We start from the raw sequence: 115,343 nt of genomic DNA, 5'->3' as shown, positions 1-115,343 counted from the left end.
GACATGGAGGGAGACTTATGGATAGGAGGTCTGGACGGATGCCTGATCATGTTTGAAAAAGAAAAAGGCAGCAGACGGTCTTTCGACGTGAATTGGGTACAGTCCATCGAACCTATCGACCGAAACCGGGTAGCGGTGGCTACGGTCAACGGTTTTTTCCTAGTGGACAAACATACAGGGAATATACAGCACTATGCCAATTCCCAAGAATTTCACAATCAGAATGTCAGTGCCTATATCATCTCTATGCTGTTCAATGACGACGGAACCGTGTGGCTGGGAACCGAAGGGGGAGGATTGAATCTATATGACATGAAAAACCGGACGGTAAAGACTTTCACTGTTCAAGAGGGATTGCCGTCCAACGATATATATAGTTTGCAGCGGGACGACAAGAAACGCTTGTGGGTCAGCACCGGAAAAGGAATTGCCTTGATAGACAGCCTGCGCGTGTCAAACCTCAACTATGCAGGCAATATAGACAAGGAATATAACAAATCCTCATTTGCCCGGTTGATGAACGGCGAGTTCGTGTATGGCAGCACGGATGGCGCTGTCTTTATCATGCCACTCGACATCTCAACCGTAGACTACTGGACGCTCCTGCGTTTCACTGGGCTGACAGTTGATTATCAAAACGCCCAGGAAGAAGAATCGTTGAGACCCGCCATCCATGATATGCTTGCCGACCGTGCGGTACGGCTCGGCTATAAATACAACTCGTTTACCGTTTCTTTTGAATCTATCAACTATCGTTTCCAGCGCGATATTGTCTATCAGCATATTTTAGAGGGGTATGACAATGACTGGAGCAAACCGTCTGCCGAGGGCAAGGCATCCTACACCAAGGTATCGCCGGGCACTTATCTTTTTAAGGTGCGCAGCCTGCGGCGCAGCGACGGAAAGACTATCTCCGAAAGCACCTTAGAAGTGAAAGTGAGCCAGCCATGGTGGAACTCGTGGTGGGCTTGGACTATTTACCTATTTATAATAGGCTTCGTTTTCTATTTCATCCTGCGCTATAAGAGCAACCAGCTCCAAAAGAAATACGACGAAGACAAAATACGTTTCTTCATCGACACGGCGCACGACATTCGCACGCCGGTAACGCTTATCATGGCGCCACTGGAGGATTTGAACCGGGAACAGGATCTCTCGGACAAAGCCCGTTATTACCTGAATCTGGCCCATGAAAGTACCCGGAAACTCCATTCGCTCATCACACAGTTGCTCGAATTTGAAAAGGTAGACGCCCACAAGCCATCCTCTTCATCGGTTCCGCTTTGTCTGAATGAAGTTTTGCTGAAAGAAGTCTCCGTCTTCCGGTCTTTTTGCGAGAAGAAGCAGTTGACACTGAATCTGACCCAACCCGACGAATCCGTTTTCGTTTCGGCCGACAAACACCTGATAGAGATGTTACTCGACAATCTTCTTTCCAATGCCTGCAAATACACCACGCCCCAGGGAGAAATCAGTCTGGATTTGAAAGCCACGAAACGCAAAGCCATCCTTTCGTTGAAAGATAACGGAATAGGCATACCGAAGAAAGCGAAAAAGCATATCTTCTCCGATATTTACAGAGCCGAAAATGCCCGGCAGTCACAGGAAGAAGGAACCGGATTCGGACTGTTGCAGGTGCAACGCATTGTAAAGATGCTGCATGGAAAAATCACTTTCTGTTCCGAGGAGGGCAAGGGAACTACTTTCATCGTAACATTGCCGCGAACCACCACCGTAGCCGAACCCGTGTCGCACGAATCATCCCTCGAACACCTTGCCGGCACATCGGATAATAACAGCCCCGAAACGGATAAAATGAAAGATCCGGACGACCGGAATACATTGCTCATTGTAGAAGACCACGAAACTCTCCGTCACTACCTCCGCCAGACCTTTGAACACCTCTATCGGGTGATTGATGTTGCCGACGGACACGAAGCTATCGCCTGTCTCGCCAATGAATATCCGGACATCATTCTCTCCGACGTCATGATGCCCGGCATACGGGGTGACGAGCTTTGCAGAATGGTCAAGGAAAATCCTGACACATCGGGTATTCCAGTCGTTCTGCTGACGGCAAAGGCTAACCACGAAGCAATAGTGGAAGGATTGAAGAAAGGCGCGGATGATTATATCCCCAAACCATTCAGTACAGAGATACTGAAATTGAAAGTACAAGGATTGATTGACAATCGAAACAGGCAACGGCAGTTTTTCATGCGGCAAGCCATCGCTCAAGTAGAAGCGGGCGGCAAACGTGACGACAATGAAAGCAATGAAAACAATGAAAGTATCGACAACAAAAACGTAACGACAGCAAGCGAAACAATGGCCGAGGGCGACCGCCGGTTTATCATGCAAGCTACCCGGTTTGTTCTTGAACATTTGGATGAACCCGATTTCAACATCAATCTCTTATGCCATGAAATGGCAATGAGCCGAACACTATTCTACAGTCGCCTTAAATCACTGACGGGAAAAGGGCCGCAAGAGTTTATTCGTATCATCCGGCTACAAAAAGCTGCCGAACTGCTGAAAGAAGGTAAAAGCGTAACCGATGTCGCCACCGAAACCGGATTTGTCAACACGAAGTATTTCAGTTCATTGTTCAAGAAACAATTCGGGATGCAACCGAGTAAATATAGTGGTAAATAGACAAGTATTAAAGGTATAGAAATGAGCTAAACGATCATTTGTTTTTAGACATAAGAACAAAAGAACATAAATGCTGCGCTTTGAAAATTATTTCTGTTGCTTATTGAACGGCTATTTTATTTTTTGTTCTTATGTTCTTATGTCTGAATTAAATTCCTAACTAAAAACCGCATGGTTTGGAATCAATTGCCACTAATGATTTTATTAGTTATTTTTAAGCAATCGTTTACCTATTGATAGTTATTTCATTGCCTAAGGAGTTTTCGTTTGACTATAGTCAAGCGATAGTTCAACATATGTCAAGCGTTCGTTCAACAACTGTCAAACGAAAACTCCTTAGGCAATTGAAAAAATAATATAAGCAAGAGAAAGAAATAAAAACTGCATATTGACGAGTTATTGTCAGCAATAGTATCTTGGGATCATTCCGTACAGCAACAATCTTCGAAAAAGAATGGGTAAGATAACGTCCGTTCGATAAAAATCAGCAGATTTGTCAGCAATCAAACCTAATATGTCAGCAATCTGACCATCGTTTCAGCCGGATATTAGCATCTTTGCACCAAGCTTTACAAGTATAAAGCACATATTACGTTTAACCTTTAAAATGCTAAAACGATGAAAAAAGTAGCACTATTCCTATTTTTATCCGTTTGCTTCGCGCAACAATCCTGTTCGTCGGATTCTGTTGGAACGGAACCGGAAGAAAATCCACAAGACATTCTTTTTAAAGACGATTTCAACTTTTTCGACGAAAAAGTATGGACGAAAGAAACTCATGAACCCGGTTGGACCAACCAAGAGCTACAGGCATACGATGCCGCTCATGTATCGGTAGGAAAAGACGGGGATAAATCGGTTCTGATTCTTACCGCCGAACGCAAAGGGAATAAAATCTATTCAGGCAGGATCAATTCAAAAGGAAAAAAGAGTTTCAAGTATCGCAAGATAGAAGCAAGCATCAAGCTTCCCAAGACTAACGGCGGACTATGGCCTGCTTTCTGGATGATGGGAGACAACGACAAACAGTGGCCGGCATGCGGGGAGATTGATATTATGGAAATGGGAGAACAGAGCGGAATGGCTGCGGGCGATTCGGAAAAACAAGTGAACACCGCCATTCACTATGGCCCCAGCGCAGCGGCTCACGAACAGCAATACTACAAAGCCAATGTTGCCAACAGCCTACAAGACGGCAATTATCACACCTACTCCCTGGATTGGGATGAAAACAACCTGACAATATCCATTGACAACGTCAAGTTTCATACGTTCGACATTAGCTCGAACACATACTTTCATGACAACTTCTACATCCTGTTCAACCTCGCCGTGGGAGGTGCGTTTACAGGAATTACCGATATTAATAAACTGACGGGCCTGAAAGACGGTCAGAAAGTGAATATGTACATCGACTGGGTGAAAATATTATAGGAATCTTAAATATACATGCTATGAATATGGAAAAATGTAAGTATCTACTGTTTTGCGGAACACTCGCCCTTTGGATGGCGGGAAGTTTCCAGCAAGTGTATGCAGCAACGGAACCAAGTTCCCAAGCTATTCAACAACAAAGCAACAAGGTAACCGGAAAAGTGAGCGATGCCACAGGTCCCATCATTGGGGCTTCCGTAGTGGAGAAAGGAACTGCCAACGGAACGATTACCGATCTGGATGGAAATTTCAGTTTGAATGTAAAAGCGGGAGCTACGCTCGTTGTCAGCTACGTGGGTTATAAATCCGAAGAAGTAAAAGCGGGAAGAGGTCCTTTGAACATCACCTTGAAAGAGGATGCCAAAGCATTGGATGAAGTGGTAGTTACCGCCCTTGGCATCAAGAGAGAGCGCAAAGCGTTGGGCTACGGCATTGATGAAGTGAAAGGTGAAGCCTTGACCAAAGCGAAAGAGACGAATCTCATCAACTCCATGGCAGGACGTGTGCCAGGCTTGGTAGTCAGCCAGACCGCCGGTGGTCCTTCCGGTTCTACGCGCGTTATTCTGCGAGGCAGTACCGAAATGACCGGCAATAACCAGCCTCTTTATGTAGTGGACGGTGTACCTTTGGACAACACTAATTTCGGCAGTGCCGGCACAAACGGAGGCTTCGACTTGGGCGACGGTATTTCGAGCATCAATGCCGATGACGTAGAAAACATGTCGGTATTGAAAGGCCCTGCGGCATCTGCACTTTATGGTAGCCGTGCCAGCCACGGTGTTATCTTGATTACAACCAAGCGAGCCAACAAGGATAAAATCAGCGTGGAATATAACGGAACGCTGACTTTCGACACCCAACTTGCCAAATGGGATGAAGTGCAACAGATATATGGTATGGGAAGCAACGGTACTTATAGCTATGATGCCATATCCAACACAAACAAAAGTTGGGGCCCCAAAGCGGACGGTTCAAACATGTTGAAGTATTTCGACGGCGTAGAACGCCCTTTCCTCATTGTCCCCGACAATACGTCCAACTTCTTCCGCACAGGTATCACCGCCACCAACTCCGCCATCATAGGTGTGAACAGCGGAAAAACCGGAATTCGCTTTACCTATACGGATATGCGCAATAAAGACATTGTTCCCCAGACGCACATGAGCCGTGACATTTTCAACCTGCGCGCCAATACGTCTGCAGGAAAGGTAGACTTGGATTTCAGTGTCAACTATACACGGGAAGACGTGAAGAACCGTCCGGCTCTGGGCGACAGCAAGTCCAATATCGGTAAAAACCTGATGACCCTTGCCACCACCTACGACCAGGAATGGTTGCAAACCTATCAGACTGCCGACGGCGAATATTCCAACTGGAACGGCATGGATCCCTACAACGTGAATCCGTACTGGGATATCTATAAGAACTTCAACAAATCCAAGAAAGACTTGTTCCGCATGAACGGCAAGGCCGTATGGAACATCGACCCACATCTGAAACTTCAGGCAACGCTGGGTGCCGAACTCAACTGGTTCACGTTCGATGATTACAAAGCACCTACCACTCCCGGATTCGAAGCCGGAAGACTTCAAAACAGTGCTTTCCGCAACCGCATGTACAACTTTGAAGCGTTGGCTCTCTACAACAACCATTGGGGTGATTTCGATTTCAATGCTACATTAGGCGGCAATGTATATAAGGTGAACAACCAGACCACCGTTACCACCGCTCAAGACATGAAGATACGCGATGTCCCTTCATTGACGAGCTTCAACGAGATCAGTGTAGTGCCCGGCAGTTACCGCAAGCAGATTAATTCGGTTTACGGAGCAGTGAACGTGGGATGGAAACACATGCTTTACCTCGATGCTACGTTGCGTGGCGACCAATCGTCTACCCTTCCCACTGGCAACAACATGTATGTGTATCCTTCTTTCTCCGGTAGCTTTGTATTCTCCGAGCTGACAAAACTGGGCGACCTCCTGCCTTACGGAAAGGTGCGTATGTCATGGGCCCAAGTAGGTAGCGATACCGATCCTTATCAATTGGGACTCGTCTATACGAAATCCAAATATGCTTATCCCGGATATACCATCGGATATATCGATAACGGAACCATCCCCAACAAAGACTTGAAACCAACCAAAACAAACTCCGTGGAAATGGGATTGGAATTGAAATTCCTGAAGAACCGTATCGGACTGGATTTCACCTACTATTCTCAAATCAGTAAAAACCAGATTATGGGAATGGCAAGTTCCTGGACAACCGGTTACAACTATCGCTTGATTAATGCCGGCAAGATAGAAAACAAAGGTATTGAGATTGCCCTTAGCACACGACCGATTCAAACACGCGATTTTTCCTGGGACATTAATCTGAACTTCTCCAAAAACAGCAACAAAGTAAAAGAACTGGATGGCGAATCAGATATGTTTGAACTGGAAAAGGCGTCTTGGCTCGACGTTCAGGTGGCCGCTAAGGTAGGCGAGAACTTTGGTTCTATTGTAGGCCCGGACTTCCAACGGAACGAAAAGGGAGATATTCTGATTGACCCGCAAACCGGTCTGCCGCAATATGACAAGAGCAACCATGTATTAGGTAATGCCTCTTGGGACTGGACAGGTGGATTACTCACCAACTTTACCTACAAGAATCTCTCGCTGGTAGCAGTATTCGATGTGAAAGTAGGCGCCGACCTCTATTCTATGTCTGCCCGTGCTGCTTACGAATCGGGTAAAAGTCCGGAAACATTGGCAGGACGCGACGCCTGGTATCGCTCGGAAGAAGAAAGATTGGCAGCCGGCATTGCAAAAGGAGCCGATAACTGGAAGCCGACAGGCGGATTCGTTGCTCCGGGTGTCATCGACAACGGTGATGGAACATATCGTCCCAACGACATCTACATCAATCCGGAAGACTACTGGATGAGCGTTTGCCGTAATGCACCTTCTATGTTTATTTACGACAACTCATACGTGAAATGCCGTGAGCTGACGTTGAGTTACAATGTACCCAAATCCTGGCTGAAGAATGTAGTAAGCGGACTGACCGTTTCGTTCGTTGCCCGCAATCCGTTCATCGTATGGAAGAATATCCCGAATATCGACCCGGATTCCAACTACAACAATACCACCGGTATGGGACTTGAATACGGTTCGTTGCCTTCACGCAGAAGCTATGGTTTTAATGTAAATGTGAAATTCTAAAAAGATATATCATGAGACAATCTAAATACATCACAATCATCACGATGGCATGTGCCCTGTTTTTCGCTTCTTGCAGCGATGAATACATGGAAAACATGAATACCGACCCTTCCAAGGCCGCTACCATCGACCCGAATGCGCAGCTCACCACTGCCCAACTGCAAACGTACGGAGACCTTAGTATGATGGAAATCTACCGTAACTACCATTATGCATTCACCCAACAACTGATGGGATGTTGGAACACCACCAACTACGGCGGACGCCATACGCTAGACAATAATGAAATGAGCCGTATCTGGACATCGTTCTACACTCAATCCCTGAAGAATATCATTGATGCTCAATATCGCACAGCCGAAGATGCAGAGAAAGTGAATATCAACTCTGTACTCCGCATTTATCGGGTTTATCTTATGTCTATCATCACCGACACTTACGGAGACGCTCCTTTCAGTGAAGCCGGCCTGGGATTCCTCGAAGGAAAGTTCAATCCGAAGTATGACAAACAGGAAGATATTTACAACGCTTTCTTTCTGGAGCTGGAAGATGCCGTCAATAAAATCGATCCGACCAAAGATAAAGTGACAGGTGACCTCATCTATGCCGGTGATGTAACTAAATGGCAACAACTGGCAAACTCGCTTCGCCTACGTTTTGCCATGCGAATATCCAGTGTCAATCCTACAAAGGCACAAACGGAATTTGAAAACGCTTTGGCTGCCAATGGGGGTGTGATAACGGACGCCTCAAGCGATGCGCTCATCAAATACATGACAATCGCATTTAGTTTCGGACAAGAAGCTTACTCTGATTATCGCGGAAATTCATTGTCACAGTTGTTGTTCGGCAACGACCCCGCTAATAATCCAAGTTACCTCTGTTCCACTTTCTTTAATCAGTTATACAATTCCGGTGACCCCCGTACATTCAAAATTTCCCGTTGTTATTATGACGGGCTGATGAGTGCCACCAGTCCCGACAATCGTGTCGACATCACCCAAGAGATGATTGAAAAAGGGATTGCTTTCAGTCCGCGCGACCCAGGTGCCTACTCGTGGGAACCATGGCCTACAGGGTACGACAGCGATATTTGTGCGGAATTAGCCGTTAACAACCCTTCCGTTACAGCAACCATGGCTCGTGAAGTGGAACCCAAACTTGCCAATAATTTCCTAAAAAGCGACAATCCGGGCGTAGTGATGACCTCTGCAGAAGTGAAGTTCCTGATGGCGGAAGCTACCGTGAAAAAATGGAATGTCGGCAGTGTGTCAGCAGAAGATCTTTACAAGCAAGGAGTACGTGCTGCTATTGATTTCCTGACAGACAACTACGGTTGCACGGCTACTACTGATGCAGAGTTTGATGCATTCATTCAAGATAAAGGGGCGTTCGGACATACGGACAATCAGAAACTTGAAGCTATCAATACACAGGCCTGGATTCTTCACTTCACCAATCCTGCCGAATGTTGGGCAAACGTACGTCGTTCCGGTTATCCGAAGTTGAAATCACCGGCAGAATATGGGTTCGGACAATACCTCACCGGTGGAACGGAAATTCCGGTACGTCTCTGCTATCCTGTATTGGAATCTTCCTATAATAAAAAGAGCTACAATGAAGCCATCGAGCGCATGGGAGGAACAGACAATTGGCACAGCCTTCTGTGGTGGGATACTGAAAACTAACTATTAAACAATCATCCATTATGAAAAAGATATATATTGCACTATTTGCCCTACTCGCTGTAGGCTCCACATTTACTGCATGCACCGAGGAAGAACCGTTCGCTACGGTGACAGAAAATGATGATCCGCATATCCTTGCCCCGGTATTTCCTGACAGAACGAACGGTCAATTGGCTACATTCGCCAACATCAGCCGGGATGCGAACTTATCCATCGCGCTGACCGTGACTCCGAAAGATTACACCACAGTAACCTGGTTCATTGATGGGCAAGAAGTAAAATCGGGTACCGACTCCGACAAAGAAATCAACCGTAGTCTGAAAGCCGGTACGTATAATTTGAAAATAGAAGTGGAAACTGTGAAAGGGAAGAAGACTTCCCGTGAAGGATTGGTGGTGGTCAATCCGTTGGCTGATGACCCTCAATCTAAAGAAGTAGCCTTTGAGAGAATTGTATCTCCCGGTAAGACTGCCCGTTTATATGGCAGTAATTTACAGAACGTAACAGCCATCCTCTTGGGAGGAAACACGATCACCGATCCTACTTATGTTGAATCGGCAGACGAGAATTATCTGGAATACATCGTTCCGACAGGCGTAAGCGAAGGCGATTACCGTATCGTTCTGCAAGATGCCGACGGCAATCAATATGGAGCCGACATGGTGAAAGTGACTAATGCTTCCCTTGTCATTTCGGGTGCTAACCGGGCTACTGCCAACGTGGACTGGACCATTTCCGGTATCAATCTTGAAAACATCGCTTCTCTAACTATCGGCGGACAGACGGTGTCTCAATTCAGCAATCAATCTTCTACGGAAGTTACGCTGACTTGTCCGGATTTGTCTGATGGAAGCTATACGCTGACAGGCAAAACCCGTAGCGGAGAGGCTGTGCAGTTCTTGAACGATAATATTACGACTACCGAACAGACTGTGACCGTATCTACCGAAATAACACTTTGGTCAGGACACCATTACGTTTCGTGGGATAAGCCGGACGGTGATCCCAACAAAACTTTTGGTTTGATTCCAATGGATGTATTTGCCGGTATCACAGCCGGGTCGACATTGAAAGTAGTCTACTCCATAGAACCTACTGCCGAATATCATAAGATGCAGCTTGCCACAGGCTATTGGACAGGCTTGGCAGGTGAGATGGAATTTACGGAAAACGGTGAATATACACTGATACTGACACAAGACATGTTGAATAAGATTCAAGCTGAAGCCGGATTCTTATGTGTAGGACATGGCTATTATGTAGACCTGGTAACCGTGAAATAATGTTCCTAAGTAAGTTTAAAAATCATTCATACCATAAGTATCTGTCATTCTTCGGGTTAAAGTCCTCTGAATGACAGATTACATAAACGATGCTACTTAAAAACAAATCATAATGAAACTAAGAAATATTATATTAATGACCGCATCTGTCGCAATGACTGCCTGTTCCAAACAGGCAGTTCCCACTGCCATTCCTGAAGACGCAAAAATAGAACAACAAGTGGAAGAGCTTCTATCAAAGATGGACCTCGATGCCAAGATTGGGCAGATGACCGAGCTTGCCATTGATGTATTAGGAGAGACGATAAATGGTGAATTTCAATTGGACGAGGCAAAACTCCACAAAGCGATTGCTGAATACAAGGTAGGTTCGTTTCTAAATGCTCCCGGCCCGGTAGCACAAAGCCCTGAAAAGTGGAACGAGATTATCGGTCGAATACAAGAACTGTCGATGGCGGAGATTGGTATTCCATGTATCTACGGTCTGGATCAGAATCATGGTACTACCTATACATTGGGCGGCACGCTCTTTCCTCAAAATATCAATATGGGTGCTGCCTTCAATCCGGATTTGACCTACGAAGCGGCACGTGTAACGGCTTATGAAACAAGGGCTAGCAATTGTCCCTGGACATACTCCCCCACTGTCGATATGGCACGTGATCCCCGTTGGCCGCGTGTATGGGAAAATTATGGAGAAGACTGTTTAGTCAATGCCATTATGGGCAGCACTGCTGTCCGAGGCTTCCAAGGAGATGATCCTAACCATATTCCCGCCGACCGAATCGCCACCTCCGTGAAACATTACATGGGATACAGCATGCCACGTACCGGCAAGGACCGCACACCGGCTTATATATCTGTTTCCGAACTGCGTGAAAAATGTTTTGCACCGTTCAAGGCTTGTGTGGAAGCAGGTGCACTGACTATAATGGTCAACAGTGGTTCCATCAACGGAAAGCCTGTGCACGCCGACCGCGAACTCCTTACACAATGGCTGAAAGAAGACTTAGGATGGGACGGAATGTTAATCACCGACTGGGCGGACATCAACAATCTTTATACCCGCGAACATGTGGCAGCAAACAAGAAAGAAGCCATCGAAATGGCAATCAATGCAGGTATAGACATGGCTATGGAACCGTATGATCTCAATTATTGTACACTACTAAAAGAGTTAGTGCAAGAGAAGAAAATACCCATGAGCCGTATTGACGATGCCGTCCGCCGGGTGCTTAGACTTAAATTCCGTTTGGGTCTGTTCGATCATCCGAACACTTTATTGAAAGATTATCCTCTCTTCGGCAGCAAGGAGCATGCACTTATCGCACTTCATGCAGCCGAAGAATCGGAAGTATTGCTAAAAAATAAAGATAATATTCTTCCGCTTCCTCAAGGGAAAAAGCTACTGGTAACCGGTCCGAACGCCAACTCTATGCGTTGCTTGAACGGTGGTTGGAGCTATTCATGGCAAGGACATCTGACCGATAGATTTGCTGACAAATATAACACCATTTACGAAGCAATCTGCAACAAATTCGGAGCCGATCATGTCCGTCTGGAACAGGGCGTAACCTACAAACCCGAAGGTGCTTACATGGAAGAAAATGAACCGGAAATTGAGAAAGCTGTGGCCGCTGCCCGCAACGTGGATATTATTATCGCCTGCATCGGTGAGAATTCATATTGCGAAACACCCGGTAATCTTTCCGAACTTGCCATCTCTGCCAACCAAAGCAAACTGGTAAAGGCACTTGCCGCTACGAGAAAACCGATCATCCTGATACTCAATGAGGGTCGTCCCCGCATTATCAACGAGTTGGAGCCATTGGCTGATGCTGTTATTGACATTCTATTACCCGGAAACTATGGTGGCGATGCATTAGCGAACATTCTGGCAGGAGACGTGAACCCCAGTGCCAAGATGCCTTACACATATCCGCGACACGAAGCAGCACTGACTACCTACGACTATCGGGTGAGTGAAGAGATGGACAAAATGGAAGGAGCTTACGACTACAATGCGGTAGTCTCCGTTCAATGGCCTTTCGGATACGGATTGAGCTACACCACTTTCGAATACAGCAACTTCCAAACGGACAAATCTTCGTTTACCACAGGAGATGATTTGCACTTTTCCATAGACGTAACCAATACCGGTAAATATGCCGGAAAAGAAGTTGTCATGCTATTCAGCAGTGATCTTGTGGCTTCGCTTACTCCCGAGAACCGCCGGTTACGAGCCTTCAAAAAGGTGGAACTGCAACCGGGCGAAACCCAAACTGTCACTCTATCCATCAAAGGCAGCGACTTGGCTTTTGTCAATTCCGACGGGCAATGGGTACTGGAACAAGGAGATTTCCGTATGCAATGCGGAAATCAAACACTGAATATTATATGCAAGTAAACAGAATACACGAATTAATATCCTCCACTTAAAAAGCAGAAACGATATGGACAAGCGGACAAGTATATTCGTTTGAATGGGCAATAAAGAGACTGTTCCGTCATAGAACTAATTTCTGCATTTTAGAAGGTTTCCTCACAGTGCTACTTGGTGAAAATCATCGAGATACTCAAAAGTAAAAGTAATCAGCAAGTAGCCGATGATAAATTCAACCATGTAGATATCAAAGCTAAAAACGATAAGGATGAAATAATCATCATCGAGGTTCAGAACACTCGTGAACTTTACTATCTGGAACGTATTCTCTATGGAGTAGCAAAAGCCATCAGAGAACTGAAATAAAATGAAGGGGATATTTTTTATGTATGGTGGAAAGTTACAGAGATATGAAGTGGTAGAATTAGCCATGCACCGTGAAGATTTCACCCTCACCCCCAAGACTTGGGATTATGAGACAAGAATAATCAGTTTACCGTAGAAACGGGAGTTTCTTAGGCGTGATGGGTGAGAGTTTCTTCGCAGAATATTCGGCTGAAGGGAAGTTTTGAGGTTCAGTGACCTCCTTACATGTTATATCCCTACCGAATACAAAAGATATTCTACCAATCGTCCGTTCTGAATGAAGAAGCAGGCAAGCCACACTCACTAAAAAGAGAAGCCTCTACATAATTTCTATAAGCGTACCTTACTGCAACAGGTACGCTGACTTTCTCGCTATGAACTATAACGGACGAAGATTTTGAATCCACTACAGCTTTGCCCGGATAAAACTTCCGGTCACTGCCCGCAACTTCAAAACCATTCAATTCTTGTCCGACAGGTCCTACTCCATACGCCAAGGGTGTACTAAATTTCAAGATGGCTCTATTCTCCCGGACTGTCATCGAACGATATTCAGGTCCCGTATAGCAAGTATACTTATAACCGTAAGTTTTGGCCAATGCATAATAAGCCAAACGTTCTCCCACTTCTTTCTTTTTAGCCGGATGAATGCAGCCTTGTTCCCCAATATCAAGAGTCACCACCATGCCTGAATGAGGTATTTGGGAGGCACACTTTAGCTGTACCTCTCTTAAAGAAGCCCCTTCAATACCTTCCGGCGAACTATATGCAAAAGGGGCTATTTGTACATAATAGAAAGGCAATTCAGGTTTCCGAAATGTATCACGGATATCCTGTACAAAAGCAGGAAACAATCTGGCATATTCTTCAGGCTTATTACGATTTGCCTCTCCCTGATACCAAATCATACCTTTCACCGCCAGATTGCGAATAGGATAAATCATTGCATTATATAAAAGAGAAGGCGTTTGATGAACAGGACGTTTGGCAACAGAAAGTATATCCAATGCCCGGAAACTTTCCCGACTCATCCATGTTTCAATATTCGAACCATTCCAGGCAGAAATCACAATACCCACCGGGATTCCCAACACTTCTTGCAAATATTTACCAAAAAAATAGGCTGTAGCACTGCAATTGGCCACAGCACCTGAGTCATGACATTTCCACTGGCCTCCGCTATGTTCCAAAGGCACTGCACTGGAATGATTGCTTACTGTATATATTCGAAGCGGCACTTCTTTCTTGGCCCGGGTTATGTAATCATTCGCATAGGCAACAGGCTGTCCCGGAAATCCTTTCATCGGCATTCCCATATTAGACTGCCCCGAGCATAACCACACCTCCCCTATTAAAACATCTTCTAGAATTATTTTGTCACCATCATCGAACACTATATTATATGGTCCACCGGCAGAAGGAGTATAGACCGCCACTTGCCACTCCCCTTTTTCATTTACAACTGTTTTATATGTTTTCTGTCCCCATGAAGGAGTAATTTTAATGACTGTCCCTGAAGAGCCATGTCCCCACAATTTTATCGAGTCGCATTGCTGCAATACCATATGACTGGCTATAATATCCGGCAATACAACTTTAGCCGATAGGGAAGTTATAGAAACTGCCATTAAAAACAATACTAAGAGTTTTCTCATCTATTTAATTGATTTATTCCGAAAAATAAAAAGAAGGAGGGCTACCAGAGTTAAAAAATGCGCCCTCCCCGTTATTATCATCTACCTATCTTATAACTGTAATTCCAAAATCGCAGCATGAAAGTCATCTATCACTTCCTCGCCAGGCTTATACCAAGTACAATATGTCACTTCCCGGGAAAGGTCAATACCTACAATTTTTGTCGCACTTCCCAATTCTTCCGTAGGCATACGAACTGATGCTTGCTTTCCGGACAAATCCGTATAAAACACTTCAACGCCGATCTCTTGGTCACTATTACTTCCTCCCCACTCGATAGTCAATTCATTATCTCCTTTCGTAAGTTTCTTTACAATACGATTGTTAAGCGTCAGCTCATATTGAGCTCCATATACTTTCAACAACTGTTCATATCTGATAGAGCGGTGTTCTTTATCGTCATGAGTATAAAACGTAAATGTATAATCTCCTTCCGCTATAGAAGACCCATTTTCGCCAATCATTATATCCAATCCCTCTAAAGGGTCATGTGCCGGAATATCGAATACGGCCGACTCTTTACCGTGATTCCACAATACCTCCAGATGCTTGGCTCTGGGATCGGTCACCCAATAACGAATCTTTACCCTTTCTCTACCACTGAAGACATGAATAGAATCTACTCTTCCGATATAGACAGTCTCCCCATTTTTCAGATATATATCATGTACATCGTTCATATCCGAACAGGCTGCCAGCCAGATCATGCACACACAAGCAACAATAAAATATAATTGTTTCATACTGTTTTTTTTCTTTATTTAGTACTACCCCATAATGATATCTCGTTGATAAATGCACCATCCGTATCTCCCCAAGTGGTGTGTACCTGGAATTTCAGATAGCGCACTTTCGGCACATCCACAGGAAATTCCCATTCTTCTCCCGCAAGCATATGTTCCTTTTCCTCAGCATTCGGTTCTCCTCCTATTATCTGCCCGGATGGACGGAACGATTCACAATCCATCAATTTTATCCATCCTTCCCAGTTATCGGGATCTTTTGTTACTGCCGCATCATTCGTACCATACACGGTAAAGGTACGCAAATGATGCAATCTATACATATACTGCAAACGAGTCCACAATCTAAACCGCGACAGCTTACTTTCCACACCCATATCAAAAGAGAAGTAAGGCTTCATTCCTGTACCGGCAGAAATATAGAACAAATCCTTTTCTACATTATACACATTGTTCCACATCCCCGTCATTGACTTGCTACCGAAGTTGTTATGAGTAAAATACTTACCCAACGGGAATTCCATAAACTTCGACTTATCCATTTCTTCCTCAAAAAGAGGAGTCATTTCTTTATAGAGGGTATCGGTATGATTATCATAAATATCGCGAAAATAAAAAGCAAAATCCGCTGGTTTCGCATCCAATCCGCGAATAGCCTTATCTGCCACCGCTTCCGATGAATAGATAGTCTCGACGTGTTTCCAAGTTCCATCACTTTCCTTCATCATTGCCCCCAAAACGACATTCTCTTTTAATGGATTTTCCCAATGTAATTTTACGCCTCCGAATGCATCAAAAAGTTGCAATGTGTGAAAAACATCATAAATCGGAGAGTCTTCAGGCTCCACCTCTACTACATAAGGAGCCGACTCATTATAGCTCTTATCTATTGAATAAAGTTCAACCTGATACTTGCGTCCCTTTCCGAAACCTTTTAATTCGATTTTGTTCGAATAAGCCGAACTGGACATCTCTCGCTTCACCCCATTTTGCAACACATACCGTGCCGTAACACACAACAAATCATCTTCTTCCGGCAAAGTGTAAGTCAAAACAACCCGCCCTTTCATATTTTGCACCTGCACATTTGATACTTGTTTCGGGGCCACGCTATCCACCGGATATTGGCCGATATATTCCTCCTTACAACCACTAAACACAGTGAGAAGAAGCAATACAAATAATGCATTATATACTGTTTTCATATTTTGCCATATTAATTAGTCCCAATACGGATTTTGTATTAGATTTGAATTTTTCATCAATTCTGCTTCACGGATAGGCCACAAATACTGCTTGGTAGTGAACTGTAAAGGCTGAACCGTAATCACATTATAATATTCCTGTTCTGTGCTCTGATGTACATTCCATCCTCTCTCTACTTGATTATAGTAGATATGAGCCAGTTTCCATCTCCTTACATCCCAGAAGCGCTTGCTTTCGAAAGATAATTCAATCATTCTCTCCTGACGGATAATGTCTCGCATACCTATCTTTGTAAGAGGCTTATCCGGATTCCTGGAGTAGTTGCTCCAACTCTCTTTCACTCCCTTCAAGCCGGCACGCTTACGTACCTCATCAATATAATAGTATACTTCATCATTCGGTTCATTCAACGACTCATTCAATGCCTCCGCATAAAGCAGATATAAATCGGCAAGCCGCATAAGCGGATAAGTAGTACGTGCATAAGTAGCTTTTCCGTTCGCATCAGTAGCCGCCTCGAAATGCACCATCTTCTTACAAAAGTATCCCGAACGGGAATAGGTAGTTTCTTTGGTCTTTCCGGACATTTGTCCTTTTTTTGCCGCTACAATCCACGGAGTCTCGGAAGCCGTCCCTTTTCCCACATCTTTTGTCCTACCATTGCCAAACCAGTAACCACGATCAAATCCCAAGTCTGCATAGAAACGAGGTTCACGATAAAGGTTCAAATAAGCAGTTCTCTCACCTTTTTTGATATAGTAAGTATGGTCGTCTCCAACAGTCACTACCTGATAACGATGCGGATGATCATAATTCACATCTTCCTCGATAGGTACTCCGTTCTGCGAATAAAACAACTCTGCCATGCGGAATGTCGGATACACCTCCGGTATGGGACCTGAAGTATGGCTCCAGTCCTTATCCTTAAAACAGGGAAGTATGCGTTGCTGCAACTGCGCGGATGTGTTTACCGGATTACCCCAAATCAATTCTTCATTCCATTTCTCGGTGGATGCACCGCGAATACTCATGCCTCGCCGCGTTTCCTCCGACAAATCATAGCGCGAATCATTAAACTCATATAATTGACTGATTCCTGCCTCTTTGCATATCTCTACAGCCTCCTTGCAGGCTACAGCAGCTACATTCCATTTATTAGGGTCTTCTTCCGAAAACAGCTTCATACCCCTGTTATCTGTCAGATCCTGAAAATCAGGATTTCCATTAAACAACGGACTGGCACCGGTCACTCTCGCTTCCGCCAATAAGGTAGCGGCAATTGGACGTGTAATACGTCCCATTTCATTTATCACATCGGTGATGCTCAAAGGAAGATCCGGAATCGCTTCCTCACAAAGCTGACAGATATAATCAACACAATCATCAAATGTATCCCTATATACCCTTACTTCTTCCGAAGAACTACCTATCGGCAAATTCTCTTTTACCAGAGGAATAGGACCATACATCCTGAGCAGATAAAAATGATAGAATGCTTTCAAGAACTTTACTTCCGCTATCCAACGTGCCCTGTCCTCATCGTTCAAGTCGGGCCCCACCTTACCGATATTCTCAAGAAAGATATTACAATCTCTCAAAGCGATATAAAGATTACGTGCGTCATTTCGTCCCTCCCAATAATTCATAATAGGATCGTTCGTGTTTTGCTCACCGAGTTTCATCCTGTCTCCCCAATAATGAAAGAGATTGAGATGATAATCATTCTGGTTCGTTCCATATTCGTCACTTCCCAATAGTGCCGGGTCATACATCGGATGCCCTATTTGTGGCATATATTGATAGATTGTGGCAAGAAAACGTTCCGCACTTACCCGGTCTTTAAACGCATGTTCCATAGTCGGTACATTATCCGGCACAATATCCAGATAATCAGCACATGCTGATAAGACCGCCATCGTCATTGATAATAATATAACTTGAATTTTTCTCATAATTGCATGTTTTTAGAAGGATAGTTGAATACCGAGGTTATATACTCTTTGCACCGGATATCTCATTCCATCACCGGCCATTTCCGGGTCCCAAAGTTTGAACTTGCTAAACGTCAGCAGATTAGTTCCGCTAGCATAGATTCTCAAATTGGTTATGTGAGCCCGTCTCGTATATTTATCAGGAACCTTATATCCCAGTTCCACCGACTTAAGGCGCAAAAAAGAACCATCTCTCATGAACCAAGTGCTGCGTTGAATATTGTTCTCCACTAATGTGCCGGACAATCTAGGCCATAATGCTTTTACATTACGGTTATCTTCCGACCAATGGTCATCTGCATACACTTTAAGCAGGGCATTCTTCGAAACAATGGAAGAATTGTCGTCCGTATCGACAAAAGGAGAAGTTTTCTTAGCGTCAATCCAGAAAGATTCGCGTCCTAATCCCTGAAAGAAGAACGAAAAGTCAAAACCTTTATAACCTGTACTCAAACCAAAACCATAGACAATCTCCGGGGTGGTAGGATAACCAATAGGCACCATATCCGCTTCTGTAATTTTATCATCACCATTAATGTCTTTATACTTAATATCACCACCCATATAAGTTCCGAAAGATTGCACCGGCGAACTTGCCACATCTTGCTCATCTACAAACAAACGCTCTGCCACATATCCCCATTGTTGAGAAATGGGTCTCCCCACTTTTGAACGCCAAGGAGTAGACGAATAATCAGGTTCCTCATATACTTTATACTTTGATTTAGAATAGGTAAAATTGGCACGCCCTGTAATCCAGAAGTCTTTAGTAAACGAATGATTCAAGTCTATAGACATATCAAAACCATGTCCTTCAGCCTTCCCGATATTTGCCTGCGGAGTTTGTTGCAGCCCCATCGTTGCAGGAATATCCGCCCTGCTCATCAATATGTTCGAACGTCTTTCTGTATAATAATCAGCCTGTATTTCCACTTTATCGAATAAACCCAGCTCGATACCTACATTCATCTTCTTCGATATTTCCCAACCGATAGATTCATTAGCATAACGCTTGATGCTGACTCCATTCACTGTATATCCGAAATCTTGTCCCCATATATATTTCCTACCGGAATCGTTCACATTCACATCCGACTGGTAGAAAAAACGGTCTTCATCTTTACCTATCTGGTCGTTACCAACAAGTCCATACGTAGCTTTCAGTTTCAATTTTGAAATCGCATGTTTCCACCCATCTGTTCTATTCAACCAAAATGGTTCATTGGTCAGAATCCAACCGAAACCGATAGAAGGGAAAAAGCCCCAACGATTATTTTTAGCAAAACGCTCCGAACCATTATATCCAAAGTTACCTTCCAAGAAATAACGACTATCATAATTATAAGTAAAACGACCGGATACCCCCATATTCCTGTGAGGCAACGAAAGAAGCAAACTTCCCGCATTTCCCGACAAATAATTGCGCATATTATAAACCAACAAACCACTCACGCCATGATTCCCAAACACACGATCATAATTAATAGCTGCTTCAAAATAAGTGGTAGCATTTACTTGTTTGCTTCCTTCCGTATAGCTCAGCCACTCAGACCCCTTATCGGGATTCAAGCAATTCAGCACATAAGTATCATTGATTTTATCATACATACTCACCGCATAATAGTAAGGTGTATATTCGCGGGTCTGTACAAAATAAGCATATCTGTTTGTACTGAATAAGGCACGCGCATTCAAGCCCTTGGTTATAAAATCCAATTTTTGCTTTACTTCAAACTGCGCCATCATTGTAGAGCGGGAATAATTTTTAAACCCTTTCACCATGTCTGCATACGGATTGATATACTGCCCTTGGTCTGTATTACCAAAAAGAATATGCTCTTTATAGGCATTTGCAGCATCCGGTGCATAATAAGCGGGAAATGCTACCGGATCACTACGCATTACTCTGGAATATAAATCATTACCACTCACAATCGGACCATTATAATCTTCAAAAGCACCATGCAAACGAACTACAGCCTCTGTAGTTTTTGTCAAGTTAATATTTATATTGGAACGAAGCAGATACTTTTTCAAATCAATGGCATTGTCACTGTTTTTTGTAGATCGGATAACTCCCTGGTCTTGCGTAAAAGAACCCGCAATGTAATATCTCGCCACTTTTCCCCCGCCACTCACATTAAAATTCGCCCGATGATTGACGGCAAAGTTCTTAAACATAATCTCGTTCCAATCGTTAGCCGGATAAATCAGAGGATTAGCCCCTCTTTGTGTCATCTCAATCTTCTCCATAGAATAAGGCACCGCCTGCATCGGATTACGCGTAAGAATAGCCTCATTATTTAGTTTCATATAGGTGATAGGATCTGCCAATTCTATCTTGGAAGTCGGTGCAGAAAGAGAAGACTCATAACGGAAAGAAATGCTGGCCTTTCCCTCTTTACCTTCTTTCGTCGTAACAAGTATAACGCCATTTGCTCCGCGCGCACCATATAAAGCAGTTGCTGCCGCATCCTTCATAATAGAAAAACTGGCAATATCGTCTACCTGCAGCCGTGCTAAATCCGAAGATGACATTTCTACCCCGTCAATCAGAATCAGCGGTCCTCTGGCATATGTGAACGAAGTAACTCCACGTACAAAGAAACTGGCATCGTCCGAACCGGGTTCACCACTACGTTGGTAAGCAATGAGTCCTGCCACCCTTCCGGCCAAAGCAGTAGTAAGATTGGAACTAGGGACTTTAAGCTCTGCGGGTTTTACAGTAGAAACCGATGCAATAACGCTTTCTTTTTTCTGCTTGGCAAATGCAACCACCGTTACCTCATCAAGCTCATCCGGTTTTGTACGCATAGTAATTATCAACTCAGTCCTTCCTTTAATCGCCACAGTCATGTCTTCCATTCCCAAATAAGAGACTTGTAGTGCGTCTGTGGGCAATACAGCTATGGTGAACGAACCGTCAAGGTCGGTCGCAACTCCACGGGTTCCCCCCGCTACAACAATATTTACCCCCGGCAAAGGTTCACCTTGTTCATCAACCACTTTTCCTTTCACCATAATAGACTTTTTCGTTTGAGCCTGTTTCTGTTGGCTCGATTCGTAATTATGCATTCCGTAATCTTCTGCAAATACGGGAATGCTAAAACTCATTCCAAAGAAACATGCCACAAACAGTTTCTTTAAAAATACGTAGGTTATACGACAACTGTGTATTTCAATCATAATATCGATAAATGTTAATTAATTATTGTAACTTCACAATGCAGAAAAAATCTGCTTTTCATAGATAATCATTCAACTGTTTCTCATAGGCTACACATTATAATTTAGGGTTTTACAAATTTTACTTTTACTGATTGTACATCTTTCGAATTAGGTCCTGTCATAAGAATAAATTCTCCGGATTCAATAACAGGCTCCATATCCTGACTAAGAAAAGACAAATCCTCCGCACGCAATTCGAATCCAACAGTACGGGTCTCTCCCTTTCTTAAGAATATTTTCTTAAATCCTTTCAACTCTTTCACCGGGCGAGTCACACTTGCAATGACATCACGAATATAAAGTTGAATCGTTTCCTCTCCGTCATATTGACCGGTATTAGTTACATCGACACTCACTTTGAGTATCTCATTGGTCGAGAACTCTTTTTGGCTAACCCGAGGAGCAGAATAGGAGAAAGTAGTATAACTTAACCCATATCCGAAAGGATACAATGGAGATACAGGAGAATCAATAAAACGATTCGTCCACTTTGTCAGTTTATCGGTTCCCGGACGACCGGACTGCCTGTAATTATAGAAAACGGGAATTTGCCCCACATTACGAGGGAAACTCATCGTGAGTTTGCCGGAGGGATTATATTTACCCAAGAGCACATCGGCAATTGCATTTCCGGTTTCCGTACCTAAGAACCAGCCTTCTACTATAGCGGGAACCTGCTCTGTCAACTTTGAAATTGTCAATGGACGTCCATTCATCAGAACTACCACTACAGGCTTTCCCGTATCCAACAGAGCTTGTACCAATTCTTCTTGCACCCCTGGAATAGATATATCCGCCCGACTTGCGTCTTCTCCGCTCATAGAGGCCCTCTCCCCGATAGCTGCAATGACCAGTTCCGATTGCTTAGCTGCTTCTACTGCTTCGGAAAAGAAAGAACAGTCTGTTCCGGTAACGTCACATCCTTTTGCATAATTGATTTTTATATGCGAAGGCAAGTTGTTTTTCAATCCTTCCAACAAGGTTACATAATCATTTACTTCTCCTTTCCCAGCCCAGTAATCTCTCAGATACTGCTTATTATCAGCCAATGGTCCGACCACAGCGATACTTTTTATATCTTTAGCCAGAGGCAGAAGATGATTCTCATTCTTCAACAGTACAATAGATTTTTGCGCCGCCTTACGTGCCTCAGCTATAAAGTCACAATTTCTAATAACCCTTTTTTCCCGCTTCACATCACAAAAACGGAAAGGGTCATCAAATAAACCCAACTTGAATTTCATGCGAAGAATCCTGCGTACCATTTCATCAATTTGCCCAACAGTCACTTTCCCTTCATTGATTAGAGCTAAAGCGTGCCTGTTATATTCCCCGTCTGCCATATCCATATCTACTCCTGCATTGACTGATAGTTCTACGGCTTGCTTGGAACCGTGAGCCATTCCATGTGGCACCAACTGCCATATAGCTCCCCAATCGCTCACTACAACCCCTTTAAACTTCCAACGATTCCGCAAGACCTCTGTCAATAACCATTTATTCGCAGTGCATGGTACACCTGCAATATCATTAAATGCCGGCATAAAAGTTGCTACCCCTGCCTCTACCGCCGCTTTGAACGGAGGCAGATAAATCTCTTCCAACGTGCGTTCACTAATATCTACCGTCCCATAATCTTTTCCCGCCTGCGGCAATCCATAAGCCGCAAAATGTTTGGCACATGCCAGCACCGACTCATTGCTACCCAAATTCCACTGATATCCACGAACCTTAGCTTCCGCCACCCGGGAAGTCAGCCAAGTATCCTCTCCTGCTCCTTCCAATACACGTCCCCAACGAGGATCTCTGGAAACATCAATCATTGGTGCAAAAGTCCAGTGTAGTCCTGCTGCAGCAGCCTCTTTAGCTGCAATTCTTGCAGACTTTTCCATTAATTCCAAATCCCAGCTACATGATTCGGCCAGAGGTATCGGAAATATCGTTTTATATCCATGAATCACGTCATACCCGAACAGCAAGGGAATCTTCAAACGAGATCTTGTTACCGCTATTTCCTGGTACTTTCTGATTTCTTCTACACCCGCTATATTCAATATCGACCCTATACGCCCGGCTTCCAATTGCTTGTAAAAGTCATCCTGTGCTTTCTGCGGCCCCGTTGCCACTCCATTCGCATTACTCTGATTGAGCTGACCGATCTTCTCAGCTAGTGTCATTTGCTGTAGCAACTTTTCTACCTTTTCTTCTATTTCAGGAGAAGCCTCCATAAACAAGCTCTGAGAATTACCTCTTTCAAAAGATAAAAAAGCAATCCATAAGATTAATAGTGTTTTCGTTTTCATAGTTGATAATATTTCTTATTCAAATTGGGGAACTAACAATACCGCATCGGCCGGCACAGTTCCTATGGCATTCTCACTGGAGATCTCTACATACCCTTGCTCAGAAGGTTCAAAATGACATTCATCCAGCAAATACCATTCTCCGGTGGTTTGGCCTTCTATCTTCAAAGCGTTAGGAGTCACTATAATGTGCCGTGTACCCCTACCATTTCCAATCCTGACAGTATACGTATCCGCCTGCTTCATCTTGGGAGAATAAATATAGACTTTATACAATCCTTCCTTCTTTATCGGAAGCTGATATCTCACTTTGGCTATATTCCTGCCATCCGACTCATGCGTACGGAATGTAAGTCCATATCCGGGTTTCTGTTTCGTTTTCCAGTCTCCGGTCATCTGAACATACGCTGCCTGGTCATCATCCACCAGTATATCTCCCGGTCGGCCGTCGGAATAAGGATTTTCGTCCAGCAACCGTTTAATGTCAGACACACAAACTTCTTGCACATCACATTTGTTATCTATGGCGAGACTGGCCGCTACTGCCGATGACTGTGCCAGTACCATAAAAACCGGTTCCATACGAATAGAGCCATAAGCTATATGAGAAGCGGAAAGACAAACCGGTACCAGAAGATTCCTGACTTCTTCCCGACGGGGAACTATGCAGCGATAGGAAATCGGATAAGGTTTGAAACCACCGACTTCGACATTTCCCTCATTCTTTACAAAGCCATTGATAACGTGTCTGTCACAATTATGCGAATCCATAGTATAAGCAGCCCAACCAATGCCATCGTCACATGTCTTCTTTCCGACACAATGCTGCTGAGTCATCACCACTTCTCCAAGCATTCTGCGCGCCTCACGAACATACAACTGATGTGACCAATGCCCATTGCCTACAAATTCATCTTTCGGATAACCCCATTTCCTCATTTCGCGCCTGATCTCCTTTGGAATCCTTCTATCATGCCCGACAAAATAAAGCAATCCCTTCGTATAATCCACATGTTCTTGCCAAATACTGTCTCTTTTTTCATAAGAGGCTTCCGGATATTCCCAATTAGCACCAATCATATCCGTAGAAAAAGCACCTTTATTATTGATATCAGTCTTATCGCCGGGCATCAAACTCCAGATAAAAACATCTTGTAACCCTTTCCAAGGCTCCACTTCTTTCAAGCGAACCAATAATTCATATTTCTTCGAATCATAGTTTTCCGGCCGGGTAATGGGTATTCTATTTCTCGGATTGTTGGTCAAAGTAATCCTGAAATTATAAGCTTGTATCTTCTTATCACCGCTGCCCGTAGGTTGAGGAACAGTATGATGTATTCCCCACAACAAACCGCTTGTCGGATCACCCTTAATCTTATAAGGATCAACTTTTCGGTTAAATTGATGACCTTTATGTATTTGAACTCCGTTTAGAGTCTCACCATAAGTAGCATTAGACTCACGTCCGGTCATATATGACACACCCGCCCGTGCCATCAAATCTCCCTCATATGAACAGTCTATAAACACTTTAGCCCGAACACTCCTGTTTGTTGCCGGCTGCGGATTATATGTATTCTCCAGCATTATTTCATTTATCTTCCTTTCAGCCACTGTAGAAGATACGATACGATATTCATACCAAGTTTCTATCTCTGCCTTATTTATATAATCGACAAAAATAGATTCTGCTACTTTAGGTTCAAAAATCCACTGCTCAAGCTTACCATAGTGCGTTCCCAGTTTACGATAAAAATCCAGGGCCAATCCTTTTACCACATATTTATTGCCGATATCCGTATATCCCAATCCTCCGGAAGTCATCCCACCCAGATTACGGCGAGGTTCGATAAGAATGACACTCTTCCCCATATTCTTAGCCGTATATGCCGCAATGACACCCGCGGATGTACCACCATATATACATATATCTACTTCACGAACCGACTGGGCCTTTATGCCATCGAACACCCAAAAGAGTAAGGATATTAAAACCGTATACTTCATATATTTTTCTATTATATTAATTCATGCACCTCTTCATTATTCATCATTTCTTCTGATTGACCATGCAAACATAGTATTTCATGAGGTTATGCACTCATTCTAAAGTCTCAAACACTTTCTATTTTATCTCAACCTGGCTTTGCGATTGAACTATCACGTATTTATACACCACATAATCATTCATTGAAGGTAAAAAAACCTCAATTGTTCCTTTTTCATCCACTATTGTCTTTATCGCTTTACCGTGTCCCAACAGAGGTACACATTCTATTTCCGTTCCCGGAGCCAACCAAGTTTTTACATGATAAGATTGCAAAGGATGATACTCTCGAAAAAAAATAAAGTATCCTTGGTGCTCCCGTATAGATTGGAAACCTGTCCATGACCTGCCGTCGGGCATATCACCTACCGGCAAAATGATTCCCTGATGAAAATCATGTTGAAAACCACGATATTTTTCTACCTGTTCACGCAACAGCAAAGCCTCTTGCGGCAGATTAGTTCCCTCCATCCAAGCCAATGGCTGCCCTGCCATAGTAATGGCAAAAAGATATTCAAATGAATAATTAGCCGGCCCGAAAGGATCATTGGCATACTTCTTCTCATTACGCCATTTATTTAAAAATTCAATTTGTAGCTTTTCAGCAGGTACATATTTGGAAAGCTGCCACAAGTTACGTAAAGTCCAATAAGGATAATAATTCTGCCAATCTGTATACCGATTTTCCAAGAATATATTTCCATACCGATTAAATGTATGGTATCCCCCACGGCGACCGGCCGTCGCATCCAAATTAAAAACCACTTGATTGTCGGTTTCAGCCAAAACGTAGTCAAACAACCTATGCAAATTCATTTCCGCTTCTTTAGTCGGGATAGACAGTCCATCAATCTTAAATATACAGATGCCATATTCTTTATATAATCTGATAATAGCTTCCGCATCCTTTTTCCAATCTGCAAAATTATCTTGTATGCTGGGATTAAACCACAATGCTATGTCAATGCCCAGTTCTTTGCCTCTTTTTATGATAGGAGACAATCCGCGAGGATACTTGCTTTTATCCGGTGTCCAATAATCCGGATTACTCCATATATCCTTAAAAGAGCCTTTCGCTACTGCCGAATTAGGACTCTTCCCGGTTTGCCAGCCATCGTCAATCTGAAAATGAGTAATTCCCAGTTGAACCGCCCGCTCTAATTCCCGCAAGCAAAATGCCTCGTTTACTTTCGAATCTTGACTGCGGTCTCCCCATGTATTCATCATTATCATTTCATCCCGTTGAGGAAGCAGCCGGCGTATTTGTTTCTGATAAGTACGTAACGCCACCAACTTGTCAACCGCTTCCGGACCATAAACCCCGATAACGCATCCATAAGCAGGAGTCCATTTGTCCGGAGTAATATCTTTCTCTGAAACCCCTAGGCCCGTAACAGTAAAGCTCCCAAACTCAGCCATAAAATCATATCCTTGATAGGCTAGCTGTACATTTGAGCAAGGAGCCTCTTTTAGAAAAAAGAAACCGTTCTTACTGATATTTTCACGAACTTGTAATAGATTTCCCCGATAATGATTTTTACGATAAGACAGGAAGTTTCTCTCCACCACTAAATTATTATTCCAGTCTGTCGCATCAAAGAATTCAATACAATCGACATTCCAGTGTTGCCCTTTGAAATTCAATTTATCAAGCGTAGATGCAGTTTGGTTAATTTGCATATCTTCAAGGAACTCAATATTCTTTCGATCGGCATTATTCAACTCCTCACTTTTCCCCAGAATGGACACATTCCCTTTTAAATAGGTGTTGCAGGCGATAGCCGGACAATCATTATATACTTTATAAACACGTTTAACTTGCAACTGCCGTAAAGCAAACTTTACTTCTATCTGCAAATATGCCGGGTGAATAGTTGTTTGCGCCACCCGTACTATATCTACAGAAGCTTTCTCCGCCTCCACAAGTTCTTTATTTAATTGAAAATCAGGAGTACGTGAAGTATTCCTCCAGGAATACCGATTTGTTTTATCAGTCAGTGTATGAGTTATCAGATTTCCATTATTCCAAAGAAAAGTACGTTCAATCCGATTATTCCCCATAATCAATGTATCCTTCTTTAAATAACCATAAAAAGTGTCTTGAGCCACCACCGTCTTTCCTAAAAGAAATAACAACCCCAACAGAAAAAAAGACTTCTTCTTTCTTCCCCTATTCAAGTGTTTTTCAAACAATAGCTGTACTTTCATCACATTTGTATTTTTAAATTCTGCCGTAAAAGTAGAAATGCTTCTTCACAGATACAGAATTATATATCTCAAAAACATTCTTTTCTGTCTCATAGAAAAGAAACAAAAGAAAAAAATAATATATTTGCAGCATGTATCGTTTGTGGTTTACATTCATTATAACTTTGTTTTCCTGCTTTCATTCTATGACAGCAACAACACATGACAAGCCTTTCTTCTTTCAACATCTGACTATGGAAGACGGGCTTTCCAACAATCATGTATCAGCTATTTTCCAAAGTAAGGACGGAATTTTGTGGCTAGGAACACAAAAAGGACTGAACTGCTATGACGGTCATAATTTCAGGCTCTATAAAAAAAGAGATTCATCCACCGCCAACAGTATTAGAGGAAATGGCATTAAAAAGATTCTTCAAGACCGCGACAATAATATCTGGGTACAACACGAAAAAGGAACGGACGAAATCAATTACATTACCCGAAATGTCCGACATGGATGGGCGCACGACTCTATCGGAAAATCAGTTATCGATATCTGCACTGACTATAATCAACAACTGCTCATCCTCTGCGATCAGGAAGTATGGCAATACATAAAACCGTCACGGTCTTACAAACGGTTGTTCACTGCCCCTGAAAACTACTCCCTATTCTCTCTAATAAAAGATAAACAAGGAGGATATTACATTGGTACCCGACAATATGAGGTGCTAAGATGCGACAGCAACTGGAATATCACATCACGAATCCAGTCTGCACTAAAACAAAAAGGTCCGGCAAACAAAGGATTGGTTTTTCCTTTGTGTATAGACTCGGAAAACAGACTTTGGTATGGCATAAAAAACCAAAGTATCGAACGGTATACCCCTCAAACAAAGAGTATCACCAAATATAGCTTATCGAATACATCATTTATCAATCCTGACGTACGCGACATGATTGAAATGGATAAAGATTATATGCTTATCGCAACTTTTAACGGTCTTTTCAGATTGGATAAAGAAACCTTGAATCCTTCTCACGTTCTTTCTCCACAAACAGAGGAAGAGGGCACTTTAAACCATTTCTCGATTTATAGTCTCTACAAAGACAAGCAGAACATTTTGTGGGTAGGTACTAATGCAGGAGGCGTGAATTTTTGTCATCCTTACAATCAACGTTTCAAAACGATCCATCCCAATCTGTTTTTAGGACGCATGGGGATGATACGCAAGGACCAAGAAAACAATATATGGGTAGCTACAGAAGGCGGAGGATTGTTCTCTTACAACCAGCAAACCGGTTATCAGGAAAATTATCTAGTACACGGCAAAGAGAAATCAACCTATTATGCCAATATCCTCAAATCTCTGTTTATTGACGGAGATTCTATCTGGTGCGGCAATCAAAAGGGAGAGATTTTTATTTTCTCCATAAAAAAGAAAAAGTTCTCATTCTACACACGTCTAGGTGACAGTAATATCCTTGCTATTTTTAAAGACTCCAAACAACATATCTGGATTGGCACCAAACAAGAAATTATACAGTTAGCAAAAAATGCCGACGAAAAGTATGTCAAACAGTCAACCAGCAATCTTATGCCCATAGAAGACGTATGTGTCATAGAAGAACTTCCAAACGAAATCATACTGTTCGGTTCTAAAACGAAAGGTATCTATATATACCATACGTCAACCAACCAATGGCAGCATCTTGATAATCGTTTCTTTAAACTTCCGGAAGATACCAACATCAGCATAACTTCTTTCTGCAAAACTAAAGACAACCAGATATGGGTGACAACAGAAAATCAAGGGTTGTTCTTATTGGATACGGACTTTCAGATAAGGGAGCATTTATTCCATTCGGGAAACAATTATCTGGAAGACTTGTATCACGTAGCAGAAGGAAAAGAGAACCAGCTATGGCTGATGACCAACAAAAGCATTCTTTTGTATGATACCAATACGCGCCTCATTCATTCATTTGACAGCCATAACGGACTTAATCTGAAGGACTTCAGCGCCTATTCTTGCTGGATGGATGTCGATCGGCAACTGTGGTTTTCGGGCAACCGGGGAATTGCAATGCTGGATACAGAAAATTTCCCACTAAATACATCACGTTCTCCAATCATCTTCACTGATTTATTGGTAAACAACCGTGCGCAACACCCTCTGGCACTCGAATCCGTATTGGAACAGAATTTTAATGAGACTCGGACACTGATCCTTAATTACAATCAGACTAATATCGCTATCAGTTATACTTGTTCCAATTTCATCTATCCGGACAACAATACCTTCTTTTACAAAATGGATGGTGTAGATGAAGAGTGGATTGATGCCGACAACCGGAAAACGGTATATTACAGTAACTTGCGCCCGGGACATTACCGGTTTCATATCAAAGCCTTCAACAACGACAATATGTTCTGCGGAGAAAAAGAGATAGAAATCATCGTTCTCTCTCCTTTCTGGATGCGCTGGTGGGCATTCCTTATATACGCAGTCATTATATATTTATTGATACACAGATACATAATATACCGGCAGAGAAAACAAAGACTAGAGCATGAATTGCATCTAAAACAGATTGAACAACAAAAAGCGGAAGAGTTGAATCATGAGCTGCAGTTGTTTTTCACCCAAGTGGCACACGAATTTCGTACTCCTTTATCCTTAATATTAAATCCTCTGGACGAAATACAGGATAAAATTATGCACATAGCAGGCGTGCAAGAAGCATTGGAACTTATCCGCAGAAATGCGCAACGGTTACTGGCATTGGTCAACGACCTGATGGATTTACGGAAAATAGAATCCGGAACGGATAAGCTAAATCTTTCTAATTTTGATTTCAACGATTTCACCAAAGAAATTTATTATACTTTTCAAGGAATTGCCGGGCAACGTCATCTAAAATTTCTGTTAAACTTGCCAAACACCCCCATCATGGCTACTTTTGACAGAGAAGCCATGGAGAAGGTGTTCTTCAATTTGCTTTCCAATGCTTTCAAATTTACTCCTGAAGGCGGAGAGGTACACCTGTCCGTCACCACAGAAGAAACTGCCGAATCCAAAAGCATCTTGATTGAGATAAAAGATACGGGTATCGGCATCTCGCCCGAAGACATCGAGAAGATTTTCCTTCCCTTTGCCCTATCACGTAAAGACTTGCATGGGAATATCAGCGGCAGTGGAGTAGGATTGAGTATCACCCGAACAATTATAGAACATCACAAAGGAACCATACGAATTCAAAACAACCCTCCACACGGGACTTGCATCCATATAGAACTTCCTTGGGTATTCAATCCCCAATACACCATCTCGCCCACTATCATCGATGAAGAAGAAGACGTGAGAAGGGAAGACATCGGACAATTCCCGCTAAAGGTAAATCTACTCGAAGAAACCATCTTGCTGGTAGACGACAATTCTGAGATACTAAACTACCTGGAAAAAGAACTTGGAAAATCTTTCAATATACTCACTGCCACCAACGGAAAGGAAGCATTGGACATATTGCAACAACAGAATATCTCATTAGTGGTGAGCGATGTCATGATGCCCGAAATAGACGGTATCGAATTGTGCAAACGAATAAAAACAGACCATAACCTATCTCATCTCCCCATCATCTTACTCACGGCAAAAGCCATGAATCTGTATATAGAAGAAGGCTTCCAGGCCGGAGCAGACGATTACATCGTCAAGCCCTTCAAAGTGTCTACGCTGAAAATACGTGTCAAGAACATCCTGAATCGACAAGAGAAAATGAAAGAGATTTACGGCAAGCAATTATCATTGAAGAGTGCCGGCATAGAAGTAGAATCTATAGACAAAGCCTTTGTTGACAAATACATTGCCATTGTCAAAGAAAACATCTCTAATCCGGATTTCAACATCGACCAACTTTGTAAAGAACTGGCTATAAGCCGGGCCAATTTATATAGGAAAGTCAAAGCAATCACTACCTTATCACCAGCGGAAATGATAAGAAATATACGTTTGGAATGTGCTTCCGAATTATTACGCAACTCACAACTGACTGCCACCGAAATCGCAATACAAGTCGGATTCGGCAGTTACAGCCATTTCAGCGATTTCTTCAAAAGTATATACGGGATATCTCCTAAAAAATACAAAGAACAATACGGAAAATCCTGATTTAACGCAGTTAAGCTGTAAGCGTCTCCGCGTTGCCGTTACTTTCTCCATTTGTCCGGTAACAGTTCCCTTAGCACCTTTTTGTCAGTGTTTGGTTTAATCCCAATAAATCTGTTAAGTATGTCTTTGAAGTAGTCGAATGTGTTTATCCCGTTAAGTCTGCATGAGCACGCCAATGAATATATCAGCGCCGCTCTCTTTGCCCCTTGATGACTTCCGCAGAATAGCGAGTTCTTTCTACTTAAACTGATATACCTGTTTAACCTTTCTATCTCGTTATCCAGCTTGTAGTCCGGTTTGAGCACATAATTGCACAATGCCGGATATTCATTCAGGGTATAATTGACCGCCTTGCTCAAATTACTTTTGGGCAGGGTTGTCTTTTTCGTCTGTATTTGCAACAGTTCATCTTTTAATTCGCTTAATATAGGGAGCATATGCTTCTTTCTGTATTCCATGACTTGTCCGGGTGGGTATTCAGGTGGCATTTTCAAGGTATTTCTTATAGTCGAATACTATCTTCTCCCTTTTTCTGGTGGAAGACAAGCAAGTTCCGATTGTCCCACATATTGTGGGAAAGTATTCTCTAATATTATGGGAAAAGATTCTCTTATTTTGTGGGAACAAATTCCCATAATATCAGAGAATACTTTCCCATAATATATGGGACAAAGAGAATATGTACTTCTCTGATAATGGTTGACTAGTTGTTTCTTTATTCTTGTTATAGGTTGGCAGGAAAGACACTATGAGAAATGAATCCAACAAGTATGAGAAACAGGGTAAAATCGGGGGTATTTGACGGAAAAACTATGAGAAATGCTGTTTTAGAAATCATTTCTCATAGTCTATTCTATTAGCTTTCTGCTACTTATGATTGATGAATGAGAATATGAGAAATGAAAATGAAAAATCGTTTGCAGGGAGCGGTAAAACAAGACGGCAGCGCGGAGACGCTTACCGGTACAATGTGAAGGAGGTGAAGAGCGATTTATCTCATCTTTTACGTTTCCAATCACCATAAAACACCGATTCACAATCATCCGGGCTAATGTGAAACCTATGAACCTTCGAAATGCCTCTTTATAGTAGAAACTTCAAAAGACCTCAAAGAAAGAATCAATCAACAGTGTAAAGGTTGAGTCTTGCGGTATCTATTCCATATACGATGACAGGTGCCCCGGTCAATGATATGGTTGCCTTATGATCAGGAGCTCTCAACCGTATTTTCTGTCCAATGACGTTCACCAACTTCAGACTTTCTCCGGCAGCAGGGAGTTCCAACTCCGTGTGCACACGCCATGTATCCACCCAAGGTTCTGGAGACAGGGCATTGTGTTTCTGGATAAACCCTTCCGCTCTATTCCAAAGGACGGCCATCGCCCCGCTGGGAGTGTCGAACAGCAATCCTCTATGATGGCTGTTCTCATCTGGGAATTTAATCCATCCCTTGCATGTTGCCCCGTCCAGTGCTTCGGCAATCGTGCAATAAGCCATCAGTGAAGGCTTAAAGCTAAGATCTCTGTTGATAAGACCGAAGAAATACTCCCGGTTGCCGGCATTCACTCCCAGTTGGTCGAACCAAACTGAATTAAACAATTGGTAATAAAGAGCATTCTTCACTCCTTCCGCCGCTGCCAATACATACGACAAGACTACATTCTCGGCAGAACCACGAGGAGTGTCGTTCCATGAATGATTGGGATAATCCAACGCATAAACCTCCGTCAAATACAGTTCCTTATTTCCGCCATGCTTCTTTATAAAATCATTTGCCAATCGAATGGAAGCGTAATAATTCCAATAAGGATATCCTTTAACCGGTTTCTGATATTTTTTCCACGGAGTAACTACAGGATAATCAGGAGTATAATTTCCTCTACCCGGATGCAATGCAATGCCATCCAACAAGTCCCAACCACCAACCTCTACCAACTTATTCATAAATATTTCATCCCAACCTGCCATGCCAAATGAAATCAGTTTAATTGCCTGCCATTCCGGTTTTTCCTGCTGCACCCGGCGAATTGTTTTCAGCCACGCCACATAAGGTTCAAGCAACACAGCGCCTCCGATGCCATCTTTGCTTACGGCAATACCTGCATTATCCATGTTGATTTCATTGCCAAACTCCCATATCCTATTGCCATTGCAAACCATTTTTTCAAGACAAGCACGAACCGTTCTTTTACGCATCTGTTCGTCCCATTCCTTTTTCCAATTAACATTATTATGGAACATCGCCCATATAGAAGGAAAATTTGCCGTATCTCCATTCCGCAACCATTTTACTCCCATTCTCTGCAACAAGCGGCTCAAATTATCCAAATCAGGAATCTCCCAATAGGCAGAAAGCCCCATAATGCTTTTCTCAGGAGAAGAAAAAAACTTATGAGGAGGCAATACGCAAATATTAGTTCTGGAAAAAACTTGCTCACGCCCCTCATTGTCGACCAGAGAGGCTTCTACAAAAAACAAATCCCGTTCTTGCTCCGACCTGAACCGGACAGGCCGAACAACACACTCTCCGCTAGCTAATACCAAAGCTTCGCTCTGTCTGACAACTACATTGCCCTTAAAATCACGTACCCAATAATTTAACCTAAAGTTCTTTTTTTCTTGAGCTGTATTGGTTACGTTAACATTCACTTCCAAAGTCTCCAAGGCGTCTTCCCACCAGTTGTAGGTTTTATCTGTAGTCAGAGTCAGTGCAAACGGACGCCCGTGCCATCGTGAGCTGATGACCTCGTAAGATTCGTCTGCCGAAGCAATCACAACAGAAAAGCGAGTATCCAGAACCTTTTCTCCCTGTAGACTTTTCTCAGTAAATACTGTATGTCTGAATCCCTCGTCTTTCCAATTAAGATTAGCAGAATTACCTTTGTTATACGCCAAACATATCTTATAATTGCCGTTCCGAAAAGGAACAAATTTTGCATCAAACTCTTCAATGGGAAGCCCACCTTCAGAATGACGTTGCCAAAGACCAGTTTTCGCTACAGGCAGTTCCAAGCTCCGCTCCCCTAATAAAACGAAACGGAATTGGGAACCGCCCCATTTCTTTTCTACATATCCTTCGGGCATCCCACTAACAGTATAATGGACATCTACCGCAGAAGGACGTGCTATATAAGTACCCGTAAGAACCAGCGTCTCCGGAATTTTCCTTCCACTGTCATCTCTTTCAGGAAACGTAAAATGAGCACGAATAGCCTGACAACCATCCTCCTTCACCATTTCATAAGTACACGCTTCCGGAACAATCGCCGGTGACCATCCCAACCTCATACTTCCCAACCGGACAAGCTTTTCCGATTGTTTATTCATAACAAATATTTCGTCAAAACCGGATGCTTGAAGAATATAACTTGCAGTTTCAATCCTACAAGTCTCCTTAGCATATATGGAATGGTTGCCTAAGCAAAATAGCATACCGATATATATAAACGGCCACAAAAGGACCTTTAAAAGAATATTATTCCGTCTTTCCATTGATAACTACGGTTTTTTATAGATTTTCATTGCGCAACCTCCACCTGGCGCCATAGATATCTTCAGTTTCCTGTCTGCAGGAATATCAATCACTTCTTTTACATAGTCGGATGCTACTCTGTGAGCATTTGCTCCATCACGATAGACTTCCGCCGCAAACGCACCTTCACCGACAAACGACAAGTCAAGTGTCAACGTGCGTTCATCCCAATTAGTCATTGCTCCCACATACCAGTCTTTTCCTTTCTTACGGGCAATTGCCACATATTTCCCGATAGCCCCATCCAAAGATATTGTATGATCCCATACAGTGGGGATCGAAGTTATAAAACTCGTACATTCCGCTTCGCGCTCATACATAGAAGGACTGTCACACAGCATATTCAAAGGAGATTCAAAAACTACATACTCCGCCAACTGACGACAACGAGTGCCTTGACTCATCGGCTCCTCAGTAATATAGCGGAAATTCTTTTTATTTGCGTTACGCATGGCACCTTGCGTATAATCCATAGGTCCGGCAAGCATACGGATAAACGGAATAGTCACATCATAAGTCACCTGATCTATATTATTACTAGTAAACTTTAATTGTTCAAGCCCATGCACTCCCTCAAAATTAAGCACATTCGGATAAGTGCGGTTTAGTCCTGTCGGCTTATAAGCTCCATGAAAATCCAGCAATAACCGATGTTTTGCAGCAATCTCCGCCGCTTTATAGTAAAATTCAACCATCGGCTGGTCATCCCTGTCCATAAAATCAACCTTAAAACCTTTTATTCCTAACTCGGAATAATGCTTGCAGACTTTCTCCAAATCACGATTAAAGGCATAATATCCCGCCCATAAAATTAACCCGACATTACGGGAAGCGGCATAATTTATCAGTTTCTTCAAATCAACTTCCGGTACTACCTGAAAAAGGTCTGCCTTCAAATTCACAGCCCATCCTTCATCCAGAATTACATATTCAACGCCATGACGAGAAGCAAAATCAATATATGCCATATAAGTTTCATTATTCACTCCGGTCTTAAAATCAACTCCTTTCAAATTCCAGGCATTCCACCATTCCCAGGCAACTTTTCCCGGACGTATCCATGATATATCCTTCACGCGCGAAGGAGCAGCAAGCTTATAGACCATATCATTATCTGCCAACTCTTTATCATTCTCGGAAACGACAACAATACGCCAGGGAAATACAGCATTAGCCTGACAACTAGCGATATAAGGTTCGCGCACTTGTATCACTTCCTGCAAGGAATTATATCCTCCTTGCTTTTTCTCCTTGGGATAAGGAGCATATACTCCCTCCAATGCGTTCCGATCTTTCGTTTTAACCAGAAACATACCGGGATATTGTTCCAAATCAGCCTCAGCAATACATAATTTACGATTATCACCCGTCTCAACAACCATAGGAGAAAATAACAGTTTATGAGGATTCATCCGGCTAATGGCCTCATAAGTATATATATTTTCAAATGAATTAAAGAACTGCTTCTCACGGTCTTCGCTTTTAGTACGGACATACGGTATGTAAGCATTCCGGTCTGTCTGGAAATGAAAACGCGCTTCTTCCGACACTACCGTAAAAGGCTTATCCCCGCTCGATACAAAACGATAGGCCATACCTTCATTATACATCCTGAAAATAAGGTTAAAACCATTCTTAAAAACCAGTGTCATCTCATTGAAATGGTCAGTAACGGCAGCACGTTTATAAAAAGGAGAAGCTATCGTCTTATTCACCGTATTATTACGCACAGACCGTACTTTTGAGTTTGGTCCCCACACCTCTCCGTCTCCCAATATCATAGAAATAGAAGAAGGATAAATCAAAGTATCGCCTTTATGTAACAATGCATAAGAAAGAACATTCCCCGTTTTTACAGACACCTTCAGTTGTTTGTCAGGAGAGAATACTTCATAGCGTTTCTGGCTCCATCCCAAAGTAGCCGAAAACAGAAATAGAGAAATTAATGTAATGTTTTTCATATTTATTCTTATAACTTGGTTTTAAATGATTGAGAGCAAAACTATACATTTCATTCCTTGCTAACAAGCGTTGCAAGGCTAAATTTCGGGTATGAGACGATTCCGCAAGTTTTTGAGACGCACGCCTTTCTTACCTATGTTTATAAGCCCTACTTTTGTAAGCATCATTACGGAAAATCATAATCACCATTCAATCAAAAAATAAAATGAGAAAGTATATTGTTTATATCCTACTACTTATTAATTACAGCATATTGCTGAATGACTTATCGGCACAACCTATAAAAAAAGATTATAGCCGGAAAGTAGATTCTCTTCTTCAACAAATGACGTTGGAAGAGAAAGTCGGACAGATGATCCAATACTCCAATGACAAACTCCAGACAGGTCCTACCATCAAAAACCAAAATCATGTAGAAGAAATAAAAAAGGGAATGGTCGGTTCGATGTTCAACATCATTACGGTAGAACGTGCCAGACAGTATCAGGATTTGGCTATGCAATCACGCCTCAAGATTCCTTTGATATTTGGTTTGGATGTTGTGCATGGGATGAGGACTATCTTCCCTATTCCATTAGGAGAAGCTGCCAGTTTTGACCTGAAAATGATAAAGAAGACCGCCCGGATAGCCGCTTCCGAAACGTCAGCATACGGTATTCACTGGACCTTTGCGCCAATGGTAGATATAGCCAGAGATGCCCGTTGGGGAAGAGGTATGGAAGGTGCAGGCGAAGATACATGGTACGGAAGCCAGGTAGCCAAAGCGCGCATAGAAGGCTTTCAGGGAACAGACTATTCCCGACAGAATACTGTTCTTGCCTGTGCCAAACATTTAGCTGCATACGGTGCTGCCCTCGCCGGAAAAGACTACGCGGAAGCCGATATTTCGGATGCTACACTCCATCAAGTATATCTCCCTCCCTTTCATAGTGCTGTAAAAGCCGGTGTAGCTACGTTAATGACAGGATTCAATGAAATAAACGGTATTCCGGCTACTGCCCACAAATATCTTCAAAGTGAGCTATTAAAAGAAAAATGGGGATTTAAAGGTTTTACCGTAAGCGATTGGGGTTCCATTGGAGAAATTGCCCGACACGGAATGGGCAAAGACAACAAAGATGCTACCAGAATTGCCGTCATAGCAGGATGTGATATGGATATGCACTCCATGTCTTATAAAAGAAATCTGGTCGACCTTGTAAACGAAGGCCAAGTAGATGTAAACCTGATAGATAATGCCGTAAGACGAATACTGACATTGAAATACGAATTAGGGCTGTTTGACGACCCTTATTGTTACAACAACAGATATCAGGAACTAAGTGATAAAAAGATAATCAACGAACATCGAAAATCAGCACGCCTGATGGGAAGCAAGTCAATCGTCCTTCTCAAAAACAATCAAGTCCTTCCTATCCAGCCGCATATATCCAACATCGCACTAATCGGTCCTCTCAACAAAGCCTCCAAAGATATGTTAGGCAATTGGAAAGCAGTAGGAGACGAAAAAGAGGTTGTTACAGTCGATGAGGGTTTACGTAATGCTATCCCACACGCACAAATAAGTTATATCGAAGGATATGATTTGGAAAATAATGAACTCAAACCATTACCGGCATTAGACCGCTTCGACATGATTATTGTAGCGGTAGGAGAAAGAGCAATGGAATCAGGAGAAGCAAGGTCAAAAGTGGATATCAATATCCACAGAAATCAACAGTTGCTAGTAAAACAATTAAAAGAAAAAAGCAACAAACCGGTTGTAGCACTCATAATGGGAGGACGACCATTGATTTTCTCAGATATGGAACCTTATGCCGATGCCATACTAATGACTTGGTGGTTGGGATCCGAAGCAGGGAACTCTGTTGCAGATATACTCACCGGAAAATATAATCCTTCCGGAAAGCTACCGGTTACTTTTCCCAAACAAGTAGGTCAATGTCCTATTTATTATAACCAGAAGCGAACCGGAAGACCTTGGGTTCCCAATAATCTATATGTCAGCGGATACTGTGACGAAACAGCTTTGCCTGCCTACCCCTTTGGTTTCGGACTAAGCTACACACAATTTGAAATAGACACCCCAGTACTTGAGAAAGAGAAATATTTTTTTAACGAACCTATTAAGGTAAAAGTAAAAGTCAGAAATAACGGAAAATATAAAGGAATAGAAACCGTACAACTCTATTTACAAGACGTCGTAAGTTCCATTACACGTCCTCTCATAGAGCTTTGCGGCATCCGACAAGTAGAATTAGCACCTAAAGAAGAAAAGATTGTCGAATTCATTCTGTTTACGGAAGATCTTTCATTTTACAGCCATGAAAAAGTATTCATTACTGAACCCGGCGAGTTTAAACTATTTGCAGGTAATAGTTCCGACAACCTACGGGCTACCTCTTTTGAATTACTGGAGACACGAATATCTTCCAACAAATAGCCTGACTTCATTCAGATATACAACATAATAACTGAAATAAATAACATTTATGAGAACTAAAAAACACATCATCCTGACGTTATTGTCACTCATCCTGGTAAGTCAAAACTGTCGGTCTCAGGAGCTTATCGCAAATGTCTATGGACGCAACTACCAACTACTGAATGGCAAATGGAATGCAATCATAGACCCTTATGACCAAGGCATCCGAATGGGTATGTTTAAGAATAAAAAGCCTGTGGGTAAAACTGATTTTTATGAATACTCATTTGAGGAAGGTTTAATTTTGAACGTTCCTTCCGACTGGAACTCTCAGATTCCCGAACTTAAATTTTATGAAGGAACAGTTTGGTATGCTCGCCATTTGGACATCAAGAAAAAGGAAAACGAAAGATTGTTATTATACTTCAATGCAGTCAGTTATCGTTGTAAAGTGTACCTGAACGGGAATGAAATAGGTCAGCACGAAGGAGGGTTCACACCTTTTCAAATAGATATAACTGATAAAGTTAAAGAGAATGATAATTTTCTGGCTGTAGCAGTGAATAACACCCGAACCAAAGATGCAATACCTGCCATGTCTTTCGACTGGTGGAATTATGGAGGAATTACAAGAGATGTCATGCTTGTAACAGTTCCTCAAAAGTATATTAAAAATTATTTTATCCAGCTAGATAAATTCAAATCTGATAAAATCAATGCGCATATTTCTTTGTCAGACAGAAAAGAAGGGCAGAAAATTATGCTTGAAATACCGGAACTGAAAGTAAAAAAAGAATTAGTAACAGATCTTTCAGGTAGCGCACAACTCTCTTTCACAACCCGAAAGTTACAACGCTGGTCACCCGAATCTCCCAAACTATATAGAGTCGTTATTTCATCTGGCTCTGATAGAATAGAAGAAAAGATTGGATTTCGTAACATCTATGTGAAAGGAGAAGATATTTATCTAAACGACAAGCCCATCTTTATGCGAAGCATAAGCTTTCATGAAGAAATTCCACAACGCAAAGGGCGCGCTTTTTCAGAAAGCGATGCAATCATGCTATTATCGGAAGCAAAAGCGTTAGGTGCTAACATGGTTCGCCTGGCTCATTATCCCCAAAACGAGTATATCGTAAGAACCGCTGAGAAAATGGGTTTTCTCTTATGGGAGGAGATTCCTATCTGGCAAGGGATAGACTTTAACAATGAACAAACCAAAAATAAAGCAGGCAAAATGATTAAAGAGATGATTATGCGTGATATAAACCGATGTGCTCTTACATTTTGGGGAGTTGCCAATGAAACAGCCACTTCCGAACCACGCAACCAGTTCCTCAGATATTTAATTAATTGTTGCCATGAATTGGATACTACCAGACTCATTACTGCCGCATTTGATCTGGCAAGATACAATCAAGAAACAAAAGCCTTCGAGATGAAAGATTCATTCATAAAAGAACTGGATGTGGTTGCGATCAATAAATATATGGGATGGTACCACAATTGGCCTGCTGAACCCGGACAAGTAAAATGGAATATAGCATCCGGACAACCTCTCATTATATCAGAATTCGGAGGGGAGGCATTGTATGGGGAAAAAGGCAAGGTTGATATCAAAAGTTCATGGAGTGAAGACTATCAGAAACAATTATATCTTGATAACTTGAAAATGTTCAGCCATATCCCAAATCTGCGTGGAATATCTCCATGGATTTTATTCGATTTCCGTTCTCCTTTCCGCTTTCATCCCAATCAAGGAGGTGAATGGAATCGCAAAGGCTTAGTGTCCGATCAAGGATATCGTAAAAAAGCTTGGTATATTGTACGTGATTATTACAGTAGTTTTAATAAGAATTAGCGAACGTATTATAAAATAATGGAACGAAAATACATGAGGATGAATTATATATCAAATATAAGTTTTGACACATCCATCCTCATACCACAAAATTTGTTCATCTTTACAAAGGATATTCTTCAAAAGCATACAAAATGGTAGACAAATAACGTTCGCCCGTATCAGGTAACAACGCAACAATCATCTTTCCTGCGTTTTCCGGGCGCTTCGCCAGTTCCGTAGCAGCATATACCGCTGCTCCTGAAGATATGCCAACCAATAGACCTTCTTGTTTGGCTAATTCACGACTCGTACGAATGGCATCGTCATTCTGCACCTGAATAATTTCATCTACGATAGAAGCCTTGTACGTTTTAGGAACAAACCCTGCACCGATTCCCTGAATCTTATGCGGGCCTGGCTTTCCTCCCGAGAGTACCGGAGAATCAGAGGGTTCTACTGCCACAATCTTTATACTCGGATCACGCATCTTCAGCGCTTCACCTACACCGCTCACTGTGCCGCCAGTACCTACTCCGGCCACAAAGATATCAACCTTCCCCTCGGTATCTCTCCATATTTCCAGACCGGTAGTCCGTAAATGCATGGCGGGGTTAGCAGGATTCTCAAATTGTTGTAAGATGACCGCTCCAGGAGTGACAGCCTTCAGTTCTTCAGCTTTGGCGATGGCTCCTTTCATGCCATCCGCACCGGGGGTTAATACTAATTCCGCTCCCAAGGCTTTTAGAAGATTACGCCGTTCAATACTCATGGTATCGGGCATCGTCAGAATCAGTTTATAACCTTTAGCTGCTGAAACAAAAGCCAATCCCACGCCGGTATTCCCACTGGTCGGTTCAATGATAGTTGCTCCGGGTTGCAAAACGCCTTTCGCTTCAGCATCCTCAATCATAGCCAATGCGATACGGTCTTTCACACTTCCTGCCGGATTGAAAGATTCAATCTTTACAATCAGACGGGCTTTCAGATCGTTACTCTTATTATAGTTACTAAGTTCCAATAACGGAGTATTACCTACCAAATCCGTCAGTTTTCTTGCTATCTTTTCCATATATACCTGTTTTAAATTTCTCTTGTTTTAATATATGGCAAAGATAGTGCGGATTCTGTTCAGAGTAAATACCATATATATGGTAAATTCATACCATATATGTCTGACTTCCCGCCAGATATTATGATTCCGCCAAATATTATGATAAAAAATCAGCTCTCATAGGACTGAATGTATCAATCAATACACCCGCTTCCAGACAAACACATCCATGAGGCTGGTCAGGTTCCACATAATAACCGTCACCTGTAGAGAGAATTTCTTTCCGGTCGCCAATGGTCAATTCGAACTTACCGCTTGCAACATAAGTAGCCTGACTATGATAATGTTGATGCATAGAACCGACAGCGCCCTTCTCAAATTCCACCTTCACCATCATCAGCTGTCCGTCATACCCCATCATCTGACGGCGGATTCCCGGAGCCGGTTTTTCCCAATCCAGTTCTTTCTCAAACTGAAAAGCATCACTGCGTGTTTTCATCTTCCAATCTATTCTTATTTATAACTATACTATTTAAATCTCTTCACATAATCTGTAATCAGATAACATGCCGGACCAAGTACCTGACCATGATCAAATCCTTGCATCTCATACAAAGTCACTTTCTTGTTACCTATACTTTTCAAGACAGCTTCCAACAACGCATTTTCTTCATATCTTGCCGCCATCTCCAGATGCTTGTCCCCCGTAATCAACACGAGAGGAGCTGTTTCCTTACGAGCCTTATTTACCGGAGCATACTCATCAACCACCGGAATACCGTCAGGCAAACCGCGTTCCTTACGAATAGTGAAATGTGTCACCGTCTGACCACTCACCGGAAGATAAGCAGCTACACTATCGGCATCTGCTCCATATGCTGCCATGTACTTTTTATCCATTGCCAGAATCAACGAAAGATAGCCTCCCGCTGAATGACCGGAAACAAAAATGTGATCCTTACGACCACCATACTTCTCAATATTCTTGAAAACCCATGCCACAGCTTCAGCCGCATCTTCGATGTAAGCCGGATTCTTTGCTTTCGGACTCAAACGGTAATTCACCGCCACTACTGCAAACCCTTGTTCTCTCAATTCTTTGGGAATAAATTTATTTCCACCTTCCATACCACCACCGTGAAACCAGACGATAGTTGAGAAATCCTTCTTGTTTTCAGGATAATAAATATCCAGTTTACAACGTTCCAGACGATAGGTATCCGTTTCGGAGCCAGAGACATAAGATATATCTTTGTTTGTGCGATAAGCATTTTGTGCTTGAGCAATGCAAGCACAAAGCAAAAAGAGAAGAAGGCAAATCTTTTTCATGGTTTCATTTATTTTATATTCATCTATTAGTACTATTCTTAAAAATTACTTTAGAGTTAATAATGTCATGTTCATCAATATATAATTCAGGATTCTCACCTGAGCTTTCCACCAAAGCTTCGATTGTGATACACTCATCCGGCAGCCACTGTTTAAAATGTAGCATATTATCTCTCAGTTCTACCATGTTATTTTCCGTGGCTGATAATTGAATCATCTTTTTTATATTTCTCGTATATAATGGAAGGCCACCCCCTTTAACTACTAAAGAAGATTGGGCACCTTCCCCAATAATATTCTTATTTCCCGTATTCTCTAACGTATAACATATTCTCCAAAGATTTTCAACCAGTATCGTATCTTCATACTGTACAAAGACAGTAATCCCCGGTATTTTAGGTTTTTGCGTCAGCAATGTACTCTCTGTACAGCAAACCGTCACTCTGACTTTTTCTTTCGAGAAATATGAAAGCAAAGTAACCACTCCCGCTAGAATTGTGACTGTTGTAACTACAATTTCTATCATATGTCTGTGTCTTTTTTTCATAATTACTATTCTTTAGTCAGTTCCCTCAATCGCCATGCACAATCTTTGAATTGCTTATCAATATACGTTAGCCGCTCTTCCAATTCATCAATTTTTCGTAAAGCATCTTTTACATCAATCTCCTTTCTTTCAATCTTATCCTCCACATATTTAATTACTTTCAAGTCATATTTGTTATGCCGTATCTCATCCTGCGTAGCAACATAGACCGGACAACCGTTTTTTTCTCCCCCCACCTCTTCTCCGATAAGAAACTTCTTATATATATTCGGAAGTTGTTCCAATACTTTATCAGAAAGTTTATAAAGACCTTTATTCGAAATATACCCCTTCCGTGCGTCAACGAATAAAGTTTGCGTCCTCATTCTTTCTTTTCTGAATACGAGAATTGCCGTAGAAATAGCCGTTCCATGAAATAGATTCGACGGCAATTCAATAACCGCCTCAAGTAGATTGTATTCAATAATCTGCTCTCGTATCTTGCTTTCAGTATTTCGGAACAGAACACCTACCGGCACTACTACAACAGCTTGTCCATCATTCCGCAAACTTGCCAAAATATGACTTATATATGCCCATGTAACTTGACTTTTAGGAGGAATACCATATTTAAAGCGTCTGTAAAAATCATCATAAGCTTCCTCAGATGCCCACTTATCTGCAAATGGAGGTACAGAAACAACAATATCAAACTTTTTCAACCCTCCATGATCCAATAATTTAGGACTACGAAGACTATCTCCCCAAAGAAAAGTCGCACCCTTGAAGCCATTCAGCATCAGATTCATTTTTGTCAATGCATACAAATTCCAATTCACTTCCTGCCCATAGATATCAGTACCCCTGATCCCCATTTTTTTACCGACCTCAATCAACAGAGTACCACTACCAGAAGCCGGATCGCACAAACAAGCATTTTTTCTATTGCCATCTATTAGTTTCGTGATCAAACTAACTACCTCTGTAGGAGCAAGTACATTATTTATCTTTTTCCCCGCCTCTTCAGCAAAAATATATAATAACTGATTATATAAATCACCAACATCTATCAACTGCCCGATAGCATCAGTCAACCTGACTTCTTGAAAAAGTTGAAGGAGTCCACGCAATTTACTCGATCGCGTGTTTGCTTCTCCTAATATATTACTTTCAAAATCAATAGCTTTATTGATTTCATAACCTTCAGTTACGAACCCATTTGCCTGCTCCAATTCATAAAGAGCCATATTTATCAATCTACCAAGATCCGGTGAATCAAGCGCTTTACATAGATAATCAAAAGAACTACGCTCGGACACCAATAAGTGTAGAGTAAGTTTGTTATCGTCTTGTTGAAAAGAATCATTAGACTTATAATATTCACTTGCAGACTTCAGAAATAGCAAAGCCAATACATAATCCCTACACTGATTGGCAGAAAGCGTTCCACCCAAGATTTGGCGCGCTTTATTTGCAATATAATACGCTTTTTCTTTCATAGTACAATCATTTTAAAGAATCCATCAGCAACTGATCCTGCAAACTTTGTTTAAGTTCATTTATTTCACTACGAATACATTCACTTTCTCTTCTCAACTGATCCATTTCTACAACAAGCTTCTGTACTTCTATAGATGGTATATCAAGCTGTATTTCTCCTATTACCGATTGGGGAATCACTTGAATGCCCGTACCTACCGCTGCGCTCTTCAACATACCAAGAATAGACGGCGTATTTAAAAAACAACAAAGAAATTCCGGTAATACATCACTAGTAATGGGACGTATAATAATAAAGGATGAAGATGCTATAGTACTTCGTTCTGCCCCCTCATACAATATGCAATAATTAGAGCCTCCTTTAGCCGCAAATAGCAAATCACCTTTTTTCAACCAATGCTTATCATTAATTCCTGTATTTATTACCGTAGCTACTTGAGTATAATCAAGTCGACTCTCCGGATCAACATCCTTCACCTGCAAATATCTGACCTCACCCTGCGAATCAGTTTTCATATATATACCGGATTGCATCATGGTTATATCCTTTAAAGTTACTTTCTTATTCATTATTTCTTTTATAATACAGACTCTACTTAATATAATTAATTCAACTATTAAAATAACTATCTCCCGGTTATCAACATGCTCACAACGGATAGATACCACAAATATATAGCTTTTTTCATTATTTACAAGTAATATGAAGGAAAAAAACAGGTAAATAAGCAAAATATCTCTTTTTATTCACTCTCTTCGAATTTAGTCAAGTAGAGTTTCTACTATATTAAAGACATGAAGCGAGATATGTATAAATTGAAAAGAATTTCATCGTCGAGAAAAAGAAGAACATTGCAACCTATCCATGGACGTCAGCAGATGTTCCCATAACTATTCGGAGCAAAGCATACCGACTACCCGGCTGAACAGAAAACCGTAATTCTACCGGTTCTATTGCTTATCTTGTACAACATCATGATAGTCCGGAACCCAAAGAATACGACATCGAATTAATCCCTTATGGATGTAGTACCCTACGGATAACGCTGTTTCCCGTAAGATAAGTTCAATAAGTATTAGAGATTTTGTTTGCGTAACATATAATAAAAACTATAAATTGAAACCTAAACATGAAAGAAAGAAATCCATATAAGCACCTGTGTCCTACTCTAACGAAGTATAATATCATAACAATATACATAGCCGGTTCTTATGAAAGCTAGAACATAAAGCATCTCCTGAAGGCTTAAGGCTACAAACTCTTATGGGGTTTGCAGCCTTTTTTGTTGCAAAAAATCAAGTAGAAACTACTAAAACGGCAGATGAGAGTCTATAATAAACTCCAGACCCGTTTATAATAAACGATGACGGTTTTTATTATAAACTAAAAAAGAGTTTGTGCATAAATGGTAAACTATTTTCAATAGACTATAAAAACAAGAAAACGAATGAATGGTTTTAGCTAGGATTAATAGTAAATATTAACCACAAAACTATCGTTCATAAATCCGGAATGTCAATAGCCTGCCTTGCTATCTGCATCCACACGACACGTACTTTATATAATACGCGCCTGACAATTATCAACTATCCGGATGGGTTATAACTCCAACCGGGAAGCTTCACGTAAAGAACGATCCCGCATTATGGCAAATCACTATGACCCGCCTCATAAAGCATTATCTGATCCAGTATCACCCCCTCGTCCAATGCTTTAATGACAAGTTGATGTGATTTTTTGCCGGAAACGGGGAGTACGATTTTCCGGATTGCCTGATTACGAAGCACATTCTCTTTCCATTCTTCGCTACGTCCCTCCGTTTCATAAGCTATCACTTCAGGCTCGGCACCATCCAAAGAAACCGAGATACGCAGCTTATCACCCTGTACCGGATGATTGGGAAGCAACCGGATATCTACTTCTAATAAATCCGTTTTCAAATTACCGAAATAGAAAGTCAGCGCATCACCTTTTCTTATTTCTGCGGCTTTACCTTCATATCCCAAGCCTTCGCAGACAACAGCATTTCCTTTTTTAGCATCCGCCCCGTTCCATTGACAGGCTGCCTTACGGTCAGCTATCATTGGAGCTGCAGCTGCTTTTCGTTCCACACGATTGAATACAGGAAGCTTGCGGGGCTTGAAATCCATCATACGGTTCCATTTTCCATTCTCCAGAGAATTGTAGTGTTGAGTGAGCGCGGCAATGCTATCATAAGCGGCATCACTCTTTTCCCAGTCTACCTTATCATGGCGTGCCAACTGGGCATATAACAATTTGCGATTCATTTGTGCCGCAGCCTGTACCGGATATTTCACCAGTTCGAAGTAGGCGCTCTGTCTGTCGACAGGCACTTTAGAGGCCGCCTTCTCCACCGTTTCCGAAAGTTCGTCGTAAGCATTCAGACGTTCGTTTATCTCTCTTTCGCTCCACGGCAGGTCTTTGACCACCCGATAAATCGGATTATTTTCCTCCTCCCGTGTATTTCCCATAAATTCGGGTTTGCGGATATGCGCCAAGCGATAATGTTCCTGCATAACGGGAAGTACAGCCTTTGCACAGGAAGTTCCCAGTTCCCGTTCCAGCCAATGTTTCAGATGCACGGTCACTCCTTCGGAAGACACCTTATCCAGATTCCATGCCATATCCATGAACAGTTCGATCTGATATTCGGCCGGCTTGATGTCTCCGACGTTCAGTATCCACATTTTCTGTATTCCCTGGTCATAGGCCAGTTTCATCTGCTGATAGATCAGTGAAGGACTCATGGTGCCCAGCCATAAATAATCGTGCGGACGTCCCCAGTAAGAGACATGATAGTAAACTCCATTACCTCCTTTACGTGCCCGCTCAACGGCAGTGGGGAAATGGCGGATATAACCATAGTTATCATCACACCACATCAGTGTCACATCTTCGGGCACTTGCAATCCCGCATGATAAATATCGAGTACCTCTTTATAAGGAATAAAGACCTGTGGCACTTGAGTAACCTCTTTATTTACATACTTTTCAAGCAACCCGCGCTGATCTGCAGGTACACGGTCCAAGACCGCTTTCTGCTCTTCTACCGTTTTGGCACCCTGCATCTTTCCATCGTGCACGCCACGCATACCTAATGTGTAAAGTATCTCTTGTCCGGCAACTTCCTTCACACGATCTTCCCAAAATTTATAAACAGCCGGACTGTTATTCACGTAATCGTATACGCCTTTTCCCCTTCTCGACCATTCACCGGCAGCATTACATGCCATCGGTTCGCAATGGGAAGCCCCCACAAAAATGCCGTATTTCTTCGCCATTTCCCGATTCCCTTTCGTCAGAAAGAAAGGAAGGGTGCACTCGTGCATAGCAGGCCAGTAAGTATTAGCCCGCAAACGGAGCAGCAGCTCAAAAATACGTTCGTTGGTACGCGGACCGATTTCTCCTTTCACATCCGACGGTTCGTAAGTTTGGTTGCCCCAAGGCATCAGTCCCCAGTCTTCATCATTAATGAAGATGCCCCGATACTCTACAGAAGGCGATTGCAACTCTCTGAACTTTGAAGAAAGACGGAAGGTTTCTCTCTTTTCAGGAGTCACGTCCGCCCACCATTCCCAAGGGGAGACACCCAACAAACGGGATATTTCGAGTATGCCGTAAGCTGTACCATGACTGTCACTACCGGCTACAACCAGCTTTCCATCTTGTGAGACAGTCAGCAGGAAAGCCTGTTTTTTATTTTTTAATGCGGAAAGATCAATACCTGTTTCGTTGATTAGATTACTCTGCCCTACAGTTCCTACCACAATAGCCCCTACCTTATCATTCAGTTCGGTGGTTGCAGACAATACAGTCCGAATATCGCGACCGAGCATTTCCAGCGAAGTGCGTACCACTAGCTTTTCCGAGTTACAGCATGCTATCGTAACCGTCTGACCGGATTGCAGAATAAACTCTTTTTGCTTGCCCTGAACCGACAAGACTGTCATTAAGAAAAGAAATAAGGGAAGTAAGGTTTTACATCTCATAAGTTTCATGTTTTTAGATTGTACAAAAATACGACATCAAGTTCTAAAACAAGATAGAATCATGTACAATTTGATAGAATTTCGTTCAAGCATCCAGTTTACCAGATCATCCGACAAGTAGCAACTGAATCCCGGGAAAGCATTGCTCTCCTCCGATTTCCATTCTCTAAACAATATGCTTTCAATGTTCTATTTTTAATATTCTGCAGGGAAATAGCTAATTAGAAAGTAACGAACTAGAAAATAAACTGCATAAATAATTGCATGAGCATACAAAAAACAGCCTAATATTGCATAAAAGCAAACAGGATATGTATCTTTCTCTATTCGGAAACCGTTCATTGCTTTAAAACCAACGAAGTGTTCCTCGGTGTGCATCGACTTGTTCCTCACCGGGGAAGCTATCGTTTCCCGGTGAGGAAGATAAAAATGGACTATTAAGAAGCATTTTTTCTCCAGTTTATCAGAATATGTCGGAAAGAAAAAAATAACAAAATGATTAGTTATTCGGGCATCCACTATCCGAATAACAAAAATAATCAAAAATCTACCGCAGTTCGATTGGTATATTTTCGAAACAGCAGAAATATAAAAATCGCGTAATTACAAATGCAGGACATTTCCCTGCTTTTCTTTACCAAACTGCAATTCACGTCCTTCTTCCAATGATTAAATATTCCTTTTTTAAGAATCATCGTTTTTTAAGAAGGTTATTTCAACTTTTATCCTTCAATAGCTCTTTTGTCTTATCCGCCAAAAATAGGGGAATATTAATCAAATTACCATCTTGTTTCAAATTCAGTATTGAATACCGGATCCGGCAAGCAGGCTGGAAAAGCTTCTCATCATAAATCACATTTTTGATATCAGAAATGTAATAATTTACACATTTTCGATACGAGTTTCGTGCGAATACACACATTATCCATATAAAACGAAAGAAAAATTCAGGATAAATGCATTGTATTCAAATCGAAGAAAGTATCTTCGGTAAACTACCCAAATAATAAAAAGGAAGATTTATCAATCGGAAACTCTTTCCGGCAACCGTCTTCACATCATCAATAGAATATGGACCACTCCAAATACGGACAGCTAAATCACCGCCAGACAAATCCATGAAAGAATGTAACGAACGGAGATGCGCATTCTTTCCGCATTTCACTTCAACCGGAATAATTTGTGTTCCTTTTTGCCATACAAAATCTGTTTCGGCATTGGAGCCTTGTTTGTCACGTACCCAAAAATGCAAGTCGGAAATATACTGTTCATCAAGTAATACCTGCAATTGTTGTGCTACAATATGTTCGGCGATAGCTCCTTGCCACGTATCCATCAACGTACGGTCATGCAGAACTTCAGTTTGGATATTTGCAGCAAAATTAACTAGTCCTGTATCCAGCCACATCAATTTAGGAGCACGTTTTAGAGCAGGCAGCGCCGGTGCGTGCATAGCTGTAACAGGATAAACTAAATGTAGTATAAAAGCTTTTTCCAAAATATTGAAAGCTTCACGCACTTCCTTTGAGTTATAGGTTGACTCTCCAAAATTTCCCAGTTTAATAGTCTGTCCTGCCTTGTTCCAGCCCGTCCGCAATATATGCCGGATGACATACGTCTGCAACTGGGTCGGTGCATACTTTTCAACATCCTCGTTATAACCTTTCAATAAAGAATTATAAATAGACTTCAAACGCACCAAGTCTCCATTCTCCGCATAATCGGCTACTACTTCGGGCATACCACCAATCAATGTATATCTATGAAAACGAGACATTGCCTCTTCATGCAACGCAGATGGCAAACTTATTTCATCTATAGCAGTACGATAATGCCCCTCGCCCATAGCAGTCAGATATTCTCCGAAAGTACAAGGGGAAAGTTGCATATATTCTACTCTACCCACCGGAAAAGAGATACGTTCTTTCAACAATGACTGTAAACGTGAACCGGCAGCGATAACATACAAATCAGGCATATCTTCATAAAAATACCGCAACAATGCTACCGCCTTAGGCACATTCTGTATCTCATCTATAAATAGCAACGTCCGCCCCTCACGCAGAAGAATATTCTTTTGAAAACAAGCTATCTTCATTATTTCCTGTACTTTATCCGTACTCTGAAACAGGCGCGCATCTTCTTCACGCTCCAGATTCAAATGAAGATAATTCTCAAAGTTCCGGGCAAACTCATTAACTAACGTCGTTTTTCCTACCTGACGCGCACCACGCAACACCAAGGGTTTACGCCCTGTACGTTCGGCCCACTTTTGCAACTGATTATAAATATCTCTTTCAAACATAAAAATCATTGTTAATCAGCTACAAATATACCATTTTATTCTAAGAACATAGGCAATTTAACGAAATAACCGCCTAAAAACATAGGCAAAATGAAGAAAATATAAGCAAAAAACATAGGCAAAGTAACCCATGATTTCTGCAATTACTACTTAAAGATAATCATAATCTTTTCACCAACACCTTTATCAGGTATTCTCACACTACAGACACCTGTTCCTTTATCCCAACTCCACACCACAGTTTCAGTGTCATTCTCCAGATTTTCTTCCAAACGTTCCGGTTTAGTTTTCTTTATCTTCTTTCCTTTGACAGTTACCTCTTTCGGGGCTTTCGCAGAATAAATACGGAACAACAGATTTCTCGGACCGGGGACAGTGTATCCTTTTCCTTCACGGGCAGAGACAGTCAATTCATATCCATTTGCCAAAGTACTGCAAATAATCGGTGTTTTGACAAATTCATCACGCTGGTACCCTAAGTTTTCTCCTTCATCTTCGTAAAGAGTAAAGGCTGCCTGTGCATCTTCCTGTGCGGGGAAGATTTCAAAAGTAAGTGGATATACCGGTTTCTCGTGGGTGTAGTTCATCACCGGCATCGTAGGGATGATAGAACCTTGCTTCACAAACATAGGAACAGAAGACAAGGGAGCATCAACGGTAGTCCATTGCTCTCCGGTGTAGACCGTCTGCTTGTTGTTGTAGTCTATCCATGTACCTTCGGGAAGGTACACGTTCTTTGTGCGGGCACCTTTCTTCACCACGGGGGCTACCAACAATTCACGACCGAACAAGAATTGGGCATCCGTAGAAAACGTTTCCATATCCATTGGATATTCGAGAAATAGAGGCCGCATGATAGGCAATCCTGTATCATACGCTTCGCGGGCGTAAGTGTAGATATACGGCAACAAACGATATTTCAGTTCGATAGCCGCTTTCGCGTTCTTTTCCGCTTCCGGTCCGAAAAGCCACGGTTCCACCGGATTATCTCCCTCGTGGTGAATACGGCTCAAAGGATTAAATGCTCCGAATTGAATCCAACGGGTATAGAGTTCCGCCATAGCCGGATAATCCTCAACATCTCCACAGTAACCGGTAATATCACAGGAAGAAAATGGGATTAATCCCAATCCGGCGGAAAGCATTACAGGAATCTGATTGGCTAATTGTCCCCACCCTTGCAGTACATCGTCTCCGTTTCCGCTATCACCCGTCCAACCGAACGTATAACGTTGCAATCCGGCATAAGCAGCACGAGTCATTTGGAAAACACGACGGTCCGGATTCCTCTTTTCAAATTGCTCTTTTACCACTTTGTCCCAAGTCAGGCCATAGACGTTATGGATTTCATCGTGCATACCGAGATGGTGCTTCATCACCAGGCGTTCCGTCTGCTCCTCGTTACTCCAGGCAGGTTCGCCCATGTCTGTCCAGAAGCCGGAGACACCATCGTCAATAGGTTTCTGCTGATAAGTTCCCCACCAGTCGGCTACGGCAGGCAGGGTGAAGTCTACCACTCCGCAGTTTCCACCCCACGGCCAGGGCATATCGTAGCTTTTACCGTTCGTACTGTCCTTTACAAAATAGCCCAGGCGGTCTGCTTCTTCCCATTGTTTTTTGTTGGCTTGTGCAATTACCGGGTCTTGAGATACGACTACCTTAAAACCCATCTCTTTCAAATCCGAAAGCATCTTCCTAGGGTTTTCATAGTTTCCTTTGCGCCATTCGAAATCCTGCAAATATTCTGTCCAGCCGATATCCTGATAGATAATATCACAAGGTATTCTCCGTTTCCGGTAACCTTCGGCTATTTCACGACTTAGCTTTTCACTTGTCAACAGACCGCGGCATTGAGCAAAACCCAACGCCCATTTCGGCGGCATGATAGGTTTTCCGGTCAGTCCGACGTATTGGCTGATGATTTCTTTATAGTCTTTACCGAAAATAAAGTAATATATCATTTCCCCGTTCGGCGCTTCAAAGCTGTAATAATCACGGCTTTCCGTTCCGAATTTGAATTCCGTCTTATAGGTATTATCAAGGAAAATACCATACCGGTAATTGCTCATAAAGAAAGGAATACTCTTGTAAAGAGGATCTTCTACCACACTATAACAAGGTTTGTCACTATTCCACATCTTATAAGACTCGCCACGACGGTCCATCTTTCCCGCTTTCTCACCAAGTCCGAAGAAGTGCTCGTCACGACGAAGCACTTTATATTCCACCTTCTTCGTTCCTTCACTGACATGGCCTTTATCGGCATAATCACTAAACAGGAGTTTCTGATATTTATCGAATATCTGAAGACTCATCGGAGATTTATTCACCCGGATACGCAACTTCGGAGTAAATATCTCGTAACAGGCCGCCTGTTCATCCACATGAATAGTTCCTACCTCTTCCAGTTCTTCATTAATCACTGCAAACGAAGCATTTCTTCGTTGCAATTGCCCGTCGGGTGAGAACCAGATTTTCACGACGGAAGAGCTGCAAAGTTGCAATTGTAAGGCGGCACTGTCCGCCAGGTGAAAAGTCACCTGACGTCCCTGCTGTGTAAAAGAAGTGCATGTACGTGTCGTATTTTCCGCCCAAACCCATGTTGGAAATATCAGGCACAACACCCATACCCATAATCTATATCTAATCATCATACCTATCATTTTAGTTATTCTGTAGCAGCCGCTTTATTCAACCACAATCATCGTCCAATATTTCAGGGAAGGCAATGTGAATGAGACAACCCCGTTCTCCTGTGTAAAGGCCAACTCCTGCAAAGCCCCTCCGTGTGCATCCGGCGACGCTACCCACAACTTATTCACTTTTGCCGACAGATTCATTTGCAAAGCTGCTTTTGTAATCAGAGCCGGTTCCGGCATCGTACCGTCCACATCTCTCCAGCTAAGGCTGTTCGCTTGCGAAAAGTTAAGAAGATGTATCACTTGCTTGCCACCTACCTGCTTGGCATAAGTAGTAACTGATCCCTGTTGAGGAGGCCAGCTATTCAATCTCATTTCGCCATTGGTACAATTCATGGAAACACTATTCTCCGTACCACCGTCACGAAGCAGATTTTGATAAGAAGTCAGGAAGTCATAGTAACGAACCATCGCTGTTTTCAATTCCTCGCTCATTGTCAGGTTCTCATTCGGAAAGTACTCTTTGCACAACATGTGATCGCCTCCCAACTCCAGGTGCGAACCACCCAAAGCAAACATGACAGCATCTGTCAATAAGATACCCGGCGTATTAAATTCTCCCCGGTTATCCGCTTTATTATAATTCATATAAGCTGCAAAAACCGTATTCAACTGATAATTGCCATAGACTCCATTTTCATAAAGAATGGCTTTCAGATTGGTAAAATCAGCCTCATCCGCCCACACCTCATTATAGAAGAAATCAACTTTACCTGTCTCCCCTATCTGACGGGCACCGTAACGGCTGACCGCATTCATCACCAAACTCTTGTCCGGATGAGCCTGCTTCGTCGCTTCAATAAAAGAAGCATATCCCTCACGCAGATTGACCGGAATACCATTGTAATTGTAAAGCGTGCTACGTCGTCCCAACTGGTCTATCTGATAGCCGTCGAAGGCAAAGTTCGCGTATACATCATCATTCCTTTCGTTCAAATATTTCTGCCATTCCTTATTAGAAGGGTCGACCAGATAAATATTACTTTTCCATCCGCCCGGCAAATCATGACTGTCTTTAGTAGTGTGAGAAGCATCCTTAAACAAATACCATTCCTCCTTCACCCCGTCCGTAGCAGCATCCTTCAACGCCCCGAAACAAAGATTGTAAAACATAGACTTCATACCGAAACGATGCTGCGCTTCAATGTAATTTTTCACCGAACTTGTATAAACCTCCCGGTTAGCGATGTCCATATATACTTCGTCCAACTGTGTGCGTGTACCGCCCAACGGCCAGTGATGTTTATTATGCCAGTCCTGAAACTGTACCCAATTGATGTGATGACGATTCAGATACGCCATCTCTTCCTGTGTCTTTTCAGCCGTCTTCTCCTGACTGAAATCAGCGACAAAACCATAACGCGGAAAACGTGACGGATCACTGGATACATCTACCGCAATCGTACCGACAATCACATCCGTACCATTCTCCTGACGGTACAGTTCCGCCATATATCCTTTGAAATCAGTAGTAGGCGGTTGCCATATCCAGCTCGTACCATTTACCGACTCTTCTCCGACAACCTCCCCTAAAAGACGATAGCGAACTTTAGTTCCGGCAGGCAACGCATCTTCTGCTGTAAATACCACTTTCTCCCCCGGTTTATAGAAAGCCTTATCCGTAGACAGGTCCACACTTAAATCCGATGTTACCGGAGTCACTTCGGTAACACTGCCCGAAGCTCCTCCATTCTCCTGGTTCGCCCCATGATCGTCACTGCAAGCCATACACAGAAAAGCAGCCACCCAATATATTATTTTCTTCATCTTGAATTCTTGTTTTATTGTTTCACAATCGAAATCGTCTCTTTCAACTGGTCAATCGTAATCCGATAAGAACCGGCTTCCTGAATATTCCACTTATTATCCAAACTACCCAAATCTGCATCCGGATACATACTGCTCAACTCCGCATCCGACTTAACAACAAACAATGCCGTCTCTACTTCTCCCGTCGGAGCCTTGTTGCTCTTATCCGCCATAAACCAATCCCCGTTCCAGTCTGATTGCTTGTCGCAGGAAATCTTCATCTCACCTGTTTTCAGTGTGCCGCTCCAGGTAAAGATGTAAGGACTGTCGGCACTCTTCGTCATCGGAGTAGCATTGCCTAAATCCCATCCGTTTGGAGTTGCCTCACCCACCAGATACAGCCCTTCGTAAGGAGTGAACGGACGCATCAGCATCTTTTCTTTTCCTTTGCCTGTATAGAACCATACTTTATAAGGTTTGCCACATTCGGCTTCCTTCATCTGCCATTTATTATCGTCACCTCCAAGCACTACTGATGTCGAAGTGTACGGAGCATTAGCCACAGTAGGATGGAAGAAAGCATCCGCCTGACCGAAATCTGTCACAGAAGCGAATTTAAATTCTCCGTCCGCCTTCCAGGGAATCACGGCTCCATAATGGAACAGGTTCATCTGAACAGCATCTTTAGACAGTGCTTCAAATCCCCAACCATTGTTACCCGTAAACGAACCGACAATGAAAAATTCTTCATATCTCCAGCCAATATCTTCTGTTTCAGTAAGTGTCAACGTCAAGTCGAGCAGGTTTGCTTTTACGATATAAGTTGCTTCTTTACTGATTGTGAACTGTTCGTCCGGTTGGTCACCCGATGTACGATAGGTCAGTTTGAGTCCTTCTCCGGCAGTAGCATCACGGTTGTACGACGGCAGGAATTCTCCTAAGGTCGTTATAAACTTAAACGATCCGGTATTCAGCTTTCCTGTCCATGTAAACTGTCCGTTATCCGTGCGCTCCATTGCCGTTGCGTTATCGGCACTCCATCCGTTCGGAGTAGCATCACCAATCAGGTAAAGCGTCGTAGTAACCGGCTGGTAAGTAGTCAACGTAAAGGCAGTCGTCGCAATCTGCTTCTGATCTTCCATTCCGGCAACGACGGCTGTGATACGTGCTTCCAGCTCTGCCTTCACGTCATAACCGATACCGAACTGCGTATGCAGAAATTGGTTAAGTTCTTCCACTTTCTTAGTCCATTGATACGTTCCCGTACCCAAATCCACCGAATAAGCATTCGCAAAGTCCGTTCCGGCTTTCGCCAGTTCAAGCGTATAAGAGATACGGTTACCGCTTCCATAATTCGTTCCGGTAGTCCATGAAAGCGCCAGCGCCTCCTGACTATGGTTCTTTTCGTTCAACACCAACTCCTGCTGATTCACCGAAAGGGTGAGGGTATCATGTCCTTTATCTGTCTCCATATAATCCTCGGTACAAGCAACCATCGTTGCGCCGATGAAAAGAGAGCATAACAACTGATATATATATTTTTTCATCATATTATTTGTCTAAATGAATGATTATAAAACGGATTAATAACCGGGATTTTGAGTCATCAGGTGATTGGAGTCCATCTCCGTTTGCGGAATAGGCAACAAGAGACGTTCTTTGGTCACATTATTCTTACCGATAGATTTCAGGAATGTCAATGCATAATTTCCATTATCAACCCGGATCATATCGAACCAGCGATGTCCCTCAAAAGCAAGTTCCATCCGACGTTCGTGAATAATCTTTTCTCTCATTTCGGTCTGCGTCAGAGTGGTCGGCAACCCTGTCAGTCCGGCACGCTTACGAACGATATTCAATGGTTCGGCAGCCTGATCCGGATGTCCCTGCTCATTCAAGGCTTCCGCTTTCTTCAGTAAGACATCCGCATAACGATATACTACAAAGTTGTTGGGGTTGGTATTATACTCCGGAGAGACGGTTTTCGACACAAGGAACTTACGTACGTTATAACCCGTATTCGACCAGGAACGTCTGTATTCCATACCGTCAAAAGCAGGACAACCCTGATACAACACAGTGATGTCTTTCCGCAAATCACCGTCCTCGTATTGCTTGACAAACTCTTCCGTAGGCAAGTTCCATCCATAAGCACCGGCTACCATACCCGAATTACGAGGCCCCATGAAAGTAGACAGCCAGGATGCTTGATTATCGCCGCCCCAGAAGTCATATTCCGTACTACCGGAGTATTGCACTTCGAAGAGAGATTCTGCACCATTATTGATCGTCGCATTAAAGTTATCAGCATAATTGCATTGAGTCAGATCATATCCCATTGCAGCAATGTTATTGCACAAGGTCACTACTTCATTATAATAGTCGCGATGGTTGGGAGCCAGTGTCAGGTAAATATCCGCCAGCATCGCCATTGCAGCCTCTTTGCAGGCACGTCCCCTGTCAGCATCTCCATAACTGCTTTTCGGAGGAAGCATATTCACTGCATTTTTGCAGTCGGAAAGAATTTGAGCATATACCTCATCTACCGTATTACGGGCAATATCCGCAGATTCTCCCGGTTCAAACGGCTCCAAGCGCAAAGGCACCCCTCCGTACAAACGAACCAGAATATAATAATAATGTGCACGCAGAAAATAAGCCTCACCCATGCAACGGGTCTTTATCTCATTGGAGACAGATGCTGAAGGCAAATTGGAAAGCACGATGTTGCAACGTCCGATCCCTACCCACGGAGAACGCCATACATACAAGGCAAAGCCGTTATCGCTCTGGGCAATGAAATTGGAAGCCTGAACAGTCTCCAAACCGTCAGTACCTCCTCCGGCTCCTACTTCACTGTTACCTGCGATGATGTCGAGGCTCCAAATACGCTGGTTATACATATTAGATGACTGAAGAGTCTTGTAGCAGGCAGTAGTCAGTGCCACAGCAATCTCATTCGTCACTTCCGACTCGGGATCGACGCCATATTTGGGATATTTATCTAAGAAATCGTTGCACGATGTCAATGCCAGCACGGCAGACATAAATACCAAAGTTATTATCTTTTTCATATTCTTTCTCCTGATTTAAAAGTTAAAGTTCAAGCCCATACTGAAGGTACGTGAAATCGGGTAACGGCTGCTGTCGATGCCATTAATATCAACTTCCGGGTCAAAGCCGGAATATCCGGTAATAGTTGCCACATTCTCGCAAGAGAAAGAGATGCGGGCATTTTCCAGTTGAATCTTTTGCATCCACTTTTTAGGCAGTGTATACGAAAGCGTGATATTCTTCAGACGGAGATAGGAACCGTTTTCCACAAATCTGTCGGATACACGGCAGTTCTGGTTCGGGTCTCCCCAAATGGCGCGGGGCATAGAGTTGCTGGTTCCTTCACCCGTCCAGCGGTTCAATACGGCTGTGGTCTGGTTGTAAGCGGCTGCCATTCCTTCGTTGTCAACATTGTTGGCATTATAAATCTTGTTTCCCGATACGCCTTGCAGGAAAACGGAGAGTTCCCATCCCTTATAAGAGAAATTATTGCTTAAAGAGAAGAACCAGTTCGGATTCGGGTTACCGATAACGGTACGGTCTTCATCGTTGATGACTCCATCGTTATTCAAATCCCGGAAACGGATATCCCCCGGAGCTGCTCCCGGTTGGGTGGCATGGCGGTTTACTTCCTCCCAGTTTTGGAAAAGTCCGTCGGTCACGTATCCGTAGAATACATTGATCGGATAACCGGCTCTAAGCATAGTCACGTATGAGTTACCCATCTGATTGATAAACATCGGAGTTTCGCTGTTCAGGTCCAGAATTTCATTCTTGTTATAGGTAGCCGTTAAAGCAGATTCCCAAGAGAAAAGACCTTTCAGGTTGATGGTGCGCAGGGTCATTTCCACTCCTTTGTTGCGCATCTTGCCGGCATTGGTAAAGGTTTCAGTAGTATCTTCAAAACCGGAGGTGATAGGGATGGAAGCTTTCACCAACATGTCTGCCGTCTTTTTGATGTAGGCATCCAGCGAAAGGTTGACACGTGAATTGAACAGGCTCATATCCACACCGAAGTTGGTTTGGCGTACCTCTTCCCAATGAATATTCGGATTGGAAAGGGTGGTAGATACCAAAGCGGTGGAGTTGTTGTTGCCGAAAGGATAGACTCCTGTATTATAGGAAGCCACAAAGCCGTAGTTACCGATTTCCTGATTACCGGTCACACCGTATCCAATACGCAGTTTGAGGTCATTCACCGGAGAGTTGTCTTTCGGAAACCATTCTTCCTGCGAAATACGCCATGCCAGAGAAACGGAAGGGAATGTTCCCCAACGGTTGTTCTTACCGAAGCGGGAGGAACCGTCACGGCGCACAGTGGCTGTAAGCAGGTATTTATCTTCGTAAGAATAGTTGAGACGTGCCATCAGAGAAAGCAGTGCCCAGTCGCTCTGGCTGCCACCGATACTGTACATCTTCTCGCCGTTGTCCATTTCATGGATATTATCAAACATGAAGATATTCTTTTGAGCATTCAGGTAATCATAGTTGTTCCACTGGGCGGAAGAACCTGCCATCACACCTACACGATGTTTTTGGGCGAAAGTATGGTCGAATACAAAATAATTATCCCACAGGTAGGTAAATGATTTGTTGTCACTCTTATAGCGGGAAGATTCTTCTACCGGATTCGGTTTCCAGTCGTAAGCCGGAGTAAAGTTGTCGACAAACCAGAATTTGGCATCATAACCAAAGGTACTTTTCAACTTCAACCATTTGGTAAAGGCAATCTCTCCGGTGATGTTTGCCAGAAAGTTATATCCTTTTGTCTCGTTCGTCATCATATACAACGTACCGATCGGATTGCGGACACTTCCATACCATTGCGCTTCCTGTCCGGGACCGCTCCAGCCACCGTCTTCATTCTTCACCGGCTGGGTGGGAAGTGCTTTCATCGCATCTCCGATGCTATAGCTTCCTCCCTCTTTCACGTCCGTACTGAATGTCAGATTGGTAGTGAACTTCAACCATTTATTGACCTGGGCATCACTATTTGCCTGGAAATTGAAACGACGGTAATTAACGCTTTCCACGATACCGGACTGGTCGAGGAAACCGCCGGATACATAGTAATGTGCCTTTTCCGTACCGCCGGAATAGCTAACCGAATAGCTTTGTTTCACTCCCGTACGTAGCATCTCATCCAGCCAGTTCGTTCCTGTTCCCAATAAAGAAGGATCTGCCCAATAAGGGTTTGTATTATCATCATTATTAGACAGCATATCATTGCTCAAAGCGGCATATTGCGCAGCATTCAGCATATCGGGCACTTTAGTAGCGTTCTGAATAGCCCAGTTTGCGTTTACCGTTACTTTTCCGGCACCCTCGGCACCACGTTTGCTGGTAATCATCACCACACCGTTGGCACCACGGGAACCATAGATAGCTGTTGCCGAAGCATCCTTCAATACGTCTACCCGTTCCACATCAGCCATATTCAAAGAAGACAATCCCAAGTCGGTAGGAATTCCGTCAATGACAATCAGCGGGTTACTGTTGTTGATCGTACCCAAACCGCGAATTTTAATAGTGACATTATCACCCGGCTTACCGGCATCGATTATCTGCACGCCGGATACTTTTCCCTGCATTGCCTGACCGATATTAGCTACCGGAGAGTCTTTGATGTCCTTCACTCCGACAGAAGATACGGCACCAGTCAAATCGCTCTTTTTCATTGTTCCGTAACCTACCACTACTACTTCGTCCAATACTTCCGTATCTTCCTGCAAGGTTACTTTCAACGAGTTTTTCCCGTTCACCGGAACTGTCTGCGTTTTATAGCCGACAAAAGAGATAGTCAGCGTGCTGTTAGCCGGAACGCTTAATGAGAAATTACCGTCTACATCGGTTATCGTACCATTCGTTGTACGTCCTTCCACCACACTGGCACCGATCACCGGTTCACCCGTGGCATCTACTACATGTCCTTTTATTGAAATCTGTTGTGCGAATGCACTAAGAGATAGGAACAAGCCCCACATTATTAATAAGAGGCGGCGTTCAAAGCCTTTCGACTTCATACTCTGTTTCATGTACATTAATTTAAAGTTAATATTAGGGTTACTTTTGTTTTCGTTCTCTGTGTCATTGCTGAATGACCGTGAAACAAAAGTATCCACATTTCATACTGCTTCTTAAAGCAGATAGCAAAAATATAGTGATTTATACAGTATCTCACAGCATAAACCACTAAATATAAGAACGTTATAAAATAGAAGTCAGACTAAAAAAGTAGTGATTTTCTTATTCTTCCACCTTCCCTATTTGCATTACTTTAGTCTCAAATTCATCTCTTTCTCCCAAAGCTTTGTTACGGACACGGGTCCGGTAATTATAAATGGTAGTCACGGAATAACGGAGGAATTGCGCTATCTTGGTACTGTCCGTAATCCCCAGCCGGATAAGGGCAAATATACGGAGTTCGGTGTTCAACAGTTCTCCCGGTTTGGGTTGCATGGGTTCGGTAAGCAGCGCATTAAATTCTTCCACAAAATTGGGGAAGAGTTGCAGGAAAGTCATGTCGAAATTTGCATAAAACTCTTTCAGTTCTTCGTCAAGGAATTGAGAAGATTTAATGGCTTTATATAGTTCTTCCACTCTTCCGGCAGCGGCAATTTTATTTAGGGAACGACGGTATAAATCCATCTTGTCGAGATAAGTGGAGCATTGGTCCATATATCGGCCGATATATTCCTCCTTGATATAGTTGGCTTCCGAAAGCGTATGGTTCATCTCTTTCAGTTGCGAATTGGAGTCGTGAAGTTCTTCGTTCAGTTCTTGCAACAACGTATTAGTATCAACCACTTCGCGACGTGCGGCAGCAACCTTTTTCATCTGCTTGTAAACGAAGAAAATGGCAACCAACAAAAATACGGAAAGCAAACTGATACAAATCAATGATACTTTCATCTCCTGTTGCTGCCGTTTGGTTTTCAATTGGTAAGCCTGGTCAATGATAGGAAAGACTTGCGAGATTTCTAACGTACGAAGGCGGGCATTACAAAGAGTGGCATCCTCTAAGGAGCATTTCAGGTAATTGTAGGCACGGTCAATATCCCCTTCATCGTAGACAAGAGAAGCGAGTTTGCGCAAAGATACATATTCCTTTACTGCCGATTTCAGGTCGGCAATGGCCGAAAGAGCCAGGTAATGTTTTTGCCCCTGTTTGTCGCCTTTCAACCGGTAACCCTCGGAGAGAGTATAAGTAAGCATTGCTTTTGAATGGTCATCCAAAGAAGGTTTGTTGTAATATTCCATCAGCATACGGATGGCTTCATCGTATTGAGCATGTACGATACACTTATCCGCCATCACCAACACGTGCCCCAAAGAGTCGGAAGCGTTGACCTGCAGAAGAGAGTCACGATACAGATCCGTCATTCGATAATACTCTTTCTTGACTTTCTCCGTAACGGCATAATCTCCCATCAATCCGTAAATAGTGCGATACAGATGATAATAGTAACCATAGAGATAATCGGGCAACGTTTTCTTATCAATCTGCCCCAATAGTTCCAACGCTTCTTTATACATTCCGGTAGTTCCCATCACTTCCGCCATATTCATGGCAGCATCATCCAGGTAATCCAGTTTATCCATGCGATGCGCCAGTTCCTCTTTCCGTTGAGCATAGACAAAAGACGAATCCAGATTATAAGCCCGGTATTCATCGAAAAGACGTCCGCAAAAACCATATCGTTGTTCATCGGAAGTAGCCTCCGCCAACAATTTCTTCAGGTCAGCGATACGCGCCTCCTTTTCTGCTCCATAGGTCTGACGGTTTTTAATGATACCATCAATCTCACGAAGTAACGCATCGGTACTCTTATTATCTTTTGCATAAAGCAGACCGGAAAGGACGATTGTCACAAAAATCAGAATCACTTTTTTCATAGTGCCGTATGTATTATAGTTGCAAAGATAAAAGTCTTTCAGAAACTTCCGGCTTTCAGGAGAAAATTATTGCAGGCAGAAAAACAATGTTTATTAAAAAGAGGAGGTAAATCGGATTTATTATAAACATAATTATTATATTTGTAATAATTGTATTTATAATAATCAGTATGGCAATCGTTAATAACCCTTTTATCGTAGGCGGATACCTATCTCCCCATTACTTTTGTGACCGCGAAGTGGAAACAGAACAGTTGATACGTAACATAACCAATGGAAGAAATGTCGTTATCATTTCTGTGCGTCGCATGGGAAAGACAGGTCTGATTCGTCATTGCTTTTATCAGGATGAGATTAAAGAGCATTACTATACATTCTTCATTGATATTTATGCGACAGCCAGCCTTAGGGAATTTGTATTCGCTTTGGGAAAAGAGATTTTCGAGAAGCTCAAACCCAAAGGAATAAAGTTCATCGAACGTTTCTTCTCCGTCATTTCCTCACTGCGCGCAGGTTTTAAACTGGATTCTGTTACGGGAGAACCCACCTTCGATATTGGATTAGGAGACATTCATACTGCAGAAACAACACTGGATGAAATCTTCGCTTATTTAGAACAGGCTGATAAACCTTGTATCGTAGCCATCGACGAATTTCAGCAAATAGGCAATTACACAGAGAAGAATGTAGAAGCCATATTGAGAACTAAAGTCCAGCATTGCCAAAATGCTCGTTTCATCTTTGCCGGAAGCCAGAAACACATTATGATGAATATGTTCAACAGCCCGGCCCGACCTTTTTATCAAAGTGTCAATATGATGCAACTAAAGAGCATTCCGCTTACGGCATACAGGGCATTTGTTGAAAGGCTTTTCCTTGAAAATAAGAAACGTATTGAAGAAGAACTGATAGACGAAGTATATAATTTCTTTGAAGGACATACCTGGTATGTACAACTCATGTTTAATGAATTATATATACTGACCGGAAAAGGGGAAGTGTGTGATCGTTCCCTCCAAAGTATTGCCCTGACCAATATCCTGCAGATGCAGGACTTCACATATCAGGAGATTTTCTCCCGCCTTCCGGAAAAACAGAAAGAAGTACTGATTGCTATCGGAAAAGAACAAAAAGCAACCGGAGTCACTTCAGGAAAATTTATAAAAAAATACAAGCTAAGTACTCCGAGTTCCGTACAAGCTGCACTCAAGGGATTACTGGAAAAGAATCTAGTCTCGCAGGAACAAAATCAGTATGAAATAGCTGATAAACTGTTGGGAGTCTGGTTACAAAAGAATTATTAGACTATAAATCCTAGAAATGAATAGTTAAGAATAAGGTTTCATTCATTTTTGGTACGGTTATTAGCAAAGCATCTCCATTATCAACATTATTTGGCTAATGACATAAAAACGCAAGAGGGTTTATATTCATCACTCTGGTGCGTCAACATCCCCAACTTTCTTTCCCTTTCTTTGTTCTTTCTGCGGGAATATGCTACTTTTGCATTATCTCATAAATATGAGAACTAAAGAAAGGAACAAATTATGGAAGAAGTAAAAAGAATCCCTTACGGAGTTTCCAACTTTGTGGAAGTGGTGGAACAGAATCAATATTACGTGGATAAGACTATGTATCTGCCGTTGTTGGAAAAACAACCTAGTAATTTGTTCTTTATCCGCCCCCGCCGTTTCGGCAAGAGCATCTTTCTGAGTATGCTCCGAACTTATTATGACATCGCTCAAAAAGAAAAGTTCGAAAAACGTTTCAGCAATTTATGGATAGGCAGTCGTCCTACACAGTTGCAAGGGACTTTCCAAATACTCTTTCTTGATTTCTCCAGAGTGGGAGGGCTTGACAGAACGCTTGCCGAAAACTTTGATGATTACTGTTGCGGCGGACTGGATGATTTTGCTTCTATCTATGAACCCTATTATTATCCCGGCTTTGAAGAGGAAATGAAAGCCCAATACGGCACTACCAACAAACTGAATTTCCTCGATCGCAAGGCACGCAACAACGGCTCCAAGCTTTATCTGATAGTGGATGAATATGATAATTTCACGAATGTGGTGCTAAACGAGCAAGGCGACAAAGTCTATCACGCCCTAACCCACGCCAGTGGTTTCTACCGCGAAATCTTCAAGAAGTTCAAAGGCATGTTCGAACGCATCTTCATGACCGGAGTCAGCCCCGTAACGCTGGACGACCTGACTAGCGGATTCAATATCGGCTGGAATATCAGCACCGATCATCAGTTTAATATGATGTTGGGATTCAGCGAGACCGATGTACGCGAGATGATCCAATACTATAAGGATGCCGGACAGTTGCCGGGCAATACGAACATAGATGCGATGATAGAGGAAATGCGACCGTGGTATGACAATTATTGTTTTGCCGAAGAAAGCTTGGAGCGTGACCCGAAGATGTTCAACTGTGACATGGTGTTTTATTATCTGCGTCATTATATGACTTTGGGCAAATCCCCCAAAGAAATGATAGACCCCAATACCCGCACGGACTATAATAAGATGAAAAAACTTATCCGGCTGGACAAATTGGACGGTAACCGCAAAGGAGTGTTACGTAAAATCACCGAAGATGGGCAGATTGTCACCACGTTGACAACTACCTTTCCCGCTACCGATATTACCAAACCTGAGATTTTCCCCAGTCTGCTTTTTTATTATGGTATGCTTACCATTACTGCCACTCGCGGCAACTATCTGGTGTTAAGTATTCCCAATAATAACGTGCGTAAACAGTATTACGAATTCTTGTTGGAAGAATATCAGGACAATCGACATATTAATCTGAACGACCTTGGCCTGATGTATTACGAAATGGCTTACGACGGCCATTGGCGTGAAACGCTGGAATTTATCGCCCATGCCTACAAGGAAAACTCTTCCGTGCGCAACGCTATTGAGGGAGAGCGCAACCTGCAAGGCTTCTTTACTGCTTACCTGAGTACGAATGCATATTACCTGATAGCCCCGGAAGTAGAATTGAACCACGGTTATTGTGATCTGTTCCTAATGCCCGACCTGATACGCTATGACGTGAAGCACAGTTATATCATCGAACTAAAATATCTCTCTGTCAAAGACTCGGAAGCGAAAGCCGAAGCCCAATGGAAAGAAGCTGTAGAGCAGATAAAAGGTTATGCTGCCGGTCCCAAGGTACGCAGGATGATATACGACACCGAGTTGCATTGCATCGTCATGCAGTTTCGCGGATGGGAGTTGGAACGGATGGAAGAAGTCAGATAGAAACTCTGCCTGATATAATTATTCTGAATACACAAATTTTCATTTCTCATAGTGTCTTTCCAGTCAACCTATAACAAGAATAAAAAAACAACTAGTCAACCATTATCAGGGAAGTACATATTCTTTTTGTCCCATATATTGTGGGAAAGTATTCCCTACTAACTGGGAAAAGATTCCCTCATTTTGTGGGAACAAATTCCCATAATATGAGGAAATACTTTCCCACAATATATGGGACGATCGGAACTAGTTTATCTCCAACTAGAAAAAGGAAGAAGACAGTATCTTGACTATGAGAAATACCTTGAAATACTATGAGAACAAGGTGAATTTTAAGCTAAAATAGAGGGTACGTTATGAGAAATACCATATTAGAAAGTATTTCTCATAAGCTACTTATTTGATTCTTTGTTGTTTATCAGTCATCAATGAGAATATGAGAAATAAAAATGAAAAATCGTGGTTCTTAATCAAATTCCGTGCTAGTAAAGCTCATTGAAAGGCCGATGGATAAAGGGATATCGGCATATTAGAAATAACAAATAAATTATCCAAACTATATGCATCTTAAAGTACTCCAGAATAGCCATGAATAAGGTAATTGAACATAAATAAGTAGCACGGAATTTGATTAAGAACCAAATCGTTTGCAGAGCTTGCTGAATTTTTAATTGATGTACTCATGACTGCACCGTTCTTAGTTAAATGGAAATTTAGGGGCGCTATGCCCCTAAATTTCCATGTTTGAGTTGACATTTACCTCATTTCCAGACCTTTGTAAACCAATTCAATTTTATTCTTTTGATTCTCATACACCACTTTTTTAACCGGCATTTATAACAGTTGAACTGTCCTAATTCAAGTTCTATTTCTAAATCCCGTACCCGTTCGTTTTGTTCCATCCACATGCCCCGTAACGCATCTCGCTGTGATTTGGCTTCCCTATACATTTCAAGCTCTTTGTCGCGTGCCCCTAAGAGGAAAGCATATATCAAGCACGTCTCGGATTTACTGATACAGAATTGTTCCAATGCTTTCACATATTCCGGATCAATGCCTTTCTCCCTGGTTTTCAGGAATCCACGGAGACTTTCATCGTTTACAACCGTTTTGTAATCCTTGAAATATGACATGATTACCCGCATATCCACCCAAAGTTGGATATATTCTTTTTTAAGATTGTATTTCTTAGCCGCTTCTTCTACGCTAATCCATTCTGACATAATGTTCGTTTTTTTATGTGTGATACAATGAAAGAGGGATACTCTTTTTATTATATTAGTGCAACGGGCATCTACGCTTCCTGCAGTCCGGTGGGCGGGGATTGGTTAGGTTATATTGGGGTATTATGAATAAACCGACCGGATACAAGAAAGGCGCAGATGCTGTTGCACCATTATCCGCTCATGAGGCTTAGCAAGACCTTTCCAAAGGATAATGATAACAACAGACACCCACGCCAATCGTTTATATATAACACATTCCTGACGGATATGTTGATATACACCGTTCGCGTGGAGTATCTGCTGAATCATCTCTCTTTGGTCGAAAGTTGCTAATTTTCATGAGCGAGAGATAATACGCTTTTACTCCAATAAGAGATAAAACCACTTTCCACCAGTTCCATCACGCTGATGGGCAGAAAGCGTGTGACAAAGATAAATGATTTATTTGGAATATATTGGAAATAAGGTAATAAATAATAAAAGGTACATACCTTACAATAGAAACAGACAAAAGAAAAACAATTCTGTTAATAAGCCCTCAACCCATAATCGAATCTCATCTTCTTGCTATCTTTCACTTCAATTTTCAACAAATTACTTCCTTTTCGCAAGTAACGGCTGTAATCGCTGATATTATATTGATTATATTGCCTGGTCTGCTTTGCCTCCTGCGCAAAGACTTCCACTCCATTCAGCCAAACTTTGGCTTCTCCGGCAACATTCAGCCATAAAGACAGATGATTGAAATCCTTATCCACCTTAAAAGTAGCTTCTGATACTACCGTAGAACGAGGGGGACAGTCGAAAGGCAAAGAAGTCATTTTCAGCTCCTGACCGTTCAGACTGACAAGGCGGGTATTCTTGCTTCCATTCTGACCGTCTGCAATCAAAGTAACAGCTTTCGCAGGGGTGATTTCATACAAACGGTTGTGCATCAGGTGCAACAAGCCTTCCGGTATTTTAGTTACTTTCCGGTCGTAAGTAATCAGGCCGTTCACTTCTCCTTCCACATCAGTGGTTTGTGTATAAACAGCCGCACTCAACCCTTGGGCAATCAGCGTTTCCAAATCATATACCAGACGGCCGTAACTATCAATCAGAGCCATTGCTCCGTCTATATTCTTATACCCCCAGTTCCTCATATTCGGATTCCAGATATGCTCTTTGATCGCCCAGCCATAGCCGCCGAATTCTCCCAGTACGGAAATGCGGTTGCCGTTGTTCTCCGGCAGAATCATGGAAGTGACAGGATAATTATGTACGTCGTACATATCGCCTACGCCTCTGTCCGTCCAGCCGGTCACTCCGTTTATCAGGCGTGTATCGTCGTATTTTATCACTTTATTTACGATTTCCACCGTGTTATGCTGTCCCCATCCTTCATTGAAAACCACCCAGGTAGTGATACAGGGATAGAAACGGAGACGGTCGATCATCTCGAACATTTCTTTTTGCCATTGGCGGGTGTGTTCTTCGGGAGCATTCCAATCGGTAGTAGCCAACGGATTGACGTGTTCCTCCTTCTTCCTCGACGTAGCAAAACCGGAAACCATGTCTTGCCACATCATCAATCCCAGGGAATCGGCGTAATAATAATATTGCTCCGGTTCTACTTTGATATGTTTACGGATCATATTGAATCCCATCTTCTTCAACTGCACCATGTCCCACAACATCGCTTCCTCGGAAGGAGGAGTCAACAATCCGTCGGGCCACCAGCCTTGATCCAGCGGACCGTATTGGAAGATGGGTTGGTTATTCAGGCAAATACGGTTATATCCGCACTCATCTTTACGGACATCTACTTTTCTCAAGGCAAAGTAACTCTTTACCCGGTCTAAAACACGTCCTCCATTGGATAAGACAATATTCAAATGATACAGTTTCGGAGATTCGGGAGACCATAAGACAGCGTTCGGAACGTCTATCTCCATCGCATTAGTCAACTTCTGTTCCACCGTCTTGATTACTTTGCCATCATCCAACACTTCTATTTTCACTTCTTCATTGCCTTTGGCTCCGGCTATATCGAAAGCCAGCTTCACGGATTTTCTCTCAATATCAGTGGAAGGAAGTACCTGACGGATATAGGTTTTATTCACCGCTTCCAGCCACACAGTTTGCCAAATACCCGATACAGGTGTGTACCAGATACCTTCCTGGTTAAGTTGCTGTTTCCCTCGGGAGATAGATTCCGTGTCCGTCGGGTCGGTGACAGCTACTTCAATGCTTTGAGAGCCACTCTTCTTCAGGTATTTAGTAATATCGAACGAGAACGGGTTGTTTCCTCCTTTATGCGTACCGACCAACCGGTTATTCACCCATACTTGACATTCATAATCCACTGCTCCGAAATGCAGGATAGTAGATTTGTTCTTCCAGGAAGGATCCAAGGTGAACTCACGTTGATACCATAATTTATCCGTAGGAAGAAATGTTTTCTGCACTCCGGACAGAGATGATTCAATCGCAAACGGGACCAGGATTTCCCCTTCAAAGGAAACATTCTTCCGGGACGTGTTCTGATCCGTTACGGCATACTTCCACAATCCATTCAGATTGATCCATTCGGCCCGTTGCAACTGCGGTCTGGGATAACTTTGCCACACATTTTCCGGCGTCACCTGTTCAGCCCATACTGTTTTGATTTTATCACCTTTAGGCTCCCATGCATGGGCAAACACCTGCGACATGGCTCCTAAAGCCAGAGTTAGTAAGATTCTCTTATCCATAAGCATTAGCGGGTTTTATATTCTTTAAAATCTTTCCGTCGATTCTTATTGTAGGTATTCCACATTTTCTGGAAATACAGTACATCACTCTTGTCCGCCCATTCGAAATAGGCTGTTTCCAATTCTTTTGCCATTTCAGGATATTTACCGATCAGGTTGTGCTGTTCGGTACGGTCTTCCTTGATGTTGTACAATTCCCATTCATCTCCTTTGAAGTTGGCGGAAACCAGCTTCCAATCGCCTTTACGCACCATGCGGTTGCCTTCATGTTCCGCATAGATGTATCTTTCGGGCATCTTCTTTCCTTTCACAATCGGAAGGATAGACTGACCTGCCGTAGGCAGAATCGCTCTTCCCTGATATTCTTTCGGATAAGTGGCTCCTGCCAGTTCCACACAAGTAGACATGATATCGGAAAATTGTGCAGGCTGATGATTCAGTCCGCCTTTGTTCTTCACATGATTACCCCAGGAAATAATACACGGCGTGGAAATACCTCCTTCATGTGCATAATGTTTATAGAGCGTGAACGGCGTGCAGCAGACATTTGCCCAGCCTGTACCGTAATGATGATAGGTTCCGGGCAAACCCATCTGGTCGAGTTCTTCTCCGGTATGGGTATGGTATTCGACTCCGGTCTGTTTGTCGAAGCCAAATTCGTGCCATTCGGCACAAGCTCCGTTATCGGACATAAACATGATAAACGTATTGTCCAACTCACCGTTTTTCTTCAATTCATCCACTACCCGGCCGATGTTCGCGTCCATCACATCTACCATAGCGGCAAAAATGGACATACGGCGTGCGAGGTCGGTCTGCTGATCTTTCGTCAATGAATCCCATGCCGGTAGCGGATGCGTTTCATCTTCAAACAGACTTTCGGGAACCACGCCGCGCGGACTAAGTGCCGGTTTGCCTTGCATGAGTTTCAGGTCAACAATCCGTTTCCAGCGAGCGTCACGAATCTTGTCCCATCCCTGCATATAGAGAGACATATATTTATCGGTCACTTCTTTCGATGCGTGCAAAGGGAAATGGGGAGCGTTATAAGCCAGATACAGGAACAACGGTTTCTTCTCCTGATGTGCCTGGTCGATGAAGTCAATCGCATAATCCGTTATCACATTGGTAGCGTAGAAAGTTCCTTCCTCATAGTGTCTGGGCGTACGGTCTTTCGGCAAACGGGTATATACCGCCGGATTCCAGAAAGAGTTGAATCCGCCCAACAAACCGTAATACTCTTGAAACCCACGAAGAATAGGATTCGACTTATTCCCCAAATGCCACTTTCCTGACATAGCCGTAAAATATCCGGCATCTTTCAGGACTTCTGCAATCGTGACGTTGTCCGAATTGGAACGGAAACCGGAATATCCTTTCGGCCAGGCAGGATGACTGCCGTCCATGTGTCCCAATCCCGTCTGATGGGGATAAAGTCCCGTCAACAGGTTGGCACGCGACGGGCAACTGCGTGCACTGTTATACATCTGCGTCATACGGACGCCATTCTTTGCCAGCTTATCCAACACCGGTGTATGAATCTCACCACCGAAACAGCCGAGATCGGAGAAGCCCAAATCGTCTGCCAGTATGATAATAATATTCGGTTTGTCCTGCGCATACGTCATCGGAACCAGAGCCTGGCTGCCTGCTATCAATAAAGAAGTTTTCATTTGGTATTATAATTAAAGTTGGGTTTGAATTTACCATTCTCATAGATCATCGGAATTAATCCGGGACGGCACGTCACTTTATACTCCGCCGCCTGTGCCCCACGCGGATTGAAGAACATGGTAGCCCACCAGTTTCCATCCTTATCCTGGAAAAGATTGTTGTGTCCTCCTCCCGTGATGGCATTGTAGCGTTCGCTATAGGGACCATACACATTATCGGCTGTCGAGATGATGCAGTCGTAACTATAACGTGTCTTCGGTGAGGTTACTCCCTTTTTCTCAATATAGGTATCTCCCTCCGACGTACGGTGCGACCATATAGCTTGTACGAGGTGATATTTGTTATCGTATTTGAAGATAAACGCTCCTTCAATATACGGTTCCGGATTATATTTTTTCTCTTTCAATGTTTTCAGTTCCTCGGCAAATCCGCTCATATCCGGTTTCATACGGGCGATATAATGGTTGTGCCCGACAAAGTAGACAGTGCCGTCCGTATCTTCGAACAAACTTCCGTCGATGTTCGGGAAGATGGCTTTGTCTTTATTACCTCCGATATTCTCGTACGGTCCTTCCGGCTTTCCGGTCTTGCTCCGCAAAATGAAAGAACCTCTCCCACCTGCCGACTCATTCATGCAGGCAACGATAAACCAGTTCTTCACACTTTTGATATAATGCATTTCCGGAGCCCATACAGCATGGAAACGGTTGTCCATCGGATCACCGTTGATGGATTTCTTCTGATATTTCTCTCCTGCTTTATATACTTTCGGTTTCTTTTGCCAGGTTCCGTCTTTTTCCATCGACCATATTTGTCCTCTGGCTTCCCAGGACTTCATATCTTTGGAACGCCACAGGTACAAACCGTCGTTCCAGTCCCAGCAATGCCTCTGTCCCGGAAAGTAACGATCGGGAGTAGAGGTGGTTCCTGTGATATAATAATAACCGTCGGGACCCAGTGTAGCCCAAGTGTCCCTCATCCAATAATCAAATGCCGGCTTTACAGATGTCGGAACACGTAGTTCCGGAGCGTTTGTATCTGCCGTTCCATATAACTGTGCTGATGCTGTAGAGATGGAAATAAATCCTGTAAACAAGATCAATCCTAATCGCAAAATCAATTTCATATATTTCTGTTTTATGTTTACGGATACAAAAATAGGCCGTTGCGGGGCAGACTTCATGGAATCATGTTTTTAATATCCGTAGGTATGTACAATCTTCTTATTTTTTAGTATTCCGGATGGAGATAATTAAATGGATTCTGTTTAAAATGGTAACGTCTTTGCGGGAGAGGCAGCGGGTCCTGCAAACGCAACTCCCATGCCAGTAAACGGGTCAGAAGTTCTGTTTGAATTTCGCTGTATTTCTTCTCGCCAAACAGATTATGAACTTCCGAAGGATCTTTCTTTAAATTATAGAGTTCTCCGTTGCCATAATGATTCATGACCAGTTTCCAGTCATCCTTTCTTATCATGCGTGAGGTACCGCTTTGCGTCCAGGTGTTCAGTTCGTCGAAGTGGGCTATTTTGCCGGGAGTCAATGCTCCTTCCTGTTCAAAAGTCAGGGAGGCATCCAGTCCGACATCGGCTCCTCCGAAGCCTTGTTGTACGACCATGCTGGAGAATTCTTCTTTAGGGTAAGCTTTTCCGGTCAGCATCGGCCACAAGCTACGACCCTGAACTCCTGCCGGTATTTCGGCACCGATGGCAGAGCAGAAGGTGGGGAAAAGGTCGGCTATCGATACGTGGCTATCCATAGGGGCAGGCTGGTTTTTAATGTGATATCCTGCCCATACCATCGGGATACGTGCGAGGCTTTCGGAAAGTCCGGCTCCTTTACGGATCAATCCGTATTCCCCCCAGTAGTCACCGTGGTCGGAAAGTACGACAAAGAGGGTGTTTTCATATTGTCCGCTGGCTTTCAATGATTCGATCAGTCTCTTGATCTGATCGTCTATCAACCGGATCATTCCGATATAGTTGGCACGGATTCGAGGCAAGTCTTGTTCCAGGTTCGGGCAGGACGCGTCTTCCAGTTGCGCCAAAATACGGTATTTCTCTCCTTTCTTTGCCAAATCTTTGCGGGAGGTCTTTAAGACAGGGAGCTTATCGGGGGAGAACATGGAGTAATAGGGTTCACATACCTGATAAGGGTTGTGAGGTTCCGGAAAAGAGACCCATACGAAGAAAGGATTTTCTTTCTGCTGTTTAATCCATGCCAGCGCTTCGTTCACGATTTTGGTGGGATGCTGTTCTTCCAGCGAGATGGGAGATGGCTCCAGCCATTGCCCCCTGGCTTGCTGATTCAGGAAACGGGCAGTCTCTTTCTCTGCGGGAGTCGTCTTTTTGTGCTTTCCCCAGTGTCCGTATTCAGACCAGAAATCCAAGTCGGCAGGTTTCAGGTAAGCGTGATTCTTGCCAACCAATGCTGTTTTATATCCGTTTTCTTTCAATACGCCCACTAAGTCCTGTTGATAGGAGATGTCGGGGATATTGTGATTCGTGCGTACGTGAGTGGCGGAAGGAAAACGCCCGGTGAACATGGAACAACGTGCCGGAGAGCTGGCCGGCATCACAGTGTATGCCTTATTGAACCATACATTCTCCTGCGCCAAACGGTCGACAAAGGGAGTCACTTCCAGCGGAAAACCTTCCCTGCCGCACAAATCGGCACGCTGCTGATCGGTCATAATAACCACAATATTCGGTTTGCCGGTTTGCGCCTGAACTGACATAGCCAAACCTTGTATGGCAAGTCCTGTGATACAAAAGATTGTTTTCATTTTATTTTTATTTGCTATTTGACAATTTAGAGTTCACCACGGAGGACACAGAGGACACGGAGGCTTAATCATTTTATTCATTACAGAGTAACACAGAGTCTCACGCTTTTTTTACAGCTAACTGCATCTATCACTCTGTTCCTTGCAGAAAGAGAGAAAAAATGCTGTGTCCTCTGTGCTCTCTGTGTCCTCTGTGGTGAACTAAAAACGATATACAACCATGGAAGCTGCCTCCAGTTCGAACGGTTGATTCAGGTCCAGCCCGACTTCCGTCTCTACCGGTTGGACTTCATTCGGAGCAAACGGTGTGTTTTCTTTTCCCGGAACCAGTACCAGACTTGTTTTATGTGCCTTGATGGGACGTTTGAAGCCGGAAACTTCCGGTTGTAGAGTGACTTTTTTATCCTGCAGGTTTATCAGTTTCAGGATATATTGTTTGCTGGCCGTATCATATCCCATCGTAACAAAGATGTTCTGCAAACCTTCTATATCCTTGATCGCTGCATCCAGACACACGTCAAACGTGTTATCCCTGAACATCTTTGCCAGGTAGAAGAAGGAAGTCTTTACGCTACTGTCTACTCCATTAATCAACATCGGCAGGAAGATACGGTGTTCCAGAAAGTCCCAATGCCTCATCACCGGACGTTCAGCAAACAAGGGATTCAGATCGCCGTTGCGTTCTATTGACATACGGATGGCTCCGGTAGCCAGCAGGTTATAAGGATATTTTCCGTTGATTCCCAATTCGCCGATAAATAGATCGGCAACACCCCGTTTGTAGTTATCAAAACGATAATGCTGTTCGCAAGCCCATTCGATTGAGTTATAATAATGTTCGTCGAACACTTTTACATTCTTCGGGTTGACAAAATTGGGAATATCCTTCCGTTTGTCATCATTCTCTCTTCCGACTACACGGATGACACTATTGGCTATATAAATCAAGTCAGGATATTTGGCGGACAACGCCTGATAGATTTTCTCATAACGCTCCCAATACACAGGTCCGAAATCTTCATTTCCAATCTCGATATATTTTAGCGGGAAAGGAGCGGGATGACCGTTCTTTGCCCGTTCAGCTCCCCATTTCGTAGTTGTATCACCAATGGCATACTCGATGGCATCCAACGCATCCTGGATATAAGCGTCCAGATCGACATCAATGTGTCTGAAATTCCACTGTGGACTTTGCTTCACCCAACCACTGCAAATCATACCCGTAGGCATCACATACATCGCATCAGCTCCCACATATTCGCACAATTCATAAAACTCATGATAGCCGATTCCGTCGGTACGGTAATAAGGCGCCCATTTGCTCCACTGTCCCGGACGATTTTCAATCGGTCCGAGCGTCTTTTTCCAGTGATACATCGTTTCTTCATTGACTCCGTGCACGATGCATCCGCCCGGAAAACGGATAAAGCTGGGAGAAAACTCTTTCAGGTTCTGAACAATGTCTTTACGGAATACGGATTTTCCATCGTTCCAGGTATCGGACGGGAACAGGGAAACGACATCCATCTGAAATTGTCCTTTCGACATCGGTTGTATGGCAAACATTCCACGCCGGACGTTCTTTTCCGGTTTCAGTTCACCGGTATATTTTGTCCAGTCCCGATTCCCTACATTCACTTCGATCACATTGCTCACCCGTTGTCCCCATTCGTCAACCAGAAATACACGTAACGGAGCGGAATAATTTCTGTTCTTCAGAAACAAGGAAAGGCGGTAAGACGTATCCGTCTTCAAGTTCATTCCATAATATCCACGGTTGAGAATCAGAGCATCCGAATGGTTCGCAATATCTTCCGTGACATTAACCAGCATCGAATACTTATTTTCCCCGCTCATCGGATTTTCATCCGTGCGACTGATAAATACAGGAGTATATGATAACGGATAAGTCGTCCATCCAATCAGCGGATCGGCCTGAAACACTTTTTTCTCTTTAACGCGGGGAGCCGGAACATTTTCATAAAGACCGTTCTTCACAGATAATCCGGCAGGAGGTGTAGCTTCTTCAAACGAACGGTTACGTATCAGTTCGGCATGCAAGGCACCCTCGCCCATCATTCCTATTTCTTCATAATGGAAACCATACTTTACGGGAGCCACTTTGTGGGTTTTCGATTTATTGATATACAACGTTCCATCGGAGGAAGACGGAGAGGAACTATTCCCATATACCAGAGGTAATGTGAAAAACAGACCGATACCAAACGTAAAGGATTTGAATGTCGAATGATTCATAGCATTTGTTTTTAGAGTTTCACATTGCAAATGTGGTCTTTTCTATCCAAGAAAAACAGAAAAATAATGCTTAATACCTGCAATCATGTATAAAAATCTGTAGCGAAGCGGCAAACTGAACATGAGTGCTGCCCGTTTGAACAATTCTACGACTGTTCAAAACAAAAAAAGACGTATCTTTAGGTCGTGAAAATCAATCAGAAAAGCCATGAGAACCACCTTACTTAAATTCGTACTCTTATTTAGTCTCGTGCTCTTAAATACAAGCTTGTCGACGGGACAGATTCAATATAATAACATACGCTTCAAACAGCTAAGTATAGCTGAAGGACTCCCGCATAATACGATCAATGCAATCACCCAGGACAACCACGGGTTCATCTGGTTTGGTACACGCAACGGATTGTGCCGATATGACGGTTATAATATCAACCTGTTCGCACATAATGAAGCCGACAGCACCTCACTCCGCCACAATTTCATCACACGCTTATATAACGATTCGCTCCGTAACATTCTATGGATCTCTACCGATCAGGGCATCTGCAGCTATAACTACGAGACAGAAGATTTCAGCCGTTACCAGATTAAAGGGAACACTAAGGATGATGTTTGTTTCCTGAACACCAGCGATGGTATGCTTCTGGCAGCTTGTAGCAACGGACTCTATCGCTACAATGAACAAGACAGCTTGTTCGTCCCTTTTCTTCTCGATAAAGAAAAACCTCATGTGAGATACTTTGCGGAGGACGGAGACAAAACCTTATGGATAGACACCAACAAAGGACTGATGCGATACAGTCTGGAAAAGAAACAGTTCGTTTCCCTCCCGACTCTCATCCAGCCTTTTACACTGCAATGCAACAATGCCGTCCTGATCTCGTCCAACCAGCTTTTATTTAATACTAACAACGATTTTTTCGTCTATCATATACAAAGCAATACCCTGTGTAATCTTTCGAAAGACCTTGAAGTGAAAGACTTCCGGTGTGCGGCAACCGACCATACGGGGAATATATGGGTAGGCACGGAGTATGGCATCTTTGTCTTCAACAAACTCTATCAACTGATTGCACATTACGAACAATCGGAACGAGATTTAAGTGCGCTGAACGATTCTCCCATTTACAGCCTTTATCAGGACAAGGCTCATAATATGTGGGTGGGAACCTATTTCGGAGGAGTCAACTATTATATATTCGGTTCCGACCAGTTCCAGATATATCCATACGGAGCCAGTTTCAATCATTTGAGCGGAAAGGCTGTCCGCCAGATTATCAATGCTCCGGACAACGGTCTGTACATCGCCACCGAAGATGGCGGATTGAACTACCTGAACAATAAGAAAGAAATCACCCGTGCCGAACGGCTGCACAAGCAAATGCAAATTTACGCCAAGAACATACATTCTTTATGGCTCGACAAAGATAACAGCCTGTGGCTCGGACTGTTCCTGAAAGGAGCTCTTCACTATATACCGCATCTAAACCGCACGGTGGACTATAATCTACTGTCGGATGAGGTTTCTTCCGGCTTCTGTATCATCGAAGACAAGAACGATCATATCTGGTACGGAGGCCCTTCCGGCTTATTCCTGATCGACAAGAAGAAAGCAAACTCCCGCCCGGAAAAGATTTCATCTCTCCGTGTCTTTAACCTGGTACAGTTTAATGACAGTATACTTTGGGCAGGAACCCGAAAAGGCAGTATATTTCAGATCAATACCCATACACTGAAAGTAACCTCGCTCCCCATCCTGCCGCATACCGATCTCTACATCACCTATATCTACCCCGATTCACATCAACGGATATGGATAGGTACAGACAACAACGGGCTTTATGTATCGGACCGCAACGGTAGCATTATCGCCTTTTACAGTAAAGAACAGTTGGGATCCAACGCCATCAAAGGTATCATTGAAGATGAGATGAGCAATGTTTGGGTAGGTACCGGAAACGGACTTTGTTGTATCAATTCCCAAACAGGAAGCATTGACCGATATACCACGGCCGACGGATTGCCCATCAACCAGTTCAACTACTCCTCCGCCTGCAAGAAGCCTGACGGAGAATTGTATTTCGGAACTATCAACGGTATGATTTCTTTCTACCCGGAACAGGTACGCTCCGTCAATCCCCGTTTCAACATTGCACTGACTGCCATTTGGAGCAACAGCGAATATATGTCGCCCAACAATGAGAAAGCATTCATCCCTTCCTCTATCTCCGAACTGACAGAGATCACCCTGACGCACGAACAAGCCCAATCCCTGCGTCTCGAATATTCCGGCCTGAATTATCAATATACCGACAACACTCAATATGCGATGAAAATGGAAGGTATCGACAAGGACTGGCAGTTTGTAGGCAACCAGCATCAGGTACGCTTCTCCAATCTGCCTTCAGGAAGATATATCTTAAAGATCAAAGCCAGCAAAGATGGTATCCACTGGGACGAAACGGGCCAAAAGGACCTTGCCATCAGAGTCCTTCCTCCTTGGTGGCTCTCACCGGGAGCATATTTAGTTTATGCACTACTCTTCCTATTAATCATTTACGCCGCATACAGATATACCAAAACGCGTATCATCCTGCTCATGCGACTGAAAACGGAGCATGAACAACGCGTCAACATAGAGAATATGAATCAACAGAAGATCAATTTCTTCACTTACATCTCCCATGACCTGAAAACACCGCTGACCCTGATTCTATCGCCTCTGCAACGATTGATCCAGCAGCCACAAATCAGCAACAACGATAAAGAGAAACTGGAAGTCATCTACCGAAACGCCAACCGGATGAATTATCTGATTAATGAACTATTGACATTCAGTAAAATCGAGATGAAACAGATGCGTATCAGCGTCCGGAAGGGAGACATCATGCACTTTCTGGAAGAACTGTCGCACATCTTTGACATTGTAGCCGGGGAACGGGAAATTGACTTCATCGTCAATCTGGAAGACACCGAAGAGGAAGTCTGGTTCTCGCCTTCCAAGCTGGAACGGATTCTTTATAACTTGCTCTCAAACGCATTTAAATATACCCAACCCGGCGGATACGTCAAGTTGAGTGCCAAACTAATAAAAGAAGAGAAAGGAACATTTGTGCAAATCTCCGTCAAAGACAATGGCAGGGGGATTCCTAAAGAAGCTCAAGAACAAATATTTGAAAGTTACTACCAAGTTGAGAAGCGCGACCATCGCGAAGGATTCGGACTGGGATTATCGCTTACGCGTTCGCTCATACACATGCACAAAGGGGAAATCCGGGTAGAAAGCGAAATCAACAAAGGTTCGGACTTTATCGTTACCCTGAATGTATCCGAGGATGCTTACAACCCCGATGAACGCTCGTCCGAGAACATCACGACCGAAGAAATACAGAAATATAACCAGCGAATCAAGGAAACCATCGAACTCATTCCTGAAAAGCTGACCAACAAAGAAAAAGATCCTGCCCGGGAATCTATTATGATTGTAGAGGACAATAAAGAAATGAATGATTATCTTGCCAGCATATTCAGCGAGAAATATGATATTATACGGGCGTATAACGGTGCGGAAGCCTGCAAGAAGATAGCCAAACAGCTGCCCAACCTCATTATATCGGATTTAATGATGCCGGTGATGGACGGCCTGGAATTCACGGAACGTGTCAAACAGGACGTAACGACCAGCCATATCCCCGTTATCCTCCTGACTGCAAAGACCGATGAAAACGACCATACGGAAGGTTATCTGCGGGGAGCCGATGCGTATATCACCAAACCTTTCAACGCCAAGAATCTGGAACTGCTGGTACAGAATATCCAAAAGAGCCGGAAACAGAGCATTGAACACTTCAAACAGGCAGAAGAACTGAACATCAAGCAAATAACCAACAACCCGCGGGATGAAATATTCATGAAAGAACTGATGGAACTGATTATGGCGAACCTCACCAAGGAAGACTTCGGAGTAACGGAAATCACAGCCCATCTCCGCATCAGCCGCAGCCTGTTGCACATGAAGCTGAAATCACTCACCGGATGCTCCATCACTCAATTCATACGGACCATTAAGATGAAAGAGGCTAAAACTCATTTACTGAATGGTATGAATGTCTCCGAAGCATCATTTGCCGTCGGTATATCAGATCCAAACTACTTTACAAAGTGTTTCAAGAAAGAATTTAATATCACTCCGACAGAGTTTCTCAAACAGTTGAAATAGAAAGCAAAAGTAACTGCTTCAGAAATTCAACCTACCCTTAGACAACGTGTCAACTATTAATAGAAAAGTTCTTTTGCTCCCTTTGCAAAGATCTCTTCCCTTCATAGTAAAGTTGTCTTTGCCCTATTTCAAACTATAAACGCAAGTTCCGTTTATATAATTGCAAGCTTTGTTTTTATAAACGGAACTTGCATTTATAAAAACAAAGCTTGCAATTATAGTTTGGAATGAAGAAAAAGGAAGTTATCCAACCGGCAAAAAGAAGTTTGGTCTATATCAAAAGGAAGTTAGCTATTAATAGCCAACAGGGCAAGTAGGTATATCTTGTAAATCAACTACGCCCAACAGAAAAAGATATCGCCGGTAATTAATCTGCAACATTCACTGATGCAGCTAATTACCGGCGAGCAATAGAAATCTATAATCAACTAATACCTATTCTACCATTCTTGGAAGCGTAAATCAGCTTCCGGATTCTGACGACGAATCAGTTCCTCGTCAACTTGATAAGTGACGCCACCTTTCGTGTACTTATAAGAAAGGGTAAACTTAGGCTGTTTCCCTACAAATTCCAATGATTCGGCTGCAGGATCTAATGTGGCGGATGCATCCGTGATAGCGACGCTTCCTCCGGCTTCAATATTGACGCTTCCATCCGGATTGACTGTCAGATTCACCGACTCATTGTTTTCCAATGTGTTTCCGAAACCCGGTCTGCGTACTTTGTTTCTACCTAACGAAACAAAGTCGCGGGTCATATTCTGACTCAAATCCTTGTTACTGTATTCAGTAACCTGCTGAGTAGACAAATTGGTAACTTTTCCTTTCACAAAGTAGGTACCGTGATACTGGCTGACAAATTTGACAACTACAATACTGTAATCCTTCAAATTACCATTCACATCAGTACTAATTTCATCCTGATTATGATCGACCAACCGGAAAGGGATTGCATAGTGCTTGTTCAAAGCAGCATTGTCTTCATAGAAAGCATCGGAGAAAGTCACTTTCACATCTGCTATTGCCAGATTCGGATTGCTAATTGTCATCTTATTCGGATTAGCCAACTGATAATAGTTTTCCGGCATTAGTGTCAAGCCCGTACCATCCAATAAAGACGGATCGATCTCGAACGTAGCCCAATCATCGGTATGCACCTCTCTTTTACCGCCAATAGCCACTCCCACCTTTATCGACATATCTGTATCGGCTACCAGTGTCCGCAGAGGTTTTTGCGAAGCAAAGTACACAGAACTCTTATCGTAGTCCTTTTCATAATCGTCATAACAAGCAGTCATCAGAACGCTTATCAGCCCTATCCATAATATATTTAGTCTTTTCATTGTAAATAAGTATTTATATCAACAGCACGTTATTCCCAACCCTGATTATTCATTAGATTCTTATTCTTTTCCAGCTCTGCATACGGTAGCGGCATGAAATAGTTTTTCACTTCATATTTCCGTTGTTCCACTTTCTGTACTTTGAAGCTGAATGTACCATCTTCCTTACGGGTAACGGTAACACCCTCCACCTCTTCGTTCAACGGCAATACCCAACGACGCATATCAAAATAACGATGATTCTCGAAAGTAAATTCCAAGCGACGTTCGTTCTGAATCAACTTTCTGAACGAGTCCTTACTTTGAGCCATTTCATCCAGATAAAGATCAAAATTGATACCCCCGGCTTGCGAACGGATTGTTTTCAATATTTCGTATGCAGAATACAGGCATCCTTCGGCTTTCACCGTCGGGTTGCCCCAAGCCTCATTAGCAGCTTCGGCAAAGTTAAGAAGAACTTCCGATTTTCGTAACAAAGGATTGTAATGAACCGAGTTTAAGGTCTGAATCGGATTCAGCATAGCCGATTTCTTGGAAACGAATTTAGCCAAATAATAACCCGTACGTGTAGCATTCTCACTAAACGAAGGAGAATCTTTTCCACCCTCGGACATATCCAACGGCTGGCCGGAATCGCCAAATATAGCACTATGATAGTAGACATTCAGCGCAAAGCGATTATCAAGTACGGCATAAAGCTGCGTCAGATCGAAATCAGGATCAGACAGATCGACACCGGAACGAACATCGGTTGCCGGATAACCATTCTTCGCATAAAAAGCCTTTACCAGATTATGAGAAGGAGTGGTACGAGCACTTCCATAATAGAATGGCGGGAAATGAAGGCCTTCCAGTAGATTACTATTAAAATATTTGCGGAAAGCATAATCGGAACTTTCGGTCTGCACATCGGCAATGGAGGAAGCCGCAACAGGAACATAAGTTCCGAAACCTTCCATGCCCAGAATCTTATTGATCTCTTTGGCTACCGCTTCCCATTTTGCCTGGTAAACCGTAGGATTCAGAATTTCGAATTGTCCCATGCCGGTGATCTTCGTCACGTCATCATCCTGCATGGCAGGGCTTGCGCTATATAAAAGCGCACGACTTTTCAGAACAGCTGCCGCCGCTTTCGTGGCACGGCCGATTTGTGTATTACCAAACTCCAGGTCATCTCCCTGATACACATTCGGTAATAACTCGATGGCATTATCCAAATCGTTGACGATAAAATCGACTGTTGCCTGATAAGTAGGACGAAGAAATTCACCGTTCTGCGCGGCCTCATCCTGCGAAATAAAATGATCTGCCAACGGAATACCCAACGCTTTTCCATTCTTCGCCTTTCCGCCGTACATCTTCAATAGCTCAAAATGCCACCATGCACGCAGGAAATACGATTCACCTTCCAGACGCAGCTTGATTTGCTTGTCCACTTCCGGATCGGTGCGGTTGTACTGCACCTGGTCGGTCAAGCCGTTTTCGAGGAAAGAGTTTACATAGTTCACCATGTTATACGCATTACTCCAGTTTCCGATCGGGTTGTTAAACGCTGTCATCCCACCCATATTTAATTTATAGACAGAAGAGCTGCGCAGATTAGTCACTGCATTATCGGTAGCACAATCCAGAAAGTTATCTTCAAAACAATCCGGGCGGTTGGCTATGCCATTATAAGCTTTATATAGTACGCCTTGAGCAAGTTCCGGCACTCTCCAGGTATCAGAGTCTCCGATCTGCCACGTCACCTTTGTATCCAATGTGTCGTCACAAGCACAAAAGAGAAACAGACCTGCTAAAACGCAACTTCCTAATATATGTTTCATATTGCCATCTATTAATTGTTCAAAATTAAAATACAAAAGAGACTCCGCCTGTAAAAGTACGCGTCACCGGGTAGTTTGTCACACCGGCATTCAGCAATTCAGGATCCAAATCTTTCACGGAAGAAAGCACAAACAAGTTTGCACCACGAGCGAAAACCTTCATCTTCTTCACTACCGAACTTGGGGAGAACTGATTGAACGTGTAGCTCAATTCAACATTCTTCATACGGAAGAAGCTTGTATTCTTCAACCAGAAAGAAGAATTGCGGAAGTTGTTCTCACCAGCAGTGGTTGTCAGGCGCGGATAATTTCCGGTCGGATTGTTTGCCGGATGATAACGGTCTAATGCCAGTTTGGAGTATTTACCTTCTCCATTATTCCAGTAATAAGCATTCGTTGCCCAAGTGTGAACGCCCAGTTCGGAATATCCCTGAAGATACAACCCCCAGCCTTTATAACTTACATTGAAATCGATGCCCAATGTAGTACGTGGGAATGAGTTTCCGAGTTCCTTTACGTCACGACCGTCAATGATTTTATCACCGTTCAGGTCTTTGTAGGCGATGTCGCCTTCCTGATAATCGGCAAACGTCTGGGTTGCATGTCCGTTGATGACTACATCTTTGCCAAATAATCCTTCGGCAACCAGTCCCATCATAGCATCGGTAGAACGCCCCACTGTGTAGCGGTATTCTTCACCATGTTTCACCTGGTTCCATTTCAATACTTTATTCTTTGACCATACGAAATTGGCTCCTACCGAATAAGCCCAGTCGTTGATGCGGTCGCTCCAAGTGAACATTCCTTCTATACCATGATTCAAGACGGAGCCCATGTTATCCTGGTAGGTAAAGTTGCCAGTATAATCCCCGTAAGAGGCATCAACAGAACCGATGATGTCCGTATGTTTCTCACGGAAATAGTTCATTTCGGTATATAAGCGGTTGTTCAGGAACAAGCCTTCCACACCGATGTTCCATTCTGCTGCCTTTTCCCATTTCAGGTTCGGATTGCCCGCACGGACAAAAGTGGAATAGTAAGCCGTAGCGCCATTGTTCGTTGTTCCGAACCGGAAGCTGCCGTCTTGCGACCAGGCACGTTCATACAATAAATGTTCAGTGCTTCTGTCATAGCCCAATATACCGGCGCTGGTTTTCAGTTTCAGGAAGTTCACGTATTCATTGTCTTTCAGGAAATCTTCATTGCTTAGAATCCAGGCAAGGCCACCCGCAGTCGAGAAGAAGTATTTATTTCCCGATTTGAAACGGTTGCTTCCCATCAATGCCATGTCGGCTTCCACAGCATAACGGCGGTCATACATATAGTTTAAGCGCAATGCGTAGTTTGCATTGATGATGTCCTGGGTCACTCCCTGATTCGTTGTTTTCGAGTACATGTAAGTCAGCCGTGCCGATACATCATGCTTTTGGTTGAATGTATTCTCGTATGCGGCAAAGGCATTCCAACCCAATGTCTGCTGCAAGGTAGTCGACTTCCGACTCTGTGAAGTGGCTACATCTGTTTTCTTCATCTGGGTGTACATGATCTGTTCCTCACCGGCAAAGTTACGATATGTTTTGATGGCATACGTCGGATAGACTTTGCTCAAAGAGAGTTGCAGGTAATCATAGTTGTCGAAAGAAAGGAAAGCACCGGCTTTCAACCCTTTTGTCAGCATATCAAGATCGAATTTCAAACCGATATTGGTCTGGCTGCGTGTATAACGCTCATCCGTATATCCTCCGTACATTGTTTCCGCGTATGCATTCATCGGACGCAGCAGACTTGCGCCAAACAAAGGAATTCCGTCCGAGCTGGCTAGTCCGGTTTCTTCCGGTGACATAGTCAGCGGGTATTCATTCGGACGATGCGTAGACAGGGCCGTAAATACCTGACCACAGTCCAATTGCCCCCATTTACGCATTTCCATACGTCCGGCAACGTCTGCGGATATAGTCAGGAAATCCGTTACATTGAAGTCGAGGTTTCCGCGAAGAGTCAGACGGTGCAGTTGCGGAGTATAGGTAACGTCTTCAAATCCGCTACCTCCTACATATCCGGCAATCAGGGCATAACGCACTCTGTCGGTACCTCCCGTCATATCGAACGATACTTTCCGATAGTTGGCATTTTTGTTCAATAACTGATCGTACAGATCAACGTTCGGATACAATAGGTCATTGGCTCCTTTGGAGTTTTTATATCCTTCCAGTTGTTTCTGATTATAATAAGGAGTCAGTCCGTCGTTTGCACGCGCTTCATTATACAGATTAGCATATTGATAAGAATTCAGGAAATCAGGAGTACGCGTCATCTGTACCACACCTGCTTCGGCGGTTGCGTTATAAATGCGGCGGTTGGCCTTTCCTCTGCGGGTAGTCACCCAAAGTACGCCATTCGCAGCACGTGCCCCATAAAGAATCTTGGCGGTGGCATCTTTCAGCAACTCGATGCGTTCGATTTCTTCAGGAATCAAATCCGCTGCCGGACGTTCCACACCATCGATGATAACGATAGCTGTATTTTCCGACATGCCATGCTGGCCACGGATAAATAAATCAGGCGTATTGTTCCCCAATCCGCTGACTGTGGAGCGAACTTGCAGACCTAACATTTTACCTTGCAGCATATTAGTCAGCGTCAAATCAGGGAAGGTTCCGAACTGTCCGTTCTCCAGTACGCTCGTTGCGCCTACTTCATTCCCTTTATACGTCTTGCCACCATCGGCTCTATTCACCAGCGATTCTTCGGTCAGAAACAGAGGCTCTTTCTTCAATACAATCTTTTCAGGAACGATATTGCTGCCTGTCAGCTTATACACTTTATCTTCATATCCCAAAGCCTCCACCATAACGGTTGCGTCATTCTCGACCTTCGTCTGAAAACGTCCCTTTGCATCTGTATATAGAACGACTGCGCCTTCTCCACAAATGATAGAAACATTCTTCAACGGGCTACCTTTCTCGTCGGTAACAATAGAAATTACTTCCACCAAAGGCTTCTTCGCCGACTTTCTCTTTGATTTATTTTGTGCGAAAGTCAGGCTAGAGCCAACGATAAGGACAAATATGAGCCCTATCAGTCTTATATATCTAATCTTGTTTCTCATATACTTTTCTTTATTTATAGGTATCACCATCCGGGGTTCTGTTGAAGATTATCCAAAGCCGCCACTTCATCCATCGGCAGCGGATACCAATAATTACGCTTGTTAAACGTCCGCACGGCTGTCCTCACCGGAACATACTCGTAAGTAAAGTCGGTCAACTTATAAGTGCAGGCTTTTTCCACTTTCAACTGGTCGGCCGTATAAGAATGGTTGATCGGAGTTGCTTTGACACCCATGATCGGATATTCACCCTTAAACAGTTCTTCAGCAATCATCCAACGACGGATATCATACCAGCGGTGTCCTTCGAACATTAATTCCACACCACGTTCCCGACGATAAGCTTCTCTAAAGTCAACTCCATCCGGCAGTTCACCGATTCCGGCTCTTACACGGATTTTATTCAAAGCCTGACGGGCCGACATCGTACAACCCGTAACGACTGCATCCGGATCACCTGTCGCTTCGTATGAAGCCTCTGCCATATCCAGATAAACTTGCGAAACACGAATGTACACAGCCACCAAACGATATAATTGGAAACCAGCTTCGCCAAACAAAGGCACACTTGCTTCCGGCCAAATGAACTTCTTACACATATATCCGGTCTGTTGAGAGCCTCTCGTAAACTGATTGGTAGAAATGAAGTTCTCGGAGTAACCGCCCGAATAAGTAGTCAGATAATAGGGAACACCCTGTAAATTCTTTCCCCATTGCTCACCGGGCACGAGGATATTATTAGTGAAGCGAGGGTCTCTATCCGAATAAGGATTGGTAGTCTTTACCGCATCATAACCGGAACGCGGATCAGTAATCGGATAGTAGTTGCCGTCGGCTCCCTTACGTTCGTACATATCTACCGCATTTTGTGTCGGAGCATTATAAGGAGTACCTTCGGCACCGGTTTTATTATCGTATGGTTGTGTCAGCCATTGCGCTCTGACGAAAGCAGACCAGTTGCCATGATGCCAACGCAGGAACCATAAATATTCCGGCTGTGCGAATTGATTGGAATTAGGCATTAGCTGAATACTACGATATTCGTCATGATTCATCAGGCGATAATATTCGTGACTTTCAATAGCATTGATCGCCTTTTGCGCACTACGGGCAGCTTCAGCAGCCATCTCTTTTCCATATCCTTTGTTTTCAATAGAATTCAGGTCATTCTGCATCAAAGGGCTGGCAGCATACAGCTGTGTCATCGCTTTTAATGCCATGGCGCTTACTCTGTCAGGCCGTCCATGTTCCTCGTCAGGCCAGCTTATAGGTAAATATTCAATGGCTTTATCCAAGTCAGTCTGCATCCAAGCATTGGATTCCTGATAAGTTTTACGGGGAAAGTCAAAGTCGTCCGATGCTCCCCAAAGCTGGTCAAAGATGGGCATTCCGCCATATCGTTTGATAATCTCAAAATAGAAGTAGGCACGCAGGAAATGAGCCTGTCCCAACAGTTTTCTCCTTTGGTCGTCTGTGATGGATTTCACTTGATCTACTCCACTAATTACACGGTTCACGATACGAAGTCCGGTATAAGCACGAGAAATAGCACTTTTGAGATTCTTCCCATCACTTTTACTTCCTATTTCGAAACGTGTACCGGCATTCTCCAGCCAGTTACCTGCATTGACAAACTTCGACGGATCATTATCGCGAACGGATGCATATTCATCCGATAAATTACCTACCGTTACGTATGTATTCGAATAAGAGTTGATACCATGTGTAAAGATTAATATATCATCATTTTGAAAGATGCGGTCCATGAACCCTAACAAACTGCTATAATCTTTATAAACATCATCTTCGGAAAGTCCGTCATCGGGAGAGCGGTCCAGATAGTCCTCACAACTTCCTACAAACAACCCCAATAGAATGATCCATATCCAATTCAACTTATGTCTTCTCATATCAGTAAATTTAAAGTGTCTCATAATCCTAATCTAAAACCAATGTTATAACGTCTCACCACCGGATAAACATTCTGTCCCGAATGTTCGGGGTCACGGCGGGAATCACCTTTCGAGAACGTCAACAAATTGGTACCGTTGACATATACTTGCAGTTTTGTCAGACGTAAAGGCTGCAACCAACGCTTCGGAATCTGATAATTCACTTCCAGGTTCTTCAAGCGAAGATAAGCATGGTTGGTATATGTGTATGTACTAGCCACCGAATTATAACTTCTCTGAACATGAATACTGGGGCGAATCGGACCGCCTTGAATCGGAGCATCGGCTGTCCATGTATTCAACGTATTTGGTTGAGCCTTGATATTACCTTCCGGGAAATCCCATAAATAGGAAGGAATCGCTTCTTTATAAACGTCCATAGCACTGTACCACAACATATTGAATCCGATTCCTTTGTAAGAACCTCCCAATGTAAATCCGAGGGTAGTAGTCGGATAGTTCAGGTTTTTCATCGGAACCATATCCTTAGCATCAATCATGCCGTCACCATTATAATCGATGTAATACAAGTCTCCCGGAATCAATGTATTATGTGTACCATTGGCAATAGTGGACTGCGCCGAGTTATAAATATCATCCAATGACTGGAAGTTTCCTGTTGCCAGGTATTTATTCACATATCCGATTGACTTTCCGGCTTTTTTCAAATATTCGCTCTGATTCTTCGGGTCATCAATAAAGACAACACGGTTCTCACTGGTTGCAAAATTAAACTTCGCGTAATAATTAAACTTTCCGATATGGTCGTTCCAAGCAATATCCAGTTCAAGACCGTGATTTTTAGTCTTACCCAGATTCACCTGCGGAAAAGCAATACCACTATCGGCCCATGACGGAATCGTATTACGTGTCATCAGAATGTTATTACGCTTTTCATCGAACAAATCCACAGTAAAGTTTAGTTTACCCCACAAACCTATTTCGATACCGATATTCTGCTTGATAGATTCTTCCCAAGTAGCATCGGGGTCGGCCAGTTTTCCTTCTTTGTACAAAGGTCCCCAGTTACTGGTCTGATATTTACCAAACTGCGCATTGGCAGATAGTTGCTCAAACTTCTGAATATAGTTGAAACGGGTAGCACCTTTATCATTACCAACTACTCCATACGAATAGCGCACTTTCAGGTTGGTCAGTACACCTTTGGTCAATTTCTTTACCCATGGTTCTTCACTGATACGCCAACCAATAGAGGCAGAGGGGAAGAATCCGAAACGGCGTCCCGGAGCAAATTTTTCCGAACCAGTGTAGGCACCGTTAAATTCAGCAAGATAACGCTCTTTGAAGTTGTAAGTGACACGGCCTACCCAGTCTTCTTCGTAAGCCGGGAAGTTCATCACACCCGAATTAGCAGTATTGGTTGATTCGTTCATCTTACGGTTAAATACAAATAAGGCACTTACATCGTGATCGCCAAACTGGCGACTATAATTCAATGCTAATTCGTAATAAAGTTTACGTCCGTAAGCCTTGAAACCGTCATAAACACCACCAACAGGCAAATCTCCGGGAGCATTTTCATCCGGATAGCGTTTCTCGGTATAATTATAAGTAATTGTTCCGTCAGCATTATAAATAGGATTGGCGTAATCATACACACGATTCATACGAATATGTGTACGTTGGGCAACCAAATCGTCTTTACCTAAAATCTTACCCGGCATGATCTGGGTAGTCCATGAAGAAGAAGTAGTGTAAGACAATGATGCTTTCAATGACAGTCCCTTTGTAATAAAGTCCAGCTTCTGATTCAAGATTACATCGTAAAAACCTTGATGTTGCTTAATATTACGACTACCTCCTTCGTTCATCAGACAGGCTATATTTTGATCGGAGCTTAACCCGTCTCCCCATATTCCATTACTATATTTAATCGGAAATTCATTACTTGGAGCCGTAAAGAACGTTTTAAAAAAACGTTCATCCGGAGAATCGACATTCTCATAATAAGACGGTTGGTTCTGATAACCCATCTTACCGGCCACATTGAACGAAAGTTTAGTAGTACTTGTGATATTGAAGTCGAAATTACTACGCCAGTTATAACGACGGTAAGAGAAGGAAGGATCGAAATCCTCTTGTTTGGTAGTATTAAAAATATCTCCGTCATGCAAATAACCCAAAGATACGAAATAACTCATTTTCTTCGTACCACCACGTACATTAAGATTATAAGCCTGTTCATAACCTACATTCTTTACCAGTTCTTTCCACCAGTCCACTTCGGGAAAGACATCGTTATATGGACCGTAATTTCCGGTAGCATACGCATTTTCCCATGCGGTAATGGTAGATTCGGGAACCATTGCTCCCCAGTTACCATCATTAGCCTGTGCCCTGTTATACTGTTTCATAGAGGTCACATAGTCAGACCATTCAGGAGCAGCAGAAGGTTGTTTAAAACCGAAGTTAGCTGTGAATGAGATTTCCGGTTTCTGTTCGAGTCCGCGTTTGGTTGTCAACAAGATAACGCCGTTCGCACCTTTCACACCGTAAACCGCAGTTGCCGAAGCGTCTTTCAGTACGGAAATAGATTCGATTTCGTTCACATCGACATCGTTGAAGTCACGTTCGATACCATCCACTAATACCAGTGGCTCCGCTTCTCCCCAGGTAGACTTACCACGAATCAATAAAGAAGCCTTATCGGCTCCCGGCTTTGAAGTGGAATTGATGGCAACCACACCCGGCATCTGACCTTGCAAGGCTTCGGAAACGGAGTTCACGCTACCTATCTTTAATAAATCATCTCCTTTTGCAGTAGCAATGGAACCGACACTGGACACCTTTTTCTGTACACCGTATCCAACCACTACCACTTCTTCCAGGGTCTCCGTATCTTCTCCTAAAGAGATTACGCCTAAAGTCGTTTTATTCTTTAAATCCAGTTCCAGAGTTTTATAACCCACATAAGAAATGACAAGTATGTCTCCTTTTGATGCCTTCACAGTAAAATTACCGTCAAAATCAGTAATCGTACCGCTTCCCGTACCTTTCACGCGAACACTGACGCCAATCATCGGTTCACCGGATACTGCATCCTTCACTTGTCCCTTCCAATAGTCTTGTTGTGCCTGCACGTCCAGCGCACAAAACAAAAAGCAACAAAGACATAAGAAAGAAAAATAAAGTCTGTCTCTTTTCATAAACATTATTTTTAACTGTTAACAAATTCTTTATCTCAAGACACAAATTAAGCGGGAAAATCTTCAAATGAAAGGGAAGAATCTCCTTAAAACCCGTACAAATGTGCAAAATAGATTTCTCTACTACATTTCTGAACAAATCATTTCCACATTGGCTTTATGACGTGCTCTTTGTCTACGGTGATATTGTATATGCCATCGTTTCCTTTCTTCAGGATGAGCGGAACAATACGTGTTTTACGAGGAGACACGGTGGAATCCGAACGATGAACATGGTAAACATAGTAATATTTTCCATCCAGCCCTTTAAATACATCTCCATGTCCTGATCCGTTTTCTCCTACGAGGCTGCGATGAATGATCGGACTGTTCGGGTGCTTCTTCCACGGACCGAAAGGGGAAGAAGCAGTAGCATAGCCTACCGAATAGTCGATATTCATAAAATGATTGGCAGAATAGAAAAGATAATATACCCCGTCCCACTTCATAACAGTCGGCCCTTCCATCACCGGTGCAGACTTATAGTTCGGAGTCTTTTCCCAAGGCTCCGTACAGTCCATACATTGTTTCAATGTTTCCGGTTTGATACTTCCTTTCTTTATGTCAAACTCGGCTACCCAAAGATAATTGCCTTTATTAAAGCGGACATGATACAGGTAGTATTTTCCATCATCATCCTTAAATAGGAAAGAGTCTATATTCTTAGCGGAAGCGTCTATCGGTTTGACTTCCTTCTGACGAAAAGGTCCGAATACCGATTTTGAGGAAGCAATTACTGTTTGCTCATTAGCGGTATAAGTGAAATAATAAGTTCTTTTATCCTTAAAGTATTGAGGTGCCCAGAAGCCTTTTTCACCGAAAGCTTGGTCTCCCTTTCTCAATATAAGTTGCAAATCTTTTCCATTAGGCACAGTCCAATGCTTCAAGTCGGTCGATTCGAGGATAGCAAAGCCCTGCGGTTCCTGATTGCGTGTACCTGTGAGATAATACTTTCCGTTCTCCACAAAGATAGTGGGATCGGCAAAGGATATTTCTTTCCATGAATCCGCCCATGATTGGGTGATAGATACACATATCACCGCTAATATGAAAATTACTTTTTGGATAGTCTTACATTCTTTCATAAACATATTTCTTACGATTTATTTTATAAAACCATTTATTGAGCCAATTCCCAAACCAAACGAGGCTTCTCTCCTGAAAGATCCCAAATAGACTCATCCCATTGAAGAGCCTTTACTGCTGCCATAAGAGTAGGTATGGTAGAAAGTCCGTTATAACGGTCAGCACCATTAACAGTTGCCGAATAATTGGGAACTGCCTCATCTACTATTGCAGGTGTATTAACTGAAAAACGGCACTCCATATTCGGATTGGCATAACAATTATTTGCCTCATTTTTATCGAAGCGTCCGCATACTCTTCCTGATTTAGGTGCACCATTCGAATATAAGGAAGAATTCCAAGCCACACAACGTGTCACTGTTACTCCTGTTCCTTTATTGGCAAGTCCCAAAATGCCTCCTACTTGATTTTGAGCTGCAATTTCACATTCAGAGTAACAATGTGAGATGAGCGCTGTTGGGCTCGGCTCTACAAGTCCTGCAATACCAGCTCCGGGATTCGGAGGTGTAACATTAGGATAGGACTTAGCCACTCCTGATGAATAACAATGAGTAACAGTACCCTGAAACATCCTGCTTACAATACCACCAACACATGACTTTGTGATAATATCTCCTACAAAATAACATTGAGTAATAGTAGCGCCTCCTTTTGCTTCTCCACAAATACCACCAGCAGACCATGTAGCATTAATACTCACCTCTGAAGAACATTGATAGATTTTACTTTCCGCTCCTTGAATCCTTCCGCATATACCACCGGCTTGTCCATTCTCCCAAGCAGCCGGCCCTGTTCCCGAAGTCAGATTTATCGTACCAGATACTCGTACATTCTCAACAACTCCTGCCGCTGAAGCATTTCCAACATGTCCGGCAAGAACTCCTGTCAATTTTTGATTGGCTGTAATCTGCGCATTTTCAAAGTTTATATTAGAACACTTACCAACCAACAATCCAAAGAATCCCTGATTAACAGAAGAGGAAGTATTTACTTTCAGATTACGAATCGTATGTCCGCCTCCATCCAATACAAGTTGTTTGGAAACCGAGGTCTCTATCGGTTGCCAGTCTACACCTTGCAAATCAATATCATTCTCTATCTTGGCATAGATCGTCTTACCATCTTTGAGTTTCTCTCCGAGAGTTATCAAGTCGCTCGTTGTCGCCACGGTATAAGGGTTGTCGATTTCTCCCTGTTTCTGTTGCAGGAAGAAAGTCATTGTACTTTTCTCTTGATTGACTGCAAGATCGTCGGAAACCAGTTTCAAACCGAGAACGTATTTCTTTGATCCGTCAAGCGTACCTAAATCATGGAAGCGCAAATTTACCATACGCAGGACATCGTCCCCCTTAAAATTAAAATTACTTCCATCCAGATCATAATATTCCACAGGCAAGAGGTGATATTCTTCACCAAACTCTTTGGCATCGACAACAGCCAATTCCGCCTTTGCTTCTTTTTCGCAATGGCTTTTCTCCACCATAATGTTATATTGGTATTCCGGCTCATCCAGATATAAATCATATTTGCCTGTCTGATAAAGCGACAAGGTAATATTGGAATAGGTAACTTCAGCCTTTTCCGGCTGTGTCAGATCCATGACTTCACCACATGATATCAACGAAAACACCATTAATGACGCTACAATAGGAATGTATCTTTTCATAATATCTTTCTTTTAATTATTAAAAACAGGGATTACTATACCGACGTTATCTCCTGACAACCAAACTTTATCTCCGTCTATACGAACTACTTCCATCTCCATCCCTTCTTTGAGGAAAGAAACTCCTTGGAATGAGAATTCAGTCTTTATCTTTTGACCAACAGCCGTGGGCTTCCCGTCAAACTTCACATGAATGTATTTGCTTTGATCCGAATTTTGCAGGCGATAAGTCAACCGTTTAGGATTAATTGCAGCCTGAAGTTGTTCCTGCTCTGTAAAAGTACAAATTCCATCCAAACTATAAAACCCAACTTCGGTATATCCTGTTATATTCTTCTTATCAACCCCATTTTCGGCATATTCCGTCTCCGCACAAGAGGTGAAAGCCAACAAACATACCAACACTACATATATTACTTTCATAAGCGAATAAATTTAAGATAATTACTTTCTAATAGTTGTCGACAATATTTCCACCGATCCATCCTTATAAGTCACTTCGGCGGTAAGTATTTGTCCGTTCAGGTTCTTATTCACTATATTGATTTCCTGTCCATCCAGCTTTACTTTATAAGATGAGACATCATCCGGCAAATTTAATAGTTGTACCAACATATATTCATCCACTTGTTGATATTTCAACAAAGGAAACTTTCCTGTTACAAACTTAGTCTTAACATCATCCTTCCACAACACAGCATCATCCGATTTCAGCAATGCTACATGGTAGGCAGTTCCGGGAACAAGATTTTCAACCAATGTATAATCATTCTCCGAATCAAGCGACCGACGTGCTACCTCTGTTCCATTTTCATCTGTTACTGACAATATGCCTGTTTTATCGGCTCCATTCCCCCAACGAATGAACAATTCCCGCTGTCCTCCGATAAGACTGGAAACTGCCAATCCATCCCGGGCAACGATGAAATCGGGATACAACAATGGATTGGGATTGTAGAATCCGTCTGTATCCAGTCCTAAATAACGGGAAAAGTAAATTCCTCCAAGTTCCCACATTTCAGTCTTCGCATCGTAAACAGCTCTCGCCCCACCGGGAACCACGCTGAAACGTCCGGTAATGGCATACGTATCGTATTTCTTGAACACCTCATAAAAAGTCTTATACCAGTTCTTCGGATACCAGGCATAACTCTCAAAAAGGCTCTTGAACTCGGTAGCACTAACTGGTGTACCGGCGTTAGCTTTTTCGGCTATCAGATTAAGGTATTCGTAAATTTTCATCCCGGCCGTATAACCATGCTTGGTGCCCCATTCTCCCAGCGCATCGGCTACATGAGGATTTAAAGCACGCACCATAGAGAATTCCGTACAAATCAGTTTCTTTGTTACACCATATTTATCGCGGATAATACGGAAATCATCTTCCGCCTGGTTGATTTTCAATGCGTGAACGTGTAAGTCGAGCCCTGCAACATTAGGATTGTTATTAACCACAGAGACTACCGCAGGTACCGTTTCGCTCTTCGGCAATTCGGATACACGGTTCAATGCTCCGGCATAAATATCAAATGTCCATCCATTAGCCTGTTTCCAGGCAGTCAGCCGATTGGCAAACTCATTCAGAAATGCCCGATAATCCTCACCGTCCGCATGACAAAGATCGGTATCCAATGCATTCTCCCATTCCGGTTCGTTACCCATGACAAGTATTTCAATATTCTTCGCCATATCATAGGTTTTCAGTAATACTTCAGTTGCCTGAAATATGTACTCCATCTCCTTAGTTCCTACTTTGGGAACCGTGTCGGTATATAATTCAAAAGGTATTTTCAGGCTCAATATAAATTTCACACGGTCGCCCAAGGCTTTCTTGGCCTGAATAAATTTCAGTGTAGGAATATGTGTCCTGATGGCATTTTCTTTCACACCAACAATCTTCCCGTTTTCATTCTGAAGAAACAGATTGGGGATATTGACAAATCCTCTCACCCAAGTCACTTTCGACTGTTTCAACATCTCTATTTCCGTAATCGGGTAATCTATATTTTCATTATAGTTCGCCCCCAAATCCTGCGCCTTTGTTCCCATCGAACATAAGAACAGCAATACAAACATTAAAAAAGCTTTCATTTTCATATACATACTTCAAGGTTAATTGTCCGACATCGAACAGAACAAAGGTAGAGAAATAAACTCCGGTAGAATAGAACGATTGTTTTATCAACGGGATTTATGTTCAGAATAAACATTTGACCTTATTTTAATGGTTCTTCTTCTACTTCGCTGCGATAATAACCATCCACTTCAGCAAAGAAATTCTGCTTCAGGGAGTCCAGAAGTTCGGGCTGTTGTGCCGCCATATTCTGGTATTGAGTTCGGTCGGCTTTTACATTGAATAAACCGTATTCACCCAAGTTGCCTAATTCATTTCCGGTCAGGTTTCGTTCGGAACCTTTATAAGGAGGCATCATAATCCAGTCGCCTGAACGATAAGCCATACGTCCCTGCGCTTCCAACACTACATCCTTGCGGGCAGTCTGCTCTTTTCCGAAGAAAGCATCCAGATAGTTCCGACTATCCAAACCTTCCGGCAAATCGGCATGTATCATCGACCCCAGAGAAGCAAGAATATCTACCTGGCAAACCAGTGCATCGGACACAACCGGCTGAATCTTTCCTTTCCAATAAACAAACAAAGGAATATGCGTACCACCGTCGAACAAACTATATTTACCTCCGCGCAGACCTCCTGCAGGAAGGTGATCGCCTGCCAGTTCGGGAGCTCCGTCTTTGTAACCGTCATTCAGAACCGGCCCGTTATCACTGGAGAAGATAATCAGTGTCTTTTCCAACAATCCTTCTTTCTTCAAGTGGGCAAGCAGTTCGCCGACACACCAGTCTGCCTCAACGATGGCATCGCCACGAGGCCCCATCGTTGTTTTGCCCACAAAGCGCTGGTGGGGAGCACGAGGTACGTGAGGTTCGTGCAAGCCATAATACAAGAAGAAAGGAGTATTTTTGTGTTCAGTCACAAAGTTCTTTACCTTATCTACAAAATAGTCGGCCATATCCTCGTCTTTCCAACGGGCTTTCTGACCGCCTTTCATATATCCGATACGGGGAATTCCGTTTACTATAGAGTTATTGTGTCCGTGTGCCCACTGCATTTTCAACATCTCCGGATGAGAAATGGCAGTCGGTTCGCCTTCAAAATTATGCTCGTAACTCACTTCGATGGGATCGGCCGGATCGAGTCCTACTACATCGCCGTTTTCCACATAAACTGTCGGGACACGATCGTTGGTTGCTGCAATCAGGCAAGAGTAGTCGAAACCGATTTCTTTGGCACCCGGTTTGACGGTTTCGTTCCAGTTGACATTGCCGTCTCCCATCCCCAAATGCCACTTTCCGATAGCTCCGGTCACATAACCGCATTGCTGCATCATCTTCGGCAAAGTAAACTGATTTTCATTAATGATAAGAGGAGCATCTCCCGGCAGGATTTTTGCATCCTTATTTTTCCACGGATACATTCCGGTCATCAAAGCGTAACGACTGGGAGTGGAAGTTGCCGAAGTGGCATATCCGTTCATGAAACAAACTCCGCCATGAGCCAGACTGTCGATATTCGGAGTATGAATCGTAGTAGAGCCGTAAGCGCTGACATCACCAAATCCCAGATCATCGGCAAGAATCACAATCACATTCGGCTTTTCTTCTACGTGCTGTGAGGTACAACCTACTAAAGACAACGTAGGAACTAGATAGATTATCTTTTTCATAATATTATGTAGTTAATAACGATGCAAATTTAGCCACCACTTATTTATTTATGTAGAACAAATGTTTAATAATGGGGAGAAATGTCCATCCTGCAACTATTCCAGAGAAATAAGGTATGAAAATGCGTGTGATGAATTAACTCGAAATGATAGCATAGGCCTGTCAATGTTCTACTTTTAATATTCTACAGGAAAATAGCCAGTTAGAAAGTAGCAAACTAGAAAATAAACTGTATAAATAAACGCATGAGCATACAAAAAACAGTCTAATATTGCATAAAGCCAAACAAGATATACATCTTTCTCTATTCGGGAACCGTTCATTGCCTTAAAACCAACGAAGTGTTCCTCGGTGTGCATCGACTTGTTCCTCACCGAGGAAGCTATCGCTCTCCGGTGAAGAAGATAAAAATGGACTATTAAGAAATATTTTCTCCCTAGTTTATCATAATATATTGGAAAGGAGAAAATAATAAAATGATTGGTTATTCAGGTATCTACTCTCCAAATAACAAAAAGAATCAAGAATCTATCGCAATTCGATTAGTATATTCTCAAAACAGCGAAAATAGAGAATCACGTAATTACAAATGCATGGCATTTTCCGGCTTTTCTTTACCAAACTGCGATTTATGTCCTTCTCCGATGATTAAATATTCCTTTTTTAAGAATCATCGTTTTTTAAGGGAGGCTATATAGTTTGGAATAGAGGTTGTGCTTAACAATAAAAACTGTAATAGTATACACAATAGTTCGTTAAGTTTTGAATTAACAAATAAAAAGTAGGTCAAGTCCTACCGATTCATTATATTAAGGTTTTCGACATCTTTAATAATCATGAATCTGAACGAACTTGACCAATATTTGGAGCTAATAAATAGTGTGCTGCTTAAATCGGCGGTAAAGATAAACAAATGGCGTGAGAAGTTTATGCTTGAAGTGTTACTTTTACATTTGATTATCCCGGGTCGGATTAATTTCCTTCAACTGGGTCGTTATGGTCGCTTTGGTGAACAACGCTATCGTCAGCAGTTTGGTCGCAGGTTCGACTGGCTGTCCTTTAATGCCAACTTGGCAGGATCTCAGATAGGTAATCGTGTTGCGATTGCTTTCGATCCGAGCTATATCAGCAAATCGGGTAAATGTACTCCCTACCTTGGGCGTTTTTGGTCGGGTTGTGCCAGGATGGCTAAACGTTGTTTGGAAATCTCCGGCATTGGTCTCATTGATATGGACCTTCATACCTGCTTCCATTTGGAGGCTGTTCAAACACCACCGGCAAAAACACTGGAGCAAGTCAAATACACATTAATAGACTGGTATTTACATGTGCTACGTACCCGCAAAGAAAGACTTCTGCGACTGACAAACTATGTGGTTGCGGATGCCTACTTCTCCAAATCCACATTTGTAGATGGTGTACTTGAAATGGGATTTCATGTAATCAGTCGATTTAGAGATGATGCCTATTTCCGGTATCTCACCACAGAACAGCCTACAGGTAAAAGAGGGAGACTGCCATCGGCCCAATCAAAGCAATCCTACCTTTCTTCTTCAAAGGAAGAAGATTATCCGTATTTTTCAGTAGAACAAACGTTTCGACAGCAATCTCTCGTGCCACAGCACGATGAGCGGTCGTATACAGCTCGTTTTCACCACGCAACGTATCACAATATTTATATGGGTCGACAAACAAGCCCAATTTATACTTTGTTTCCAGCACACGCCTACACGCAGCATTAATCTGTTCTTCTGCCACTTTTCCTTCCGCTATAGACTCTTCCAACGTATTCAGGAAACCACAGGAAACCATATCCATATCCGTACCCGCCAGCAAAGCACGCGCAGCGGCTTCTTTCAAAGGAGCAACTCCGTGGGCATCCATCTTGCCCAACGCATAATAATCTGTCATCAATAATCCTCGAAATCCCACTCATTTCGAAGCAAATCAGTCAGCAACCATCTGTTGGCAGTAGCCGGGATAGCATCCACAACATTAAAGGAACTCATAATACTGCCTGCACCTGCATCAACAGCGGCACGATAGGGAGCAAGGTATTCATTATACATACGCAAACGGCTCATATCAACCGTATTATAATCACGCCCTGATTCACTTGCACCATAAAGAGCAAAATGTTTCGGTTCTTCTTCAAATTTGGTGGTAGTTTTTTCTTCGTTCATTTGGCAAATTCAGTTAGTGCCTATATTTTCTTATGGAAGTGAGTCGAGGAGCAAAATGATCATCAATATCGCCCATATATTTGCCATTTATCCCGAATGTGCCTCGAAGTGCATACCGATTCAAATGGGGGGGGTACTAAAGTATAATGCTCTTGGATACCATCGTCAAAAGTAAGGCTCACTGCGGCTTGGAGATCACCCCAAAAATCGGCTACACTTACAGTTTGTGACTTGATAGAAAAAGAAAAAAGATTGTCATGCAGAGAAACTGCTTATTTCTTGTTACCAAGTACTCCGTTCTACAATCTGACATAACACTGATAGTTTTTGTTTTTTATGATTAGATACGAATCAGTAGTTAAAAGTTAGGTTTCGATTTACATTTAACTACCAATTCACATTAATGATTTACTTTAAATAATATTCTTTAGTTAGGACATTACCAGACTCGTCAATCCATGAAATAACATAATTTCCTCTGAAACCACGAAATTTTATTTGTCTACAGCTGTCAACTTTTATCACTCCTTTAGTCTTCCACTCGTGATTGATCAATTCATTCAAAGCATGATACGCTTGTTTGGGTATCATGTCTTTGGTGAATAGCCCGGAAACACCGGTCTCATCCACTGCTCCACATCCGTCGACTACGTTCCACCATGTGATGCCCATCATTGGCTTAAGGCTAAACCACAGTCGATACAAATTCCGGGTAATTACAGCCTGTATTTTCTGTCCACGTTTATTGTTGTTAGGAGAAGTGATGGTTATTTCACTCAAATGAACAGGCAGTCCTGTCGCTGCCAAACGATTTATGACACTTCTCACTTGTTGAGGAGACTGAATATGTTTACCCGCAGCAATATCCAAGCATTGTTGTGGGTCGAACAAATGCATTTGAGAACCAATTACATCAATTTTGGCTCCCCGTTTTATTAAATCCCTAACTTGGGAAGCATATTCCGGTCCTGTCCAATAATCATTTATATTTAGTTGCACCCCATCCGGGAAAAGTGATGAAGCTTGTTTGAAACTGTTATAAGTATAGTCCCCCGGCATAATGCCATAACGGGAACTCAAACAAAGCTTACTATTTGGATGCATCTTACCTTTAGCATAATCTACCGCACTCTCATTCACGACATCCCAACTGCCGATACGCCCGCCATAATGTCTGGCAATTTCCTGCATACGTTTCTTAAACAGTTCTTCTAATTTTCTGGAGAACCGCGGTAATTTGGTTTGTAATTCATCTGGAGATATTTTTTGATAATTATCATTGTATTTCTCCTCTCCAAAATAATAATCATCAGATTCGACGTATGCAGTCACGAGCTTGTTAAATTCTTCACGTTCCTTTCCTGTTAAATATTTTTTAAGTATCCAATTGGGGAAATGTGCTTTCCGAAGTCCCCAGACTAACGGATGTCCATGGATTGCTATCCCTTTGGCGATACAAAAATCGACAATAGGATCTGTAGCCGGACGTCGCCAATGTGGTTTTGATTTAGGGTCACCCTGTTGGTTCCAATATATTTCTGTATCCCAATACTCTTCTTTGAACCGCAATCGATCCGGCTCTGTTTCAAACGCTTTCCAATAAAAAGGAATAGTAGCTCGATTAAACAAAATACCAAACAAATCTTTGTATTTCTGATTATGCTCTTCCGTTCCTAACTGATTGAAGTTAAATATACTGGCTCCGAATATGAAATCATGTGACACTTGTTCGATTTTCACTTCTGTTCCCTCGTTTACTTCCGGCAATTCAATTGTGGCGTTCGCTTTTCGATATTCTTCTATATCTCTATCTATACACGCTTGAACACTGTCATTCCAGATTTCCCAATATAAATCACTCATTATTTTCTCTTTATCTTCGCTGGCATTTTTAGGAAAATCACTTTGTGCATATATACCTGGCAGGAAGAATAAAAAGAAGACAAACAAAATAAAATTTTTCATTATTGCTTACATATTATGTTAATTAAGAGCATAGGCTCGGCTGCCTTTATGCTCTTAAAATAGTATTGATTATCATTAATTATATTGTCCGTTCATCCTAAAAGGCATTATCCACAGGAGTAAGAACAAATGAGAATTCATAATCCATATATTTTACATGATATTGTGACAACGGCCACCCACCCCAGCTGTTTACACATCCTAATCCCATTTGTATTTTATCAATACAAAGATTAGTCAGGTCGGCCTTTCTCACCTCGGGGAAATGCCTTTGGTCTTTACTCCATCCATCATCTAAAGACTCTATCGTATAATGAAGGGCAGAGGCCGAGAACGGAGCCCCGGCTACAATTTGCAAACCTCGTCCTGCTACATTTAGTTGCTTCCACCAACGAATGTCTGTTTTTGTCCCGGTTTCTTGCGGACGAATATAAGGATAAGGCTGCTCTGTAACACATTGATGATAGATTCCCAAGTCACTACTATGATTCCGGTCACAATAATTTTCAATAGGACCACGGCCATAATATTCAATCATTTCAAAATCTTCCGGCATTTGCATTTGCATACCAAAACGAAATAATGGTGGAGTCTTACTTTGCGGATTGACCGACATCCTTTGTGATACCTTTAAAGCTCCCTGATTATTGATGACATAAGTAAGATTTAGTCGGGCAGAGACATTCTTCATCTCGTAATCGGCATATATCATTACCTGCTCATTTCTTGTTTCCCATTTCAAAGAATCAAGCTTTATACCAGGGTTCTTCCATACTGAAAGTTTGCGATGTAGATTAGCTCCCATATCGTTGTCAGTAGGGGCACGCCAAAAGTTAGGGGTTAATGCAGCACCCTCATCCATCAATTCCAGACCTGCTACTTCATAACGAGTCAGATACCCTGTATGTTTGCTGAACTCCAAATGAAAGTTGTCACCGTTTATATGCAGATAATTCCTGTCGTTATCCCGGATTTGTGGAACTTCAATTATTGTATTGACAGTCTCTACATTTTTCAATTCCAGAGCAGGAGCCTTATATGCATTCAGTACAAGCTGATCTTTAGCGACAATATGTCCGGCCGGAAGCAGACCTTCCCGTTTCTTCAAACGATAAGCCACATTGAGTAACCGTTCTCCACATTTACTATCGCCTAAGTCCAATGTGACTTTTGCTTTCTGTCCGGGAGCGACATTCAATGTTTCTACAAATCCTGTACGCACAGTTTCGCCATCCGCCAATACAGCCCATTCCATATAATAGGCAGAGAGGTCTCGAAAGAAGTTTTCGTTATGAATGTTGATTTCACCTTTGGTTACATTGCTTAGAGTAGTCCATATGTTTTGATAAAAATACCCGACTTCATGCATGTGAGGATTAGGCGCACGATCAGGGCTGACCAAGCCATTGTCACAGAAATTATTATCTGAAGCATCGTATTTGCTAAAGTCACCCCCATAGCCATAAATACCCTCTCCTTCTTTGTTTTTCCAATGGCAGGACTGATCTGCAAAATCCCATATAAATCCACCTTGTAAATGAGGGTGTTTACGGATAAGTTCCCAATATTCTTTAAACCCTCCCATTGAATTACCCATGGCATGAGCATATTCACACTGAATCATCGGTTTTAGCAAACCACTACGTTTAGCGTATTTTTCCATTTGAGCATAATCTGCATACATCGGGCAATACACATCTGTAAATTCATTTCCGTCTGCTTGTTCGTATTGCACGGGACGACTTGTGTCTTCCGCCTTTATCCAACGATACGCAGCTTCAAAATTCGGTCCGAAACCCGCTTCGTTTCCTAATGACCAGAAGATGATACAAGGATGATTAAATCCACGTTGTACATTGCGTTGGTTTCTTTCTAAATGAGCCTTCTTATAGTCCGCACGTTTGGCTAATGTTCCATTTCCTCTATAATCCATCCCATGGGACTCTATATTAGCCTCAGCCACTACATAAAGCCCGTATTTATCACACAAATCGTACCATAAATTTGCATCCGGATAATGACAGGTACGTACAGCATTAATATTAAATTTCTTCATTATCTGTATATCCTGTATCATTCGTTCCTGTGACACCACAGCCCCGTCGTCCGGGTCTAATTCGTGACGATTGACCCCCTTGAATAATACCGGCTTGCCATTGATCAAAATCTGCCCGTTCTTCTGTTCTATTTTGCGGAAACCGACTTTCACGGGGATCACTTCATTATTCTCTTGCAAAGTCGCAAGCAACGTATAGAGATAAGGCGTTTCTGCTGTCCATTTCCGAGGATTCTCTACATTCATTACAACAGTATTGCTTCCTTTTACTATTCCCTTTGCTACAGTCCGTCCGGCTATATCTTGTAAATCCAGATTAACGGTACCATTGCCCTTCAGGCTGATTGACACATGCAAAGCGCCGTCCTCATAGTTACTATCCAAATCCGGAGTCACACGAATGTCATTAATACGTTTCTTGTTGCGGGCGTACAGATAGCAATCGCGCCCTACACCGCTATAGCGGAAAAAATCCTGGTCTTCCAGATACGATCCGTCACACCAGCGGAATACTTGAAAGGCAATCAGATTCTTTTGTCCAGGTTTGAGGAAAGGAGTAAGGTCGAATTCCGCTTCCAGCTTACTGTCTTCACTATATCCTACATACTTTCCATTTACCCATAAATACATATTAGAAGTGACAGAACCGAAATGAGCGATGATGTCTTTTCCTTTCCAAGAAGTTGGAATAATGAATTCACGGCGATAGGAACCTATATGATTATTCTCAACAGGCAATTGCGGAGGGTTGTTTTGAAACTGGTTCCGCCAGGCATAACCGTGATTAACATAAATCGGGACTCCGTAGCCGTTCAGTTCCCATACTCCAGGTACTTTTAACTCCTGCCAGCCCTTGTCGTTAAAGTCCGTTTTCCAAAAGTCGACAGGACGAGAAGTTGCATCTTTTACCCAGTTGAATTTCCAAAGTCCATTCAAACTCATATAATTAACAGACTTCTCTTTATGACCTAGTAAAGCTGTTTCCTCTGATTCGTATGCAAAATAATTGGTATGCATAAACGTTCGGTTAACAGCGTTTACTTCCGGATTCTGCCATTCGTCAAATGTTTGGGCGTTAGCATTAATTATTCCCAATGTAAATAGACCTATAATATAATTTTTATTCATTACTGTATTTCCATTTTATTTATATTCGAGCCATGTCGTTGCAACACATTTACTATCTGTCCTGAATCTAATCCAGCGTGCCTGGACAGCTGGAGGGAAATGGTGTATGAATGACTCACCGGGCGCAATATCAAAATGCTTGTACTCCATCCAATGACCATCCCCTGTCGGGTCCATTTCTACGTAAAATCTGACCGGTTGGAAAGATTTGTGAGAAATATTCAGAATACGCTCATCATAAAATCCTATCAAGTAGGGATCGGAATACTCGTCTGCCTCAATTTGTGCATCTACCCATGGTCCACCGCTTCCCACCGGTTTTCCCAGCTCCCACAGGTCGTCAATGGTTCCAGCCCAAAGCGTGAGTTTTTTATCGTCAGACACCACCATGCGTTTATTGCCGCAATCATTGGCATTCATACCTGACAGAATCAATAAGCCACGATAAGAAGCATAGTCGTTAATTCGTAATTTGTGGGAAGATATCGGTCGGATTTTTGCAAAGCCGTCCGCATTTTCAGCTGGTAATTCATAAAATGTGCCATGGCAATTGAACAAGTCACGTTCTGTTGCCACTTCCCGACAAATTCTCAATTTGTTTTGCTTTGTCAGAGTGGTAAACTCATTCTTGCCCAACGGCAATCTCCAGCGACGTTCCTTGTCATCTATAATCAGGACGGATCCGTCTGATACAACCATTTCTCCGGCATTTATTTCAAAATTTCTTCGGATATATTCTACAGTCTTTATGTCATTTTTATTTTCCAGTTTCATGTCTCCAGAAAGTTCATAGTATTTTTCCCCTTCTGACGTTCTCGCTAAAATGCCCAGGCAACGACGATTATCACCCAGGCAATATAACGTCCCTTCCGAAACGGGCTTTTCGTTCACTCGGGTGATGCCCTCAAAAATGGCAGCGGAAGATATAGTTCTTTTCTCGTTCATCGCAAAAACAAAAGTGGCGCTTATAACAGACGTCTTATCTGTAGATATACGAATCCACTCTCCTTTATCTTTCGGAGTAAAAGTTACTAAAGAAGAGCTATTCGGGTCTATACTCTTAGAGCATAACACAGTCCACTGTCCATTTCCTTGCACATCTACCTCAAAAGTCAGGCAAACTTTATCTTTGCTATCATTACGAACCCATACACATCTGTTATCCCAACCATTAAACAAAAACGGATCACTCGTTTGTCCGGCAACTACAGTGTCGTTCATCCAAACAGAACCGGATGCATTTGTAGGCCCCAATTGATCAATACGTTCCGGTGAGACAAACCACAAATTGGAATTAGACTGACCGGGACCACCAATATTTCCTTTTATCTTTCGCTTGTTCAAAAAATCTTTCTGTGCCGTATCGTCACATCCGAACACAATACGGTCATGCCAACGAGTAAAATCACCGACTACTTTCAAGTAAGATGAACGCGGGAATATCCCGGACGTATTATTTATACAAAATGTTTCGGGAAAATGCCAAAACATACCATGCATTGTCATCAAATAATCCGGATTATCCTTTGTTCCTATATTCCGGATACGTGGCCATTCTGTGTTCCAGCCGTGTGCACCGTCATAAGAATTGCTTGCTTTAGGAAGCCGAAAGAATCTCCATTCTCCTTTTTCCCGTAGAGCAAGAAGTAATGATTTATAATCCCAGCCTGTAGCCCAAACCGGATCTGTTTCCGGATGTGGATTACCGTAAATTCCACCTGGGCCTGTTACTTCTGTAAACTGATTACGGCGTATTACTTTCCAGTCTTTTCCGTTCCATTCCGCCAAACATCCTGCAGGTATGTTAAATTTCTCCAGTGCTTCGTGGGTTGCTTCTCCGTTGTTAGAGAAAACCAATACTCCTTGTCCACTATACAACCCCTTACCATGTGCGCCGGGGAGCAAGTCATTAGTCGGATTAATATCTGTGTCATCATGCATTCCTCCGTTCACATCCGGATAAAGGGTATTCGCCTTTAGTGTATTTACATCTATTTCATAGAATCCTTCCTCCATAGTAGCGATATACACTTTCTCCGCCGGATTAGATAAATGACGTGCAACGCCGGTGTAACGGCCTTGCGCTTCTTTATATGAGATAACACGTACATTACGGTTACTGTCTATAGCGTAAGGACCTATAAAAAGTTGGTTGCTTTCGCTATGAATTAATCGGTTGGCAGAGGTCCCTCCCACACTTTCTGCACGTGCGCGAACTCCAAGTGTGTCTGTGATTTCATAAAGTTTGTCACTGGACCCCCATGGTAAATGAGGCCCGTAAGTAACAACCCATAACCTGTTTTGCCATGGAACGATTGCTCCTGTGCCACACTCTCCTTCATTATTATAATATGCAAGGTGCGGGTAAATCCCGCTATAACAGGGTTTGTGGGAGTCTGTCACGGAGTTCTGCGGACGGCAGGAAACAAGAACGACAAACAGCAACAACAGGTTGCCTTTGATAAGATATTTATTCATTACTATATTATTACATATTACAAAATCAAATGGTGGACATGTATATCCAGTGTGCTGAAACTATACATAACAATATACTGGACACATACATCCACCAAATCAAAAATAAAACCTATTAAAAACTATGATTGACCTATTCTTCTACCCAGAAATCAATACTCCACGGTTTCACCTTGGCCGAAAGGATAGAACTATCTGTTTGTCTTCCCAAATCCAAATTTACCCCTTCTTTATTATATCGGTGCCCATTAAAAGAACGTTCTTTATCCAAGGTAATTTTAAATTCAAACCATTCGTCAGAACGGTTGGTAACGGCTATTACATATTTACCATCCGGTTTTTTCCATGCCATAACGCGGTTATTACTCCGCTCCTCATCCTCCTTTATATTATATCGCCTTGAATCCCAAGGCATATATTTCAGGAAACCGGCAATAGCATTGTAGTTAGACCATTCATAAGTGAAATGCCCGTGCTTTAAATTGGGATAATCAAGTCCTCTGTTTTCAGCACTCGGACGGTAAACGCCCAAACCAAATCCTTCCCTGTCTATCTCACTTATCGGTTTCAACGCATGCAGCCAATACCATTTCGGCGACTGGATAAAAGTCATCCAATTCATAATGGATTGTGCTGTGTTTACCATTCGCCACTCACGTGTATAATCTTTAACTTGTTCTCTAAAGTATTCAAATTCATTCTGATAAATAGGCTTGCCCTGATTGTTTGCCAGATAATTCTCACGACGCTTCATCACATTGTCCGAGTTATCCCCTATACGGTGGTATACCCAAGCATCTACATATTGCAATAATTGTGGATTTTCCTTCCACAATTTCTCACCATACGTTCCCGCATTTCCACTATTGGTGTCATAGATTATCTCTATTGTATTATCTAATGCGCGAATCTTTGGAGCGGCCATTCCAAATACCTTCACCAATTGATCTTCGGTATAGTGGCAGTGTGGATAAGTGGGGTTAGAGTATTGTGATTCATTTTGCAACCCCCATGAAGAGATCTTAAATCCCTGTTCTTTCATGTATTTCGCGTCTTTAACCAAAGCATCGGTAAATTCCTCCAGAAAATTATCATCGTTGTAGTCCTTTAAGGTACCGTTATTCAGACTGTTGTTATTTTTCCAATAAGGAGCTGGAGACCAATACTCCATAGAGATTCCTTCCACACCGGCATCATTCATCAGTTGCAACAAGCTGTTTACTTGTCCGGGAAAACGTTCCTGAAAGTTTTTCCGGTCATCACTGATTCCTCTGAACCAAATTCCCATAGCTACACGCATGTAACGAAATCCGGACAGCATTTCCTTTGCCAAACGCGTACGTTCGGCCGGTGCTAAATCCCAAGGAACTCCGAATTCAGGGTCATCATTTTCATATCGTTCACTATAATTATCGGATTGAATTTCAAATCCCAATCCTTCAATTACCTGTCCGGGCTGGCTGGTTAGTAATTGATAGTTACCACTGGACATCTTTGAAGGAATTTCATCTTTCTTGTCCGGGTCGTCATTTTCATCAGAAGGCTGCTTCTCATGGTGATGGTAAGTTTTGTATTCCTCCTTGCTACAACTTGTCATTGCGTTAGGAAACAAGAATAGCCCTATTAGAAATACTAAGCGTGCAATCATTTGTCTTTTTTTCATGTCTCTTTGGCTGTTAATAGTTATCATTTTGTCCCAAATTCGGGTTTGTAATAATCTCCTGTGAGGGTATTGGCCAAAGATAATTCTTCGCTGTGTCAAAATTACGTTGAACAATTATCTTGATAAGCCCTTCATTGTACATAGGGGTGAAATCTGCAATTCCGTCTTCATCGATTTCTGGTGTATATGGGAAAAACCATTTATTTTTGTTGACAACTTTATTTATCAGTTCATCCTTGTCAAGCAACCCATAGTTTGGTAAATTCAAGACTTTCTCTGCCAGCTTCCATCGGATAATGTCCATATACCTTATACTACCTTCAAAAGCCAGCTCCATACGTCGCTCAATTCGTACTATTTGGCGCAACTTGTCCCGATCTTGGGTAGTGACTTTGGGGTATCCTGTTGCAGCCGCGTAGTCTTTTTTGTAAGCCCGAGCTCTAACCTGATTGATGGCATCCAACACAGACTGGTCAATGTCATTGGCCTCAATCTTCGCTTCGGCATAGGTCAGCAGCACTTCTCCATAACGAATAAACACAAAATCGGGGTCTACCTTGAATGTTCCGTCATTAATCCATAGTTCATCCACTCCTTTTTTCCTGAGCAAACCGTTGTAAGAAGCATATTGGCTTCCGGTTTTGCAATCAAGATTGGTAATTTCTTTTCCGGCAATAGCACTCCAGACCCTGCTGATGTTAGGATTAGGATTATATATTACACCTACATGTTCAGTTCCAAATTCTACGATTGTGGCAGTGCAGCGCGGATCGCGATTCTTGAAAGGATTTTGTGGGTCAAACAATGGTGATTCATCAATGGGAAGCCCGTCTGTACAAAGAAAAGAGCAGAATAGTTCCCAAGAGGGATATTCGGAAGCATATCCGCCACGGTTTCTAGGGCAATACGACATGGCTGCACCTACGTCCAAGTAGTTTTTTAGTTCTACCGAACGAGGCCAAGAAAGAATATTCTCCTTCGCATGGTGTGTAGAAGCTATAAACAACTCCTCGAAGTCCGGATGAAGTTCATATATCTGTAAATCCATACATTTTTTTGCTGCTTGTGCCGCAAGTTCCCAATCTTCATTATACAATGCGTAACGGGCTTTAATGGCATAAGCGGCTCCTTTGGTTGCAAATTCCCGTTGAGTGCCGTAAGTCTCGGGCAGATAATGCGCTGCTTCATCCAAATCTTTGTACACGTTTTCCATTACCTCTTCCCGATCAGTTCGCCCCATTTCAAACGCTTCATCAATACTGATCTCTTTGTCTATATAAACTACATCTCCGAAGAGAGAAGTAAGTATGGCATATTGGGTGGCACGGACAAAAAGAGTTTGTGCCCTGTACAATTGCTTTTTTTCTTCCGAGATGCCTACACTGTTTGCATCCTCAAGTTTTTCTAACAGAATATTGGCGCGTGCGATAGCCTTGTATCCATTCTGCCAACGTTTCTTTACCTGATCTGATTCTCCATTAATTGTTCCACCTGTTATAAAATTCAAACTGGCTCTAGACTGGTTATCATCACTCCACGGTGAATAATCTATTGTACTTTCATTTCCATTTAACGTGAAGAACACAGTACGATATAGCCCGCCGATAGAACGTTGGATTTCATCTTCCGAACTATACCAGGAATCTCTTGATCCTGTGTCCAACGGATCTAAATCTAAATTGGCACAACTGCTCCATAGACAGACTGTTGTAAAGATAAAAAGAATATGATAAACCTTTTTCATATTATTCAGTTTTAAAATTTAATGTTAATACCTCCAAGTATGGATCTGGTAATAGGATAGAAATCTTTATTATCCGTACCACCGATTACATCCGAACTGTTCTCCGGATCCCATCCTTTCGGATATTTGCTGAAGCACAGAATATCGTTGGCACTAAGATAGATGCGCAGACTCTTAATACTCAATTTCTCTGTCAAATGCTTGGGGACGGTATAACCGACAGTGATATTTTTCAAGCGGAAATAGGCGCCATTGAACAGCCAAAAATCGGACATTGCATAGTTGTGGCCTGATTGAGTGGATGTAAGGCGGGGGTACTTTGCTTCTGCATTTTGTTCGGGAGTATTGTAATTGCTCCAATATTTGCCATCAATCAGTCGGGGAATAGCACCGAAATTGTTACGCAACGGCTGAACCATTTCCGTTTTTTTGCGTTGCAATTGTTTTCCTACTCCTTGCATGCTAATATTCAAATCAAAACCCTTGTAATCGGCATTTAAAGTGGCGCCATATAAAAAACGGGGTTGTGAATTACCCAATAATACTCTGTCTCTGT

Annotated in this window: 62 protein-coding genes and 4 pseudogenes (2 of these 66 only partly in view); 16 read left to right on the top strand and 50 right to left on the bottom strand. The window is 42.7% G+C overall.

Annotated elements, in window-relative coordinates:
- The 8 genes and pseudogenes from KSX81_RS12475 to KSX81_RS12440 all read left to right on the top strand — a co-directional run.
- Nucleotides 1–2,655, top strand: partial view of a hybrid sensor histidine kinase/response regulator transcription factor gene (locus KSX81_RS12475; RefSeq protein WP_217725456.1) — the 3' portion only. The gene continues 1,317 nt to the left of window position 1, outside the view; 2,655 of the gene's 3,972 nt are visible here — the last part of the coding sequence; its start codon lies beyond the left edge, outside the window; its stop codon occupies nt 2,653–2,655.
- Between the two features lie 618 nt (nt 2,656–3,273).
- Nucleotides 3,274–4,089, top strand: coding sequence for a family 16 glycosylhydrolase (locus KSX81_RS12470; RefSeq protein WP_004298557.1), 816 nt, complete (start codon nt 3,274–3,276; stop codon nt 4,087–4,089).
- 20 nt (nt 4,090–4,109) lie between these two features.
- Complete coding sequence (locus KSX81_RS12465; RefSeq protein WP_004298558.1) at nt 4,110–7,298, top strand: SusC/RagA family TonB-linked outer membrane protein; 3,189 nt, start codon at nt 4,110–4,112, stop codon at nt 7,296–7,298.
- Nucleotides 7,299–7,309: 11 nt separating this feature from the next.
- Nucleotides 7,310–8,986, top strand: a complete 1,677-nt coding sequence (locus KSX81_RS12460) for a SusD/RagB family nutrient-binding outer membrane lipoprotein (protein ID WP_004298559.1) — start codon at nt 7,310–7,312, stop codon at nt 8,984–8,986.
- 20 nt (nt 8,987–9,006) lie between these two features.
- On the top strand, nt 9,007–10,269 hold the full coding sequence (locus tag KSX81_RS12455; protein ID WP_004322929.1) for a hypothetical protein: 1,263 nt from the start codon (nt 9,007–9,009) through the stop codon (nt 10,267–10,269).
- 112 nt (nt 10,270–10,381) lie between these two features.
- Complete coding sequence (locus KSX81_RS12450) at nt 10,382–12,676, top strand: glycoside hydrolase family 3 N-terminal domain-containing protein (protein WP_217725455.1); 2,295 nt, start codon at nt 10,382–10,384, stop codon at nt 12,674–12,676.
- A gap of 66 nt (nt 12,677–12,742) precedes the next feature.
- Nucleotides 12,743–13,009 (top strand): annotated as a pseudogene (locus KSX81_RS12445) (PD-(D/E)XK nuclease family transposase); the annotation flags it as partial.
- Between the two features lie 10 nt (nt 13,010–13,019).
- Nucleotides 13,020–13,154 carry a hypothetical protein gene (locus KSX81_RS12440; protein ID WP_004298563.1) on the top strand — a complete coding sequence of 45 codons (135 nt, stop codon included), beginning with the start codon at nt 13,020–13,022 and terminating at the stop codon, nt 13,152–13,154.
- Between the two features lie 121 nt (nt 13,155–13,275).
- On the opposite strand, the gene KSX81_RS12435 is transcribed toward KSX81_RS12440, so the two are convergent.
- From KSX81_RS12435 to KSX81_RS12400, 8 genes are all read right to left on the bottom strand, one after another.
- Nucleotides 13,276–14,673 (bottom strand): sialate O-acetylesterase, encoded by a 1,398-nt coding sequence (locus KSX81_RS12435; RefSeq protein WP_217725454.1) that lies wholly within the window; start codon nt 14,671–14,673, stop codon nt 13,276–13,278.
- 90 nt (nt 14,674–14,763) lie between these two features.
- Nucleotides 14,764–15,456 carry a DUF4998 domain-containing protein gene (locus tag KSX81_RS12430; protein WP_217725453.1) on the bottom strand — a complete coding sequence of 231 codons (693 nt, stop codon included), beginning with the start codon at nt 15,454–15,456 and terminating at the stop codon, nt 14,764–14,766.
- Nucleotides 15,457–15,470: 14 nt separating this feature from the next.
- Entirely contained in the window at nt 15,471–16,661 is a 1,191-nt protein-coding gene (locus tag KSX81_RS12425; protein ID WP_217725452.1) for a DUF5000 domain-containing lipoprotein, read from the bottom strand.
- 15 nt (nt 16,662–16,676) lie between these two features.
- Entirely contained in the window at nt 16,677–18,614 is a 1,938-nt protein-coding gene (locus KSX81_RS12420) for a RagB/SusD family nutrient uptake outer membrane protein (RefSeq protein ID WP_004298567.1), read from the bottom strand.
- 12 nt (nt 18,615–18,626) lie between these two features.
- Nucleotides 18,627–21,839 (bottom strand): SusC/RagA family TonB-linked outer membrane protein, encoded by a 3,213-nt coding sequence (locus KSX81_RS12415; RefSeq protein WP_004298568.1) that lies wholly within the window; start codon nt 21,837–21,839, stop codon nt 18,627–18,629.
- Between the two features lie 104 nt (nt 21,840–21,943).
- On the bottom strand, nt 21,944–24,184 hold the full coding sequence (locus tag KSX81_RS12410; RefSeq protein WP_217725451.1) for a glycoside hydrolase family 3 N-terminal domain-containing protein: 2,241 nt from the start codon (nt 24,182–24,184) through the stop codon (nt 21,944–21,946).
- A gap of 15 nt (nt 24,185–24,199) precedes the next feature.
- Nucleotides 24,200–26,191, bottom strand: coding sequence for an FAD-dependent oxidoreductase (locus KSX81_RS12405; protein ID WP_195530119.1), 1,992 nt, complete (start codon nt 26,189–26,191; stop codon nt 24,200–24,202).
- Between the two features lie 118 nt (nt 26,192–26,309).
- Entirely contained in the window at nt 26,310–28,439 is a 2,130-nt protein-coding gene (locus KSX81_RS12400; protein WP_254884168.1) for an alpha-galactosidase, read from the bottom strand.
- A 185-nt stretch (nt 28,440–28,624) separates the two neighbouring features.
- On the opposite strand from KSX81_RS12400, the gene KSX81_RS12395 reads away from it, so the two are divergent.
- Nucleotides 28,625–32,590: a hybrid sensor histidine kinase/response regulator transcription factor gene (locus KSX81_RS12395; RefSeq protein ID WP_254884167.1), complete on the top strand. Its 3,966-nt coding sequence runs from the start codon at nt 28,625–28,627 to the stop codon at nt 32,588–32,590.
- 38 nt (nt 32,591–32,628) lie between these two features.
- On the opposite strand, the gene KSX81_RS12390 is transcribed toward KSX81_RS12395, so the two are convergent.
- The gene (locus tag KSX81_RS12390) at nt 32,629–33,078 is read right to left on the bottom strand and encodes an IS66 family transposase (RefSeq protein ID WP_004322924.1); all 450 of its coding nucleotides are present in this window, start codon (nt 33,076–33,078) and stop codon (nt 32,629–32,631) included.
- Nucleotides 33,079–33,482: 404 nt separating this feature from the next.
- Between KSX81_RS12390 and KSX81_RS12385 the strand changes: the two genes are divergently transcribed.
- Nucleotides 33,483–33,614, top strand: a complete 132-nt coding sequence (locus tag KSX81_RS12385; RefSeq protein ID WP_256380922.1) for a hypothetical protein — start codon at nt 33,483–33,485, stop codon at nt 33,612–33,614.
- Nucleotides 33,615–33,709: 95 nt separating this feature from the next.
- On the opposite strand, the gene KSX81_RS12380 is transcribed toward KSX81_RS12385, so the two are convergent.
- Both KSX81_RS12380 and KSX81_RS12375 read right to left on the bottom strand, forming a co-directional pair.
- Nucleotides 33,710–35,917, bottom strand: a complete 2,208-nt coding sequence (locus KSX81_RS12380) for a T9SS C-terminal target domain-containing protein (RefSeq protein WP_224440832.1) — start codon at nt 35,915–35,917, stop codon at nt 33,710–33,712.
- A gap of 171 nt (nt 35,918–36,088) precedes the next feature.
- The gene (locus KSX81_RS12375) at nt 36,089–38,083 is read right to left on the bottom strand and encodes a glycoside hydrolase family 97 protein (RefSeq protein WP_004298582.1); all 1,995 of its coding nucleotides are present in this window, start codon (nt 38,081–38,083) and stop codon (nt 36,089–36,091) included.
- 206 nt (nt 38,084–38,289) lie between these two features.
- Between KSX81_RS12375 and KSX81_RS12370 the strand changes: the two genes are divergently transcribed.
- Both KSX81_RS12370 and KSX81_RS12365 read left to right on the top strand, forming a co-directional pair.
- Nucleotides 38,290–40,527, top strand: a complete 2,238-nt coding sequence (locus KSX81_RS12370; protein WP_004298584.1) for a glycoside hydrolase family 3 N-terminal domain-containing protein — start codon at nt 38,290–38,292, stop codon at nt 40,525–40,527.
- A 49-nt stretch (nt 40,528–40,576) separates the two neighbouring features.
- On the top strand, nt 40,577–42,370 hold the full coding sequence (locus KSX81_RS12365) for a glycoside hydrolase family 2 protein (protein ID WP_217725449.1): 1,794 nt from the start codon (nt 40,577–40,579) through the stop codon (nt 42,368–42,370).
- A gap of 103 nt (nt 42,371–42,473) precedes the next feature.
- Here the strand turns inward: KSX81_RS12365 and cysK are convergent, their stop codons facing one another.
- The 15 genes and pseudogenes from cysK to KSX81_RS12295 all read right to left on the bottom strand — a co-directional run bounded on the left by cysK (nt 42,474) and on the right by KSX81_RS12295 (nt 65,472).
- Nucleotides 42,474–43,421 (bottom strand): cysteine synthase A, encoded by a 948-nt coding sequence (cysK, locus tag KSX81_RS12360; protein WP_217725448.1) that lies wholly within the window; start codon nt 43,419–43,421, stop codon nt 42,474–42,476.
- A 139-nt stretch (nt 43,422–43,560) separates the two neighbouring features.
- Nucleotides 43,561–43,902 (bottom strand): cupin domain-containing protein, encoded by a 342-nt coding sequence (locus KSX81_RS12355; protein WP_217725447.1) that lies wholly within the window; start codon nt 43,900–43,902, stop codon nt 43,561–43,563.
- Nucleotides 43,903–43,931: 29 nt separating this feature from the next.
- Nucleotides 43,932–44,732 (bottom strand): alpha/beta hydrolase, encoded by an 801-nt coding sequence (locus KSX81_RS12350; RefSeq protein ID WP_217725446.1) that lies wholly within the window; start codon nt 44,730–44,732, stop codon nt 43,932–43,934.
- Between the two features lie 19 nt (nt 44,733–44,751).
- Nucleotides 44,752–45,279, bottom strand: coding sequence for a hypothetical protein (locus KSX81_RS12345; RefSeq protein ID WP_224440831.1), 528 nt, complete (start codon nt 45,277–45,279; stop codon nt 44,752–44,754).
- Between the two features lie 5 nt (nt 45,280–45,284).
- Nucleotides 45,285–46,757, bottom strand: coding sequence for an N-6 DNA methylase (locus KSX81_RS12340; protein ID WP_004298590.1), 1,473 nt, complete (start codon nt 46,755–46,757; stop codon nt 45,285–45,287).
- Nucleotides 46,758–46,764: 7 nt separating this feature from the next.
- Entirely contained in the window at nt 46,765–47,328 is a 564-nt protein-coding gene (locus KSX81_RS12335) for a restriction endonuclease subunit S (RefSeq protein ID WP_004322923.1), read from the bottom strand.
- Nucleotides 47,329–48,402: 1,074 nt separating this feature from the next.
- Nucleotides 48,403–50,769, bottom strand: a complete 2,367-nt coding sequence (locus tag KSX81_RS12330) for a glycosyl hydrolase 115 family protein (protein WP_004322922.1) — start codon at nt 50,767–50,769, stop codon at nt 48,403–48,405.
- A 715-nt stretch (nt 50,770–51,484) separates the two neighbouring features.
- Nucleotides 51,485–51,631: pseudogene (locus KSX81_RS29120) on the bottom strand (ATPase); the annotation flags it as partial.
- A gap of 105 nt (nt 51,632–51,736) precedes the next feature.
- Entirely contained in the window at nt 51,737–53,074 is a 1,338-nt protein-coding gene (locus KSX81_RS12325) for an ATP-binding protein (protein WP_004322921.1), read from the bottom strand.
- Between the two features lie 146 nt (nt 53,075–53,220).
- The gene (locus KSX81_RS12320; protein WP_004322920.1) at nt 53,221–55,725 is read right to left on the bottom strand and encodes a glycoside hydrolase family 31 protein; all 2,505 of its coding nucleotides are present in this window, start codon (nt 55,723–55,725) and stop codon (nt 53,221–53,223) included.
- Nucleotides 55,726–55,761: 36 nt separating this feature from the next.
- Nucleotides 55,762–57,540, bottom strand: coding sequence for a glycoside hydrolase family 66 protein (locus KSX81_RS12315; protein WP_004298599.1), 1,779 nt, complete (start codon nt 57,538–57,540; stop codon nt 55,762–55,764).
- A 14-nt stretch (nt 57,541–57,554) separates the two neighbouring features.
- Nucleotides 57,555–59,069, bottom strand: a complete 1,515-nt coding sequence (locus KSX81_RS12310) for a SusF/SusE family outer membrane protein (protein WP_004322919.1) — start codon at nt 59,067–59,069, stop codon at nt 57,555–57,557.
- Nucleotides 59,070–59,105: 36 nt separating this feature from the next.
- Nucleotides 59,106–60,569, bottom strand: coding sequence for a RagB/SusD family nutrient uptake outer membrane protein (locus KSX81_RS12305; protein ID WP_004322918.1), 1,464 nt, complete (start codon nt 60,567–60,569; stop codon nt 59,106–59,108).
- Between the two features lie 42 nt (nt 60,570–60,611).
- The gene (locus KSX81_RS12300) at nt 60,612–63,611 is read right to left on the bottom strand and encodes a SusC/RagA family TonB-linked outer membrane protein (protein ID WP_004322917.1); all 3,000 of its coding nucleotides are present in this window, start codon (nt 63,609–63,611) and stop codon (nt 60,612–60,614) included.
- A gap of 211 nt (nt 63,612–63,822) precedes the next feature.
- Nucleotides 63,823–65,472, bottom strand: a complete 1,650-nt coding sequence (locus KSX81_RS12295) for a DUF6377 domain-containing protein (protein WP_004298604.1) — start codon at nt 65,470–65,472, stop codon at nt 63,823–63,825.
- Nucleotides 65,473–65,642: 170 nt separating this feature from the next.
- Between KSX81_RS12295 and KSX81_RS12290 the strand changes: the two genes are divergently transcribed.
- On the top strand, nt 65,643–66,776 hold the full coding sequence (locus KSX81_RS12290; RefSeq protein WP_004298606.1) for an AAA family ATPase: 1,134 nt from the start codon (nt 65,643–65,645) through the stop codon (nt 66,774–66,776).
- A gap of 243 nt (nt 66,777–67,019) precedes the next feature.
- Entirely contained in the window at nt 67,020–68,747 is a 1,728-nt protein-coding gene (locus KSX81_RS12285) for an ATP-binding protein (protein ID WP_004298610.1), read from the top strand.
- Between the two features lie 761 nt (nt 68,748–69,508).
- Here the strand turns inward: KSX81_RS12285 and KSX81_RS12280 are convergent.
- From KSX81_RS12280 to KSX81_RS12250, 7 genes are all read right to left on the bottom strand, one after another.
- Entirely contained in the window at nt 69,509–69,970 is a 462-nt protein-coding gene (locus KSX81_RS12280) for a hypothetical protein (protein WP_004298612.1), read from the bottom strand.
- A 123-nt stretch (nt 69,971–70,093) separates the two neighbouring features.
- Nucleotides 70,094–70,282 (bottom strand): hypothetical protein, encoded by a 189-nt coding sequence (locus tag KSX81_RS12275; RefSeq protein WP_004298614.1) that lies wholly within the window; start codon nt 70,280–70,282, stop codon nt 70,094–70,096.
- Between the two features lie 218 nt (nt 70,283–70,500).
- On the bottom strand, nt 70,501–72,705 hold the full coding sequence (locus tag KSX81_RS12270) for a glycoside hydrolase family 2 protein (RefSeq protein ID WP_217725445.1): 2,205 nt from the start codon (nt 72,703–72,705) through the stop codon (nt 70,501–70,503).
- Between the two features lie 5 nt (nt 72,706–72,710).
- The gene (locus KSX81_RS12265) at nt 72,711–74,378 is read right to left on the bottom strand and encodes an arylsulfatase (RefSeq protein WP_217725444.1); all 1,668 of its coding nucleotides are present in this window, start codon (nt 74,376–74,378) and stop codon (nt 72,711–72,713) included.
- Entirely contained in the window at nt 74,375–75,562 is a 1,188-nt protein-coding gene (locus KSX81_RS12260; protein ID WP_181990051.1) for a family 43 glycosylhydrolase, read from the bottom strand. Before KSX81_RS12260 ends, KSX81_RS12265 begins: the two co-directional genes overlap by 4 nt.
- 47 nt (nt 75,563–75,609) lie before the next feature.
- Complete coding sequence (locus KSX81_RS12255) at nt 75,610–77,163, bottom strand: sulfatase (RefSeq protein ID WP_004298626.1); 1,554 nt, start codon at nt 77,161–77,163, stop codon at nt 75,610–75,612.
- A 201-nt stretch (nt 77,164–77,364) separates the two neighbouring features.
- Nucleotides 77,365–79,419, bottom strand: coding sequence for an alpha-L-arabinofuranosidase C-terminal domain-containing protein (locus tag KSX81_RS12250; RefSeq protein ID WP_217725443.1), 2,055 nt, complete (start codon nt 79,417–79,419; stop codon nt 77,365–77,367).
- Nucleotides 79,420–79,627: 208 nt separating this feature from the next.
- On the opposite strand from KSX81_RS12250, the gene KSX81_RS12245 reads away from it, so the two are divergent.
- Complete coding sequence (locus tag KSX81_RS12245; RefSeq protein ID WP_217725442.1) at nt 79,628–83,638, top strand: two-component regulator propeller domain-containing protein; 4,011 nt, start codon at nt 79,628–79,630, stop codon at nt 83,636–83,638.
- Between the two features lie 440 nt (nt 83,639–84,078).
- On the opposite strand, the gene KSX81_RS12240 is transcribed toward KSX81_RS12245, so the two are convergent.
- The 10 genes from KSX81_RS12240 to KSX81_RS12195 form a co-directional block, all read right to left on the bottom strand.
- Nucleotides 84,079–84,981 carry a BT_3987 domain-containing protein gene (locus KSX81_RS12240; protein ID WP_004302773.1) on the bottom strand — a complete coding sequence of 301 codons (903 nt, stop codon included), beginning with the start codon at nt 84,979–84,981 and terminating at the stop codon, nt 84,079–84,081.
- Nucleotides 84,982–85,010: 29 nt separating this feature from the next.
- Complete coding sequence (locus KSX81_RS12235) at nt 85,011–86,807, bottom strand: RagB/SusD family nutrient uptake outer membrane protein (RefSeq protein ID WP_217725441.1); 1,797 nt, start codon at nt 86,805–86,807, stop codon at nt 85,011–85,013.
- A gap of 25 nt (nt 86,808–86,832) precedes the next feature.
- On the bottom strand, nt 86,833–89,916 hold the full coding sequence (locus KSX81_RS12230) for a SusC/RagA family TonB-linked outer membrane protein (RefSeq protein ID WP_118218409.1): 3,084 nt from the start codon (nt 89,914–89,916) through the stop codon (nt 86,833–86,835).
- A gap of 23 nt (nt 89,917–89,939) precedes the next feature.
- Nucleotides 89,940–91,826, bottom strand: a complete 1,887-nt coding sequence (locus KSX81_RS12225; RefSeq protein ID WP_118218357.1) for a RagB/SusD family nutrient uptake outer membrane protein — start codon at nt 91,824–91,826, stop codon at nt 89,940–89,942.
- 20 nt (nt 91,827–91,846) lie between these two features.
- Nucleotides 91,847–95,035 carry a SusC/RagA family TonB-linked outer membrane protein gene (locus KSX81_RS12220; protein WP_118218355.1) on the bottom strand — a complete coding sequence of 1,063 codons (3,189 nt, stop codon included), beginning with the start codon at nt 95,033–95,035 and terminating at the stop codon, nt 91,847–91,849.
- Nucleotides 95,036–95,175: 140 nt separating this feature from the next.
- Nucleotides 95,176–96,159: a glycoside hydrolase family 43 protein gene (locus tag KSX81_RS12215; protein WP_149946802.1), complete on the bottom strand. Its 984-nt coding sequence runs from the start codon at nt 96,157–96,159 to the stop codon at nt 95,176–95,178.
- A 35-nt stretch (nt 96,160–96,194) separates the two neighbouring features.
- The gene (locus tag KSX81_RS12210) at nt 96,195–97,826 is read right to left on the bottom strand and encodes a DUF1735 domain-containing protein (protein WP_211420358.1); all 1,632 of its coding nucleotides are present in this window, start codon (nt 97,824–97,826) and stop codon (nt 96,195–96,197) included.
- A gap of 12 nt (nt 97,827–97,838) precedes the next feature.
- The gene (locus tag KSX81_RS12205; protein WP_074556622.1) at nt 97,839–98,249 is read right to left on the bottom strand and encodes a hypothetical protein; all 411 of its coding nucleotides are present in this window, start codon (nt 98,247–98,249) and stop codon (nt 97,839–97,841) included.
- A 21-nt stretch (nt 98,250–98,270) separates the two neighbouring features.
- Nucleotides 98,271–99,929 (bottom strand): hypothetical protein, encoded by a 1,659-nt coding sequence (locus KSX81_RS12200; protein ID WP_074556623.1) that lies wholly within the window; start codon nt 99,927–99,929, stop codon nt 98,271–98,273.
- A gap of 113 nt (nt 99,930–100,042) precedes the next feature.
- Nucleotides 100,043–101,569 (bottom strand): sulfatase-like hydrolase/transferase, encoded by a 1,527-nt coding sequence (locus tag KSX81_RS12195; protein ID WP_074556624.1) that lies wholly within the window; start codon nt 101,567–101,569, stop codon nt 100,043–100,045.
- Between the two features lie 837 nt (nt 101,570–102,406).
- Between KSX81_RS12195 and KSX81_RS29115 the strand changes: the two are divergent.
- Nucleotides 102,407–103,039 (top strand): annotated as a pseudogene (locus KSX81_RS29115) (transposase); the annotation flags it as partial.
- Nucleotides 103,040–103,085: 46 nt separating this feature from the next.
- Here KSX81_RS29115 and KSX81_RS12185 read toward each other — a convergent pair.
- From KSX81_RS12185 to KSX81_RS12155, 7 genes and pseudogenes are all read right to left on the bottom strand, one after another.
- Nucleotides 103,086–103,711 (bottom strand): annotated as a pseudogene (locus KSX81_RS12185) (glycoside hydrolase family 3 N-terminal domain-containing protein); the annotation flags it as partial.
- Nucleotides 103,712–104,161: 450 nt separating this feature from the next.
- Complete coding sequence (locus KSX81_RS12180) at nt 104,162–105,718, bottom strand: endo-1,4-beta-xylanase (RefSeq protein ID WP_074556625.1); 1,557 nt, start codon at nt 105,716–105,718, stop codon at nt 104,162–104,164.
- Between the two features lie 97 nt (nt 105,719–105,815).
- The gene (locus KSX81_RS12175; RefSeq protein WP_008646840.1) at nt 105,816–108,902 is read right to left on the bottom strand and encodes a glycoside hydrolase family 2 TIM barrel-domain containing protein; all 3,087 of its coding nucleotides are present in this window, start codon (nt 108,900–108,902) and stop codon (nt 105,816–105,818) included.
- Nucleotides 108,903–108,917: 15 nt separating this feature from the next.
- A complete protein-coding gene (locus KSX81_RS12170) occupies nt 108,918–111,380 on the bottom strand; it encodes a hypothetical protein (RefSeq protein WP_074908675.1) in 2,463 nt (820 codons plus the stop codon).
- A gap of 133 nt (nt 111,381–111,513) precedes the next feature.
- Nucleotides 111,514–113,043, bottom strand: coding sequence for a hypothetical protein (locus KSX81_RS12165; protein WP_134978715.1), 1,530 nt, complete (start codon nt 113,041–113,043; stop codon nt 111,514–111,516).
- 13 nt (nt 113,044–113,056) lie between these two features.
- Nucleotides 113,057–114,787, bottom strand: coding sequence for a RagB/SusD family nutrient uptake outer membrane protein (locus tag KSX81_RS12160; RefSeq protein WP_008646846.1), 1,731 nt, complete (start codon nt 114,785–114,787; stop codon nt 113,057–113,059).
- A gap of 11 nt (nt 114,788–114,798) precedes the next feature.
- Nucleotides 114,799–115,343 carry the 3' end of a TonB-dependent receptor gene (locus KSX81_RS12155; RefSeq protein WP_074556628.1) on the bottom strand. It continues 2,836 nt past the right edge of the window, so the window shows 545 of its 3,381 coding nt (coding positions 2,837–3,381); its start codon lies beyond the right edge, outside the window — the gene reads right to left on this strand; its stop codon occupies nt 114,799–114,801.

The sequence above is a fragment of the Bacteroides sp. MSK.18.37 genome (assembly GCF_019129155.2).
GTDB classification, from domain to species: Bacteria; Bacteroidota; Bacteroidia; order Bacteroidales; family Bacteroidaceae; genus Bacteroides; species Bacteroides ovatus.
This window is presented reverse-complemented; position numbering and strand designations above follow the sequence as displayed.

Excerpts from the sequence above, each read along its gene's own strand:
- KSX81_RS12470 (WP_004298557.1), top strand. The coding sequence starts at position 3,274 with ATGAAAAAAGTAGCACTATTCCTATTTTTATCCGTTTGCTTCGCGCAA.
- KSX81_RS12465 (WP_004298558.1), top strand. The coding sequence starts at position 4,110 with ATGAATATGGAAAAATGTAAGTATCTACTGTTTTGCGGAACACTCGCC.
- KSX81_RS12460 (WP_004298559.1), top strand. The coding sequence starts at position 7,310 with ATGAGACAATCTAAATACATCACAATCATCACGATGGCATGTGCCCTG.
- KSX81_RS12455 (WP_004322929.1), top strand. The coding sequence starts at position 9,007 with ATGAAAAAGATATATATTGCACTATTTGCCCTACTCGCTGTAGGCTCC.
- KSX81_RS12450 (WP_217725455.1), top strand. The coding sequence starts at position 10,382 with ATGAAACTAAGAAATATTATATTAATGACCGCATCTGTCGCAATGACT.
- KSX81_RS12440 (WP_004298563.1), top strand. The coding sequence starts at position 13,020 with ATGAAGGGGATATTTTTTATGTATGGTGGAAAGTTACAGAGATATGAA.
- KSX81_RS12435 (WP_217725454.1), bottom strand. The coding sequence starts at position 14,673 with ATGAGAAAACTCTTAGTATTGTTTTTAATGGCAGTTTCTATAACTTCC.
- KSX81_RS12430 (WP_217725453.1), bottom strand. The coding sequence starts at position 15,456 with ATGAAACAATTATATTTTATTGTTGCTTGTGTGTGCATGATCTGGCTG.
- KSX81_RS12425 (WP_217725452.1), bottom strand. The coding sequence starts at position 16,661 with ATGAAAACAGTATATAATGCATTATTTGTATTGCTTCTTCTCACTGTG.
- KSX81_RS12420 (WP_004298567.1), bottom strand. The coding sequence starts at position 18,614 with ATGAGAAAAATTCAAGTTATATTATTATCAATGACGATGGCGGTCTTA.
- KSX81_RS12415 (WP_004298568.1), bottom strand. The coding sequence starts at position 21,839 with ATGATTGAAATACACAGTTGTCGTATAACCTACGTATTTTTAAAGAAA.
- KSX81_RS12410 (WP_217725451.1), bottom strand. The coding sequence starts at position 24,184 with ATGAAAACGAAAACACTATTAATCTTATGGATTGCTTTTTTATCTTTT.
- KSX81_RS12405 (WP_195530119.1), bottom strand. The coding sequence starts at position 26,191 with ATGAAGTATACGGTTTTAATATCCTTACTCTTTTGGGTGTTCGATGGC.
- KSX81_RS12400 (WP_254884168.1), bottom strand. The coding sequence starts at position 28,439 with ATGAAAGTACAGCTATTGTTTGAAAAACACTTGAATAGGGGAAGAAAG.
- KSX81_RS12395 (WP_254884167.1), top strand. The coding sequence starts at position 28,625 with ATGACAGCAACAACACATGACAAGCCTTTCTTCTTTCAACATCTGACT.
- KSX81_RS12390 (WP_004322924.1), bottom strand. The coding sequence starts at position 33,078 with ATGCCACCTGAATACCCACCCGGACAAGTCATGGAATACAGAAAGAAG.
- KSX81_RS12385 (WP_256380922.1), top strand. The coding sequence starts at position 33,483 with ATGAGAAATGAAAATGAAAAATCGTTTGCAGGGAGCGGTAAAACAAGA.
- KSX81_RS12380 (WP_224440832.1), bottom strand. The coding sequence starts at position 35,917 with ATGAATAAACAATCGGAAAAGCTTGTCCGGTTGGGAAGTATGAGGTTG.
- KSX81_RS12375 (WP_004298582.1), bottom strand. The coding sequence starts at position 38,083 with ATGAAAAACATTACATTAATTTCTCTATTTCTGTTTTCGGCTACTTTG.
- KSX81_RS12370 (WP_004298584.1), top strand. The coding sequence starts at position 38,290 with ATGAGAAAGTATATTGTTTATATCCTACTACTTATTAATTACAGCATA.
- KSX81_RS12365 (WP_217725449.1), top strand. The coding sequence starts at position 40,577 with ATGAGAACTAAAAAACACATCATCCTGACGTTATTGTCACTCATCCTG.
- cysK (WP_217725448.1), bottom strand. The coding sequence starts at position 43,421 with ATGGAAAAGATAGCAAGAAAACTGACGGATTTGGTAGGTAATACTCCG.
- KSX81_RS12355 (WP_217725447.1), bottom strand. The coding sequence starts at position 43,902 with ATGAAAACACGCAGTGATGCTTTTCAGTTTGAGAAAGAACTGGATTGG.
- KSX81_RS12350 (WP_217725446.1), bottom strand. The coding sequence starts at position 44,732 with ATGAAAAAGATTTGCCTTCTTCTCTTTTTGCTTTGTGCTTGCATTGCT.
- KSX81_RS12345 (WP_224440831.1), bottom strand. The coding sequence starts at position 45,279 with ATGAAAAAAAGACACAGACATATGATAGAAATTGTAGTTACAACAGTC.
- KSX81_RS12340 (WP_004298590.1), bottom strand. The coding sequence starts at position 46,757 with ATGAAAGAAAAAGCGTATTATATTGCAAATAAAGCGCGCCAAATCTTG.
- KSX81_RS12335 (WP_004322923.1), bottom strand. The coding sequence starts at position 47,328 with ATGAATAAGAAAGTAACTTTAAAGGATATAACCATGATGCAATCCGGT.
- KSX81_RS12330 (WP_004322922.1), bottom strand. The coding sequence starts at position 50,769 with ATGAGATGTAAAACCTTACTTCCCTTATTTCTTTTCTTAATGACAGTC.
- KSX81_RS12325 (WP_004322921.1), bottom strand. The coding sequence starts at position 53,074 with ATGTTTGAAAGAGATATTTATAATCAGTTGCAAAAGTGGGCCGAACGT.
- KSX81_RS12320 (WP_004322920.1), bottom strand. The coding sequence starts at position 55,725 with ATGATTAGATATAGATTATGGGTATGGGTGTTGTGCCTGATATTTCCA.
- KSX81_RS12315 (WP_004298599.1), bottom strand. The coding sequence starts at position 57,540 with ATGAAGAAAATAATATATTGGGTGGCTGCTTTTCTGTGTATGGCTTGC.
- KSX81_RS12310 (WP_004322919.1), bottom strand. The coding sequence starts at position 59,069 with ATGAAAAAATATATATATCAGTTGTTATGCTCTCTTTTCATCGGCGCA.
- KSX81_RS12305 (WP_004322918.1), bottom strand. The coding sequence starts at position 60,569 with ATGTCTGCCGTGCTGGCATTGACATCGTGCAACGATTTCTTAGATAAA.
- KSX81_RS12300 (WP_004322917.1), bottom strand. The coding sequence starts at position 63,611 with ATGAAACAGAGTATGAAGTCGAAAGGCTTTGAACGCCGCCTCTTATTA.
- KSX81_RS12295 (WP_004298604.1), bottom strand. The coding sequence starts at position 65,472 with ATGAAAAAAGTGATTCTGATTTTTGTGACAATCGTCCTTTCCGGTCTG.
- KSX81_RS12290 (WP_004298606.1), top strand. The coding sequence starts at position 65,643 with ATGGCAATCGTTAATAACCCTTTTATCGTAGGCGGATACCTATCTCCC.
- KSX81_RS12285 (WP_004298610.1), top strand. The coding sequence starts at position 67,020 with ATGGAAGAAGTAAAAAGAATCCCTTACGGAGTTTCCAACTTTGTGGAA.
- KSX81_RS12280 (WP_004298612.1), bottom strand. The coding sequence starts at position 69,970 with ATGTCAGAATGGATTAGCGTAGAAGAAGCGGCTAAGAAATACAATCTT.
- KSX81_RS12275 (WP_004298614.1), bottom strand. The coding sequence starts at position 70,282 with ATGATTCAGCAGATACTCCACGCGAACGGTGTATATCAACATATCCGT.
- KSX81_RS12270 (WP_217725445.1), bottom strand. The coding sequence starts at position 72,705 with ATGGATAAGAGAATCTTACTAACTCTGGCTTTAGGAGCCATGTCGCAG.
- KSX81_RS12265 (WP_217725444.1), bottom strand. The coding sequence starts at position 74,378 with ATGAAAACTTCTTTATTGATAGCAGGCAGCCAGGCTCTGGTTCCGATG.
- KSX81_RS12260 (WP_181990051.1), bottom strand. The coding sequence starts at position 75,562 with ATGAAGTCTGCCCCGCAACGGCCTATTTTTGTATCCGTAAACATAAAA.
- KSX81_RS12255 (WP_004298626.1), bottom strand. The coding sequence starts at position 77,163 with ATGAAAACAATCTTTTGTATCACAGGACTTGCCATACAAGGTTTGGCT.
- KSX81_RS12250 (WP_217725443.1), bottom strand. The coding sequence starts at position 79,419 with ATGAATCATTCGACATTCAAATCCTTTACGTTTGGTATCGGTCTGTTT.
- KSX81_RS12245 (WP_217725442.1), top strand. The coding sequence starts at position 79,628 with ATGAGAACCACCTTACTTAAATTCGTACTCTTATTTAGTCTCGTGCTC.
- KSX81_RS12240 (WP_004302773.1), bottom strand. The coding sequence starts at position 84,981 with ATGAAAAGACTAAATATATTATGGATAGGGCTGATAAGCGTTCTGATG.
- KSX81_RS12235 (WP_217725441.1), bottom strand. The coding sequence starts at position 86,807 with ATGAAACATATATTAGGAAGTTGCGTTTTAGCAGGTCTGTTTCTCTTT.
- KSX81_RS12230 (WP_118218409.1), bottom strand. The coding sequence starts at position 89,916 with ATGAGAAACAAGATTAGATATATAAGACTGATAGGGCTCATATTTGTC.
- KSX81_RS12225 (WP_118218357.1), bottom strand. The coding sequence starts at position 91,826 with ATGAGAAGACATAAGTTGAATTGGATATGGATCATTCTATTGGGGTTG.
- KSX81_RS12220 (WP_118218355.1), bottom strand. The coding sequence starts at position 95,035 with ATGAAAAGAGACAGACTTTATTTTTCTTTCTTATGTCTTTGTTGCTTT.
- KSX81_RS12215 (WP_149946802.1), bottom strand. The coding sequence starts at position 96,159 with ATGAAAGAATGTAAGACTATCCAAAAAGTAATTTTCATATTAGCGGTG.
- KSX81_RS12210 (WP_211420358.1), bottom strand. The coding sequence starts at position 97,826 with ATGAAAAGATACATTCCTATTGTAGCGTCATTAATGGTGTTTTCGTTG.
- KSX81_RS12205 (WP_074556622.1), bottom strand. The coding sequence starts at position 98,249 with ATGAAAGTAATATATGTAGTGTTGGTATGTTTGTTGGCTTTCACCTCT.
- KSX81_RS12200 (WP_074556623.1), bottom strand. The coding sequence starts at position 99,929 with ATGTATATGAAAATGAAAGCTTTTTTAATGTTTGTATTGCTGTTCTTA.
- KSX81_RS12195 (WP_074556624.1), bottom strand. The coding sequence starts at position 101,569 with ATGAAAAAGATAATCTATCTAGTTCCTACGTTGTCTTTAGTAGGTTGT.
- KSX81_RS12180 (WP_074556625.1), bottom strand. The coding sequence starts at position 105,718 with ATGAAAAATTTTATTTTGTTTGTCTTCTTTTTATTCTTCCTGCCAGGT.
- KSX81_RS12175 (WP_008646840.1), bottom strand. The coding sequence starts at position 108,902 with ATGAATAAAAATTATATTATAGGTCTATTTACATTGGGAATAATTAAT.
- KSX81_RS12170 (WP_074908675.1), bottom strand. The coding sequence starts at position 111,380 with ATGAATAAATATCTTATCAAAGGCAACCTGTTGTTGCTGTTTGTCGTT.
- KSX81_RS12165 (WP_134978715.1), bottom strand. The coding sequence starts at position 113,043 with ATGAAAAAAAGACAAATGATTGCACGCTTAGTATTTCTAATAGGGCTA.
- KSX81_RS12160 (WP_008646846.1), bottom strand. The coding sequence starts at position 114,787 with ATGAAAAAGGTTTATCATATTCTTTTTATCTTTACAACAGTCTGTCTA.